Origin of the sequence: Streptomyces sp. NBC_01320 (genome assembly GCF_035974375.1) — a bacterium.
Classification (GTDB): Bacteria; Actinomycetota; Actinomycetes; order Streptomycetales; family Streptomycetaceae; genus Streptomyces; species Streptomyces yanii.
Genome location: NZ_CP108390.1, coordinates 11,561,140 through 11,674,293, shown reverse-complemented (window position 1 = coordinate 11,674,293; position 113,154 = coordinate 11,561,140). Strand labels below are relative to the sequence as shown.

General features: G+C 68.2%; 97 protein-coding genes and 30 pseudogenes (2 of these 127 cut by a window edge). 56 read left to right on the top strand and 71 right to left on the bottom strand.

What is annotated here, in order from left to right; all coding sequences use genetic code 11:
• Positions 1-628, bottom strand: partial view of an alpha/beta fold hydrolase gene (locus tag OG395_RS54025; RefSeq protein WP_327241229.1) — the 5' portion only. Its footprint begins 191 nt before the window's first position; the window shows 628 of its 819 coding nt (coding positions 1-628); its start codon is at positions 626-628; the stop codon falls past the left edge of the window.
• A gap of 351 nt (positions 629-979) precedes the next feature.
• On the opposite strand from OG395_RS54025, the gene OG395_RS54015 reads away from it, so the two are divergent.
• Positions 980-3,496, top strand: coding sequence for a transposase domain-containing protein (locus OG395_RS54015; protein ID WP_442818494.1), 2,517 nt, complete (start codon positions 980-982; stop codon positions 3,494-3,496).
• 60 nt (positions 3,497-3,556) lie between these two features.
• Here OG395_RS54015 and OG395_RS54010 read toward each other — a convergent pair.
• Positions 3,557-4,300 (bottom strand): annotated as a pseudogene (locus OG395_RS54010) (winged helix-turn-helix domain-containing protein); the annotation flags it as partial.
• 500 nt (positions 4,301-4,800) lie between these two features.
• Between OG395_RS54010 and OG395_RS54005 the strand changes: the two are divergent.
• On the top strand, positions 4,801-5,991 hold the full coding sequence (locus OG395_RS54005) for an ATP-binding protein (protein ID WP_327241230.1): 1,191 nt from the start codon (positions 4,801-4,803) through the stop codon (positions 5,989-5,991).
• 746 nt (positions 5,992-6,737) lie between these two features.
• Here the strand turns inward: OG395_RS54005 and OG395_RS54000 are convergent.
• From OG395_RS54000 to OG395_RS53985, 4 genes and pseudogenes are all read right to left on the bottom strand, one after another.
• Positions 6,738-7,280 (bottom strand): hypothetical protein, encoded by a 543-nt coding sequence (locus OG395_RS54000; protein ID WP_327241231.1) that lies wholly within the window; start codon positions 7,278-7,280, stop codon positions 6,738-6,740.
• 468 nt (positions 7,281-7,748) lie between these two features.
• Complete coding sequence (locus OG395_RS53995; RefSeq protein WP_327241232.1) at positions 7,749-7,967, bottom strand: hypothetical protein; 219 nt, start codon at positions 7,965-7,967, stop codon at positions 7,749-7,751.
• 578 nt (positions 7,968-8,545) lie between these two features.
• Positions 8,546-8,676: pseudogene (locus OG395_RS53990) on the bottom strand (transcriptional regulator); the annotation flags it as partial.
• Positions 8,677-8,827: 151 nt separating this feature from the next.
• Positions 8,828-9,019 (bottom strand): annotated as a pseudogene (locus OG395_RS53985) (hypothetical protein); the annotation flags it as partial.
• Here OG395_RS53985 and OG395_RS53980 point away from each other — a divergent pair.
• The gene (locus OG395_RS53980; protein WP_327249751.1) at positions 8,985-9,773 is read left to right on the top strand and encodes a hypothetical protein; all 789 of its coding nucleotides are present in this window, start codon (positions 8,985-8,987) and stop codon (positions 9,771-9,773) included. The pseudogene OG395_RS53985 and the gene OG395_RS53980 overlap by 35 nt on opposite strands.
• A gap of 13 nt (positions 9,774-9,786) precedes the next feature.
• On the opposite strand, the pseudogene OG395_RS53975 reads toward OG395_RS53980, so the two are convergent.
• Positions 9,787-10,049 (bottom strand): annotated as a pseudogene (locus OG395_RS53975) (kinase); the annotation flags it as partial.
• 193 nt (positions 10,050-10,242) lie between these two features.
• Between OG395_RS53975 and OG395_RS53970 the strand changes: the two are divergent.
• Together OG395_RS53970 and OG395_RS53965 are read left to right on the top strand one after the other, a co-directional pair.
• On the top strand, positions 10,243-11,193 hold the full coding sequence (locus OG395_RS53970; protein ID WP_327241233.1) for a Ppx/GppA phosphatase family protein: 951 nt from the start codon (positions 10,243-10,245) through the stop codon (positions 11,191-11,193).
• A 206-nt stretch (positions 11,194-11,399) separates the two neighbouring features.
• Positions 11,400-13,106, top strand: a complete 1,707-nt coding sequence (locus OG395_RS53965) for an IS1182 family transposase (RefSeq protein WP_327249223.1) — start codon at positions 11,400-11,402, stop codon at positions 13,104-13,106.
• A gap of 55 nt (positions 13,107-13,161) precedes the next feature.
• On the opposite strand, the pseudogene OG395_RS53960 reads toward OG395_RS53965, so the two are convergent.
• The 3 genes and pseudogenes from OG395_RS53960 to OG395_RS53950 all read right to left on the bottom strand — a co-directional run.
• Positions 13,162-14,259 (bottom strand): annotated as a pseudogene (locus tag OG395_RS53960) (integrase core domain-containing protein).
• A 153-nt stretch (positions 14,260-14,412) separates the two neighbouring features.
• The gene (locus tag OG395_RS53955) at positions 14,413-14,790 is read right to left on the bottom strand and encodes a zf-HC2 domain-containing protein (protein ID WP_327241234.1); all 378 of its coding nucleotides are present in this window, start codon (positions 14,788-14,790) and stop codon (positions 14,413-14,415) included.
• 147 nt (positions 14,791-14,937) lie between these two features.
• A pseudogene (locus tag OG395_RS53950) lies at positions 14,938-15,045 on the bottom strand (DNA-binding response regulator); the annotation flags it as partial.
• Between the two features lie 220 nt (positions 15,046-15,265).
• On the opposite strand from OG395_RS53950, the pseudogene OG395_RS53945 reads away from it, so the two are divergent.
• A pseudogene (locus OG395_RS53945) lies at positions 15,266-15,596 on the top strand (hypothetical protein); the annotation flags it as partial.
• Between the two features lie 2 nt (positions 15,597-15,598).
• Here OG395_RS53945 and OG395_RS53940 read toward each other — a convergent pair.
• Positions 15,599-16,231, bottom strand: a complete 633-nt coding sequence (locus OG395_RS53940; protein ID WP_327241235.1) for a DUF2461 family protein — start codon at positions 16,229-16,231, stop codon at positions 15,599-15,601.
• Between the two features lie 89 nt (positions 16,232-16,320).
• Positions 16,321-16,743: pseudogene (locus OG395_RS53935) on the bottom strand (IS30 family transposase); the annotation flags it as partial.
• A gap of 441 nt (positions 16,744-17,184) precedes the next feature.
• Between OG395_RS53935 and OG395_RS53930 the strand changes: the two are divergent.
• A pseudogene (locus OG395_RS53930) lies at positions 17,185-17,400 on the top strand (helicase associated domain-containing protein); the annotation flags it as partial.
• A gap of 126 nt (positions 17,401-17,526) precedes the next feature.
• Here OG395_RS53930 and OG395_RS53925 read toward each other — a convergent pair.
• Together OG395_RS53925 and rpmF are read right to left on the bottom strand one after the other, a co-directional pair.
• A complete protein-coding gene (locus OG395_RS53925) occupies positions 17,527-18,684 on the bottom strand; it encodes a GTP-binding protein (protein WP_327249224.1) in 1,158 nt (385 codons plus the stop codon).
• 20 nt (positions 18,685-18,704) lie between these two features.
• Positions 18,705-18,875, bottom strand: a complete 171-nt coding sequence (rpmF, locus tag OG395_RS53920; RefSeq protein WP_327241236.1) for a 50S ribosomal protein L32 — start codon at positions 18,873-18,875, stop codon at positions 18,705-18,707.
• 202 nt (positions 18,876-19,077) lie between these two features.
• Between rpmF and OG395_RS53915 the strand changes: the two genes are divergently transcribed.
• From OG395_RS53915 to OG395_RS53890, 6 genes are all read left to right on the top strand, one after another.
• Positions 19,078-19,728: a choice-of-anchor M domain-containing protein gene (locus OG395_RS53915; RefSeq protein ID WP_327241237.1), complete on the top strand. Its 651-nt coding sequence runs from the start codon at positions 19,078-19,080 to the stop codon at positions 19,726-19,728.
• Between the two features lie 108 nt (positions 19,729-19,836).
• Positions 19,837-20,940, top strand: a complete 1,104-nt coding sequence (locus OG395_RS53910) for a choice-of-anchor M domain-containing protein (RefSeq protein ID WP_327241238.1) — start codon at positions 19,837-19,839, stop codon at positions 20,938-20,940.
• A complete protein-coding gene (locus OG395_RS53905; protein ID WP_327241239.1) occupies positions 20,937-22,472 on the top strand; it encodes an anchored repeat ABC transporter, substrate-binding protein in 1,536 nt (511 codons plus the stop codon). The genes OG395_RS53910 and OG395_RS53905 overlap by 4 nt, the downstream gene beginning before the upstream one ends.
• Before the next feature lie 5 nt (positions 22,473-22,477).
• Positions 22,478-24,031, top strand: coding sequence for a choice-of-anchor M domain-containing protein (locus tag OG395_RS53900; protein WP_327241240.1), 1,554 nt, complete (start codon positions 22,478-22,480; stop codon positions 24,029-24,031).
• Positions 24,028-24,759, top strand: a complete 732-nt coding sequence (locus OG395_RS53895; protein WP_327241241.1) for an anchored repeat-type ABC transporter ATP-binding subunit — start codon at positions 24,028-24,030, stop codon at positions 24,757-24,759. The genes OG395_RS53900 and OG395_RS53895 overlap by 4 nt, the downstream gene beginning before the upstream one ends.
• Positions 24,756-25,682: an anchored repeat-type ABC transporter permease subunit gene (locus OG395_RS53890; protein WP_327241242.1), complete on the top strand. Its 927-nt coding sequence runs from the start codon at positions 24,756-24,758 to the stop codon at positions 25,680-25,682. Before OG395_RS53895 ends, OG395_RS53890 begins: the two co-directional genes overlap by 4 nt.
• A 535-nt stretch (positions 25,683-26,217) precedes the next feature.
• On the opposite strand, the gene rpsR is transcribed toward OG395_RS53890, so the two are convergent.
• The 4 genes and pseudogenes from rpsR to OG395_RS53870 form a co-directional block, all read right to left on the bottom strand.
• Complete coding sequence (gene rpsR, locus OG395_RS53885; protein ID WP_327249743.1) at positions 26,218-26,424, bottom strand: 30S ribosomal protein S18; 207 nt, start codon at positions 26,422-26,424, stop codon at positions 26,218-26,220.
• A gap of 114 nt (positions 26,425-26,538) precedes the next feature.
• The gene (locus OG395_RS53880) at positions 26,539-26,940 is read right to left on the bottom strand and encodes a group II intron maturase-specific domain-containing protein (RefSeq protein ID WP_327249739.1); all 402 of its coding nucleotides are present in this window, start codon (positions 26,938-26,940) and stop codon (positions 26,539-26,541) included.
• A 141-nt stretch (positions 26,941-27,081) separates the two neighbouring features.
• Positions 27,082-27,581 (bottom strand): annotated as a pseudogene (locus OG395_RS53875) (reverse transcriptase domain-containing protein); the annotation flags it as partial.
• Between the two features lie 842 nt (positions 27,582-28,423).
• Positions 28,424-29,623, bottom strand: a complete 1,200-nt coding sequence (locus OG395_RS53870) for an RNA-guided endonuclease InsQ/TnpB family protein (protein WP_327241245.1) — start codon at positions 29,621-29,623, stop codon at positions 28,424-28,426.
• A 233-nt stretch (positions 29,624-29,856) separates the two neighbouring features.
• Between OG395_RS53870 and OG395_RS53865 the strand changes: the two are divergent.
• Together OG395_RS53865 and OG395_RS53860 are read left to right on the top strand one after the other, a co-directional pair.
• Positions 29,857-29,946 (top strand): annotated as a pseudogene (locus tag OG395_RS53865) (transposase); the annotation flags it as partial.
• Positions 29,947-30,124: 178 nt separating this feature from the next.
• Positions 30,125-30,679, top strand: a complete 555-nt coding sequence (locus OG395_RS53860) for a hypothetical protein (RefSeq protein ID WP_327241246.1) — start codon at positions 30,125-30,127, stop codon at positions 30,677-30,679.
• Positions 30,680-31,458: 779 nt separating this feature from the next.
• Here the strand turns inward: OG395_RS53860 and OG395_RS58920 are convergent.
• The 3 genes and pseudogenes from OG395_RS58920 to OG395_RS53845 all read right to left on the bottom strand — a co-directional run.
• Positions 31,459-31,584: pseudogene (locus tag OG395_RS58920) on the bottom strand (IS630 family transposase); the annotation flags it as partial.
• Between the two features lie 357 nt (positions 31,585-31,941).
• Positions 31,942-32,784 (bottom strand): alpha/beta fold hydrolase, encoded by an 843-nt coding sequence (locus OG395_RS53850; RefSeq protein WP_327241248.1) that lies wholly within the window; start codon positions 32,782-32,784, stop codon positions 31,942-31,944.
• Between the two features lie 8 nt (positions 32,785-32,792).
• Positions 32,793-33,089 (bottom strand): annotated as a pseudogene (locus OG395_RS53845) (dihydrofolate reductase family protein); the annotation flags it as partial.
• 183 nt (positions 33,090-33,272) lie between these two features.
• Here OG395_RS53845 and OG395_RS53840 point away from each other — a divergent pair.
• Complete coding sequence (locus OG395_RS53840) at positions 33,273-33,506, top strand: isocitrate lyase/phosphoenolpyruvate mutase family protein (RefSeq protein ID WP_327241249.1); 234 nt, start codon at positions 33,273-33,275, stop codon at positions 33,504-33,506.
• Positions 33,507-33,760: 254 nt separating this feature from the next.
• On the opposite strand, the gene OG395_RS53835 is transcribed toward OG395_RS53840, so the two are convergent.
• The 4 genes and pseudogenes from OG395_RS53835 to OG395_RS53820 form a co-directional block, all read right to left on the bottom strand.
• Positions 33,761-33,976 carry a DUF6243 family protein gene (locus tag OG395_RS53835; RefSeq protein ID WP_327241250.1) on the bottom strand — a complete coding sequence of 72 codons (216 nt, stop codon included), beginning with the start codon at positions 33,974-33,976 and terminating at the stop codon, positions 33,761-33,763.
• A 651-nt stretch (positions 33,977-34,627) separates the two neighbouring features.
• Positions 34,628-34,945, bottom strand: a pseudogene (locus OG395_RS53830) (3'-5' exonuclease); the annotation flags it as partial.
• Between the two features lie 480 nt (positions 34,946-35,425).
• Positions 35,426-35,704, bottom strand: coding sequence for a hypothetical protein (locus tag OG395_RS53825; RefSeq protein WP_327241251.1), 279 nt, complete (start codon positions 35,702-35,704; stop codon positions 35,426-35,428).
• Between the two features lie 147 nt (positions 35,705-35,851).
• Complete coding sequence (locus tag OG395_RS53820) at positions 35,852-36,112, bottom strand: integrase core domain-containing protein (RefSeq protein WP_327241252.1); 261 nt, start codon at positions 36,110-36,112, stop codon at positions 35,852-35,854.
• Positions 36,113-36,535: 423 nt separating this feature from the next.
• On the opposite strand from OG395_RS53820, the gene OG395_RS53815 reads away from it, so the two are divergent.
• Positions 36,536-36,862, top strand: a complete 327-nt coding sequence (locus OG395_RS53815) for a hypothetical protein (protein WP_327241253.1) — start codon at positions 36,536-36,538, stop codon at positions 36,860-36,862.
• Between the two features lie 458 nt (positions 36,863-37,320).
• On the opposite strand, the gene OG395_RS53810 is transcribed toward OG395_RS53815, so the two are convergent.
• Positions 37,321-37,914 (bottom strand): hypothetical protein, encoded by a 594-nt coding sequence (locus tag OG395_RS53810; RefSeq protein ID WP_327241254.1) that lies wholly within the window; start codon positions 37,912-37,914, stop codon positions 37,321-37,323.
• An 83-nt stretch (positions 37,915-37,997) separates the two neighbouring features.
• On the opposite strand from OG395_RS53810, the gene OG395_RS53805 reads away from it, so the two are divergent.
• The 4 genes from OG395_RS53805 (at position 37,998) to OG395_RS53790 (ending at position 42,690) form a co-directional block, all read left to right on the top strand.
• The gene (locus tag OG395_RS53805) at positions 37,998-38,240 is read left to right on the top strand and encodes a hypothetical protein (RefSeq protein ID WP_327241255.1); all 243 of its coding nucleotides are present in this window, start codon (positions 37,998-38,000) and stop codon (positions 38,238-38,240) included.
• Between the two features lie 284 nt (positions 38,241-38,524).
• The gene (locus OG395_RS53800) at positions 38,525-38,818 is read left to right on the top strand and encodes a hypothetical protein (RefSeq protein ID WP_327241256.1); all 294 of its coding nucleotides are present in this window, start codon (positions 38,525-38,527) and stop codon (positions 38,816-38,818) included.
• 692 nt (positions 38,819-39,510) lie between these two features.
• Positions 39,511-39,936, top strand: a complete 426-nt coding sequence (locus OG395_RS53795) for a hypothetical protein (RefSeq protein ID WP_327241257.1) — start codon at positions 39,511-39,513, stop codon at positions 39,934-39,936.
• Positions 39,937-40,257: 321 nt separating this feature from the next.
• Positions 40,258-42,690: a lamin tail domain-containing protein gene (locus OG395_RS53790; RefSeq protein WP_327241258.1), complete on the top strand. Its 2,433-nt coding sequence runs from the start codon at positions 40,258-40,260 to the stop codon at positions 42,688-42,690.
• A 302-nt stretch (positions 42,691-42,992) separates the two neighbouring features.
• Here OG395_RS53790 and OG395_RS53785 read toward each other — a convergent pair.
• From OG395_RS53785 to OG395_RS53755, 7 genes and pseudogenes are all read right to left on the bottom strand, one after another.
• A pseudogene (locus OG395_RS53785) lies at positions 42,993-43,838 on the bottom strand (transposase); the annotation flags it as partial.
• 30 nt (positions 43,839-43,868) lie between these two features.
• The gene (locus OG395_RS53780) at positions 43,869-45,584 is read right to left on the bottom strand and encodes an IS1182 family transposase (protein ID WP_327241260.1); all 1,716 of its coding nucleotides are present in this window, start codon (positions 45,582-45,584) and stop codon (positions 43,869-43,871) included.
• A gap of 444 nt (positions 45,585-46,028) precedes the next feature.
• On the bottom strand, positions 46,029-46,259 hold the full coding sequence (locus tag OG395_RS53775) for a hypothetical protein (protein WP_327241261.1): 231 nt from the start codon (positions 46,257-46,259) through the stop codon (positions 46,029-46,031).
• Between the two features lie 2 nt (positions 46,260-46,261).
• The gene (locus OG395_RS53770) at positions 46,262-47,386 is read right to left on the bottom strand and encodes a PP2C family protein-serine/threonine phosphatase (protein ID WP_327241262.1); all 1,125 of its coding nucleotides are present in this window, start codon (positions 47,384-47,386) and stop codon (positions 46,262-46,264) included.
• Between the two features lie 274 nt (positions 47,387-47,660).
• Complete coding sequence (locus OG395_RS53765; protein WP_327241263.1) at positions 47,661-47,834, bottom strand: hypothetical protein; 174 nt, start codon at positions 47,832-47,834, stop codon at positions 47,661-47,663.
• A 59-nt stretch (positions 47,835-47,893) separates the two neighbouring features.
• Positions 47,894-48,160, bottom strand: coding sequence for a hypothetical protein (locus OG395_RS53760; RefSeq protein ID WP_327241264.1), 267 nt, complete (start codon positions 48,158-48,160; stop codon positions 47,894-47,896).
• Positions 48,161-48,262: 102 nt separating this feature from the next.
• A pseudogene (locus OG395_RS53755) lies at positions 48,263-48,616 on the bottom strand (RNA-guided endonuclease TnpB family protein); the annotation flags it as partial.
• A 50-nt stretch (positions 48,617-48,666) separates the two neighbouring features.
• Here OG395_RS53755 and tnpA (OG395_RS53750) point away from each other — a divergent pair.
• On the top strand, positions 48,667-49,095 hold the full coding sequence (gene tnpA / locus OG395_RS53750) for an IS200/IS605 family transposase (protein ID WP_327241177.1): 429 nt from the start codon (positions 48,667-48,669) through the stop codon (positions 49,093-49,095).
• Between the two features lie 868 nt (positions 49,096-49,963).
• Here tnpA (OG395_RS53750) and OG395_RS53745 read toward each other — a convergent pair.
• Entirely contained in the window at positions 49,964-50,359 is a 396-nt protein-coding gene (locus tag OG395_RS53745; protein ID WP_327241265.1) for a peptidoglycan-binding domain-containing protein, read from the bottom strand.
• A gap of 484 nt (positions 50,360-50,843) precedes the next feature.
• On the opposite strand from OG395_RS53745, the gene OG395_RS53740 reads away from it, so the two are divergent.
• Positions 50,844-52,712 (top strand): hypothetical protein, encoded by a 1,869-nt coding sequence (locus tag OG395_RS53740; RefSeq protein ID WP_327241266.1) that lies wholly within the window; start codon positions 50,844-50,846, stop codon positions 52,710-52,712.
• Complete coding sequence (locus tag OG395_RS58915) at positions 52,709-53,206, top strand: flavin reductase (RefSeq protein WP_442818495.1); 498 nt, start codon at positions 52,709-52,711, stop codon at positions 53,204-53,206. Before OG395_RS53740 ends, OG395_RS58915 begins: the two co-directional genes overlap by 4 nt.
• Positions 53,207-53,242: 36 nt before the next feature.
• Here OG395_RS58915 and OG395_RS53735 read toward each other — a convergent pair whose 3' ends face one another.
• Positions 53,243-53,584: a DUF2306 domain-containing protein gene (locus OG395_RS53735; RefSeq protein WP_327241267.1), complete on the bottom strand. Its 342-nt coding sequence runs from the start codon at positions 53,582-53,584 to the stop codon at positions 53,243-53,245.
• Positions 53,585-53,594: 10 nt separating this feature from the next.
• On the opposite strand from OG395_RS53735, the pseudogene OG395_RS53730 reads away from it, so the two are divergent.
• The 3 genes and pseudogenes from OG395_RS53730 to OG395_RS53720 form a co-directional block, all read left to right on the top strand.
• Positions 53,595-53,972, top strand: a pseudogene (locus tag OG395_RS53730) (transposase); the annotation flags it as partial.
• A gap of 82 nt (positions 53,973-54,054) precedes the next feature.
• On the top strand, positions 54,055-54,282 hold the full coding sequence (locus OG395_RS53725; protein WP_327241268.1) for a hypothetical protein: 228 nt from the start codon (positions 54,055-54,057) through the stop codon (positions 54,280-54,282).
• A 121-nt stretch (positions 54,283-54,403) separates the two neighbouring features.
• Positions 54,404-56,689 carry a SpoIIE family protein phosphatase gene (locus OG395_RS53720; protein ID WP_327241269.1) on the top strand — a complete coding sequence of 762 codons (2,286 nt, stop codon included), beginning with the start codon at positions 54,404-54,406 and terminating at the stop codon, positions 56,687-56,689.
• A 93-nt stretch (positions 56,690-56,782) separates the two neighbouring features.
• Here OG395_RS53720 and OG395_RS53715 read toward each other — a convergent pair.
• A pseudogene (locus OG395_RS53715) lies at positions 56,783-56,887 on the bottom strand (restriction endonuclease); the annotation flags it as partial.
• A 654-nt stretch (positions 56,888-57,541) separates the two neighbouring features.
• On the opposite strand from OG395_RS53715, the gene OG395_RS53710 reads away from it, so the two are divergent.
• Complete coding sequence (locus tag OG395_RS53710) at positions 57,542-57,847, top strand: hypothetical protein (protein ID WP_327249206.1); 306 nt, start codon at positions 57,542-57,544, stop codon at positions 57,845-57,847.
• Between the two features lie 2 nt (positions 57,848-57,849).
• Here OG395_RS53710 and OG395_RS53705 read toward each other — a convergent pair whose 3' ends face one another.
• The 3 genes from OG395_RS53705 to OG395_RS53695 form a co-directional block, all read right to left on the bottom strand.
• Positions 57,850-58,620, bottom strand: coding sequence for a reverse transcriptase domain-containing protein (locus tag OG395_RS53705; protein WP_327249205.1), 771 nt, complete (start codon positions 58,618-58,620; stop codon positions 57,850-57,852).
• A gap of 2 nt (positions 58,621-58,622) precedes the next feature.
• Positions 58,623-59,189: a reverse transcriptase domain-containing protein gene (locus OG395_RS53700; RefSeq protein WP_327249204.1), complete on the bottom strand. Its 567-nt coding sequence runs from the start codon at positions 59,187-59,189 to the stop codon at positions 58,623-58,625.
• A 545-nt stretch (positions 59,190-59,734) separates the two neighbouring features.
• The gene (locus OG395_RS53695) at positions 59,735-60,934 is read right to left on the bottom strand and encodes an RNA-guided endonuclease InsQ/TnpB family protein (protein ID WP_327249203.1); all 1,200 of its coding nucleotides are present in this window, start codon (positions 60,932-60,934) and stop codon (positions 59,735-59,737) included.
• A gap of 50 nt (positions 60,935-60,984) precedes the next feature.
• On the opposite strand from OG395_RS53695, the gene tnpA (OG395_RS53690) reads away from it, so the two are divergent.
• The 4 genes from tnpA (OG395_RS53690) to OG395_RS53675 all read left to right on the top strand — a co-directional run bounded on the left by tnpA (OG395_RS53690) (position 60,985) and on the right by OG395_RS53675 (position 64,871).
• A complete protein-coding gene (gene tnpA / locus OG395_RS53690; protein ID WP_327241271.1) occupies positions 60,985-61,413 on the top strand; it encodes an IS200/IS605 family transposase in 429 nt (142 codons plus the stop codon).
• A 128-nt stretch (positions 61,414-61,541) separates the two neighbouring features.
• Entirely contained in the window at positions 61,542-61,781 is a 240-nt protein-coding gene (locus OG395_RS53685; protein WP_327241272.1) for a hypothetical protein, read from the top strand.
• Between the two features lie 541 nt (positions 61,782-62,322).
• A complete protein-coding gene (locus OG395_RS53680) occupies positions 62,323-62,886 on the top strand; it encodes a hypothetical protein (protein WP_327241273.1) in 564 nt (187 codons plus the stop codon).
• A 206-nt stretch (positions 62,887-63,092) separates the two neighbouring features.
• Positions 63,093-64,871 (top strand): S8 family serine peptidase, encoded by a 1,779-nt coding sequence (locus OG395_RS53675; RefSeq protein WP_327241274.1) that lies wholly within the window; start codon positions 63,093-63,095, stop codon positions 64,869-64,871.
• A gap of 519 nt (positions 64,872-65,390) precedes the next feature.
• Here the strand turns inward: OG395_RS53675 and OG395_RS53670 are convergent.
• The 3 genes and pseudogenes from OG395_RS53670 to OG395_RS53660 form a co-directional block, all read right to left on the bottom strand.
• Positions 65,391-66,151: pseudogene (locus tag OG395_RS53670) on the bottom strand (IS6 family transposase).
• Between the two features lie 141 nt (positions 66,152-66,292).
• Positions 66,293-67,933 (bottom strand): transposase, encoded by a 1,641-nt coding sequence (locus tag OG395_RS53665; RefSeq protein ID WP_327241275.1) that lies wholly within the window; start codon positions 67,931-67,933, stop codon positions 66,293-66,295.
• Complete coding sequence (locus OG395_RS53660; protein ID WP_327241179.1) at positions 67,926-68,504, bottom strand: IS607 family transposase; 579 nt, start codon at positions 68,502-68,504, stop codon at positions 67,926-67,928. Before OG395_RS53660 ends, OG395_RS53665 begins: the two co-directional genes overlap by 8 nt.
• 147 nt (positions 68,505-68,651) lie before the next feature.
• Here OG395_RS53660 and OG395_RS53655 point away from each other — a divergent pair, with 147 nt between their 5' ends.
• Positions 68,652-68,804 (top strand): PmrA, encoded by a 153-nt coding sequence (locus tag OG395_RS53655; protein ID WP_327241276.1) that lies wholly within the window; start codon positions 68,652-68,654, stop codon positions 68,802-68,804.
• A gap of 544 nt (positions 68,805-69,348) precedes the next feature.
• Here OG395_RS53655 and OG395_RS53650 read toward each other — a convergent pair.
• Positions 69,349-69,582, bottom strand: coding sequence for a hypothetical protein (locus OG395_RS53650; RefSeq protein WP_327241277.1), 234 nt, complete (start codon positions 69,580-69,582; stop codon positions 69,349-69,351).
• Between the two features lie 58 nt (positions 69,583-69,640).
• Between OG395_RS53650 and OG395_RS53645 the strand changes: the two genes are divergently transcribed.
• Positions 69,641-69,934, top strand: coding sequence for a hypothetical protein (locus OG395_RS53645; RefSeq protein ID WP_327249752.1), 294 nt, complete (start codon positions 69,641-69,643; stop codon positions 69,932-69,934).
• A 10-nt stretch (positions 69,935-69,944) separates the two neighbouring features.
• On the opposite strand, the pseudogene OG395_RS53640 reads toward OG395_RS53645, so the two are convergent.
• A pseudogene (locus OG395_RS53640) lies at positions 69,945-70,100 on the bottom strand (zinc ribbon domain-containing protein); the annotation flags it as partial.
• A 160-nt stretch (positions 70,101-70,260) separates the two neighbouring features.
• Here OG395_RS53640 and OG395_RS53635 point away from each other — a divergent pair.
• The gene (locus OG395_RS53635) at positions 70,261-70,911 is read left to right on the top strand and encodes a TetR/AcrR family transcriptional regulator (protein WP_327241278.1); all 651 of its coding nucleotides are present in this window, start codon (positions 70,261-70,263) and stop codon (positions 70,909-70,911) included.
• Positions 70,850-71,644 (top strand): maleylpyruvate isomerase family mycothiol-dependent enzyme, encoded by a 795-nt coding sequence (locus tag OG395_RS53630; protein WP_327241279.1) that lies wholly within the window; start codon positions 70,850-70,852, stop codon positions 71,642-71,644. Before OG395_RS53635 ends, OG395_RS53630 begins: the two co-directional genes overlap by 62 nt.
• A 110-nt stretch (positions 71,645-71,754) precedes the next feature.
• Here OG395_RS53630 and OG395_RS53625 read toward each other — a convergent pair.
• The 3 genes and pseudogenes from OG395_RS53625 to OG395_RS53610 all read right to left on the bottom strand — a co-directional run.
• Positions 71,755-72,087: pseudogene (locus tag OG395_RS53625) on the bottom strand (long-chain fatty acid--CoA ligase); the annotation flags it as partial.
• A 186-nt stretch (positions 72,088-72,273) separates the two neighbouring features.
• On the bottom strand, positions 72,274-72,570 hold the full coding sequence (locus tag OG395_RS53620; protein WP_327241280.1) for a transposase: 297 nt from the start codon (positions 72,568-72,570) through the stop codon (positions 72,274-72,276).
• Between the two features lie 172 nt (positions 72,571-72,742).
• Entirely contained in the window at positions 72,743-73,291 is a 549-nt protein-coding gene (locus OG395_RS53610) for a hypothetical protein (protein WP_327241281.1), read from the bottom strand.
• A 481-nt stretch (positions 73,292-73,772) separates the two neighbouring features.
• On the opposite strand from OG395_RS53610, the gene OG395_RS53605 reads away from it, so the two are divergent.
• A complete protein-coding gene (locus tag OG395_RS53605) occupies positions 73,773-76,865 on the top strand; it encodes a glycoside hydrolase family 18 protein (RefSeq protein ID WP_327241282.1) in 3,093 nt (1,030 codons plus the stop codon).
• A 361-nt stretch (positions 76,866-77,226) separates the two neighbouring features.
• Here OG395_RS53605 and OG395_RS53600 read toward each other — a convergent pair whose 3' ends face one another.
• Positions 77,227-77,697, bottom strand: a complete 471-nt coding sequence (locus OG395_RS53600; RefSeq protein WP_327241283.1) for an NUDIX domain-containing protein — start codon at positions 77,695-77,697, stop codon at positions 77,227-77,229.
• Positions 77,698-77,699: 2 nt separating this feature from the next.
• A complete protein-coding gene (locus tag OG395_RS53595; protein WP_327241284.1) occupies positions 77,700-78,419 on the bottom strand; it encodes an XRE family transcriptional regulator in 720 nt (239 codons plus the stop codon).
• Between the two features lie 296 nt (positions 78,420-78,715).
• On the opposite strand from OG395_RS53595, the gene OG395_RS53590 reads away from it, so the two are divergent.
• A complete protein-coding gene (locus OG395_RS53590) occupies positions 78,716-78,958 on the top strand; it encodes a hypothetical protein (protein ID WP_442818496.1) in 243 nt (80 codons plus the stop codon).
• Positions 78,946-79,191, top strand: a pseudogene (locus tag OG395_RS53585) (DUF7848 domain-containing protein). The gene OG395_RS53590 and the pseudogene OG395_RS53585 overlap by 13 nt, the downstream one beginning before the upstream one ends.
• A gap of 691 nt (positions 79,192-79,882) precedes the next feature.
• On the opposite strand, the gene OG395_RS53580 reads toward OG395_RS53585, so the two are convergent.
• On the bottom strand, positions 79,883-80,104 hold the full coding sequence (locus OG395_RS53580; protein WP_327241286.1) for a hypothetical protein: 222 nt from the start codon (positions 80,102-80,104) through the stop codon (positions 79,883-79,885).
• A 556-nt stretch (positions 80,105-80,660) separates the two neighbouring features.
• On the opposite strand from OG395_RS53580, the pseudogene OG395_RS53575 reads away from it, so the two are divergent.
• Positions 80,661-80,780, top strand: a pseudogene (locus tag OG395_RS53575) (leucine zipper domain-containing protein); the annotation flags it as partial.
• Between the two features lie 129 nt (positions 80,781-80,909).
• Here the strand turns inward: OG395_RS53575 and OG395_RS53570 are convergent.
• The 6 genes from OG395_RS53570 to OG395_RS53545 form a co-directional block, all read right to left on the bottom strand.
• The gene (locus tag OG395_RS53570) at positions 80,910-82,970 is read right to left on the bottom strand and encodes a recombinase family protein (protein ID WP_327241287.1); all 2,061 of its coding nucleotides are present in this window, start codon (positions 82,968-82,970) and stop codon (positions 80,910-80,912) included.
• A 24-nt stretch (positions 82,971-82,994) separates the two neighbouring features.
• Complete coding sequence (locus tag OG395_RS53565) at positions 82,995-83,258, bottom strand: hypothetical protein (protein ID WP_327241288.1); 264 nt, start codon at positions 83,256-83,258, stop codon at positions 82,995-82,997.
• A 28-nt stretch (positions 83,259-83,286) separates the two neighbouring features.
• Positions 83,287-83,775, bottom strand: coding sequence for a helix-turn-helix domain-containing protein (locus OG395_RS53560; protein ID WP_327241289.1), 489 nt, complete (start codon positions 83,773-83,775; stop codon positions 83,287-83,289).
• Between the two features lie 174 nt (positions 83,776-83,949).
• On the bottom strand, positions 83,950-84,228 hold the full coding sequence (locus OG395_RS53555; protein ID WP_327241290.1) for a DUF5372 family protein: 279 nt from the start codon (positions 84,226-84,228) through the stop codon (positions 83,950-83,952).
• Positions 84,229-84,505: 277 nt separating this feature from the next.
• A complete protein-coding gene (locus OG395_RS53550; RefSeq protein WP_327241291.1) occupies positions 84,506-84,949 on the bottom strand; it encodes a hypothetical protein in 444 nt (147 codons plus the stop codon).
• Positions 84,950-85,081: 132 nt separating this feature from the next.
• On the bottom strand, positions 85,082-85,534 hold the full coding sequence (locus OG395_RS53545; RefSeq protein WP_327241292.1) for a MarR family winged helix-turn-helix transcriptional regulator: 453 nt from the start codon (positions 85,532-85,534) through the stop codon (positions 85,082-85,084).
• Between the two features lie 168 nt (positions 85,535-85,702).
• Here OG395_RS53545 and OG395_RS53540 point away from each other — a divergent pair, with 168 nt between their 5' ends.
• A complete protein-coding gene (locus tag OG395_RS53540) occupies positions 85,703-87,160 on the top strand; it encodes an MFS transporter (protein ID WP_327241293.1) in 1,458 nt (485 codons plus the stop codon).
• A gap of 410 nt (positions 87,161-87,570) precedes the next feature.
• Here OG395_RS53540 and OG395_RS53535 read toward each other — a convergent pair whose 3' ends face one another.
• The 8 genes and pseudogenes from OG395_RS53535 to OG395_RS53500 form a co-directional block, all read right to left on the bottom strand.
• Positions 87,571-87,912 carry a hypothetical protein gene (locus tag OG395_RS53535; RefSeq protein ID WP_442818726.1) on the bottom strand — a complete coding sequence of 114 codons (342 nt, stop codon included), beginning with the start codon at positions 87,910-87,912 and terminating at the stop codon, positions 87,571-87,573.
• A 35-nt stretch (positions 87,913-87,947) separates the two neighbouring features.
• Positions 87,948-88,205, bottom strand: coding sequence for a hypothetical protein (locus OG395_RS53530; RefSeq protein WP_327241295.1), 258 nt, complete (start codon positions 88,203-88,205; stop codon positions 87,948-87,950).
• A 475-nt stretch (positions 88,206-88,680) separates the two neighbouring features.
• Positions 88,681-88,956: pseudogene (gene tpg, locus OG395_RS53525) on the bottom strand (telomere-protecting terminal protein Tpg); the annotation flags it as partial.
• A 63-nt stretch (positions 88,957-89,019) separates the two neighbouring features.
• Entirely contained in the window at positions 89,020-90,381 is a 1,362-nt protein-coding gene (locus tag OG395_RS53520; protein WP_327241296.1) for a M1 family metallopeptidase, read from the bottom strand.
• On the bottom strand, positions 90,381-94,316 hold the full coding sequence (locus OG395_RS53515; protein WP_442818497.1) for a Pls/PosA family non-ribosomal peptide synthetase: 3,936 nt from the start codon (positions 94,314-94,316) through the stop codon (positions 90,381-90,383). The genes OG395_RS53520 and OG395_RS53515 overlap by 1 nt, the downstream gene beginning before the upstream one ends.
• A 5-nt stretch (positions 94,317-94,321) precedes the next feature.
• Positions 94,322-94,666, bottom strand: a complete 345-nt coding sequence (locus OG395_RS53510; protein ID WP_327241297.1) for a hypothetical protein — start codon at positions 94,664-94,666, stop codon at positions 94,322-94,324.
• Positions 94,667-94,803: 137 nt separating this feature from the next.
• Complete coding sequence (locus tag OG395_RS53505; RefSeq protein WP_327241298.1) at positions 94,804-95,823, bottom strand: NAD(P)-dependent oxidoreductase; 1,020 nt, start codon at positions 95,821-95,823, stop codon at positions 94,804-94,806.
• A 79-nt stretch (positions 95,824-95,902) separates the two neighbouring features.
• Positions 95,903-97,153, bottom strand: coding sequence for an IS110 family transposase (locus tag OG395_RS53500; protein WP_327241299.1), 1,251 nt, complete (start codon positions 97,151-97,153; stop codon positions 95,903-95,905).
• Positions 97,154-97,601: 448 nt separating this feature from the next.
• On the opposite strand from OG395_RS53500, the gene OG395_RS53495 reads away from it, so the two are divergent.
• The 6 genes and pseudogenes from OG395_RS53495 (at position 97,602) to OG395_RS53470 (ending at position 101,533) form a co-directional block, all read left to right on the top strand.
• Positions 97,602-97,901 carry a transposase gene (locus OG395_RS53495; protein WP_442818498.1) on the top strand — a complete coding sequence of 100 codons (300 nt, stop codon included), beginning with the start codon at positions 97,602-97,604 and terminating at the stop codon, positions 97,899-97,901.
• Positions 97,850-98,071, top strand: a pseudogene (locus OG395_RS53490) (IS6 family transposase); the annotation flags it as partial. The gene OG395_RS53495 and the pseudogene OG395_RS53490, both read left to right, overlap by 52 nt.
• Before the next feature lie 157 nt (positions 98,072-98,228).
• A pseudogene (locus OG395_RS53485) lies at positions 98,229-98,378 on the top strand (IS256 family transposase); the annotation flags it as partial.
• A 269-nt stretch (positions 98,379-98,647) separates the two neighbouring features.
• Positions 98,648-99,568, top strand: coding sequence for a CPBP family intramembrane glutamic endopeptidase (locus OG395_RS53480; protein ID WP_327241300.1), 921 nt, complete (start codon positions 98,648-98,650; stop codon positions 99,566-99,568).
• Positions 99,569-99,625: 57 nt separating this feature from the next.
• The gene (locus OG395_RS53475; RefSeq protein ID WP_442818727.1) at positions 99,626-100,837 is read left to right on the top strand and encodes a sensor histidine kinase; all 1,212 of its coding nucleotides are present in this window, start codon (positions 99,626-99,628) and stop codon (positions 100,835-100,837) included.
• A 3-nt stretch (positions 100,838-100,840) separates the two neighbouring features.
• On the top strand, positions 100,841-101,533 hold the full coding sequence (locus tag OG395_RS53470; protein WP_327241302.1) for a response regulator transcription factor: 693 nt from the start codon (positions 100,841-100,843) through the stop codon (positions 101,531-101,533).
• A 12-nt stretch (positions 101,534-101,545) separates the two neighbouring features.
• On the opposite strand, the gene OG395_RS53465 is transcribed toward OG395_RS53470, so the two are convergent.
• Positions 101,546-102,535 carry a zinc-dependent alcohol dehydrogenase family protein gene (locus tag OG395_RS53465; RefSeq protein ID WP_327241303.1) on the bottom strand — a complete coding sequence of 330 codons (990 nt, stop codon included), beginning with the start codon at positions 102,533-102,535 and terminating at the stop codon, positions 101,546-101,548.
• A gap of 86 nt (positions 102,536-102,621) precedes the next feature.
• Between OG395_RS53465 and OG395_RS53460 the strand changes: the two genes are divergently transcribed.
• The 3 genes from OG395_RS53460 to OG395_RS53450 all read left to right on the top strand — a co-directional run bounded on the left by OG395_RS53460 (position 102,622) and on the right by OG395_RS53450 (position 103,797).
• On the top strand, positions 102,622-103,005 hold the full coding sequence (locus OG395_RS53460) for a winged helix-turn-helix transcriptional regulator (RefSeq protein ID WP_327241304.1): 384 nt from the start codon (positions 102,622-102,624) through the stop codon (positions 103,003-103,005).
• A 140-nt stretch (positions 103,006-103,145) separates the two neighbouring features.
• Positions 103,146-103,370, top strand: coding sequence for a hypothetical protein (locus OG395_RS53455; protein ID WP_442818499.1), 225 nt, complete (start codon positions 103,146-103,148; stop codon positions 103,368-103,370).
• Between the two features lie 148 nt (positions 103,371-103,518).
• A complete protein-coding gene (locus OG395_RS53450) occupies positions 103,519-103,797 on the top strand; it encodes a hypothetical protein (RefSeq protein WP_327249202.1) in 279 nt (92 codons plus the stop codon).
• A 2-nt stretch (positions 103,798-103,799) separates the two neighbouring features.
• Here the strand turns inward: OG395_RS53450 and OG395_RS53445 are convergent, their stop codons facing one another.
• Positions 103,800-104,321: a group II intron maturase-specific domain-containing protein gene (locus tag OG395_RS53445; protein ID WP_327241306.1), complete on the bottom strand. Its 522-nt coding sequence runs from the start codon at positions 104,319-104,321 to the stop codon at positions 103,800-103,802.
• A 36-nt stretch (positions 104,322-104,357) separates the two neighbouring features.
• Here OG395_RS53445 and OG395_RS53440 point away from each other — a divergent pair, with 36 nt between their 5' ends.
• Positions 104,358-104,819: a hypothetical protein gene (locus tag OG395_RS53440; RefSeq protein WP_327241307.1), complete on the top strand. Its 462-nt coding sequence runs from the start codon at positions 104,358-104,360 to the stop codon at positions 104,817-104,819.
• 13 nt (positions 104,820-104,832) lie between these two features.
• Positions 104,833-105,039: a helix-turn-helix domain-containing protein gene (locus OG395_RS53435; RefSeq protein WP_327241308.1), complete on the top strand. Its 207-nt coding sequence runs from the start codon at positions 104,833-104,835 to the stop codon at positions 105,037-105,039.
• A 62-nt stretch (positions 105,040-105,101) separates the two neighbouring features.
• Here the strand turns inward: OG395_RS53435 and OG395_RS53430 are convergent, their stop codons facing one another.
• From OG395_RS53430 to OG395_RS53420, 3 genes and pseudogenes are all read right to left on the bottom strand, one after another.
• The gene (locus OG395_RS53430; RefSeq protein WP_327241309.1) at positions 105,102-109,463 is read right to left on the bottom strand and encodes a S8 family serine peptidase; all 4,362 of its coding nucleotides are present in this window, start codon (positions 109,461-109,463) and stop codon (positions 105,102-105,104) included.
• A 293-nt stretch (positions 109,464-109,756) separates the two neighbouring features.
• Positions 109,757-109,990 (bottom strand): annotated as a pseudogene (locus tag OG395_RS58910) (helix-turn-helix domain-containing protein); the annotation flags it as partial.
• The gene (locus OG395_RS53420) at positions 109,929-110,171 is read right to left on the bottom strand and encodes a hypothetical protein (protein ID WP_327241311.1); all 243 of its coding nucleotides are present in this window, start codon (positions 110,169-110,171) and stop codon (positions 109,929-109,931) included. The pseudogene OG395_RS58910 and the gene OG395_RS53420, both read right to left, overlap by 62 nt.
• Before the next feature lie 128 nt (positions 110,172-110,299).
• Here OG395_RS53420 and OG395_RS53415 point away from each other — a divergent pair.
• Together OG395_RS53415 and OG395_RS53410 are read left to right on the top strand one after the other, a co-directional pair.
• A pseudogene (locus tag OG395_RS53415) lies at positions 110,300-110,584 on the top strand (YrhB domain-containing protein); the annotation flags it as partial.
• A gap of 270 nt (positions 110,585-110,854) precedes the next feature.
• The gene (locus OG395_RS53410; protein ID WP_327249227.1) at positions 110,855-111,418 is read left to right on the top strand and encodes a hypothetical protein; all 564 of its coding nucleotides are present in this window, start codon (positions 110,855-110,857) and stop codon (positions 111,416-111,418) included.
• 105 nt (positions 111,419-111,523) lie between these two features.
• Here OG395_RS53410 and OG395_RS53405 read toward each other — a convergent pair.
• Positions 111,524-111,623 (bottom strand): annotated as a pseudogene (locus OG395_RS53405) (HNH endonuclease); the annotation flags it as partial.
• Between the two features lie 211 nt (positions 111,624-111,834).
• On the opposite strand from OG395_RS53405, the pseudogene OG395_RS53395 reads away from it, so the two are divergent.
• Positions 111,835-112,517 (top strand): annotated as a pseudogene (locus OG395_RS53395) (IS5 family transposase); the annotation flags it as partial.
• Positions 112,518-112,538: 21 nt separating this feature from the next.
• On the opposite strand, the gene OG395_RS53390 reads toward OG395_RS53395, so the two are convergent.
• Positions 112,539-112,994, bottom strand: coding sequence for a VOC family protein (locus OG395_RS53390; RefSeq protein ID WP_327241312.1), 456 nt, complete (start codon positions 112,992-112,994; stop codon positions 112,539-112,541).
• Between the two features lie 58 nt (positions 112,995-113,052).
• Between OG395_RS53390 and OG395_RS53385 the strand changes: the two genes are divergently transcribed.
• Positions 113,053-113,154, top strand: partial view of a trypsin-like serine protease gene (locus tag OG395_RS53385; RefSeq protein ID WP_376346587.1) — the 5' portion only. The gene runs 90 nt beyond the window's last position; 102 of the gene's 192 nt are visible here — the first part of the coding sequence; it begins with the start codon at positions 113,053-113,055; its stop codon lies off the right edge, out of view.

Sequence of the window (113,154 nt, the reverse complement as noted above, 5' to 3'; positions counted from 1 at the left end):
CGCCATGCAGCACGAGAGTAGGAGCCGTGATTTCATGCAGCCGGTCAGTGCAGTCGTGGTTCTGAATCGCTGTCATGCGGCGTGCGTCGGCGTCTACGGGACGCCCCCGCAGGGCGCGCTTGGTGTCGGCGACGAGCTGCGGGTCGTTCGCCTGCCCCTCGGGTGTGAGGAGCAGGTCCAGCACGAACTGCGCCCGCGCGTCCGGCCCCATGGCGACGATGCGGTCACCAAGGCTCTCGGTCATGGTCCAGCTCGGGGTGGCGCCTGACAGTATGAGAGACGCGACCCGCTGGGGGTAGTGGATCGCCAGGTGCATTCCGATCGCTCCGCCGTACGACACTCCCATAACATGAGCGCGCTCAAATCCCAGCGCGGCAAGGAAGTCGGCGCAGTCAGCAGCTTGCCGAACGATGTCGTACGGCTCGGGCCCGTTGAGTGTGTCGCCGGTGTCACGCTGGTCGAAGCTGATGGCCAGGATTCCAGCGCCTAACAGGGGGCGGAAGGCATCAAACTGTCCCCTATGGCTCTCCCCGCCATGCAACAGAACCAGCGGTTCACCCTGGCCGGACTCAACGTAGGCAATATCGATGTCGCCGACTTTGACGTGCTGAAACCCCTCAGAACTCACGCGCTCACCTCCACAGGCGTGCATCCATCGCCTCGGCGAAGACGGGATCGGCACAGGACGGCGGGCTCGCTGCCACCGAGCGGTGGGAACGCTCGATCATCTGGTCACTCACTCTCCGATCGCCTCAAAGCTGAGTACAGCATGGGAACCGGGTATCGCCCAGTCGCTGGTTCACCTCTGCCCCGACCACTACTCCACAAACGAAGGCACCCTCAAGTGATCAACGCACCACCCCCGGGTGATCATGCAATGCCACGAAGTTAGGGCCTCGCAGCGGGTGTCAACGGGTGCGGCATAGCAGTGAGGGTCGTGCTGTTGAGGAGATCTATCAAGATCTTTCTGAACCGGGGGATGCAGGTGTCTGAGTATGGCGGGGCTGGTACGTCGGACGCGGTGGATGTCTTTGCTCCGGGGCACATCGGGGAGTTGACGCAGGTTGTGCCGTTCGAGTTGGTCGATGCCGTGCTGGAGGAGACCCGTACGCGCGAGCGGCGGTTGCGGGACCTGCCGTCCCGGGTCGGGGTCTACTTCGTCCTGGCACTGGGGCTGTTCGAGCATCTGGGAGCCAGACTGGTCTGGGAGAAGCTGGTCACCGGCCTGAGCGGCCCGGTCCCCAGACCTTCGGAGAAGGCCTTACGTGACCTGCGACGACGTATAGGATTTGCCCCTCTTCAACAGCTGTTCGACCTGCTGGCTGTCCGCCCGCTCGCCGAGGGGGCGTCGTGGGGCCACGCCTGGGAGTCGGCGCGGCTCACGCCGTTCGCGCTGCGCGACGGCCGGGCGCCGACCGGGGCGGACGAGATCGTGGCCGACGCCAGCAGCGGGCTGCGCACCGGCGCGAAGGTGACCGTGCAGTCGACCGGCGCACCCTCCGTGTACGAGGTCGTCGGCATCGCCGCACCGGCCGGCCGTGACGCCCTGGCCCGCCAGTCGACGCTGTTCTTCAGCACGGAGCAGGCGCGGCGCCTGGCCGGACACCCGGGGCAGGTCTCCGCGCTCGGCCTGCTCACGGTCCCCGGCGCCACGGTGAGCGACGTACGCGCCCGGGCTCTCGAGGCGGTGTCCGGCACGCCCTCGCTGGAGGTGCGGTCGGGGGACGACCGCGGGCCCGTCGAGTTCATCGACGCCGGCAAGGCGCGGGTCAGCCTGATCAGTCTGGGCGGTGCGATGGGCGGTACGTCGCTGCTCGTCGCCCTGCTGGTGGTGGCCGGGACCTTCGCACTGTCGATCCAGCAGCGGGCCCGGGAACTGGCCCTGCTGCGGGCGGTCGGCGCGACGCCGCGCCAACTGCGGCGCATGGTGGGGCGCGAGGCACTGGTCGTGGGGCTGCTGGCCGGGCCGCCCGGGGCGGTCGCGGGGCTGTTCCTGGCCCGCTGGATGCACGGGCGGTTCGTGGCCGTGGGGGCGCTGCCGGACACCCTGGAGCTCACCGTGAGCGCGTTCCCGCCCGTCGCCGCGTTCCTCGCGACGCTGCTCGCCGCGTGGGGTGCGGCGCGGGTGTCCGCCCGCGGGCCGGCCCGGATGCGCCCTACGGAGGGGCTCGCCGCGGCGGCGCTCGGCTCGGAGCGGCCGCACGCCGGCCGGGTCGTCGCGGGTGTCCTGGCCGCCGTCGGGTACGTCGTCCTGGTCGTGGTCCTGTCCGGGCTGAAGACCGACGCGGCGGCCACCCCGGTGACGTTCCTGTCGGTGATCGTCGCGGCCGCGGCGATCGCGCTGCTCGGCCCGTCGCTCGCCCGGTCCGCGACCTGGGTGACGGGCGGGATCGCACAGCGGATCTCCCCGGCCTCCGGATTTCTCGCCGCACGGAACACCCGTGCCGGCGCCCGGCGTGTCGCGGCCGTGGTCACCCCGTTGAGCCTGGCCGTGGCGATGGCCTCGACGATCCTGTTCACGCAGACGACGTCGAGTCACTCGGCGGGCGAGCAGGCCGCGTCCGGCACACGCGCCCCCTACGTCCTCACCGCCTCGGAGCCCGGTGTCCCGACCGTGGCCGCACAGGCCGTGCGCGAGCGGGTGCCGGGGACGACGGTGACGGAGGTCGTCCGCACCACGGTGCGGATCGGGCAGGACAAGTTCCCCGCCCAGGGCGTGAGTTCACCGGGTCTGGCCCGGACCCTCGACCCGGAGGTCACCGCGGGCACGCTCGCCGCAATGGGCGACGGAACGGTGGCGCTCAGCGAACTGGCGGCCCGTACCCGGCACGCGCAGGTCGGCGACCACATCCCCCTCACACTCGGCGACGGAGTCAAGAAGGACCTCGAAGTGTCCGCCGTCTACGAACGCGGGCTGGGCTTCGGCGATCTGCTGCTCCCGCACCGGTTGGTGGCGGCGCATGTCGACCAGCCGCTGTCCTCGTCGGTCCTGGTGGCCGGGGCGCCGAGCCGGTCGGCGCTCACCACCGCGCTGCGTCCCTTCCCCACGGTCCACGTCCTGGACCGCACCGCCGTGGCAGCGGCACGCCGCACCCAGGAAGGCGCGCAGGCCCAGGTCAACTACATCGCGATGGGACTCGTGATCGCCTTCACCGCGATCGCCGTGGTCAACACCCTCGTGATGTCGACGTCCGCCCGGCGCCGCGAGCTCGCTCTCCTGCGCATGATCGGCACGACCGGCCGCCAACTGCGCGCGATGCTCCGCTGGGAGACGCTCACGGTCACCCTGCTCGCGATCGCTCTGGGAGCGGCGGTGGCCTGCGCGACCCTGACCGCGTACAGCCTGGGCATGACCGGCGCCGCGACACCGTACGCACCACTCGTGCCGTGTCTTGCCGTCATCGCGACAGCCGTGCTCCTGGCCTTCGTCTCGACGGCCCTGCCGGCCCGTGCCGCGCAACGAAGCGGGGCGGGGACGCCGACCGAGGTGGAGTGAGCGCGCGATCGGCGGCGGACCGGCCGTCCGCGCACCAGGTCCGGCTCCGGGTCCGGAGCGTTATGACGGCTCTGTGCTCCGGCCGTCCGCCGCCGGTCCCCGCCCGTGCCGCGCCCGGACGAGCACGTCGGCCGCGGCGGTCCGGTAGTAGAGCACCGACCGCCCCGCCCGGCGCCGCTGTGCCAGCCACGCGTCGAGTAGCACCTTGAGATGCCGGCCCACGGAACCAAGCCGCTGCCCGGTCAGGGCGACGAGCTGCGTCGTGCTCTTGGGTGTGTCGAGCAGCGTCAGCACCGTGGCCCACCCGGTCCCGAGCAGCCTGCCGAGCGAGTGGGGCACCGGGGTCCGCTCCCCCTCGGCCAGCGCTCCCGCGCACGGGTAGATCACCGCGTACCGATGCGGCTCCTCGGCCGTGACCCATCCCCGGTAGGGGGTGACGGGCAGGAACATCAGGCCCGTCCCCGAGACCTTCATCGGTGGATAGTCGAAGGCGTTGATCTGCAGCCGGCTCTCGCCGAGCCAGCGCATCCCGGGCCGCAGCTCTCCCAGCGCCGCGGCCCAGCCGCCCAGGCTCAGCCGGCAGGTGCGGGCCACCACATCCGACTCCAGGACCGCCCTGCGCCGCGGCCAGGTGGGCAGCACCGTCTCCCGCCACACCCACTCCAGGACGCCGGCCAGGCGGTCCGGCAGGTCGGAGCGGTCCAGCAGGGCGGGCAGCGGGCCGCGCAGCGACACCCGCAGGTCGGCGCGGGCGGCCTGCGCGGGCGTTCGCCTGACGTAGGCGACCTCCTGTTCGAAGGTGGCGGCGTCCTCGCGGCCAGCCACAGCGGCGTGTGCCGCGTACAACGCCGCCGTGGCCCTGCTACCGCTTCTCCGGCACAGCCCGGACGGGCAAGGGGGAGGAACCGGCCCGCGTCAGAATGCGGGCTTTTGCCGTGCCAACTCGTAGATGCCTACCCGGACGTCGTCGTCATCGGCGTCCTGGGCGCCCTCCGGCACAGACGAGTCGCACCCTGCCGGAAAATAGCGGGGAAAGGCCCCTCGGACCCAGCCGAGAACGCCCCCCGCGCGCCTCCGGCGGGGCCTTCGCGCTGCTCCGCTCCCAGCGGCGGCCCCCCAGAACGGCGGCTTCGGTAAAGCCGTGGACACGACCACCTGGGACCTCATCACATATGGCCTGACCTGCGCATTTACGCCCAGATACCTAAGATGGACATGCACGGGCGACGGCGTGGAAGCAGCGTCGGCTGCTTCGGTGACATCTACCCACAAACATGCTCAGGACGGCCCAGGGAGGGTGCTTCATGACCGAGTCCGGCAACCCCGATCAGCCCGCGAACGTGAACGAGTACACCAGCAGTCACATCCAGGTACTCCAGGGCCACGAGGCGATACGCAGGCGCCCCGGCATGTACATCGGCTCGACCGGCGAGCGCGGCCTGCATCAACTGGTGTACGAGGTCGTCTCGTACGCCGTCGACGAGCACCTTGCCGGCCACGCCGACACCATCGACGTCACGATCACCGCGGACGGCGGCGTTCGCGTCGCGGACAACGGGCGGGGCCTGCTCGTCGAAGTGCAGGAGCCCACCGGCAAGTCGGCCATCGAACGCGAACTCGCGGAGCTGTCCTTCGGCTCCAAGCCCCACACCGGCTACGGGGTCTCCGGCGGCCTGAGCGGCCTGGGCCTGTGTGTGGTCAACGCGCTGTCGAGCCGTCTCACGGTCGAGATCCACCGAGACGGCCACCGCTGGACCCAGGAGTACGAGAAGGGCACCCCGATCTCTCCCTTGACGAGGAACGAGGAGACGAGCGAACACGGCACCGCAATTGCGTTCTTGCCCGACGCCGACATCTTCGACACCACCCGCTACTCGTTCGCCACGCTGTCGGAGCGCCTCCAGGAACTTGCCTTCCTCAACGGGGGCCTGGCCATCTCACTCACCGACGAGCGTCCGCAGCGGCCGGTCCGCTACCACCACGCGGACGGCCTTCGGGCCTACGTCGCCCACCTCAACCCCTACCCCCCGAGTCTCGTCCACTCCCCCGCCATCGCCTTCGAGTCGGAGAATCAGGACGAGACGATCTTCGTACAGGTCGCCATGCAGTGGAACACCTGGCCCCCGGGAAAGCTCCACTCCTTCGCGAACAGCACCCGAACCCATGAGGGCGGCGCCCACGAACAGGGCTTCCGTACCGCGCTCACAGACCTCGTCAACCATTACGCGCGCCGTCAGCGGCAGATATCCGCAGACGACGAGGACATCACCGCCGAAGCCATCCACGAGGGCCTGACCGCGGTCGTCTCCGTAAAGCTCGCCCATCCCGCCTTCGAGGGCTCCACCAGGACCAGGCTCAGCAATCCCGAAGCAGACGCCTACGTCCAAGAAGTCGTCCACCAACACCTCACCGACTGGCTGGACCACAACCCGAACGAAACCGCGGCCATCATCCGCCACATACTCAATGCCGCTACCGAACACGGGAAGGAGTGACGAAGGACTTCCCGCCGGCGAGGAGAAACACCTGAAGGTCGCTGTCACGGGCAACGACCCAATCACCGGGACACTGAACGCGAACGGATGGATCGCGGGCGGCGCCGCCACCGCGCTCACCGACCTCGGTATCCAGTGGGCCACACCGTCCGCTCCGACACCCCCAACGCCCCCGCAGCCACCCGCACATGCGACGACGTCAACGCAGCAGCCGCACGAAGCTCCAGCAACCGACCCACCGCCGTAACACGCATCCCCACACGCGCGGCCTCGGGCAACCCGTCCCGTTCCACCACCATGCGCTCCCACGATCAGACCGGCCCCGAACCAGACCCAGCCTCGAACCCGGCACACCTCCACGGATAAGAAGCACCGATTCCACGACAGTGAGACACCTGGTGGTGTACCGGTCCGTGACAGCAGCGGCCCACCCCTACACCACTTCCACGTCAGTGACGTCCACACCACCAGCGCGTGTGACCAGCACGAACCTGTCAAGCTAACGAACCGTCACTGACAACACCCCACTGACACCAAACCGGCGCATCGCAGCTGGGCCTGCACCAGATCGTGAGGCGGCGGAGTCCATGACGGCATTAGATCGCGTGTTCGATTTTCTTGTCATGTCGAAACACGCCGACATGCCCGAGCAGCGGCCCCCCTGTCCTGTGCCATCCAACGCTGAGCTTCGTGCCAACGAATCTTGATCGACCGCGCGTAGCGTGCGCGCACAAGGCGTACGTCGACTACGAGAGGTCACGCACGGGGATCTCGGGCGCAAAGTGGGCGACGGCAGTGACCAGTCGGTCCTTGTCCAGCCGCCACCCGGTCACCGCCCGTGAGGCCAGCGCGACGTCCGCCGGCACCGGAACGAGGTACTTGAGGGCAGCACGGGCCTTTGGGCCATCTCCCGGCAGGGCCGGAGCGCCTTTCCGCCGGGTGACCCCGACATAGGGCAGGGAAGCGCCGCCCGCAGCCTGGCGCCAGAGCACGAAACCTGTGATGTCATCCCAGGGCACATGGCTGGTGGTGGCCCCGTACCGGGCGGGGCTCCCTCCAAGAAGCACCCCCGTCTCGTCCACCCGGAACGCGACCTTGCGGCTCAGCGCCACGTACGACATGAACAGCCCGCCCCCGCCGAAGAGCGGCAGGCCCAGTATCTGCGCGAACAGCGGCACGCCCGGGAGCAGCAGGACTGCTGTGAAGACGGCGGAAAGCGCTACGACTCCAGCGGTCCTGAAGTCCCAGCCGTAGCGCGCCTGGTAGACGGGTGAGCTGCTGTGAGCCATGGCTGGATCATGACAACGGCCAGCCCTTAAGGGAAGCCCTGGGGGCAGTGCTGCTCAAGGTTCGATGACACACGCTCAAGGTTCGCTGTCACGGGACACCCTCCCCCGTGGTGCGCGCCCCTCGGCCCGACGGTGCACGGTTCGCTCCCCTACTTCGCCCAGCTCCGACACTCCAGTACTAAAGTCGCGTCCTGGCCGCCGGCCTCCGGGGCTGGGCAAGCCTGCCGCACGGTGAGCTTGCCCAGGGTCCTCTTGGGCTTGCCCGGCACTCGTGACCGGTCATATGTCTGCGGCCGTGACCGGTGACCGGCCGTGTGACCGATCCGATCGCAGCCGTCGGCCAAACCGCAAGTCAGTGGCGTGACCGGTCGATGCAACCCGGGTGTCCGGATCGGCCCGCAGGTCGGCGGCCAGATCCCCCGGCCCAACGGAACGCCGGCGCCCCAGCGGTGGAGTTCCCGGGTGTGGCTACTCGGTGGTGCGGTCGGGGTCGGGGAGCTCCGGCGGGAAGTGCCACTCCAGGATCTCGGCCCAGCGGTGCAGGACGACGATGCCGGTGGTGTCGGCCTGTGCCTGGACCAGCTCGCTCAGGGCGTCGACGAAGGGCTGGCGGCGGTGCCCGCGGGCATCGCGGCCGAGGCCTTCCTGAGCCGCTCGTGCGCGGCGGGGAAGACGCCCCGGGCCCATGCGTCCTGTTCTCGGACCCGCTTGCTTCCCTCCTCCATGTTGATCTGTGTGATCGCCAGGGCCGGGCAGTCGGGGGTGTGCCAGGTCTCGCTGATCCCGCCGCCGGTCTTCACGTACGCGATGCGGGTGTTGTCGGGGCCCGGCAGGGCGAAGCAATCGGTGCAGTCGACGCGTTCCGTACCGGTTATCGCGGAGCTCCCTTCGAGTGGAGGCAGAGCCTGCTATCCCGATCAACGGGCGACCAGGGATTTCCTCCGCCGCAGCCCGCCGGCCCCGGGGCCCGAAGGAGTCCTCTTTCCCTCGGCTATCGCGGGGGAAAGAGGTGTCGGCGCACGGGACCGGCTTGCCCACAAGGGGTGACCTGCAGAAATGGGCGGTGCCCGATTTGGGGGGTCCACACCTGCGGCAGTACCTCCGGTCCCCCGCTGAAAGCAACCGTCCAGCCCACTGTCCACCCGCCCTTGGATGCAACCCCCCTCCGCGCCGCACGGCACCGCTCCCTCAGGGCCGGGCAAGCCCCTGGCAGTTCAGACAGCCCGGATCGCGGGCGCGGCCTCCAGGCGATCCAGCCGTTCGAAGTCGTCGTGGAGGTAGAACGCCTCCAGTGGCCACACGGTGCGCTGCGCGGTGAACGGGATGATGCCCAGCGAGACGCACGCGAGCGGCATCACGGCCAGGAGGTTCGCAGCTGGCCCTTCATTGCGCCGGGTTCGCGGGCCTGGGTACGCCGTTCGGAGCGGCTTGCCCAGGCTCCCGTTGGGCTTGCCCGGGTCAGGTCCGGCGGCGGAACAGGCCGCGGCGGGGCTTGCCCGGCTCCCGGTCTCGGTCCTCCTCCGGCTCCGGCTCGGTGCACTGCATCGTCACCACAGCCACGCGGTGGAGTGCCGCACCCGGGACAGGGCGCGCGCATCGCGGCGCACGGCCGCGCTGCCGATGCGGTTCTGCCGGGGCCGGGGCCGGCGCGACTGCCCGGCAAAGAAGCGGCGGCATCCGGCGTCCTGGAGACGCCGTCGTTGCTTGCGCAGCTCCTGCTTCGTCTGCGCCTGCGACTCCTGGGCGGACACCTTCGGCTCCAACGTCCGCGGCTACCGAGCCGACAGCGACACCCTGTTGCACCTGCTGGCCACTGGGGTCTTCCACAACGACGGCTCGCACGACCACGTATGGCGGCGCGCCGTCGAGCGCCTCGTCCACCTGCGCGACACCACACCGGGCACCTACAACAAGTACCTGGAGAAGCTGCGTCACCTTCCGGCGCTGCTGGCCACCTGGACGATCGACGTCGCCGCCGTCCTCAGCCGCCGCGAGGAACTCCTGGCTACCGCCCTTCACCACCCGGAGTGGGCCGTCCCCCACTCCGGGCACATCCGCCCGGGCCCGGCGTGGTTCCTCAACCCCAACCGGGTCCTCAGCGCCGACGGCATGCACGGCCTGCAACCTGCCGAGAACGGGGGCAGGTTCTACTACCCCCAGAGCAACTGGCTGAAGGACACGCTGCGCGAACCCTTCCGCCTCATCGAGCCCAACGACGCCGCTTACCGCGAAGCATGCGCCCGGTTCGAGTTCCTGGCCTCCATGATCGCCATGGACACAGACATCGGCTTCCGTGCCTGCCCCTGGGCCGGAGAGTTCTTCCTCGACTCCACCTGGGGCTACGACAACAACGGACTCGCCACCACCATCGAGGCGGAACTCACCGACACCTGGCCGCTGCTCGCCGCCGGTGCTTTCGGAGGCGAACTCCCCCGTGCCCAGAACGCCCTCACCGCGCTCACGGAATGGAGGGGGAAGCACGGCAGAACGTGATGATCTACCAGGCGCCGTAGTGGCCGGCGTACAGGATCCCTTCGAGAACAACGTGGTACCCGCGTCCAGCGCGTAGCGGGCCGTCAGGTCGATCCGGCTGATGTCCGCCGCACCAGCCCGGTCCCGCTCACGCAAAACGATCCGGCGGAGGTTGTCCTGACCCACGAGCGCCAGACCGCGGCCAAAACGGTCGCGGAGGCCCGCCGCGACGGACGACTTCCCCGAGGCGCTGTTCCCTCGCAGCACGACCAGCCTCGTCTTTTCGTTGGCCACCATCACCCGAGCGAGCTACCGACACCGCCCGTCCGTCGGCGCAGCTCTACCCCTGTGGGCCGGGGCGGAGGGGGCACGGATGGTGACGTTATGCTCACGCGGTGGGCTGGAATCCCCGTCGCACCGTCGTCGGGGCTGTCGGAGGATCGGGGAAGGAGCCGGTCCGGTCGAGGGCCAGGCCAGGGGAGGCGATGGGATGCGGCAGGCAGGTGTGCTCGATGTCGGGTGCCACAGTGCGTTGCTGACGGTGGTGCGACGGCGCCCGGGGACGGTGCTGGAGCCGGTGTTCTCCCGCAAGGTGCGGCTGAGACTGCACGAGACCCTCGACCGCAAGGGACGGCTGGACAAGACCGGCGTGAAGAGCGTCGAACGGGCAGTGGCCGAGGCCGTCGCCGCTGACCCCCGTCTGCGCGGGCCGGAAGTGTTCGCGTTCGCGACCTCCGTCATCCGGGACGCACCCAACCGCGACGAGATCATCGCGCGCGTGGCACGCACCACCGGCACCCGCCTTCGCGTGCTGACCGGCGAGGAGGAGGCACGGCTGGCCTACGTGGCCGCCCGCCAGTGGGCAGGCTCGATGGCCGGGCAGCTGCTGGTCCTGGATATCGGCGGCGGTACGGTAGAGATCGCCTCCGGCACCGGAGACCGGCCCCGCGTCGTCTACTCGCTGCCCCTGGGCGCCCGCAGGATCACCCGGGACTGGCTTCCCGGCGGCACCGCACCATCTCCACGCCGACTGGCCGAGGTCCGGCAGCACCTGCGCCAGTCCCTGGAAGCCGTCCCCGGCCTGCCGCAGGCCGAAACGGGCGGGCGGGTGCTGGCCTGCTCCAAGTCCTTCGAACAGCTCGCCCGGCTCGCCGCCGCTCAGGGCAAGACACCGCGGGCCGGACGGCAGCTCGCGCTACCCCAACTACGCACGTCAGTCTCCCTGCTGGCCACCGCGGGACCGTCCCGCCGTTCCAAACTGCCGGGCATCTCCCGACACCGCGCCGAACAGTCCCTGGCCGGAGCCCTGATCGCACAAGCCCTCATGGAAGCCTGCGGGGCCAAGAACGTCGAAATCTGCCCCTGGTCCACCCGAGAAGGACTACTGCTCGAACGCCTCGGCATGCCCCACACCACAACCCGGCACCCCCGAGCACACTGACTGGCTACACAGGTGGGAGCAGCACATCACCGGCAGAGCTCCGGTGCTGCACCGGATGCACGCCTGCGCGATCTTGGTGGCTAATTCGAATTCGGTTGCTGTGACGCGGAGTTGATCGCCGTAGGAGCGGTGGTTCCAGCGGATGGGATCATGCTGGTCGTTGATCTTGTCGTGGTTCCTTGGGGATCGGAGTGTGTGTCGTGTCGATGCAACCGCAGTCCTGGCCTGAGCCGGATCCGCAGGTCGCGGCGGCGATCCGGGCGATGTATCGGGGCAGGCGCGAGGCGCCTCTGGCGGTGCAGGTTCGTGACCGGCTCGGGGAGCTGTTCCCGGACGCGGCCTTTGCTGACGCGTTCGGCCAGGTGGGCAAGCCGGGCTGGTCGCCGGGGCGTCTGGCGCTGGTCACAGTGCTGCAGAAGGCTACGAACCTGACGGATCGGCAGGCTGCTGACGAGGTTCGCGAGAACCTCGCCTGGAAGTACGCACTCGGCCTGGATCTGGAGGATCCGGGCTTCGACCACAGCGTGCTGTCAGAGTTCCGCTCCCGTGTTGTCGCCCACGGCCTGGAGGAACGTGTGCTGGACCTGTTGCTGGAGCGCCTGCAGACCCTGGATCTGGTGCAGGCGGGCGGCAGCCAGCGCACCGACTCCACACACATCGTTGCCGCGGTGCGGGATCTGAACCGGCTCGAGCTGGTCGGCGAGAGCGTCCGCGCTGCCCTGAACGCGCTGGCCGCCGCATGCCCCGAATGGGTCGATCAGGTGCTGGTGGTGGAGGACTGGAGCCACCGCTACGCGGACCGGATCGACAACTGGCGACTGCCGAGTTCCAAGACCAAGCAGTACGAACTCGCGCTCGCCTACGCCGCCGACGGCTTCACGCTGCTGCAGGCCCTCTACGCGCCCGCCTCGCCGGGGTGGCTGCGCGAGCTGCCCGCGGTGCAGACCCTACGGTGCGTGCTGGTGCAGAACTACACCCGCACCACCGACCGGGCCGGCAGGCTGCGGATCCGGCAGCGCGAGCGGACCGACGACGGCGGCGACGGCCTGCCGCCCGCCCCGATACGCCTGGCCTCTCCCTACGACACCGACACGCGTTGGTCCGCCAAGCGTGACCTGTTCTGGAACGGCTACAAGCTGCACGTCTCGGAGACCTGCCACCCGCAGGCCGACGGCGACCGGCCGACCCGCCCGAACCTGATCACCAATGTCACGACCACCTGTTCCACCCTGCCGGACAGTAAAGCCCTGGACACGATCCACCAGGCCTTTCGCCGCCGCCACCTGCTGCCCGCCCGGCACTACCTCGACTCCGGCTACCCCAGCGCCGACCTGATCGTCTCGTCCGCCAAGGACTACGGCATCGCCTTGGTCACCCCGGTCCTGCTCGACACCTCCCGCCAGGCCAAGGCCCAACAAGGCTTCGCCGCACACGACTTCGCCATCGATTGGGATCGCAAGCGAGCCGTCTGTCCGGCCGGAAAGATCAGTGCCACCTGGAACGACGTCGTCCAGGAAGGCGTGGCCAAGACCGTCGTCGCCTTCGCCGCCCTGGACTGCATCCCCTGTCCGACCAAGGAGCAGTGCACCAGCTCACGAAAGGGCCGCCGGCTCAGCCTCTACCCCCGTGAGCTCACCGAGGCCATCCGCACCGCCCGCGCCCAGCAACAGAACGGAACCTGGCAACGTGACTATGCGCTCCGCGCCGGGGTCGAGGGTGCCATCCGCCAGGCCACCCACACCACCGGCCTACGCCGAGCCCGCTACCGCGGCCTTGCCAAGACCCACCTCGACCACACCACCAGCGCCACCGCCCTCAACCTCATCCGACTCAACGCCTGGTGGAACGGCCACCCCCTCGACCGCGGCAGCCACAGCCACCTCGCCAGACTCCAACTCCGCCTCGCTGCATGACAGTTGGGATTAGCCACCAAGATCCTGCGCCTGCCGAAAACCTCATCCGTCCAGTTCAGGCCGCATGCTGGTACTCGTGGAGGGTGTGGCCGAGGCAGTCGCGTCGTCGTATGTCGAGGCGGGCGATCTGGTCCGGATCGGTGATCGGCGTCGGCAAGGGACGCAGTGGGCGGGCGTTGGCGATGCCCTGGTGGGGTCGGTGGGAGTTGTAGAACTGTTCGAACTCGCGCAGGGCGTGGAGCAGATGCCGCTGGTTCCAGATCAAGGTCCGGTCCAGCAGCTCGCGTCGGCAGGTCTGCACCCATCTCTCCATGATTGAGTTCATGCCGGGCATGCGGACTCCGGTGAGCACGACTTCAATGCCCGCACCGTTGAGGATCGCGTCGAACAGGGCGGGGAATTTCCCGTCCCGGTCCCTGATCATGTAGCGCGCGTGGCGTCCCGCGTCCTCGAGGTCCATGACGAGGTTCTTCGCCGCCTGCGCTACCCAGGACGCGCTGCGATGCGCGGCGGCGCCCAGGATCCGGATCCGCCGGCTCGAGTGCTCGATCACCGCGAACACGTACAGCCGCGCCCCGGACAAGGTGACCGTCTCGAAGAAATCGCATGCCGGCAGGGCGTCTGCCTGCGAGCGTAGGAAGCCTGCCCACGTGCTTGAGGCCCGTTGGGACGCCGGGTCGATCCCGGCCTCCCGGAGGATTCCCCAGACCGTAAAGGCGGCCACCTTGATCCCGAGAACGAGCAATCCGCCGTGGATGCGGCGCTACCCCCAGCTCAGGTTCTCCCGCGCAAGCCGCAACACCAGGAGCCGGATCGAGCGCACGGTCCGCGGCCGTCCCGAGCGCTTGGGCCGAGACCGGGCCGCGTGGCGGCGGGCGACCAGATCACGATGCCAGCGCAGCAGCGCGTCCGGATCTACCACCAACCACACCCCGCGAAGCACCCGGGACGGCAGACGATGCAGCAACGCCGCCAGGAACACCCGGCCGCTCGCCGTGAACCGCACACGCTGCCCGCCCAACTGCCGTTCCAGCACCTTGATCTGATGGCATAGAGCCAGGATTCCCACGTCCTTGTCCCGGTCGTCCATCGGCAGCAGTCGCAGCATCGCCAACGCGTTTGTCACGCCCAGATACGCCAGCCTCAGCAGCACGACCGAACATGATGCCGGGTGATCATCACCCCTGCCAGAGCCCGCCGACGCACGGCCCCGCGCCCGACATCCCAAAGATCACCGCACACCGGCTCCCACCAGGGCGGATGAGGTTATCGGCAGGGGCAACGTCGTCGCTTCCACGAGATCCGCTCACCCGAAGTACGTCGTGGTCTTGCTGACCCATTGGGACAGTGTGATCTGCATGGGCAGGGCCGCCCGGTCCGGGCTGCGGCGACGGGGCGAGGCGTGGCCGCATTCGGCCCGGGTGACCGCGCACATCCGCCGATTTTGGCCTCTGCCGCAGGCCAGGGCGTCGCGGAGAAGGGACAGATGTGCCGCCACGGCTGCGAGGCAGTCATGCTCGTCCCGGCATGTGTCGCAGGTTGCCAGGTGAGACCCCACCGCGCTCGCCTCATCGGGTGCGAGAGTCTTGAGCGCGTATCCGGCCAGCAGTTCACAGAACCTGCGGCATTCCTCGACGGCTGCCTCGTCGCCGTACTCCGTGGTCAGGCAGTGGGCTCCGATCATGGCGAAACCTCCGTTCGTGGTCTCACCATCTCCCAGGAACGGCCCCCCGCGCGTCGTCCCCGCGCAGCGATTTACGGCTACCACGGCCGCAGTATCCACCGCGCCGGCCTACGGCCGGGGCGGAACACGTAACACCGTGCCGGCGATTTATGCGGGCGCCTGCGCGCGACCCGGTTCGGTCGCCGGACTGACCAGCCCGCACTCGTAGGCGATGACGACGAGCTGGGCCCGGTCACGAGCCGCCAGCTTGGTCAATGTGCCATCGGAGCTGAGATTGTGCCGCGAAATTTGAAACCCTACAGAGCTGTAGGGTCTCGCGCTTCCTTGCATACGCCGAGGCTGTGACCTGCGACTTCTCGCGGTGTCTCACGCTGCTTCATCTGCGGTTGTCTCAGCTCTCGGTGCACCCCCGCCAGGTTTACTGAGGCCGCTCCGGACGGGCAGACCGCTGACCTGCGGTGTCTCACGGCCCGCTCTCACCCGGGACGGCGGTGCGGTCGGTTGTGTCGGGGCGCCGTACGGCGGAAAACGCGGGGGTCGTTCTGCGCCGGATGTTCGACCGCAACATCGCGTTGCGCGGGGGCATCGCCCCAATCCGCGCCTACAATCCCAAACTCCTGCCGGATGTGCTCTCCGGGGTCCTCGATCCGGGGCCCGTCTTCGACCATGCCGTCCCCCTGGCCGAGGTGCCGGACGGTCATCGGGCGATGGACCACCGATCGGCGCTGAAGGTGCGCGTCACCTATCTGAGCGCGGGGCCGACGGCACGGGTTGGGTTCCTCCCGTGCCGCGCGGGGCCCTCGTGATGTCAGGCGTCGCGCTTCACGTGGCGGACCAGCCACATCAGCAGGGCGTCCAGGTCAGCGGCGGCCGAGAGGACTCGGTCGACCGCCTCGGGGGTGTGCAGCCACTCCTCGCAGCCGAGGGGACGGGCGGCGATCAGAGAACGGTGGCGCAGCAGGTTCGTACGGGAGTGGTCTGTCGGATAGCCGCGCGGGGGGCGTTTCATCACGTCCCCGGAGATGTCGTAGCCCTTCTTCCGCACGTCCTCGACGATGGCGGACAGTTCGCGGCCGCTCCCCTCGGAGGCCACGGCTTTGCGGAACATGTCCACCTGGCCGGGATCGGGGTACCACCAGGCGCCCTGGATCCGCAGGCCGTCCAGGGAGAACCGGAGACCGATCTCGATCTTGCGGCCGAGCCGGATCACCGCGCCCTGGTGCTGCCACCACCAGGAGTCGGTGCGGTAGTGCCAGACGGAGAAGTCCTCGTACCGGGGGTCGGTGTCCGCGACCTCGTTGAGCAGGGCGATCATCGGCTGCCGGACCAGGCGTTCGCGGTCCGCGCGGTGGCGCTCGCGAGTCGCGTGGGTCGGTTCGCCCTGGAGCTGCCACAACACGTCCATGGCCTGCTCCGGCCAGCCGGTGAACTGTCCGCGCATGCGCGCAGGATAGCGGCCTGGTCGTTCGGGAAGTGCCCGCGGGCCCTTACCTTGGATTCCAGTGGTCGTCGCAACACGTGGTCGGTTGGTCAGGCTGCGATCAGTTTATGCAGGCGCTGGGCCGGGGTTTCCCAGGCGAGGGTCTTCCTCGGGCGGCCGTTGAGTTCGGCGGCGACCGTGTCCAGGTGCTCGCGGGTATGGGCCGAGAGGTCGGTTCCCTTCGGGAAGTACTGCCGCAGCAGTCCGTTGGTGTTTTCGTTCGAGCCGCGCTGCCAGGGACTGGCGGGATCACAGAAGTACACCGGAATGTTGGTGGCTATGGTGAAGGAGCCATGAGCGGCCATCTCGCTGCCCTGGTCCCAGGTCAGCGAGCGCGTCAGGTGAGCGGGCAGGGCCTGGACGGTGTCCACGAGAGCGTCGCGGACCAGTTCCGCGCTGCGGCCGTCGGGCAGATGGACGAGCATCACGTAGCGGGTGGTGCGTTCGACCAGGGTGCCGATCGCCGACGCCCCGTCCTTGCTGATGATCAGTCGGGTAGCGGGGGCGCATTGCTGCGTCCCCGCCCCCTCAGAACCGTGCAAGCAGCTATTCACCGCACACGACTCAAGCAAGCCCCAAAGGCTCGCCGACGGGCAAAAAGTGCTGGACTCGTCATCACGGCGGCTCCATTCCGCCGTTGACAATGAGTGTGGAGGAGACGGATTCGTTGACCGTCCGGCGTGCTCGTCGACCTCGATGAACAGCAGCGGCACTCCAGCCTCCGGGGTGACCAGCACAACGTCGGCCTGGGCGCCGCCCTTGCCCGCGGTAGTCCAGGTGCCGGTCGACGGGAGCGGCACCTCGGTGGCGTACGAGGCGATCGTGCCGATCCCGTCCCGGCTCGCCACCGCGGCTTCGGCGGTGGCCACCGCATCTCGACAAGGGTCTCGGTGATCGTCATCGCGTGCGAGGCACCCGGGGAGGAAGCCTGGAAGACGAAGCTGGCAATGCTGCGCTTGTACCGGCGTGCGCACGGGCACCTGGCCCCGAGGCAGGACGCCGTCTGGGGCGAGCGCGACAACGACCTGCTGCCCATCGGGCAGCTGATCGCCAACCTCCGCAGGAAAGGCGGCCTGGGCAAAGATCCGGAGCGCGCGGAAGAGCGTGCCGCGCAGCTGACGGCCGTCGAGGGCGCTGCGGCGGGCGCCGCTCGAGGAGCGACGCTCAGCCGGTTCCCGTCGTCGCAGTAGCGCCAGCCGCCGGCCGCAGAGAGACTTGCGGCGTCTGGCGCCTGAACCGCAAAGGCGGAGGTGGAATCAGGCCGCTGCGTGCTCGTGCTCGCACGCGTCGTCGATGCCGTACGTCTCCCACTCGGGGAAGTCGTCCTCGGCTGGTACGGCTTCGTCCGAGCCGAGCAGACAGGCGTCGAGCGCCGCCCGGAGCGCCTCGGTGCGCAGCCCGGTGCCGATGAAGACCAGCTCCTGACCCTGCGTGGTTTCCGGGCCGCGGGCGCCCGAGGGTTCGAACCGGGCCACCGCACCCGCCTGTGACCACAGTCCGGTCACCCGGGGGCGGCTCGCGAGCCAGAAGAATCCCTTCGAGCGCAGGATCCGCCCGAAGGTGCCGCTGTCGAGCCTCTTGGTGACGAAGGTCCACAGCCGGTGCGGGTGAAACGGCCGGTCCGCGCGGAACACCATTGAGGAGATGCCGTACTCCTCCGTCTCCGGCACGTGGTCGCCGTTGAGCTCCTTCACCCAGCCCGGGGCCTGCTGGGCCCGTTCGACGTCGAACAGGCCGGTGCCCAGCACCTGTTCGAGGGCCACCCGGCCGCGTACGGCGGGCACGATCCGGGCCTCGGGGTTGAGCCGGGACAGGGCCGCCCGAAGTCGGGCGGCCTCGTCGGGCCCGACCAGGTCGAGCTTGTTCAGCACGATGACATCCGCGAACTCGACCTGGTCCATGAGGAGATCGCTGACGGTGCGCTCGTCGTCCTCGTACTGGTCGAGACCGCGCGCGACGAGCTCGTCGCCGCCGCCGAGCTCGGCCAGGAAGTTCGCGGCGTCCACCACGGTCACCATCGTGTCCAGGCAGGCCAGATCGCCGAGGGTGGCGCCGTCTTCGCGCGGGAAGGAGAAGGTGGCGGCCACGGGCATCGGCTCCGAGATGCCGCTGGACTCGATCAGGAGATAGTCGAAGCGTCCCTCGCGGGCCAGCCGCTCGACCTCTTCGAGCAGGTCGTCGCGCAGGGTGCAGCAGATGCACCCGTTGGTCATCTCGACCAGCCGCTCCTCGGTGCGGGACAAAGCCGCCTCGCCGCCGCTCACCAGCGCAGCGTCAATGTTGACCTCGCTCATGTCGTTGACAATGACCGCCACCCGCAGCCCTTCGCGGTTGCCGAGCACATGGTTGAGCAGGGTGGTCTTCCCCGCGCCGAGAAACCCGGACAGGACGGTCACGGGCAGCCGGCCTTGCATCGGCGTGTACGTCACGGGGATCAGCCCTCGGGGCGGATCAGGCCGCGCTCGTACGCCTTCACCAGCCGCTGCGGCACGAGGTACACCGAGCCGTCGACCGTGATGGGCACCAGCTGGGCGGTGGTCGCCTTCCACTGGGCGCGGCGGTTGCGGGTGTTGCTGCGGGACATCTTCCGCTTGGGAACGGCCATGGGGACCTCCGGGGGTGTTGGGGGACAGTGCCGCGCTCAACTTAGATGAAAATGGATGTCGATTCCAATTGGTCGACTTGACGTTGACGGCAGTCGCGCCTGCAGCGGCCGGTAACCGGGCGCTCGCTTGTGGCTCTAGTTGAAAACGATTATCGTCTTGCTTGTTCGTGCACACTCAACCCATGCCCAAGGGGGGCTTCTTTTGCGTGCCTTCACGCGCACTCTCACCGTTGCCGGTTCCATAGCCGCGGCCATCGCCGTCGGCGGGATGACCGCTGCCCACGCCGCCGGGACCACTCTTTCCAAGGGGCACGTCGACGTCCTCGACGTCGAGTACGACGGGGTCGGCCTCGACCTCCACGTCCACGACGAGTCGGTCACCCCGGATGTCGAGTACGCCCCGGCGGACGTCGTCCTCCAGTCCCTGCCGGCTTCCGCGTACACCGTGCCGAGCGGCACCTGCTACAGCCACCTGGGTACGGCCGGCGCCACCGTGTACCGACTGCCGCAGGTCGAGAACGCCAACCTGCTCTGGCCCGGCTTCTCCGGCGAGCATCTCTCCACCGGCGTCTTCCAGAGCGACAAGGTGCAGGTCAAGCTCACCTCCGTCAGCGGCCCGGGCAAGCTCACCGTCTACAAGAACGGCCTCTGCCCGAAGAGCAACCGCTACTTCGACAGCGGCGACGCGACGCTCACCAACAGCAAGGACGTCGCGGCCGGCGAGCACGACCACGCCAACTGGGTCTTCACGAAGGCCGGTTCGTACACCGCCACGTTCCAGGTGAGCGGCACGCTGGCGAACGGCACCAAGGTCGGCCCGACCTCCGCCACGTACACCTTCCAGGTCGGCTGACCCCGTCCCGCACAAGCCCCGCGCCGGGGACGGGCCGTGCCCGCCGTTCGGACCGCCCCCGGCGCGGCCGCGGTCCCTCGCTCCCACGCCCGAAGGAGAAGCCCCGTCATGCGGGCCCCCATCGCATCCCGTCCCGTACGAGCCGCCACTCTCGCGGTCGCCCTGTCGCTGCTCTCCGCCGTCCCGCTCGCGCACGCGGCCGATACGCCTCCGAGGGAGGCACCCGCCGGAGAGCGCACCATCCTGAACGGCGGCCACCTCGACCTGGCGGCCCGGCTGAGGAACGGACGGCTGGAGTTCCAGATCAAGGACGGGACGGTGCCCGGCTCCCTCGTCTGGCGCGAACCCTCCGACGTGCTGCTGCACTTCGATACCCGCCACGAGATCGTGATCCCGCCGCGCGAGGAGGTCCCGCAGTTCGAGGGGTTCGGGGAACCGGGCAGCAGCCTCTGGGTCGACAAGGACTTCGAGGTGAAGGAAGGGCTGCTCTGGCCCGGCTGGAACACTACGGAGATCCTGCCAGCGGACGTGTCGGGCGGGGTGAAGGTCACCTTCCCGAAGATCGAGGGACCAGGGCGATTCGTGCTCGGTCAGTGGGAGGACAACCCCGACCTGGGCGTGCGCATCGGCCTGACCGTGGATGGTGCGAAGCCCGATTCGGGGGCGGTCGATCTGCCCGCGTTCACGCACGCTCACCCGCTGTGGATCTTCAATGCCGAGGGCGTCTACCGCATCACGATGCAGATGACCGCCACCCTGCCGTCCGGCACCACGGTCTCCGACCGGGAGACCCTCGCCGTCGTGGTCGGCGACGACGTCGACCCCGACACCGTCGTACCGGGGGACGGCACGCCCCCCACCCCGACGCCAACTCCCACCCCCACGCCGACCCCGACCCCCACGCCCAGTACGGGGTCGCCCTCGGTCACGCCGACACCTTCCGCCACGCCCACCGTCATCACGAGCCCGTCCGCCACGCCCACCGAGCCGCCGAGCCCCACCGCGAGCCCATCGGCGTCGACGACCCTCTCCACCACGCCGGCCGCGAACTTCCCCTCGGGAGACGGCGGGTCCACCGGAACGAACACGGACGGGGGCCGCCTGGCGTCGACCGGTGCAGGCGTCGCCCTGCCGGCCGGAATCGCGGCCGCCGCACTCGCTGCGGGCGTCTCGGCAGTGGTCCTCGTCCGCCGGAAGAGGGCCGTCCGTTGAGCCGCGTACGCACCGGGGGCACGGTCACCGCGGTGCTCGTCGCGACCGCCCTGCTGGCCTCCGGCTGCCAGGCCGACTCCGGCGGGTCGTCCAAGGACGCCGCGCTCACCGTCTCCACGACCACCGCGATCATCGCCGATCTGGTGCGCAACGTCGGCGGCGACCGGGTCGACGTCGCCTCCGTCGTCCCGCACCACGGCGACCCCCACTCGTACGAGCCGAGCCCCGGGGACGCCGCCCGGATCGCCAAGTCGGACCTCGTCTTCAGCAACGGGCTGCTCCTCGAAGAACCCGGCATCATGAAGATGATCCATACCAACGCGCCCAAGAGGACGCCGAAGGTGCCCATCAGCGAGAAGTTGGAGCAGTACGGCGGCTCCGTCATCAAGCTCAAGGAGGACCTCGGCCTCAACGTCCTGTGGCTGGGATGGGCCGTGGAGGGCGAGGTCGCCGGTGACGGCTCCCAGGTCCGTACGACGGCGACGAAGCTCGAAGGGCCGGGCGACCTGCATGTCTACCTGACCGACACTCTCGGCACGCCACAGAGCTACATCGACTCCACGGACGGCTTCGACAAGAAGGACTCCTTCGCGCTGCCGCCGGAGGCCCACACACACGTCAACTGGGTCTTCAGCCGGCCCGGTACGTACCGCCTCACCGTCCAGGGGCAGACCGAGACTCTCGACGGGAAGACCACGCCCGCCGGCAGCGGGACCATGACCTTCGTCGTCGGCGACAGGACGGTCCCGCAGGGCAAGACCGTCCTGAACGGCGGTCACGCCGACGTTGCCGTCAATGCGCAGACCCGCACCGTCCAGGTCCGCTCCGACGACCCGACGACCGGGCGGCGTACCCACCATCCGGCCGACTCGGTCGTGCTCTCCGTCCCCGACCGGGCGAAGGCGTCCGTGCCCAAGGAGGAGACGTACCGCTTCCTCGGTCGTTCCGGAGCGGACATCTGGGTACTGCCCCAGGCCGTCATCGGCAAGCACGTGCACGGCGAGATGGACCCGCATGCCTGGGAGGACGTGGCAAACGCAGAGGCGTACGTCCGCCGCATCGAGGCCGAACTGATCAAGGCCGACCCGGAGGGCAAACCCGCGTACGAGCGGAACGCCGCACGCTACCTCAAGCAACTGGCCGCGCTGGACGACGAGGTGGCCCGGAAGCTCGCCCGCGTGCCGGAGCCGAACCGCAAGCTGATCACCACGCACGACGCCTTCGGCTACCTCGCCCACGCCTACGGCATGGAGGTCGCCGGCTTCGTCGTCCCGGTGCCGAGCCGTGAGCCGAGCGCCGCGGAGATCGCCGCGCTGCGCACCACGATCAGGGACAAGAAGGTCCCGGCCGTGTTCCTGGAGCCGAACCTCGCCGCGCGGGCGGACGTGCTGCGCCGGGTCGCGGAGGACGAGGGTGTCGGCATCTGCACCGTCTACGGCGACTCCTTCGACGACAAGATCCACGACTACGTCGCGATGATGCGCCACAACGCCAACGAACTGGCCCGCTGCCTGGGCCGGGAGGGGAGTTGAGCCCGATGAGGCTCGTACGGAACAGTAGGGTCGCCCTCGCGGCGGCGGGAGCGCTCGCGCTCGGTGGCACGGCCATGACCGTCCCGCCCGCGCCGCCGCTCGTCGTCGCCCCCGTCACCCTCACCGACGGCGTGCTCAGTCTGGGCGAGGGCGGGGTGATCGACGTCGACGACACCCACAAGGTGACCGGGCCGGACGGTACGGACCGCTGGGAGCTGAGCCCGGAATGGGACACGGCCCAGCTGACCTCGGGCTCCGTGCACTGGTCGCTGACCGGCGTCGCGGGGCCGGGCATCCTTCGGGTCACCGAACCGGACGACTCCGAGGTTGGAGGCGACCGCGAAGACGCGACCGACGGCGAGCCCCTCGTACGGTTCGACAGCTCGGACGGGCTGCCCGACGGGTACGACCTGCCGACCGCAGCGCGCGGCGCGACCCGCTGGTCGTTTGACGCGCCTGGAACGTACACGCTGATCTTCGCGGCCCAGATGCAAGGAGAGGTGGAGGATCGGCCCCTGGTGGCCGAGGCCTCATACACGGTACGGGTCGGGGATGCGGCCGTCGCCCAGCCTCAGCCCGAGCCGGAGCCTGTCGTGCAGCCCAGCACGGAGCCGGTGGAGACCGCCTCGGCGCCGCCCGTCGGCCGGCGGGTCGCCGCCCAGGCCCCGAACCTGCTCCCGGCCGCCGAACCGGTCGAGACCGCGAAGAAGGTCCTCGGCGAAGGGCACATCGACATCGCCGCGCGCGTCGTCGACGGCCGACTGCAGATCCACGTGAAGGACGGTACGGTCCCCGGGAAGACCGTGTGGCGGGAGCCCTCGTCGGTGGTCCTGCACGTCAAGCCGGGGGCGAAGAAGACGATCCCGGCGAACAAGGACTTCGCCTTCCTCGGCAAGGCGGGCGACCCGATCTGGCTCCTCGACCAGGTGCAGCAGCCGGGGCTGCTGTGGCCCGGCTGGTCCACCGACAACATGGCGGCCGGCGCGACGAAGGGCGAGGTCGAGTTCAAGCTGGTGAAGACCGACGGGCCGGGGAACTTCGCCCTGTACAACTACGACGGTCTTTCGGGCGCGACCGTCCGCTTCAACAGCGGCGACGGCGTGCCGGACGCCTTCGGCGTACCGCAGAACACCCACGCGCACGGCGGCTGGGCCTTCGGCAAGGAGGGCGTGTACCGGCTGACCTTCACGATGTCCGCCACACTCGCCGACGGGACGAAGACGAGCGACACGGAGACGCTGGCCTTCAGCGTGGGCGCGGGCGACCCGAACCAGGTGCCGCCCGGCGGAACCGGCGGAGGCTCGATGGGCGGGTCCACGGGTGGCTCCACCGGTGGTACGACAGGTGGCTCCACCGGGGGCACGACCGGCGGGGACACCAGCGGTTCGACCGGCGGCGGGTCGGCTACCGGCGGCGTCACGGGCGGATCCCGATCCGCTACAGGCGGCTCCATGGCGAACACCGGATCGAAAGGCACCCTGCTTCTCGCCGGTACGGCCGCCGCACTCGCCGTGGCCGGCGCGGGTACCGTCGTCCTCACCCGCAGGCGCACGTCATGAGCGCCCCCGAGCAGTTGCTCGGCGTCGACGCGGTCTCCGTCGTCCTCGGCGGCCGTACGGCGGTACGGGACGCTTCGCTGACCGTGTCGTCCGGTGAACTCGTCGGCCTCCTCGGCCCGAACGGCGCCGGCAAAACCACCCTGCTGCGCGCGATCCTCGGCCTCGCCTCACCCGCGGCCGGCAGCGTCGATGCGGTTGACCTGGTCGGCTACGTGCCCCAACGCCACGAGTTCGCCTGGGACTTCCCCATCGACGTGGCCGGCGCGGTGCTGAGCGGCCGCACCCGTACGATCGGCTGGCTGCGACGCCCCAGGGCGCACGACCGCGCCGCCGCCGACGAAGCGCTGGAACTGGCCGGCCTGACCGACCTGCGACGCCGCCCCATCGGCGAACTGTCGGGCGGACAGCGCCAACGCGTCCTCGTGGCGCGAGCGCTCGCCGCCGAACCCCGGCTGCTGCTCCTGGACGAACCCTTCACCGGAGTCGACGTCCCCACCCAGGAGCTGCTCAACGAGCTTTTCGGCCGTCTCGCGGTCGAGGGCAGAGGACTGCTGATGACCACACACGATCTGGCCGCCGCCGCCCGCACCTGCACCCGAGTGGTCCTCCTCAACCTTACGGTCGTCGCCGAAGGCGGACCGGAAATCCTCTCCGACGCGGACCAGATGCTGCGGGCCTTCGGACTCGACCGAGCCGTGTCCGCGGGCGGCGCGGAGGTGGCGGCATGACCGACCTGCTCTCCTTCTTCACCGATCCGTGGCAACTACCCTTCATGCGCAGGGCGTTCACCGTCGCTGCCATCGTCGGCCTGGTCTGCGGGGTCGTCGGCGTCTACGTCGTCCTGCGCGGCATGGCCTTCATCGGCGACGCGGTGGCCCACTCGGCCTTTCCCGGCGTGGCCCTCGCGTACGCCTTCGAGGGCAACCTGCTCGTCGGCGGCGCGGCGGCCGGCGTCACAACCGCCGTGCTCATCGCCTTCGTCTCGCAGAACAGACGGCTGAAGGAGGACACCGTCATCGGCGTCTTCTTCGCCTTCGCGTTCGGCCTCGGCATCGTGCTCGTCTCGACCCGCGACAGCTGGACGACCGACCTGTCGTCCTTCCTCTTCGGCCAGGTCCTCGCCGTCGATGCGGCGGACATCTGGCGGGTCGCGGCCATGGGCGCCGTGCTCGTGGCGGTCGTCCTCGCGCTCCGCAAGGAGCTGGTGGCGGTCAGTCTCGACCGCGAGACGGCACGTGCGGCCGGACTCCCGGTGCTTCCGCTGGACCTGACGCTGTACGTGGTCGTGACGGCGACGATCGTCATGTCCCTGGAGGCCGTGGGCAACATCCTGGTCCTGGCTCTGCTCATCACCCCGGCGGCCACGGCCCGGCTGCTGACCGACCGGCTATGGGCGATGACGCTCCTCGCCTCTCTGTTCGGCTGCGTCGGCAGCCTCGCCGGGCTGTACGTGAGCTACGCCAACGACCTCGCGGCGGGTGGCTCGGTCGTCGTCGTCCTGACGGCCCTCTTCGTCGTGGTCTGGCTGCTCGCTCCCCGTCACGGACTCGCGGCGAAGCTCCGTACACGGGGTAGGACTGTCGAGGAGGAGCAGCCGGCGGGCAGTCCCGCGCCGACGAGGACGCCCGCCGAGGTGTCGGCGGGGCGCTGACTCAGGACCCCGGGGCGGGCGGTGGTCGCAGCCACGGCACCTCCCGCCCTGGCTTGAGGGATACCTTCAAGGGATTGACCTGGCGGTGCGTCAGGGAAATCAGCAAGTGGTCGGTGTGAGTCCTGAAACACCTGGGGAAGTTGACCGGAACATGCCAATAATTCTGCCGTGGAGACCGCCCTTGACCTGAATTGACCAGGCAGGGAGCAGATAAATCGGGAGCTTCTCCGTGTTTCGTACCATGTTCAAGTCCAACATCTAGCATCTGGACATTTGTGCAGGTCGGATCCGTGCTGTCGGGACCTGGGTCAGCAAGTGGTCAGCATGGGGTCAAACCGTGCCCCTTCCGATGCCGACCCCCAGGCGTGAAGGTCGAGGCTGAAGCGCTTGCGCCGCCCGGTCGCGCCGGCTGGCCGAGGTGCGGTGGTGGGCACTTCGGATGAACCGCGCCCCGCGCCTGCCGAGCGAGGCCGGCCCGACCATGCATGCGGCCCCGCTCGAGGAGCGCAGGGTGCGCTGGGACCGACCTCCGCGTCTACCGTGCGGTGTAGGGCAGGAGCGCCGTCTCGCGGGCGTTCTTGATGGCTGCTGCGAGCTGTCGCTGCTGCTGGGCCGTCACCCTGGTGACGCGTCGGCTGCGGATCTTGCCGCGGTCGGAGATGAACTTTCGGAGCAGGTCGGTGTCCTTGTAGTCGATGTAGGTGATCCCGGCCGCGTCGAGGGGGTTGGGGCGGGACTTCAGCGGCTTGCTGGGATTCTGGCGGCGTGTCGATCGGGTAGGCGGGCCGGTTTGCCCGGCCCGCCCCCCACACCACCGGACATGCGGGCCCGCATCCGGCGGTTCGTCCAGCTGATCTCAGGCGAGCTTCAGGCGGGACCACGAGCCCTTGAACGACTTGTAGCCCTGCGCATCCCAATAGGCTTTATTCATAGCGATTTCCAGTGGTTTCAGGTGGGAGGCCCGCCAGTATCGCTTGCGTTGCACTGCAACGCCTTGCTCCTGGTCTCCAAATTCGTAACCGAGCTTCTGGAGCATGGAGTTCTTGCGCTGACTGGTCTTCCACTGCACCCACTGGGCCTGCCGTAGCCTGCGGCGGGTCCAGTGATCAATCTCCTCGAAAACCCGAAGGCTGTCGGAGAGACTGAAGTAGGCCACCCAGCCGACCGAGAAACGGTTGAGTTTGTCCATCCTGTGGGCCATCGATACGCCCCACGTCCGGGAGGTGACTCGCCGAACGGTGGACTTTAGCCGTCTCACGGCCTTCCGGTCCACCCGGATCTTCACCTGCCCTTTGGCGAGGTAGTACCCGAATCCCAGGAGTGACGTCCACCAGATGGGGCACGCCTTCGACTTCTCACGATTCACCCTCAGTTTCAAGGTCTTCTCAATGAAGGCCGTGACCGAGGCGAGGGTCCGCTGCGCCGCTCGCTCGGACCGGACGAAAATCATCACATCGTCCGCGTACCTCACGAACCGGTGTCCGCGTTTGAAGAGTTCGCGGTCAAGGTCGTCCAGCATGATGTTCGACAGCAACGGGGACAAAGGGAACCCTGCGGGGTCCCTTCCTCGTTCCTCACCATCACGCCGTCGCTCATAATCCCGGCTTCCAGGTACCGCCGAATCAACTTCAGGACCTTTCTGTCCCTCACCCGGCGAGCCACCCGCGCCATAAGCGCATCGTGATTCACTCGGTCGAAGAACTTGTCGAGGTCCAGGTCCACGGCCCAACGGTTTCTGTCCTGGACGGCCCGGCGACCAACCCTTACGGCTTGGTGGGCCGAACGCCCTGGTCGGAACCCGAACGACGCCCCAGAGAAGTGGGGATCGAAGACGGGCACGAGGGCCTGCGCAATTGCCTGCTGGATCAAGCGATCCAGCACCCGTGGGACACCTAGCATCCGCTCCCCACCATTCGGCTTAGGGATGGTCACCCGACGGACAGGAGCGGGCTTATATGTCCCCGCATCGAGCTCAGCCCATACCTTGGGCCAGTTCTGGGCGATCCATGGCCGGAGTTCATCCGTCGTCATCCCATCAACGCCGGGGGCACCCCGGTTTGCTTCGACGCGCCTGAGCGCCGCGAGAAGGTTCTCCTTCGAGAACACCGTCTCCCAGAGGGAGACCTCGCGGTGATTGTTGTCCGCGTGTAGCGCCGGCTGGTCACTGCGCCCCTTGGGCTGGGCGGTCGTATGCACCGACCCCGTCACCCCAGGGTCTGCCGGGGCAGATTTACGGCGGTCATCGTGACCTGCGCGAGCAGACACCCTTCTTCCAATCCGCTAAACGTTCGGCCCTTCCCGAGTCCTTGTCGGCCTACTGCCTTTCCGTCTCGGTACTATGACCTCTGCTGACTTCTGTCCGGCAAACCAGTGCCATTGCTGGCATCGGTCGTCACAATCGCGGCCGACACACCGTTACAGGTGACACCCGGGCAGACCTCCCCGAATAAGAACAGCAACTTTCCCCGGATCGCCGCCGCATATACTCTGCGTCTTTCTTGGTGAGAACGGGCTTCGATGCAGTCAGCCACCTTGCCCAAGACGCCTAGCCTCAAATGCGGTTCTTGTACATCGGTACCCGGTTTTGCCTCCGGCTTCCTTCGGACCCCACCTCGCGATGACGCCCTTGCCGTTCGGCTAGCGAGTTAGTCTCACCTCTTCTCGTCGGGACTTTCACCCTTTAGCTGCTGCCCATGTCGGGCGTACTGACTCCTCCACCCCGTGAACGGGGTGGCTTCTCGCTATGCCGGTTGGGCTTCGCGACGGACCAGCCCGGCCCGTAGGACGTTGAGAGCCCCGACTGTGTCCGCGTGCGCGCTGTGGCCACACAAGACGCAGTGGAACGTCTCCTGTGTGGGCCGGTTCTCCTTGGCGGTGTGCCCACATTCGGGGCATCGCCGGGAGGTGTTGCGGGGGTCCACGGCGATCACTTCCCGCCCGGCACTCTCAGCCTTTGCATTCAGGATCGCGAGGAACACCCCCCATCCGGCATCCGATATCGAGCGGTTCAGCCCGGCCTTGGCCGCTGCCCCGTTGGGCAGGAAGCTGCCCGGCTGGTCGGGGTCGGGCTTCGGTTCGGGGGCCCTGCTCATGTTGCGGATCTTAAGGTCTTCGTGCGCGATGAAGTCGTGTTCCCGCACGAGGCCGAGGGCGGTCTTGTGGGCGTGGTCGAGGCGCTGGCACCGCACCTTGCGGTGCAGACGTGCCACAGCCTCTACCGCCTTGCGGCGGCGCTTGCTTCCGCGCTTGCACCTGCTCAGTGCCTGCTGAGCTGCTTCGAGCTTCGCTGCGGCCTTTCGCCCGTGACGCGGGTTGGGCACGAACTCGCCGTTCGAGCCGGCGAGGAAGTTGGCAATGCCCAGGTCGATGCCGACCACGCTGCCGGTCGCGGGCAGCGGCTCGGGCCGGGGCCGCTCGGCCGTCAGGACCACATACCAGCGCTTGCCCTCACGCTTGACCGAGACCGTCTTGACATGGCCGACCACCGTCCGATGCCGGTGCACCTTGACGTGCCCGATGCCCTGAAAGCGGACGCGGGTGACCGGGTCATGCGCGGTGGAGTCCCACCGGCAGCCGTCACCGTCCTTGGGGAAGTCCACCGTGTCGAAGCGGCCGATCCCCCTAAAGCGCGGACAGCCCGGCTTGTCCCCGGCCTTGATGCGCCGGAAGAACGCGGCGAACGCCTTGTCCAGCCGGCGCAGGGTCGCCTGCTGCGAGGAGAACGACCAGCGGCCCTGACGCTCCGGGTCGCATGCCCGGATCTCCTTGAGCTGCACGGACTGCTGCCCGTACCGGACCGTCGTCTTCGAGACATGCCGGTAGGCGTCACGACGCTCTTGCAACGCGCCGTTGTAGAGCGAGCAGTGATCGCGCAGCATCTCACCGAGCGCTTGTTCCTGCCGGGCGGTGGGCCGCAGGAGGAACGTGTACGCACGGATCATTCAGCCCACCCCTCCGACTCGGATCGACCTTAACCGTAACATTGGTTCATGTCACCACGTTGGGAACCAAACCCCGACGTACGGCGCGGCCGTCACGTCATCCACCACCTCCACACGCAATTGATGTTCGTCACCAGGTACCGGCGGACCGTCTTCAACGACGAGATGCTGACACGCTGCGAAGAGAGGAGTTCACCGGCCACGTCAACCAGGCCATCATGCACGGCCGCTTCTGGTCCGGCTCCTACTTCGCGGGGTCATGCGGCGGCGCACCCCTCCACGTGGTCAAGGACTACATCGAGAACCAGAAGCGGCCCGACTGAGCGCGGCTCCGCGGGCGAGGCATTCCGGAGCGAAACCGCGGCGCTCCGCGCCGCAGGGTTCAGGATCGGATTCCCTCCCCGCCTGAAGGCGGGGATTCCCTCCGAAGAAGAGGGATGGAATACCAGATCCTGGGCAAGGTGGGGGGAAGCAGTGGCGGAGCGTCAGACATCTCTTGTATTGGCAAGCGCGCTCCTGCTGGCGGCAACTGCGGTCACCGGCGGCGCCATCGGCCCCGTCGCCGACGCGAAGGCCGAGGCCTCGAAGACCCCCGAGATTCACACTGACACCGAGCCGCTGGCCAAGCGCCTACCGAAGCTCGGTCGGATCGTCTCGGCGCACTGGCAGCAGGGCGCTCCCGGCTCGGACAGCCGAGTGCCCGGCCCTACGGACTACTACGTCAGCGCCCTCATGAAGCTCGAACCCGGGTCGGTGGCTGTCCTGACCGCGTCCACACAGATGCAGCCGGCGGTCATCGCGACCGAGCCCGAAAGCATCTCCATTCCCGCCGAACTCGCCGAGTTCGCACCGGCGGGGGCGCAGTGGGTCCACAGCAGAGTGCTCGACGAGAGCTTGGTGCGCGCCGACTCTGCAAAGCTCTACTTTGACTCGGCCTCGGACACCGTCTACCTCTCCGCCACCAACGTGCACCTGCCGAATGCCGTCACGGTCCACGTCGGCCCGGACGGCAACCAGGTGACCATCACGCCCACGCCGTCGGCAACCACGCCATGAGCGGCCTCCAGAGCCAGGCCATGCCTCTCTGATCATCTGACGCGTTAGCTTGGTATGGGTGCTTGCGGGGGTCTGACCGACGAGGAATGGGCTCGGCTGGAGCCGCTTCTGCCGGTGAACAACGGACGTTGTGGCAGGTGGAGGGACACCGATCTCGGAGCGCTTCACTCGCCCGCACAGGAGCGGGGGGTGGCGTCGGTCGCAGCTTGTGACACCTGGTGCGGTTCACTGGCTTCGCCCGCCGGGTGCCTGGCCCGGGGCGGGAGGCAGCAGTTGCTGTGGTGCCGCCTGCGGGGTGTGCTCTTGCTGCCGTACAGGCGGGCACTGTTGCGCTTCGGCGCGAGCAAGGGCTGTGCGGCTTCGGCGCGGGCGCGGTGGTGGATCCGGTGGGCGGCGGGTGTGGTCGAACTGCGGGGCGATTTGGGGGCCCAGGCCGGGGTGAAGGTGCGGTACGCGAGCGGTATCGACTTGTCCGGGTTCGACGGGTCGCCAGGAATGCAGTGGTCGCGAATGGCGGCCGCGGTGACGGCGGTGTCGGTGAGGGGCGGGGCGGGGTGTCCGTGGAGGGTGCGGGTGAGGTAGCGGCGGGCTTCGGCGAGCAGGTGACGGTGGCGAAAGCGGCCGCCGTGGTGGACCGAGACGATCGCGGTGATCTCCAGGGCTGCGGCCGCGACGTCCACCGCGGTGCGGACCGCGGTGCGGACCGTGGTGCGGATCGCTGCGGCGGCGAGGCGGGCCAGGCGCAGGAGATTGTCGACGACCTCCTCGCCGACCAGGGCCCGCAACTCCCGGGCATTGCACGGGACTTTCGCATCTTCCTCGAAGAGATCAACGGCCCGCATCCGTACCTCTTCCCGACGCTTGCGCTGCTCGGCGGTCAACCCGCCCCCGTCCGGATACCGCATGCATCCGGCGTACCAGCTCGGACACGTCCCCTCACCAGCCCCGGCACAAATCCAGACCCCAAGACGCAGAAGTCAGTAATGCACCGGCCCGAAGATCGTGATCTTGCTTGTGGGATGGTGTGGTCTGGAGTGCTCCGGTTGGTTGTGGCCGCGCTTCCGTGATGACTACGACGTTCGACGTGGAGCGCTGACGGCAGAAGCTGTGGGTTGAAGCTGTGGGTTTACGGGACATGGATCGAGAGAAGCATCCTGGACAACCTCGGGCTGGAATCGTGCCGATCGCGGGCGCGCGGGCGGATCGAGCCTCCGACGTCCACTGCTGCGTGGAGGCTGGACCCGCGCGGTACCCGCCGTTCCCTATCCGAGCGTGAGCATCGCCTCGGTGACCTCGCCGACCGCCGCATCGGGGATCGCAGTGGCGGCCTCCTTGAGGACGAGCAGTCGTGCCCCGGGGATCTCGCGCGCGATCGCCTCGCCGTTGCCGACGGGGAAGAACCGGTCGCGGCGGCCGTGGACGATGAGCGTGGGGACCTCGATCTCGGGCAGGCGCTCGCGCCAGCGGGGTTTGCAGTCGAGCCTGGAAAACACCATGCCGATCTGGTTGGCCATCTGGACCGGGGGTGCAGTGCTGGGCGTGCGGTCCCAGATGCGCGCGGCGATCGCGCGCGTGGCGACGGGGTCATCGCCGAGGATCTCCGCGCCGACGGCGGCGAACTCCGCAACCGCCTCGCGGTCGGTCCAATCGGGCATCAGGCGCGCGAACAGTCGGCTCATCGTCGCCTGGTCATGGTCGGGGAGGTCATCGTCGGGCGGGCCAGGCGCAACCGCGCGGGTGCCGGCCAGGGTGAGCGCCGAGAACGCGTCCGGATGGTCGAGCACGGCCACCTGGGCGACCATCCCGCCGACGCCGATCCCCGCGAGGTGCGCGGGCCCCCCGCCGAGCACGCCGGCAAGGGCCGCCGCGTCGGCGGCGAGGTCGCGCAGGGTGTAGGCGGGCGCCTCCGGATCCGTCATCGTCGACTCCCCGCTGTCGCGCAGGTCGTAGCGCACCACACGGCGCCCGCCAGCGGCGAGGCGCTCGCACAGCGCGTCGGGCCAGGAGAGCATCGTCGTCCCGCCCGCGAGCAGGACGAGTGGCGCGTCGTCGTCACCGAACGACTCGATACCCAAGGCGATCTCATTGGCATGGACAGTGGTCATCGGATCACCGGAAGCGAGCTCGGCACGACGGCGAACGCGGGCTTGCCGACCTCGCCAGCACCGTAGCCGGACGTGTCGTCCCAGCCTTTCGTCCCGTCGACCACGTCGAAGAGGCGGCGGCCGAGGACGACGGCGCCCGAGCGGGCGGACCCCTTGCGCAGGACCAGGCGGTCGTCGGGGTCGTCGGAAAACGCCCACGTGCGCAGGGCCTCGCCGCCGGTGCCCGGCCCGTTGTCCGGGCTGGGGTCGGGTCCGGTGACGAAGCCGTCGATGGAAACCGAGATGTCAGCGATGATTCGAGTCATGCCAGGGCAGACCCGATCCGCCGCCCGAACTCATCGCTCGCGCAGCCGACCAGCTGCCGCACGTGCCCCGCCCCGGTGCAGGTCGGGGCGGGGCACGGCGCGGTCAGACAGCCGGCAGGGCGGTCGCAGCGGTGTTGAACGATCCCCGCACCATGACCAGCCACGAGGACTACGCGGCCTGGGATGACCGCCCACGGCCACGGCGACGGGGATCATCTGAGCCGCGACCAGGCACTGGGCGCGATCTCCCGGATCACGGCCGCTGTTGACGTGCCGGTCACCGCCGACATCGAACGCGGCTATGCGACCGATCCCGCCGGTGTGGGCGAGACCGTGCGCAGCGTCCTGGCGGCCGGAGCCGTGGGCAAGCCCTCGCTCCCTCAGCCGCCCGCCTCAACGTTGCGGGGCAGGCCTTAGCTGCGGTGTCGCCCGGGCTGGGCACGGGGAACGCGCTGAGCTGCTGGTGCAGCTCGGGGTGGTGGCGGTGACGGGGCTGCCGAATCTGCGGCTGCCCCGGGTGGTCAGCTGAGACGCGGGTGGTCGGCCGCGAGCTGAGCGGGACCGGCCGCGCCCGGTACGGCAGCAGAGCCCCGATACGGCAGCAAGGGCCCGGACCGCGCGTCGCGGTCCGGGCCCTGCCCCGTGCGGTGCCGCCCTGCGGCGGCGGTGCGTCAGCTCTGTGCGGTGTCGTCGCCCGCCTGCCCGGCGACCTCAGCTGCGCCTGCCTTCTCGCGCATCTTGCGCACCAGCTCCGCCTTCTGGACGGCTGCACTCTGGCGGTCGAGGTTGCGGTGCGGACCGTTGTTCTGCCGTTCGGCGCGCGACAGCTTCTTGCGCTGGCCGCCGCCCATGCCCACGGGATTGTTGATGTTCTTGCTCACGGTCACGGGTTCTCCCGGTAATGATGTGAAGTGATCTACGGATTCATCGGTGGGGGACGGGCGGCGACGTCGAAGGACGTCAGCAGGTGCCCATCACGCTCTCACTCGTAAATCGGCGTCTGGAAGAACCATGACAAAGACGTTACCCGGTTCCGTCGGCCCCGCACACCAACCTTTTCGGTTCCCCGGCATCGGCCGGGCCTTCGGCGAGCGCCCGGGGCCAGCCGTTTCCTTCCGGGAATCTCAGCACCGCCAGCACCCGCCGGTGGTCGCCGCCCGCCCGGGGCAGGTCCAGATGGGCGTTACTGGGCCGCCGCGGGCGTAGTCAGTGGTCGCGAGCACACTGACGGCATGAGAGATCATCTCACTTGCGCCCCGCCGTTACGGGACAACCTTTAGGCCGCGCGAATCCTCGTCCCGATCGGCGTCATTTCGTTCTTCGTCGGCGTAGGGAATGGCAGTGCGGATGACCCCGCGAAGCCCCAGAAGACTGCCGGCGCAAAACCCATACCGTCCGCCACCGTGACAGCAATTAGCGACTGTGACCGCTACACCAGCACCTACCGAGACGGGACCACAAGCCCGGCACCAGTGCCGGCCGTCACCAAGACGAACCGTCAAGACGTGCCGCGGCAGTGAGCCCCCCTCATGCAGGCGGCCGGCGGGGTGGTGGTTGATCCATGCCAGGCCGCCGATGTCGAGGCGGCGGCGGGCGCGTGTGACCGCTACATAGGCGAGCCGGGCTTCACCATCGTCGATGGGCCCGGGAAGGGGCCGACCCTTGTCATCGTGCTCGTCGCTGTCCGGAGGTGGGGTGAAGTCGTCAGCGATTCGCACGCGCGACCATTCGCGCCCTTTGGCTCTGTGCGCCGTGGAGACGGTCACCTCGGCTGCACGTTCGTCGTCGAGCTGATCGACGGCCCTGAGGATGGCGCTGGTGCCATGGGTATCGACGAGGTCCACGAGTGGCTGGAGACCGGCGACCACCAGCTCTTCGACCGGCTGCTACACGAATTCCCCGACTGGCTGACCGCCGCCCACACCGCCCACATCGTGCAGTGAAGCCTCAGGACGGCGCCAGCGCCCGTACCGGCTGGCCCCTGTTCACAGGCACACCAAAGAACCCGTTAACGCGATCGCCGTCCAGCAGGAGGCAGCCAGCCCCGGCGACGGTGCGCCCCCGAGAGCGGCTTACGTGTTTTCGAGGGTGTGTTTTGGCGGTGCCGGAGAGGAACGGTTTGAAATGGCCCCACCCTCGATCAGGTGACGTTTCGTGGGTGTCCTGGGACGGAGGCAGTCAAGGGCAGATGGCGGTCCGCGGCGGCCGGTAGCGTGTGGTCCACGGAGCCCGCCCGGCTGCTTCCCCTGACAGGAATGCGGACGGGCGGGCGCCTTGTTGGCGCCCGCCCGTGGGCAAGGGCTCGCAGGATTGCCGGCGGAAGGTGCTGCTGCCGGTCACGTCGTCTCTGCGTCCTGGGTTTGGGGTCCATCGTCGGTCTCTTCGGCGGGATCGACCGAGCGGTAGCGACCCATGCTCCAGGAGATCAGAACGGCTCCAAGGGGGGTCATGCCATAGAGCACGGGGAAATCTTTGCCGAACCTGGTGATGAGGAAGGCCAGCCCCGCGAGGGCGAGGATCAGGAGCGGGCGCCTGACGACGTGGCTGCATACGATCGCCAGTCGGCGCCGCACTCCCTGCGCTTTGGTGAGCCCTATCCAGCCCGAGGGTGACATGACGTCAGCGTAGTGCGTGCTGCAGTTCGGGCAGTGTGTCTTCAAGTTCCTGCAATGGCCGAGGCCCGGAGACTGGGACGTTTGAGCCATTGCCTGTCCCGATCGAAAATACGATTCGGTGCAGTGAGCTGCGGAGATGTCGCGCGGTCAGGCGGCGCGGTGATACTGGTTGATCAATCCTCCGAGGATTGATTCTCGTCGGATCCGGTGGTTCTGGAGATCGGTGACGGTGGCCGGGGCGGGTGGTTCGGCGCTATCGGGGGATAGTTGCCGTCGGGACTGGTGCGGCCGGTGCTGGTTGTAGTGCTGGATGTACTCGGTCAGCACCTTTACGGAATGGGCCTCGTTATAGATCAGCACGCGGTCGAGGACCTCGCGGCGCAGGGTGCCCACGGCTCTCTCGCACATCGCGTTCGCTTTGGGTGCCCGCGGTGGACTGAGTAGGACCTCCACGCCGTCGGCCTCGAAGACGGCGTCGAAGGCGCTGGTATACCTACCTGTCCCGGTCGCGGAGAAGGAAGCGCAGGGAATCCATGCGGCGGTCCAGTGCCATGGCGAGGTCCCTCGCCTGTTGAACGGTCCACTGCGCGGTCGGGTGCACGGTGACACCGGCGAGGTGGATTCGTCTGGTGTCGTGCTCAATGAAGACCAGGGCGTTCGCGGTTGGCCGCGTCGAGTCGGTGACCCTGATGGCCGGCGGGAACAGGGCTGGGCGGCGAACGTGATCCGCTGGGTCGCCGGGCCGCTCGTGGTCGGCTCGATCCTGGCGGCCTTCGTGTCCCGTCGGCGGGAGCGCCGTCGCGCTCGGGCCATGAATGAGGGGCGGCAGGCGTGAACTGGGCCGTCCCCTGGAGTGAGGCGGCGCTCGTGGCCGTTGCCTGCTGGGCGGTCAGCGGTCTGGGATACGGCGTGCTCGCCGCCCTCGTGGTTCTGGGAGCGCCACGGCTTTTGGCCGGCCGCGGTCGCGGCGGGCCTCGCGGGGGGTTGTCGTGCTGTTCGCTCTTGTCGACGTCCTGCGTCCGGGTCTGGGCCGGTACGGCGGACGCGCTGGCCACGGGGGCCGCGGCGACGGTCGCCCTGGCCGTCTTCATCCTGGTCGACCGCGGAGCGGGACGCGGTCGTGATCACGACCAGGACCTTTCACGAGGAGCACCCTGATGCCGCCTTGGCAAGTACCCCAGCGCTGCCAAAACTCGTGAACATCACCCGACCGTGGATCTGGGTGCCTCCCAAACCCGTGAACAGCTGACGGCACTACTCGTGAATAAAGCCAACTGTCCGAAATTCGTCAGCACCAGCGCATGTCCAGTGCTTGAAGAGTGTTGATCTGTTCCGCGGTGAGACGTGTGACGTTGCGGCGCCGTTCGGACATCCAACAGCACAGAACGAGCGGATCGTTGGCGTCGTTGCCGCGGTAGGTGGCGGGGACGGCGATGTGCTGGTGGGCGTTCGGTTCATGCCCGTGCCTGTGCCGCCCCTAACCGCTCGCCGGGGCTCCGCTCAGGCAGCGGTCGGTGTTATCCACCACCAAGCCGCACACGCTCGCCCGCCATGGACCCGACGGGACAGCGGCCGTTTTCTCGGAGGCGAGCATGAGGCGCGGTTCCCTGGCCACGTCAGCAGCCATTGCCCGCTCCTCGTACGCGTTCCTGCCCGGTGCCCTGACAATCCGGGCAATCCATTCCGAGTCCGCACTCCGGGCACCGCCGGCTGTTCACGAAGCCCAGACCCTCACAGATGCGGCATGTGCCCCAGCCTTCGCACATGACGCACAGTCGGTAGCCGGGCCTCAACGTTTCCGGGGTGGCCACGCGTGGGGGACGTATCCAACGGGCGTGGATCCACACGACGGGCACCTCTCCCCAGAGCCGCAGAGCGCGGCCCGCGTGGCTGCCACCGGCCCTGCATCCGTCGCGTGTTACCACGGGCAGACGGCGACCGCCGAATCCCTGCTCGGTCTCGGCGCGCCAGCCCGCCTCGGCGAACGCGTCGGCCGCGGCTGCGGTCGCGTAGGGAGTGTCAGGCAGTATCAGGGCCATCGAGAACCGCTTGCCCATCGCCCCGCTTACGGTGCGCCGATCGTCGGTCCGCTCCTCGGCGCGCGGCTCGACACCAGGGGCGACCGCAGCCGCGACGGCCCACAGTTCCTGGCGCAGCCATTGCACCGCACGCTCGAACTTCTCGGCCGCCCCCTCGATTTCCTCACCCAAGGCCGTATCCCCCGCTGCTCAAGTCACCGGCGAGCGGACTGTACGCGCCCGGCTCCTTCAAGTCCAAGCCCATCCCATGGGCCGTGGCCCCCAGCCCCGTGAGGACCAGGCGCCAGGTCATCCCGCCCGGCCGCTTGGACAGCAAGAACTACGTGGCGAGCTACCGCAAGACCGTCGCCGCCTACCAGGACCAGCTCGCCGCGCAAGAAGCGGGCCGCCCTTGCCGCCGCGAAGAAAGCGGCCGCGGGCACGCGCCGCGGCTCGCTGCACGCCGTCGGCTGACCCGGCACCCGCACAGTTCCGCTCCCCGGCTTCGCGCCGCCTGATACGGTGCGTGACCGAGCAGTGGCGAGGCCGGCGGCCGTGTCGGGCGGTAGGCGACGGCGGCCTGCGGGAGACGCCCCGAGCTGCGGACGGAACGTGAAGGCGAGACCGCCCGCGCCGACTTCGGCGAGCGGTCGAGGCTGAACGGCAGCCGGCCAAATCTGACGCGCGATCGGTCAGACACCGTCGCCCTCGTCGGCGACGCCAGCTGGCTCCGTCGTTGGTCTCGTCGACGAGGAAGTCCCGATTCGGCGACAGCCCGCCGCGGCGCTCGTAGGATGCCTGGATGCCTCAGCAGATACGGATGAGCCGCCGCTCGTGGGTTGCCGCGTGGGCGGTGCTGTGCGCGGCTGGCCTCGCCGCCACCGCCAAACTGAACGCCTCCTCGGCACCGGACCCGCAGCCCGAGAAGTCCGTCAGTGCCGAGTGCGCCGAGCGCATCGCGGACATCGAGACGCAGCTGGCCAAGGGCAAGCAGGAAGGCAAGGGAGACGGAGTGCTGGTCTTCTCGCGAGTCCAGGTCGGCACCGAGGACGACTGCCGTGACGATCTCCGTAACCACTTCCGTGGCGATCAGTGAGCCGCGGTACCTGGCTCGCCGCGATGACAGGGCTAGCCTTCGTCGGTGCCGGGGCAATCATTGCCGTGGGCGCCACGTCGGAACCGAAGCCGCGGCCCGCGCCGCCGCGGGTGTACTCCTCCTGCCTGGCGGCAGACACCAAGCCGGTGTCTGCGGACGACGACCCGTGCGACGGCCGCTGAAGAACGTCCGCCGCATGGCAGAGCACCCAAACCCAAGACGGCCTCTCGGCCGACGACGCCACCACAAGAACCGTGGACATCGGGGCTCACCCAGATGAGGGGGACCCTGTTCGTCACTGACAGTGAGTCTAAGGCTTGTCCCGTAACGATCTTTTGGTCGGAGGGTTATGAGGCTTTGCCTCACCGGCTTGGGGCTTGATGCCCTCGCGCGCTGGGTATCGCAGGCGCATGCAGGCATGGGGAAAGGCCCTGTGGACGGGACCCCGGTTGGAGACTTTCCTGCGGGGCGTGGTGTGGCGGGTGCTGGCGAGAGAAGCGCCGCAGCCGCGGTGGATCCCGCGTGGTGTCGGCCGACGTCGACGCCACTGCCGGCGTCGGGGCGGTCTGGATCGTGTGGCGTCCGAAGTCACCACGCATGCGTGAGCACATTGCGCTCCTGGAGTGGTACGAAGAGCAGTGCGGTACGTGGGGGGCGGCAGCGACCCTGGAGAAGATCCTTTCAACGTCGATGTGCTCGACGTTCGCAACGGCGGGGGCGTCCTCAGCCTCACCCGCAGCATTGATCCTCCACGCTCCATCACCGCAGCTCCGTGGATCAGTTGCGTCAAAGTGAGCCTCGGGCGGGACGTCGATCACGTTCTCATCGGAGCCCGCCGGATCGGCAATCCCGAGCACTGCAAGCTCATCGTTGTTTGGACGTCCCCCTACATTAGCCGCGGAGCCCGTCCCGTCAGCGAGGCGTTCAACAGCGTCCTCAAGGTCGAGTACGTCCACCGGCACACATTCCGCACCCGCGCCGGGGCCAGGATCAGAATCGCCACCCGGATCACCGGCTTCTACAACACCCGCCGACTACACAGCGTGTGCGACTTCAAGAGTCCGATCGACTACGAACGCGAGTACTGGGCCGGCCTCACCGTGGGGTTGGCTGCGTAGAAAGGACTCCACGATCCAAGGGGATTGACACAACGGCTTCTCTCCATATGGGCATGAGGGCGACCCGCTCAACTTTATCGGCCGCCCGTCAGCGGTAATACGCTTGCGCACCCGCCGCACCCGCCGTAAGTCACGATCCGACAACGAGGTAAATTCCGGCGAACAGTCGGGAAACGCTTGGCTTTTCACGTGTGAGACCGCTTGTTGTGTGCGTGTCTACGCGCGTATCTTGAGCCGACTTTCGGCGCTTCTCCCTCAGAACCCGTACATCGCGAATCCATACCTGACGTCCGCAAGCACGTCCGCAAGAAAGAACTCACCATGTCGCCTTCCATACCCCCGGCCCTGCGCGGCCGACGTGCCAAGGCCATTGCCATTGCTCTGCCCATCGGTCTCGCCGGGTCGCTCATCGCGCTGCCGTTCACTGCGCAGGCGACCGCGTCCTCGGACGCCGTCATCTCCGAGATCTTCGGCGGTGGCGGGAACGCCGGGGCCAGTCTCACCAATGACTTCATCGAACTAGGCAACGCCGGCGACGCTCCCTTCGACCTCACCGGCTGGTCGCTCCAGTACTTGAGCGGCTCGCCCACCGCCACCTCCAAGTGGCAGGTCACCGAGATCAAGGGCGCCATCCCGGCCGGTGGCAACTACCTCGTGGAGGAGGCCAAGGGCGCGGGCGGCGACACCGCGCTGCCCACCCCCGACGCGGCCGGCACCATCGGCATGTCGGCGAGCAGCGGCACCGTCGCGCTCGTCCACTCCACCACTCCGCTGGCCTGCCTTACTGCCGCCGACTGCGCCGCGGACAGCAGCATCAAGGACCTGGTCGGCTTCGGAACCGCCGTCGTACGGGAGACCTCACCCGCCACCGGCGCTGACAACACGCACTCGGTGAGCCGCGATGCCGCCTTCACCGACACGGACAACAACTCCGTCGACTTCTCCGGCTCGACGCCGAGCCCGCGCAACAGCGCCGGTACGGGAGGCGACGGTGGCGGGGACCCGTCCCCCACCCCCTCGCCTACCGACACCACCCCTGGCGACGTACGCATCCACGACATCCAGGGCGCCACGCGGCTCTCCCCGTACGCGGGCAAGAGCGTCACCAACGTCCCCGGCGTGGTCACCGCGGTCCGGGCCGCCGGTACTTCGCGCGGCTTCTGGATCCAGGACACGAACCCGGACGGCGACCCGGACACCAGCGAGGGCGTCTTCGCTTTCACCGGCTCTTCCACCCCGCAGGTCAAGGTGGGCGACTCGGTCCTGGTCTCCGCCAAGGTCACCGAGTACTACCCGGGCGGCAAGGCATCCGGCTCGCAGTCCATCACCGAGCTGAGCGGCCCGACGACCACCGTCCTGTCCTCCGGCAACCAGTTGCCCGCGCCCGAGGCGATCGACGCCAAGACGCTGCCCGAGGCCTACGCGCCGAACGCGGAGGGCGCCAGCATCGAGCCCCTCAACCTGGAGCCGTCCAAGTACGCCCTGGACTGGTTCGAGTCCCGCGAGGGCATGCTGGTGCAGATCCAGGACACCCGCGTGGTGGGTGCCAGCAACGCGTACAACGAGACGTGGATCACTACCAAGCCCAAGCAGAACCCGACCTCCAGCGGCGGCACCGTTCTCACCAGCTACAACGACCTGAACTCCGGGCGCCTGCTGGTCGGCTCGCTGACCGCCGACCAGCTCAAGGCCAACGTCGGTGACACTCTCACCGGTACGACGATCGGCCCGCTGGACTACGCCAACTTCGGTGGCTACAACATCCAGGCCACCACCCTCGGCAAGGTCAAGTCCGGCGGCCTCAAGCCGGACGTGGCGAAGCCCGGCAAGGCCAACGAGCTCTCCGTCGCCACGTACAACGTGGAGAACCTTGCCCCGCAGAACCCGCAGAGCAAGTTCGACCAGCTGGCCCAGGGCGTCGTCAAGAACCTCGCCACCCCGGACGTCGTGAGCCTGGAGGAGATCCAGGACAACAACGGCGCCACGGACGACGGCACGGTCGCCGCCGACCAGACGCTCGCCAAGTTCACCGACGCCATCAAGAAGGCCGGCGGCCCGGCGTACGAGTGGCGCTCCATCGACCCGGAGAACAAGACCGACGGCGGCGAGCCCGGCGGAAACATCCGTAACGTGTTCCTCTTCAACCCGAAGCGCGTCAGCTTCGTGGACCGTCCGGGCGGCGACGCCACCACCCCCGTCAAGGTCGTCGACAGCGGCAACAAGGGGATCACCCTGTCGGCCTCCCCCGGCCGTATCAACCCGACGTCCGATGCCTGGAAGAGCAGCCGCAAGCCGCTGGTCGGCGAGTTCACGTTCCAGGGCCAGCAGGTCTTCATCATCGGCAACCACTTCAACTCCAAGGGCGGCGACCAGCCGACCCACGGCGTCTTCCAGCCGCCGACGCTGGGCTCCCAGACGCAGCGTCTGTCCCAGGCCAAGGAAGTCAACACCTTCGTCTCCAGCCTGCTCGCCAAGGACAAGAACGCCAAGGTCGTCGTTCTCGGTGACATGAACGACTACCAGTACTCCACGCCGCTCACCACGCTCACCCAGGGCGGAGTTCTCACCGACCTGATCAACAAGCTGCCGGTGGGCGAGCGGTACAGCTACGTCTACGACGGCAACTCGCAGACGCTGGACCACATCCTCGTCACCCCGGGTATCCACAACCCCGGGTACGAGCTGGTCCACGTCAATGCGGAGTTCTCCGACCAGACGAGCGACCACGACCCGCAGGTCGTTCGCATCAAGTAACGCGAAGATCCCAGTGATCTGTGGCGTGCACGCGTTCGACGCGTGCACGCCACACGTGCGTTCAGGCCGCTCAGCGCGCCGTAAGCACTGAACCCAGGATGGGTGCGGATCCTTACGAACGGAAAGGCGCGTGCCGGGACAATCCTGTGCCATCGAACGAGCACCCCGGGACCTGGCGGACGGCCCGTCCTCCTCGGCTACCGGGCCGTCTGCTTGGACCAGCGCATGACGGATTGGTCGACACTGGAAGACGCCTGCGGCTCTGCCGAACACATGCCGGGGCGTTGACGCCCCTATGGATGTCAAGTAGCGGTTGCGACACGTGCGCGGCTGGCTGCGGGGCTCGGAGTGGCGATGAGCCGGTAGACCTCCCGTGCGATGTAGCGCTTGAGGCAGCGGATGACTTCTCGGCGCGTCTTGCCCTCGGCAAGGCGTCGCTGCAGGTAGTTCCGAGTGCGGTCGTCCCAGCGCAGGCGGCTGAGGACGATCCGGTAGAGAGCGGCGTTGGCCTGGCGGTCGCCGCCGCGGTTGAGTCTGCGGCGCTGGGTCTTGCCGGAGGACGCTTCGACCGGGCTGGTGCCGCACAAGGCGGCGAAAGACGCCTCGCTGGTGAGGCGTTCGGGGTTGTCACCTGCGGCGATGAGCAGGGCTGCGGCGCTGTCCGGGCCGACGCCGCGTACGTCGAGCAGACCGGGCGTATTCGCCTTGCCGGCCTCGGCCATCCGCTGGTTCAGGTCGTCGATCTCTTCGGTCAGGTGCTGGATTCGGCGGGCCAGCAGACGCAGGGTGTGCCGGGCACCTGTAGCAGGCCCGGTCGCGTCCAGAGCTTCCAGTGCGGCGCACCGCTTGATCAGGTGCGGGTTGGTCAGGCTGGCCAGGGGCTCGCGCAGGGCGGAGTCGGCGCAGACCAGGACGCTCTTGAGCTGGTTGATGGCCTGGGTACGGGACTTGATCGCGGATCCCTTGGCGAGTTTGAACAGCCGCAGCATCTCCACCGGGCCGTCGCTCGTCTTGGCCGTGGCGGTGGCGTGTCCGGACAGCACGGCGCGGGCGGCGGCCTCGGCGTCGGCGGCGTCGGTCTTGCCGTGGCGCCGGCGGGCGGCCTTGTCCGGCTGGTTGACCTCGACTCCCTCGGCGTGCAGGTGGCGTTGCGCGATCTTGGTGGTTAATTCCAACTGTCATGCAGCGAGGGAGAGTTGGAGTCGGGCGAGGTGGCTGTGGTTGGCGCGGTCGAGGGGGTGGCCGTTCCACCAGGCGACGACGCGGATGAGGTTGAGGGCTGTGGCGCTGGTTGTGTGGTCGAGGTGGGTCTTCGCCAGGCCGCGGTAGCGGGCGCGGCGTAGGCCGGTGGTGTGGGTGGCTTGGCGGATGGTGCCCTCGACGCCTGCGCGCAGGGCGTAGTCGCGGTTGAAGTCGTCGGTCTGTTGGTGGGCGCGGGCAGCTTGGATGGCCTCGGTGAGTTCGCGGGGTTGGAGGCTGAGCCGGCGGCGGTTGCTGCGGGCGCTGGTGCACTGGTCCTTGGAGGGGCAGGGGATGCAGTCCAGGGCGGCGAAGGATACGACGGTCTTGGCCACGCCTTCTTGGATGACATCGTTCCAGGTGGTGCTGGTCTTCCCGGCCGGGCAGACGGCCTGCTGGTTGTCCCAGTCGATGATGAAGTCGGTAGCTGCGAAGCCTTGTTGGGCTTTGGCTTGGCGGGAGGTGTCGAGCAGGACCGGGGTGATCAAGGCGACGCCGTAGGCCTTGGCGGAGCCCACGATCAGTTCGGCACTGGGGTAGCCGGAGTCGAGGTAGTGCCGTGCGGGCAGCAGCCGACGGCGCTCCAGGGCCTGGTGGATCGGCTCCAGGGCCTTGGTGTCCGGGAGGGTGGAGGCGGTGGTGGCCACGTTCGTGATGATGTTCGGCCGGGCGGGACGGTCGCCGTCGGCCTGTGGGTGGCAGGTCTCCGACACGTGCAGCTTGAATCCGTTCCAGAACATGTCCCGCTTGGCTGACCAGCGGGCGTCGGTGTCATACGGGGAGGCCAGGCGTATCGGGCCGGGCGGCAGCCCGTCACCCCCGTCCTCGTCGCGCTCGCGGCGCCGGATCCGCAGCCTACCGCCCCTACCCGGGGTGCGGGTGTAGTTCTGCACCAGCGCAATCCGCAGGGTCTGCACCGCGGGCAGTTCGCGCAGCCATGCCGGGGACACCGGGGCGTAGAGGGCCTCCAGCAGGGTGTAGCCGTCCTTGGCGTAGTGCAGGGCGAGTTCGTCCTGCTTGGTCTTGGAGGAGGGCAGACGCCAGGTGTCGATCCGGTCCGCGTAGCGGCGGCTCCAGTCCTCCACGACCAGCGCCTGGTCAACCCAGTCGGGGCAAGCCGCAGCCAGGGCGTTCAGGGCCGCGCGCACGCTCTCGCCGACCAGCTCGAGCCGGTTCAGGTCCCGCACCGCGGCCACGATGTGCGTGGAGTCGGTGCGCTGGTTGCCGCCCGCCGCCACCAGTCCCAGCTCGCGCAGCCGCTCCAGCAGAAGGTCCAGCACCCGCTCCTCCAACCCGTGGGCGACCACCCGGGAGCGGAACTCCGACAGCACACTGTGGTCGAAGCCCGGATCCTCCAGAGCCAGACCCAGCGCGTACTTCCAGGACAGGTTCTCGCGGACCTCGTCCGCGGCCTGCCGGTCGGTCAGGTTCGCGGCCTTCTGCAGCACCGTGACCAGCGCGAGCCGGCCTGGCGACCAGCCCGGCTTGCCCGCCCGCCCGAACCCGTCGGCGAAGGCAGCATCCGGGAACAGCTCGCCCAGCCGGTCGCGGACCTGCACCGCCAGCGGGGCCTCCCGCCTGCCCGAGTACATCGCCCGGACCGCCGCCGCGATCTGCGGATCCGGTTCAGGCCAAGGCTGGGGCTGCACCGACACGACACGCTCCGATCCGAGAAGACCCACGAGTGATCACCAGCGCTCATGATCCACTGCCTCCTCGTCGCGCTGCCACCCCTGGCGCACAGGCACGCCCACGACCGACTCCGCCAGCCATCTCGATCCCTGCCAACTCGACTTCAGTGCCGAGCAGTTGGAATTAACCACCAAGATCCTTGCGCCTGCCGAAAACCTCATCCGTCCAGTTCAGGCCGCATGCTGGTACTCGTGGAGGGTGTGGCCGAGGCGGTCGCGCCGTCGTATGTCGAGGCGGGCGATCTGATCCGGATCCGTGATCGGCGGCGTGGGCGTTGTCAACTTGACCAGTCGGTGTCTGGCTGAGGGTGTGTGTGGCCGTGGAGGGGCCGGGCGGCGGTCCTTGTGTCAGGCCGCGGTAGGCAGGGCGGTCGACATTCAGCGAACTCGCGAGAGCCTGTCCGGCCTTCAGGACCACCTGGGCTGCTCCGGAGAGCCGGACGAACGCTCCGGAGCGGTCCAGGCGCGGGCGGCGGTCGCTGACGCGGAGGCGAGGACGAGGAAGCTGCTGAACGCATAGAACATAGCCGGACCGGCGCTGAAGATCCGGAGTTGGCTCTTCAGCGCCTCGTAGTACTCGGGCTCGGTGAGGTCCACCCTGGCGCTGTGCTGAGGGTGCGCGGCCGGGTCCTGGGCCACGACTACGACGACCCAGATCCGGGCCCCGGGGTGCGCTGGATGCAGACCATGGCGGCGTCGTCGTCCAGGTGCCCGCCCACATGAGTCAGAAGGTCGGCGCGCAGGTGGTGGATTAGGGCCTGGGGGCTGTCGTGTGCCTGGGAGGCGGCACGTTCGGTCAGTGGGTAGAAGACTTTGCCGGGGTCCCGGGCTTCTATCACGCCGTCGGTGTAGAGCAGCAGCAGGTCTGCGGGCTCCAGGGTGAAGGTGTCCACCTGGTACTGGGGTGTGGTCAGCTCGCCCAGGCCAAGTGGCGGCGCGGGGCGGGTGGGGTTGAGTGCGGTGGCCTGTCCGTCGCGTAGTAGCAAGGGGGGCGGGTGCCCGCAGCTGATCATCTCCGCCTTCTCGCCTGCATCGGGGATGTCGATGATTGCGGCGGTGATGAAGCACTCCCCTTCCTGCTCCGACTCGGTGGGTTCGACCATGCTCCAGCACACGCTGTTCTCCAGGTAGGCCATGAGGTCGGGCAGGGACGATTGCCGGTGTGCGGCCGCCCGGAATGCACCCAGCAGCAGCGCGGCATCTCCGATCGCGGTCAGGCCCTTGCCCCGCGCATCCCCGATGATCAGCCTGGTGCCGGCCGAGGTGCGGGTGGCCGCGTAGAGATCGCCGCCGATCTGCGCCTGCTCCTCCGCCGCGAGGTACACCGAGGCCACCCGCAGTGGCCCGATCTGCCGCGGCAGCGGTCTGAGCACCGCTCGCTGCGTGGCCTCCGAGACCGTGCGCACCTGCGCCAGCTCACGACCGTACCGATCCCGCAGCCACCGGAACACCGTCACAATCACCGAGACCACCACCACGGCGACGATCTGCGTACCGACGCTCTCCGTGGTCAGGATGCGGAGCCCTACGCCGACGCCGAACAGGGCCGCCACGGCGATGGCTCCGACCACGGCGGTTACGAGGGGGCCGGCGAAAGAGGCGGTGAGCGCGGGAGCCACGATCAGTAGGGGGCCCAGCGCCACGTCGGGCCCGGTCGTTGCGTCGACAAGCACGATGGCTGCGATCAGAGCGAGCGGGATCGCCAGCAGGGCGTCACTGGCCCGCCAGGAATGTTGGCGGAACGAAACCCGCCACGATATGCCCATATGCCTGAATTTGTACCTATCAGAGTGGCCCCGCAAGTCGGTCCCTGGTCCTGCCCGGAGCGGTTTTGGCCGTGACCGTCGCAGCTACCGCAGTTCGTCGGGGGTGTCCCACAGCCAGTCCGCGCTGCCGAAGGTGCCGGCCAGGACCGCTCACGTTCCACCGCTTCCATGTAATCCGCGATCAGCACACGAGTGCTCGAGTCACAGAAGCGCGGGGTGATCGGCTGACGGGCCGCGACTTCGGCCCGCTGAACAACCTGGACCATGTGGCGCGTTACGACTCCCTCGTCGCCTCCTCGTCGGCGAAGCGACAACTGGCGGCGGACATCGCCGCCCCGCCCGGCGAGGAGCACAGCCACTGGCGTGTGGTCCTTCTCCTGCAGATCTCCCGTACGACGACCCGACGGTCACCGAGGAAGTGTTCTGCCCGCTCCTCACGGTCCAGCACGCGGACGGCGTGGAGGCGGCTCCGACCCTGGCGAACAGTGTCCCGCAGGCCTGGGTCATTCAGTGATCGGTGGTGGAGTGGGGGCTGGCGGCGGTGCCTTCGGTGCCGAGCAGCACGAGTATCGAGGCGGGGCCGAGGCCCAGGGTCGTGCGGCGCTCGTCGGCGCGGTCGTCGGTGAGCGCGGCGCGGATCCCGGCCAGGGATGCGGCGCCGCAGGGACCGGAGGACACGCCGAGGGCAGCGAGGTCACCAGCCGCACCAGAGCTGTCCTCGTCCGTGACGGCGATCGCGGTATCCAGGCCGTCGCGCATCGCGCTTGTACTCATCGGAGTACCGCTTCGAGTAGTTGCTTCCCACCTGGCTCTACTTCCTCTGGAACCTCAGGTCCCAGTCTCCAGGTGTCCGTGATCAAGGGGAAGCTTCAAGCGGCCGATCCCCCTAAAGCGCGGACAGCCCGGCTTGTCCCCGGCCTTGATGCGCCGGAAGAACGCGGCGAACGCCTTGTCCAGCCGGCGCAGGGTGGCCTGCTGCGAGGAGAACGACCAGCGGCCCTGACGCTCCGGGTCGCATGCCCGGATCTCCTTGAGCTGCACGGACTGCTGCCCGTACCGGACCGTCGTCTTCGAGACATGCCGGTAGGCGTCACGGCGTTCCTGCAATGCCCCGTTATGGCGTTCCTGCAATGCCCCGTTATAGAGGGAACCGTGATCGCGGAGCATCTCACCGAGCGCTTGTTCCTGCCGGGCGGTGGGCCGCATGAGGAACTTGTACGCACGGATCATCCAGCCCACCTCCTCCGCGTCGATTCCATCGACCGCACTAGACTTGGCGCATGTCACCACGCTGGGAACCCAACCCCGATGTGCGGCGCGGCCGTCACGTAGTCTACAACCTTCACGCACACTTGGTGTTCGTCACCAAATATCGGTGCAACGTCTTCAATGACGAGATGCTGACGCGCTGCGAGGAGATCATGCGGAACGTCTGTACCGACTTCGGGACCGACCTGATCGAGTTCAACGGCGAAGAAGGCCACGTGCACCTGCTCGTGCACTACCCCCCGAAAGTCGCCCTCTCCAGCCTGGTCAACAGCCTCAAGGGCGTCAGCTCACGCTACCTGCGCGCCGAGTTCCCCGACCGCATCAACCGCGCAACCATGCACGGCCGCTTCTGGTCCGGCTCCTACTTCGCCGGATCATGCGGCGGCGCACCACTCCAGATGGTGAAGGACTACATCGAGAACCAGAAGCGGCCCGACTGAGCGCGGCTCCGCGGGCGAGGCACTGCGGAGCGAAACTGCGGCGCTCCGCGCCGCAGGGTTCAGGATCGGATTCCCTCCCCGCCTGAAGACGGGGATTCCCTCCGAAGAAGACGGATGGAGGCCAGCCCAGGAGGCAGCGTCGTCGCCCCGGCCGACACTCCCCCGCTACTCCAGCCGCCCCGAGGGCAGCAGACAGTCCATCCGCAACCACAGCGTCCGAACTCAGCGCTGCCGACCACGCCCTCCTGACCAGCACAAACGGGCCATGAGATAACGCCTCATGACAGCAAAACCGACCCCCAACCTCTCACCTCACGTCAGTCAAGAACCCACCATCAACCACCCACTGACCAGCAACAAAACCCCACAACCACGACCTTGACCACTGACTCTCACCACCACTGACGCCAAACCGAGAGATCGCATCGAAGAGCTCCCGGACGGCAACTCCGTACGCCTGGGCGTCTTTCTGAGTAACCAAAAAAGTCGGCGTGCCCGGCTCAGTGAAGAGCAGCTCGCGGTCCTCGCCGCCCTCGGATACGACTGGGCGGCATAGCCGCAACAGGGTGGTGAAGCGCCGCCATACCGACCGGCAGCCAACTGATCTGCAAAGGCCAGAGGGCGGGCGGGAACGTTCGCGGACACCTGGACCGGACAAACGACGCACAGGACCGACTGAACCCGGCGCAGCGCTTCAGTCGGCGAAAACTCTCACCGCGCGGTGTCTGTCAGCAGCCGCACGCAGTACGCACCAAGGCCCCGGGATGTCACGGCAGATTCCCGGGGCCTTGGTGGCAGCCGGCGGCACGGGGCCTCTACGGAGCCCCGTCAGTGCAGGGTCTGCCCTGAGAACTGGCTGCTGATGGCATTACGGAACGCGGGTGCAGCCTCCGCCGACCTTCTCGTGGAGCATGGCCTTGCGAGTGTTGGGTCCATACTCGCCGTCGGCCGGGGTGCCGGCCTTCTGCTGCGTCCTGATCAGCGCCGCGCGCGTCGACGGTCCGAAGTCGCTGTCCTCAGCCAGCTTCTCGCCGTAACAGAGGTTCATGGAGTGCTGAAGCTGCCGCACGGCCGCGCTGTGGGTTCCCTGCACCAAATTGCAGGTGACCGTGTTGGTCGCCTTGTACATGGGAACCCAGGCTCCGGCGTAGGACGCCACCCAGTCGCAGGTCGGCGTCGCCGCGACGGCCGGCCCCGACGGGACAACGCCCAGCAGACTACCGGCCGCCACAGCTGCACTGACCGTCAGCGTTCTCAGCTTCATGCGCAAACTGGCCTCCAGTGGTTCCAGGCGGTAGCAAGAACGCTCCCGCGCATGAGTAGCCGACCACACCGGTCGGCTCCGGTGAGCCTGGCGTCCCCCTGACCTCACGGTCAAGAGATCCGACATCTCCAATTCCCCTTTACACAAACGGAATTGACGACTTGCACCTTGCACGACAGAGCAGCCCCGGCCTTCAACAAACCGCCACTGAGGATGGGCGCGACTCAGCACCGAGAAGGCAGCGGCCAGCCCGATCCGCGCGCTCGCCCTCGACGGCCTCAGCCAGGGCCATCTCCAGCGCCTCGCACCGGACACGGACGTGGCCGGCACCTGTTCGGTGCTCACTCCGGTCGCGGGAGAGGAAGTCCACACGGAGTGAACCCGGCCGACGCGTCCGGGACCGTTCCGGTCGCCGTCGGGGGGCCCGGTCCTGCTGGTGAGGGCCGGTGGGCACAGGTGCGATGGCCTACCGCATAATCCTCGGGTGTCCGAGAGCCCGGTTCCGATACCGTCGGGGTCCGTCCCCGCAGACATTCCCAACTGGCAGTCCGTCGACGCCGCGGCGTGGCGGAAGGCCGGCCTGGCGCCGTGGACGAGGCCGTTGTGGTCCGTCCTGGCACTGCTCGTCCCACTGGTCGTGGCGATCGGCGCGGATCCGGAACCGGTGTGCAGTGATGCGGTTCCGTGCGGTCCGGACTGGGCCGGCATGGTGCAGGCGGGCCTGGCCGTGGGCCTGCTGTACTGGCTCGCCCGGCTTCCCGAACTCACCCTCGTCACCGCGCCGGTCCTGGCGGTCCTCGTGGCGTGGGAGCAGTTCCCCGCCCCCGGAGAGGTGTCCCGAGCCGCGAACATGGCGGTGATCGCGGTCCTCGCGCTCGGCTGGGCCGCGGCCTGGGCGCGGTCGGCCGCCCGGCGTGAGCAGCGGCGACTCGTGGAGCGGGCCGCCGCCGGGATACGGCACCGGTTGCCCGAGCCCGTCGGCCCGCTGTGGCGGGGGACGATCCCCTTCACAGCCGGTGCCATGCTGTGCGTCGTGGCCGCCGGCGCGATCTGCCTGGGCCTGAGCGGTGTGCGCGAGGACGAGCGCCATGCCGCTGGGGCGGAGCGCATCGCGGCCGAGGTGATCAGCCGGAACGACGTGTCGGTCCGTGTCCGCACCGACGACGCGCGGCGCATCACCGTCGACGCGGCGTTCCCCGAGGACTACGCCGTCGGGACCACGGTGACGGTGCTGGAGGACGGACGGTGGCGGCGCCTGGCCGCCGAGCCGTACGACGCTTTCGGCTGGCAACTGCTGGCGCTGGCCGCAGGGCTGCCGGGCATCTCGCTGCTCACGACGGGTGTCCTGGCACGCCGCCGCAGTGCGGCGCTGCGGCGGGGACCGGTGCCGGCTCTGCGGGTGCTGGGGCGCGTCGATCTCAACGGACGGACCTGGGTCTACGCCGCCGACGACGCCTCTGGCAGCACCCCCCTCTTCAGCTGTCTCCTCGTGCAGGTGCTGCCCGACGAGGACCAGCCCGATGAGGGGGAGTACGACGAGGAGGGCTGGGAGGGCGAGGACGCCCCGGTCTTCGACACGCGGCTACACGAGGCGGTCATGTTCGGCGCCCCGTGCGGAGGTGGCGAGCTGGTCTTCCTCACGGCCGACGGTGATGGGAACCCGGTGGTGACGCGCACCAGGGGGCCGGTCCGGTTGCCCAGGAGGGGCCCTGGCCCCCTGGCGCACGCCCCGAACCTCGACGCGATCGAGGAACCCGCCGGCGCCAAGCCGCTGCCGGACGACCGTGTGGCAGAGGTGGCCGCGACCCTGACACCCACCGGCCGGCCGATGCGCTGGGGACCTGGCAAGGCGGCCAGGGCCGGCGGGCTGGCCTTCACGGCGTGCGCAGTGGTGGGGGCCGAGTTCGTCACCGACACGCTGCTGGCGGACGGGTTCGGCTGGCACGTCCTCGGCTTCTTCGCACTGTTCATGCTGCTCAACCTGGCGGCCACCCTGCTCAACTGGCGGGTCACCGCGGACAGCGCGGGGCTGTGGCTGACCGGAGCCTGGAAGGTGCGGCATGTGCCGTGGGAACGGCTGCGGGGGGCCGCCTACACCCGTGAGGGCACGGTCGAGATCCGAGTGCGCGACCAGGACACCTGGGAGCTGCCCGGCATCGGCTGGCCCGGGGCGGAACGCCGACTGGGACTGCGCCCGCCGTACAACCGGATGGCCGACGAGATCAACGCGCTGCACACCCGTCCGGAGCTGCGCCCCATCGAGCAGAGTCCACCGCGCAACCACGGCCTGCCACTGGGTCCCGTCCTCGCTGTGCTGTTGGCTCTGACCGTACTGCTGTCGTTCCTCGGGTGAGTGCCGCCCGGGCGCAGCGGCACGGTACGCCCGGGCAGGGGGAGGCCGACCGCTGCCCGAGCCGCGCCGGCCGACGGCACGGTCGTGATCGACTCCGCCGATGCTGCCACGGGCCTGGTCGCGCTGCGCAGCCTGCCGAGCGAGGGCGCCACGAGCTGGTCCCGGATCGCCCCCACACACAGGCCTTCGGCGTCAGCATCCTCGCCACGGACCAGCAGGAGGTGTGCGCAGCGGTCGGCAGTCGCAACGAGGACAAGTTCCGCGACATGGGCTGGCACGCCACCACTCACGGCACCCTCCGCATCGAAGGCACCCTGGCCGCCCTGGTCTGCTGCGCAGCGTCCCGAGCGAGGACGAAGTGCACATCGCGTGCACACATCCGCCGTCCACTCAATACATCGGGCCAGAGAGAAGCATCCGTCTCAATCATGCTTTCCTCTTACGTACCTGACGACGCACGCCCCGCCGGGGCGCACACTCCCCCAGAGCGATGATTTCGCCACTAGACATCCTCACCCACGACGAAGTGATCAGGAGTCGTACGTGGGTGTGCGCGGCTTGCTCGACCGCTTGCGCACCAGCGGCGCGAGTGTCCTGTGGATGATGACGTACTCGGCGACGACCGCGCACACGAGGATCGATGCCCACACGCTCGTGGTGTAGATGTCGTCGAAGGTCAGCGAGGGGAACGGGCCCTGCAGAGCCACGCCGAGACCGATGAAGGCGCGGAGCGCGACCGCGGCGAAGCTCAGCGAGTAGTTGCGGATCAGCCAGATCCGGTGGAGCTGGATCTGACCTTGCCGGATGGCGCGGAAACCCTGGAAGAGGGTGTACAGCCAGGCGGCGGACAACAGATAGAACGCAACCTGCACGGAAATGCCCCTGACGTCCATGCCGGGGATCGGCGTCAGGACCGGAGCCAGGATCCTCATCGACGTCGGCGACGGCAGTTCGTTCCCGTCCGCCGCCCACCTCGCCGCTTACGCCGGCCTCGCCCCGACGACTCGTAGTTCGGGGTCGTCGATCCGCGGCGAACAACCTTCCCGAAGAGGAAACAAGCAGCTCAAACGAGCCTTCTTCCTCTCCGCGTTCGCCACCCTCGCCGACCCACGATCGAGGGCCTACTACGACAAGAAGATCAGCCAGGGCAAGCACCACACCCAAGCACTCCTCTGCCTCGCCCGCCGACGAGCGGACGTCCTCTTCGCGATGCTCCGCGACGGCACCTTCTACGAACCCCAACCTGCCCCATCACCTTGACCAAACCCATAGGGGCACCCCCCGGGGGTGTGGTGCGCCGTGGTGCTCCTCGACGGCGCCCGGGTCCGCAGACGCGCTGGGGATGAGAACCGGCCGACCTGTTCTGGCGAACATAAGCCTCACGCTCGCCGACGGGCACGGGAACCTGATCCGGATCTCGGCCGCCAGACCCGGGCGCTCCATCGAGATCGCCACGGCCCGCCGCAACAAGATCACCGCCCACCTCCGCGAAGCCGGCCTCGGCGCCCGCGCGGACCTCGCCTTCGTCGGCCTGGACGACGACCCCGACGGCCCGGTCACGCTTCCTTGATCGCGCCCACACCCATGCCGAGTAGCCTGTGGAGTAGCGATCTCTGCTCGCTGCGAGGCCCTCCATGACGACGCCCAGTGCACGAGAGCTGCTCCTTGGCACTCCATTCAGCCTGGCGACCATGGCCACCGCCGTGCTGGATCAGCGGGGCATCGTCATCGGCTGGAACACCGCGGCCGAGAAGCTCTACGGGCACACCGCCGACGACGCCCTTGGAAAGCCGGCCCGCAAGTTCTTCGTCCCCATCGACGGACGCCCGCTCTTCGACCCGGACTCCCCAGCCGAGTCCTGGGGCGAGACACGGACGATGCGGGGACGCGGCGGCAGCCTCGTACGCACGGTGCTGTACGTATTGCAGCTGGGACCCAAGGGGGCCAACGCCGCCTGGGCCATCATCTCCATCGCCGCCGACCAGATGGAGCGATGGGCCACCGACCAGGCCATACTGGCCGGGCTGTTCACCCAGGCACCGATCGCACTGACCGTGTACGGCCCGGACAGCCGCGTGAACTGGGTCAACAACGCCTTGGAGGGCCAGACCGGGCTCGCTCTCCACGAATGGGTTGGCCGGTACATCCAGGACATCTTGCCGGAAGGCGAGATCATCTCCCCGGAGCTGTGGGGCCGCCGGCTCGAATCGGTGATCGAGCAGGTCTTCCGCACTGGCGAGCCCGTCGTTGACCTGCACTACCGAAGCCCCACACCGGCCGGCCCCACCCATCAAAGAGTCTGGTCCTGCTCTTACTTCCGCCTGCAGGACGCCGAAGGCCACTGCCTGGGCGTCTGCGAATCGGCGTTCACCATCACCGAGCGCTACGAGACCCAGCGGCGCCTGACTCTGCTGAGTCGCTCCAGCAGCATCGGAGGAACGCTGGACGTGACCCGGACATCCGAAGAACTCGTCGCCGTCGTCGTCCCCGACTTCGCGGACGCAGCATGGGTCGACCTGGCGGAGCCCGTGCTCACTGGCGAGGAGCCCGCCCCCTGGCACGCCTCACAGCAACTGCGCCGGGTCACCCAAGGGAACACCCCAGGCCAGGCAGCGGCAACACCCCCGCTCGTGAACCTCCCCGCCGGCGACCAGCAACTCGTCCTGCCCCTCAAGGCCGGAGGTGCAACGCTCGGCCTGGTCACCCTGCTGCGCAGTCCCCCCAGGGCCCCCTTCAACGACGCCGACCGCGCCCTGGCCGAGGAACTGGTCGCCCACACCGCTGTGTGCCTCGACAATGCACGGCGCTACGCCCACGAGCACGCAGCCGCCCTGCTGCTGCAACACAGTCTGCTCCCGCAGGAGCTGCCAGAGCCGACCGCCGTGGAAACCGCCCACTACTACGCCCCCACCGCAGGTCCCACAGGCGTCGGCGGCGACTGGTACGACGTGATCCCTCTGTCCGGCGCCCGCGTCGGGCTCGCCGTGGGAGACGTGGTGGGTCACGGACTGCACGCCGCGGTGACGATGGGGCGGCTGCGGACCACCGTACGAGCCCTGGCCGCTCTCGACCTCGCACCCGACGAGCTCCTCACCCGCCTCGACGACCTGGTCGGGCAGGCAGGCATGGGAATCCACCCAGCCGGAGAGAGCAGTGCGGACCAGGCAGTGTGCGCCAGATGCCTGTACGCCGTGTACGACCCCGTCTCAAGACGATGCAGTGTGGCCAGCGCCGGCCATTTGCCCCCCGTCCTCGCCGCACCCGACGAGCCCGCCATACCACTCGACATCCCGGTCGGCCCCCCGCTGGGCATCGGCGGCCTGCCGTTCGAATGCGCAGAGTTCGACATCGCCGAGAACAGCATGCTTGCCCTGTTCACCGACGGACTGGTGGCGGACACACAACACGATTTCGACGCCGGAGTGGCCGGCCTGTGCCGGATCCTGTCCCGGTACCCGGAGCTCTCCCCGGCCGATGTGCGAGACCGGATCGTCGAGTCCAAGATCCCGGCTGACGCGCAGGACGACGTCGCGCTCCTTCTGGTCCGGGTCCATTCCCTGGCCGACGACAACATGGCAAGCTGGCGAATCGACCCGGACCCGGCCCAAGTGGCCAGAGCGCGCGCGTCCGCAATGGTCCAGCTGGCCCGCTGGGACCTCAGCGCCGTGAGCTTCGTCGTCGAACTGATCGTCAGCGAGCTTGTCACCAACGCGATCCGGTACGGTAGTCCGCCGCTGCATCTGCGACTCCTGCGCGACCAGGACCGCGCGCTGATCTGCGAGGTATCGGACGGCAGCCACACCTCCCCGCACCTTCAACGTGCACGCCTGGACGAGGAGGGCGGCCGCGGGCTGTTCCTGGTCGCCCAGCTCACCGACCAGTGGGGAACCCGCTATACGCGCGAGGGAAAGACGATCTGGACCGAGGTTCCGATCCGCCTGGGCGTCGTCGCCGGCGGCGACGCACTCAGCGCCTGAATGACAGCGGCCGAGCGGTCATCGGCATGCGCCCGGCAACGCTCTTGGCCACCGCCCATGCATGCACGCCCTTCGCACGGTTGGCCGCCGGTCGGCCGCCCGGAGACCTTCTCGCCGGGCTTCCGGCCAGCGTCGGCCGTAGGGGTCGGTGGCCTTGACGTCGGCGCCGTTGTCTCCGGCGCCGCCGACCTGGACGGCTGCGCGATCCTGGTGGTTAATTGGCGCAGCGTCACAGCAGCGGGTCGTGGGGTCCCGAATCCTGTCTGGTTTGTCGGCAATGCGGGTGCGCTCGCTTCGACGCCTTCGGTGCCTGGATACGCTGAGTAATTAACCACCAGGGTCCTGCGCCTGCCGAAAACCTCACCTGTCCAGTTCAGGCCGCATGCTGGTACTCGTGGAGGGTGTGGCCGAGGCGGTCGCGTCGTCGTATGTCGAGGCGGGCGATCTGATCCGGATCGGTGATCGGCGGCGTGGGCGTTGTCAACTTGACCAGTCGGTGTCTGGCTGAGGGTGTGTGTGGCCGTGGAGGGGCCGGGCGGCGGTCCTTGTGTCAGGCCGCGGTAGGCAGGGCGGTCGACATTCAGCGAACTCGCGAGAGCCTGTCCGGCCTTCAGGACCACCTGGGCTGCTCCGGAGAGCCGGACGAACATTCGGGGTGGCGTTTGGCATCCTGTGGGACTCTGACGCGTAAATAACTGTAGGTGGGTGCTGTCTCGGGCAGGGGTGTCGGCCCGGTCGGAGTCGTCTCCGCCGGGCTTTGGTCGCGCTCGGTCATCCAGCGGCCTCCATCGGGTCAAGGGTGACGCGGTAGCCGAGTTCGTTCAGCCGGGACACGGCTCGGCGTGCGGCCGGGTGCTGGCCACGTTCCCCCTATGCATCCGGCTGCGCAACGACGCCGACCAGCGCACCGGGATACGGCACCTGCACGTCACCGACCGCTTCGCAAGCGAGACGATGCCGGACGAGGACCGTGCCACCCGCCGCGTCTTCGCCGCGCGGCTGCTGGTGAAACCGCGCGATCCCGACAGCACACCCCATGCCGGCGAAGAGGCACAGCAGGAGACCTACAGCGAGGATCGGGTAGGCGGGCCGGTTTGCCCGGCCCGCCCCCCACACCACCGGACATGCGGGCCCGCATCCGGCGGTTCGTCCAGCTGATCTCAGGCGAGCTTCAGGCGGGACCACGAGCCCTTGAACGACTTGTAGCCCTGCGCATCCCAATAGGCTTTATTCATAGCGATTTCCAGTGGTTTCAGGTGGGAGGCCCGCCAGTATCGCTTGCGTTGCACTGCAACGCCTTGCTCCTGGTCTCCAAATTCGTAACCGAGCTTCTGGAGCATGGAGTTCTTGCGCTGACTGGTCTTCCACTGCACCCACTGGGCCTGCCGTAGCCTGCGGCGGGTCCAGTGATCAATCTCCTCGAAAACCCGAAGGCTGTCGGAGAGACTGAAGTAGGCCACCCAGCCGACCGAGAAACGGTTGAGTTTGTCCATCCTGTGGGCCATCGATACGCCCCACGTCCGGGAGGTGACTCGCCGAACGGTGGACTTTAGCCGTCTCACGGCCTTCCGGTCCACCCGGATCTTCACCTGCCCTTTGGCGAGGTAGTACCCGAATCCCAGGAGTGACGTCCACCAGATGGGGCACGCCTTCGACTTCTCACGATTCACCCTCAGTTTCAAGGTCTTCTCAATGAAGGCCGTGACCGAGGCGAGGGTCCGCTGCGCCGCTCGCTCGGACCGGACGAAAATCATCACATCGTCCGCGTACCTCACGAACCGGTGTCCGCGTTTGAAGAGTTCGCGGTCAAGGTCGTCCAGCATGATGTTCGACAGCAACGGGGACAAAGGGGAACCCTGCGGGGTCCCTTCCTCGTTCCTCACCATCACGCCGTCGCTCATAATCCCGGCTTCCAGGTACCGCCGAATCAACTTCAGGACCTTCTGTTCCTCACCCGGCGAGCCACCCGCGCCATAAGCGCATCGTGATTCATTCGGTCGAAGAACTTGTCGAGGTCCAGGTCCACGGCCCAACGGTTTCTGTCCTGGACGGCCCGGCGACCAACCCTTACGGCTTGGTGGGCCGAACGCCCTGGTCGGAACCCGAACGACGCCCCAGAGAAGTGGGGATCGAAGACGGGCACGAGGGCCTGCGCAATTGCCTGCTGGATCAAGCGATCCAGCACCCGTGGGACACCTAGCATCCGCTCCCCACCATTCGGCTTAGGGATGGTCACCCGACGGACAGGAGCGGGCTTATATGTCCCCGCATCGAGCTCAGCCCATACCTTGGGCCAGTTCTGGGCGATCCATGGCCGGAGTTCATCCGTCGTCATCCCATCAACGCCGGGGGCACCCCGGTTTGCTTCGACGCGCCTGAGCGCCGCGAGAAGGTTCTCCTTCGAGAACACCGTCTCCCAGAGGGAGACCTCGCGGTGATTGTTGTCCGCGTGTAGCGCCGGCTGGTCACTGCGCCCCTTGGGCTGGGCGGTCGTATGCACCGACCCCGTCACCCCAGGGTCTGCCGGGGCAGATTTACGGCGGTCATCGTGACCTGCGCGAGCAGACACCCTTCTTCCAATCCGCTAAACGTTCGGCCCTTCCCGAGTCCTTGTCGGCCTACTGCCTTCCCGTCTCGGTACTATGACCTCTGCTGACTTCTGTCCGGCAAACCAGTGCCATTGCTGGCATCGGTCGTCACAATCCCGGCCGACACACCGTTACAGGTGACACCCGGGCAGACCTCCCCGAATAAGAACAGCAACTTTCCCCGGATCGCCGCCGCATATACTCTGCGTCTTTCTTGGTGAGAACGGGCTTCGATGCAGTCAGCCACCTTGCCCAAGACGCCTAGCCTCAAATGCGGTTCTTGTACATCGGTACCCGGTTTTGCCTCCGGCTTCCTTCGGACCCCACCTCGCGATGACGCCCTTGCCGTTCGGCTAGCGAGTTAGTCTCACCTCTTCTCATCGGGACTTTCACCCTTTAGCTGCTGCCCATGTCGGGCGTACTGACTCCTCCACCCCGTGAACGGGGTGGCTTCTCGCTATGCCGGTTGGGCTTCGCGACGGACCAGCCCGGCCCGTAGAACGTTGAGAGCACCGACTGTGTCCGCGTGCGCGCTGTGGCCGCACGAGACGCAGTGGAACTTCTCCTGTGTGGGCCGGTTCTCCTTGGCGGTGTGCCCACATTCGGGGCATCGCCGGGAGGTGTTGCGGGGGTCCACGGCGATCACTTCCCGCCCGGCACTCTCAGCCTTTGCATTCAGGATCGCGAGGAACACCCCCCATCCGGCATCCGATATCGAGCGGTTCAGTCCGGCCTTGGCCGCGGCCCCGTTGGGCAGGAAGCGGCCCGGCTGGTCGGGGTCGGGCTTCGGTTCGGGGGCCTTGCTCATGTTGCGGATCTTAAGGTCTTCGTGCGCGATGAAGTCGTGTTCCCGCACGAGGCCGAGGGCGGTCTTGTGGGCGTGGTCGAGGCGCTGGCACCGCACCTTGCGGTGCAGACGTGCCACAGCCTCTACCGCCTTGCGGCGGCGCTTGCTTCCGCGCTTGCACCTGCTCAGTGCCTGCTGAGCTGCTTCGAGCTTCGCTGCGGCCTTTCGCCCGTGACGCGGGTTGGGCACGAACTCGCCGTTCGAGCCGGCGAGGAAGTTGGCAATGCCCAGGTCGATGCCGACCACGCTGCCGGTCGCGGGCAGCGGCTCGGGCCGGGCCCGCTCAGCGGTCAGGACCACATACCAGCGCTTGCCCTCACGCTTGACCGAGACCGTCTTGACATGGCCGACCACCGGCCGATGCCGGTGCACCTTGACGTGCCCGACCCCCTGAAAGCGGACGCGGGTGACCGGGTCATGCGCGGTGGCATCCCAACGGCAGCCGTCACCGTCCCTGGGGAACTCCACCGTGTCGAAGCGGCCGATCCCCCTAAAGCGCGGACAGCCCGGCTTGTCCCCGGCCTTGATGCGCCGGAAGAACGCGGCAAACGCCTTGTCCAGCCGGCGCAGGGTGGCCTGCTGCGAGGAGAACGACCAGCGGCCCTGACGCTCCGGGTCGCATGCCCGGATCTCCTTGAGCTGCACGGACTGCTGCCCGTACCGGACCGTCGTCTTCGAGACATGCCGGTAGGCGTCACGACGTTCCTGCAATGCCCCGTTATAGAGGGAACAGTGATCGCGGAGCATCTCACCGAGCGCTTGTTCCTGCCGGGCGGTGGGCCGCATGAGGAACTTGTACGCACGGATCATCCAGCCCACCTCCTCCGCGTCGATTCCATCGACCGCACTAGACTTGGCGCATGTCACCACGCTGGGAACCCAACCCCGATGTGCGGCGCGGCCGTCACGTAGTCTACAACCTTCACGCACACTTGGTGTTCGTCACCAAATATCGGTGCAACGTCTTCAATGACGAGATGCTGACGCGCTGCGAGGAGATCATGCGGAACGTCTGTACCGACTTCGGGACCGACCTGATCGAGTTCAACGGCGAAGAAGGCCACGTGCACCTGCTCGTGCACTACCCCCCGAAAGTCGCCCTCTCCAGCCTGGTCAACAGCCTCAAGGGCGTCAGCTCACGGTACCTGCGCGCCGAGTTCCCCGACCGCATCAACCGCGCAACCATGCACGGCCGCTTCTGGTCCGGCTCCTACTTCGCCGGATCATGCGGCGGCGCACCACTCCAGGTGGTGAAGGACTACATCGAGAACCAGAAGCGGCCCGACTGAGCGCGGCTCCGCGGGCGAGGCACTGCGGAGCGAAACTGCGGCGCTCCGCGCCGCAGGGTTCAGGATCGGATTCCCTCCCCGCCTGAAGACGGGGATTCCCTCCGAAGAAGACGGATGGACGACGACTGATGAGCGACAACCGAGGTGCCGAGGAAGCCGAGTGGCAACTGTTGTCGGAATCGGCGGCCTGCCTGGCGGCAACCCTGAGCTCGATGACGCAACGCCGTGTCGAACAGGCCACGATCTTTGCAGCTTTCGACCATGCATGCCCCGGGACGGCCGGCACTACGCAAGGCCGCCCCGTCCTCTCCGCGCTACTCGATGCCAGTTCGGTCCCGAGCCGGCTGCCGGTGCTGCGATGGTCGTAGACCGACGTGCCCAGGAGCGTTGCGGCCTGGGCCGCGGGCGCGACCAGGCCGGTGGCACCGCGCCGGGCGGCGCGTAGCCAGTCCCGAACCGTGCGTGCCGGGACGTCGAGGTCGCGGGCGATCGCGGCCTGGTCGGCGCCCTGTGTAGGAGCGAGTCCCGTCGCTCAGGGGTGCAGGACACCCCGGCAGTCTGGGCGGCGCAGCAGTCGGGCCTGCAGCATCTGCCGGGCCGCAGCGGCATCGACCACCCAGGGCACGATCACTTACCTGTCGCATCCAGTCAGCGTCACCGCGGCGCCGCCCGACCGGGAAGTGGGGAACTGGTGTTGCAGCCTGCCTGGACGATCACGTGGAGCAGGGCGGGTGCTGCGGCCGTGGGCATCGTCAACGCGTCCGTTACGCGGCTCCATCGCTTGGCGGTATGTCCCGGAATGTGTTCTTGGTCGGTTGGTGCTTTGCTGCTCGGTGGCGGCAGGCTGGCTTTCTTGGCGTGCCGCTCGTCTGTGCTTTCGAAACCGCAAGGCTCAAGGAGGAGTCCCGCATGTCCGTCTACACCCCCCAGCAGATCAGCCAGCCGCAGACCCAGCAGCCGCACAACCAGCAGCAGCTGTTCGGCCAGCCCCCGATCACGCAGCCGCAGTACGGCCAACAGCAGCCCTGGGGCCAGATCGGCCAGCAGCAGATCGCGCAGGTGGTCCAGCAGTCGATCCAACAGGCGTGCCAGCAGGCGAGCCAGCAGGTGGCGCAGCGCCTGCAGCAGTCGCTGCAGCAGATCCAGCAGGTCCAGCAGCAGCTGCAGCAGCAGGGCTTGGCCCACCAGGCGCACCCGTACCTGGCTGTCGCGCTGCACCACACCCTGCACCAGGGCGTGCGCAGCGCTGTGGAACAGGCCGTGCAGCAGGCGCTGCCTATCGCGATCCTGACGCTGGTGCAGCAGAGCCAGCAGAGCCAGCAGGGCCAGCAGCCGTCGGGCGGTGGTTACGGCCAGCAGCAGTTCGGCCAGTTCCCAGGCATGCAGCCGCAGGGCCAGCTCGGACAGTTCCCGGGCCAGGGGATGTTCGGGCAGCAGCCGCAGTACGGGCAGCTGTCGCCTATGGGCATGTGAGCACCCCGGTCGGGCAGCACCCGTTCCCTTTTCTCCCTGTGGGGGAGCGGGCCTGCCCGGCCGGATACCCCGCCGGGACGTGGCACGCGAGGGCCTCAGGCACGGCGGGACGCTGGCCGGGGAGCTCATGAACGCCCGCTTCCCGGCCGGCCACTGAAGATCCGGGGCGTACGACGACGCTTTACGTTGAGATGGCGGTTAGCTGAATGAGTGAGCAGGGCGGCAACGGTGTGAAGCCGGGCAACGGCAAGGGCGGGAAGAGCTCGCGTGCGCAGGGCGCGGTGGGCGAGGCCGAACAGCAGCCGCCGGCCGCAGGCGGGCCGGGCGGCACGGGCGGGGAACGCCGCGAGCGGCCGGAGGCCGGTGTGCCTGGTCGGGGTGTGCGGGCGGGGTGGGGCCGCTACCTGGTCGCGCCCCGACCCCTGGGGCTGCTGGGCGGTGGGGTGCCGCCGATCGAGGCCTCGGCGCTGTTCAAGCTGCTGGAGGAAGACCCCGATGTGGAACCGGTGGCGCAGGTGCGCCCGTCGCGGTCGCGCGGGTTGGGGGCGATCGCGGAGCCGCATCCGGCCTGCCCCCCGGTCGCGGTGGTGAAGATGCCCCAAGAGCGGGCCCGCGCCCTGGCCGGGAACCCGCAGGTGGTCGTGGAGATCGACCAGCCGCTGTCCTACACCCCCATCCCCTCCGTGGGTGTGGGCCCGGTGCCGGTGATCGACCCCATGCTGGCGGTCACGCTGGAGGAGCCCGAACAGTTCACGCTGCGAGTGGTGGGCGGTGACGGGGATGCGGTGGCCGGGGCGCATGTGTGGGCGATCGGCACCGGCGGCCCCGTGCACGGCATCACCGGCCCGGACGGGCGGCTGACGCTGACCCTGGCCGCGGACACCCCAGACACCCTGCAGGCCCTCTACATCCGCCCGGTGGCCGGCTACTGGCCAGGCCGCACCGGCACCCCCCAACCCGCGGGCAACGGGGAGGCGGTAGTTACGGTGCAGGCCCTGGCGGACACCTTCGAGGGCTTCCCCGGCAAGGCGCTCACCGGCTGGGGCAGCCAGGCGATGCGGCTCAACCAGATCCCGCCGACCTACCGCGGCGACGGAATTAAGATCGCTCTGCTCGATTCGGGGGTGAACACCGCCCACCCGGACCTCAAGAGCACCATTCAGCACGGTCACGACTTCACCGGCGCCGGAAACGGCACCTGGGGCCTCGATGTGACCGGGCACGGCACCTGGTGTGCTGGCATCGTCGCCGCGGCGGACAACAACGCCGGCATCGCCGGGATCGCGGCGGAGGCCGAGGTGCATGCCCTGAAACTGTTCCCCGGCGGGCACCTCAGCGACCTGCTCGAGGCGGTCGACTACTGCATCACCCACGACATCGACATCGCCCAGATCAGCCTCGCCTACCCCCTACCATCCCAGCTGGCCGCCTGGAAACTCGCCGACGCGCGCGCCGCCGGCATCAGCGTCATCGCCCCGGCCGGGGACACCGCCGGGCCTCTCACCCACCCGGCCGCGCTGCCGGGGGTCCTGGCGGTGGGGGCAATCGCGCACACCGGCACCTATCCCGTGAGCAGCCCGCTCACCGCGGCGCAGCCGCCGTGGCCCGGCCCCTACCCGGCACCGTTCACCCCCACCGGCCCCGGCGTGGACCTGGTCGCGCCCGGCGCGGCAGTCATTACCACCGCGCTCGGCGACGGCTATGCCGCCGTCGACGGCACGGCGATCGCCGCCGCGCACGTCACCGGCCTGGCGGCGCTGCTGCTGGCCCACCACGACCACCTGCGCACCCAGGCGGCGCCCCGCACCGCGGCCCGCGCCGACCTGCTGTACCTGCTGCTGCGCACCGCCTGCCAGCCCCTGCCCGGCGCCGACCCCCGCCTGGGGGCCGGGATCGCCGACGCCCCCACCGCCCTCGGTATCCCCGCCAGTTGGCAACAGGACTACCGGGCCGAGGGATACGCGGCGGCGCACCAGCGAGGCTGACGGCACGACGCCGTCACAGACTCCGCCCCCCCTTGCCGCCATACCGCCACACCCAGGGGGGTGGAACGCGGCCGCCGAGCCCACTGTCAACCGAACAGGTCGCGCACCCGGATCGTGCGCACCTTCAGCCATCGGGCCCGGCGCGCCGGCAACCGCCCGCTCGCCGCGGCGAACGAGACGTCCTTCGGCGGCAGCGCCTCGGCGCGGGTGGCCTTCCAGAAGTCCAGCCAGGCATCCGCCTCGGTCGGGCCGTGGCCGACAGCATCGGTTGTCTGTAAGAAGCTGTTGTCTTTCCGGACTTGAGGTCTGCGTTTCCGCTGGTCGGGCGTAGGGTCGGAGGTTCCGTGGGAGTAGTGGCCTGTCGTGCTGTCGCTCCCCGGGAGGTCGTGGATGCCATCGGTAGTTGGGCTGTTGGAACAGCGTGAGCTGGGTGCTCGCCGTCGGTGTTATCAAGTTGTCTATGAGCAGGATGGCTGATGGTGCATCAGGTCAAGGTGGGGTGAGGTGGCGGGCTCTGGGTCAGGCCGTGGCGGGCATGGCGGCGGTCCCGGTGATCTGGTTCCAGGTGGTGAAGCGATGCTGCATCTCGGCGCGGTAGTCGGGTGCGGCCATCAGGTGGCGACGGGGCCGGAAGCGCGGTGAGATCTGGCTGAACGCGGACAGGAACCTTTGGGTTCCGCCGGCCGAGCGGAAGCCCTTCATGGCGCGTTCACGCTGCCTCGTCGGCTGGTGGCTGTTCTCGGCCCGCGGTTGTTCAAGCCCTTGTGGGAGCGGTGCTCGACCGACGACATCAGCTCGCGGTGCGCGACGCCGTAGCTCTTCAGCTTGTCGGTGACCAGCACCCAGGGCACCCGGCACTGCTTCTTCATGAGCTTGGCCATGAAGCGCTTCGCAGCCTTTGCGTCCCGCCGGGACTGGAGCAGGATGTCGAGCACGGTACCGTCCTGGTCCACGGCCCGCCACAGGTAGTGCCGCACCCCGCTGATCTTCACGAACACCTCGTCGAGATGCCACTTGTCGCCGGCCTGGGGACGGCGGCGGCGCAGGGCCGCGGCGTACCGGGGGCCGAACCGGTCGCACCACCGGCGGAACGTCTCGTGAAAGACGACGATCCCGCGCGCGAGCAACAGCTCCTCGACTTCGCGGAAGGACAGGCGGAGGCGGTGGTACAGCCACACCGCATGGAAGATGATCTCCGGCGGGAACCGGAAACCCCTGTAGGACACCGTCGCTTCGGTCTCCACGGCCGCCCCCTGGTGATCAACAAACCCGACGATCATCCCAGCCCCAAGGCCACCAGCTCAACCTGACACTGCCACCGCGACACTGGACGTGTGCCCGGAGACCGAACGCGTCCGGCTGTCCTACCGGCGGGCGGAGGAGATCTTCGAGGAGAGCACCCGGCTACTGGCCAACCGTTCCTAAACAGTGTCCAGGAGTGAGCCTTGTACCCACGTCCCGGAACTGCGCGCATCCCGAACGGTTTTGGATGCGCTGGTCCCCCGCGTTCTCGTTGTCCCTGTCCGGTGACGCGCATCGTGTGCACGCTCCGCGACGGGGCGGCGGGTTTCCTCACGCCCTCGGTCACCATGATCGGCCTGGAGGGTCCGATGCCCAGCACCATCACTCTGGTGATGCTGGGGCGGTGCCGTCCGTCGCCGGATCGGGTGCCCGAGGGCGCGTCTGCCAATGGCCACCGAGGCGGCGTCATGGCGAGTCATGCTGCGAGTCTTGCTGATCAGGGGCTTGCGCCAGTGCTGGTCGCCCCACATCGAGGTGTATGCCGGGTCGACGGCGACGATCGCGATGCCGTGTTCGGCGGCCATGGAGACGATGCGGGCCTTGAGCTTGCCGGTAGGCATACCGCAGATGAGTTGCCGGAACCGCTTCTTGCGGCCGTGCTTCTCGCGGGTCTTCTCGGCGGCGAAGTCCAGGTTTTCGATGCCGATCGCCTGCGCGCCGGTCTGCTTGGTCCAGTGCAGGAGGCGGGTGAGGGCGTGCCGGATCTGGGCGTCGCGGTGGTCGGCGGTGCCGGACAGGTCGTAGTGGAAGCGGCGCGGGTCGCCGACCGGGTTGCCGTGCCGGTCGAGCCGGTAGGCGGCGAAGTGGTCGGCGTTCGTGTCGACGCCGACCATGCCCTTGGCGCGGGCGGTGGCCGGCGGCATCGTCTGCACGGCGGGCCTGGTCCACGAAGCGGTGAGATACCAGCGGCCCCGCTCAACGTGGTAGTGGATGCGGTAGGCGACGGCACGGTTGGCCTCGGTGCGGTCGCGCCACTCGTCCCCACGGTGCGCGAACGCGACCTTGGAGGCAAGAACGTACCGGCCATGCTTACTGTTGGCCAGGTGGGCGAGCGGGGCGGGCATCTTGATCGACACTTCGCCGTCAGGAGTGACGCGGATCGTCTCGTTCCCGAAGCGTTTTCCGGACTCGCCGTCCGCGGCGAGGAACCAGCGCTCAGCCTCCCAACGCTGACGCCACTCGCGCTCGGTGAGCTGCGCGGCCTGAAGGTTGTGCCGGTTCTTGAGCAGCCGCCGGCCGCCGCGAACGACACGGACATGTCCGGTCTTCCAGTCGTCGCGGGCCACGTCGAGGCGGTGTTCCAGGGTGGCCAGGCGGCGGGACTTGTGGAACCACTCGCCCTTGGACCGGTACCCGCCCGGCCCCCGCTTGCTGCCTTTCTCCCCGATCGGGAGGGACAGGCGGTGTCGCAGCGTGCGGATACCGGCCTCAAGGTTCTGGACATGGGCGAGCAGGCAGCGTCGGGCCAGGCCGTACTGGTCATGCGTAGCCTTCGTGATCGCACCCGCGATACGCGACGACGACTGCTCGGTCAGGTCACGCTTGCGGGACGCCCACGCGTCGTTGTCGTGCTTGTGCCCGGCTTCGCAACGGGCCTTGAGATCGAGACAGGCCAGGCGGCCCTGGTGCTCGCCGACCAGACGCAACACCTTCTCGTCCTTTGGTGTGAGGTGCTTGAGGCGGTCGCGTAACGCCACACCGGACGGGCCGACAGCAACGAACGGCAAGTCGATGGTACGGAGCTGCTTCTTGTCAGCCATCGGCAGCCGCCGCTTCCAGTGCCTTCCTGGCACGGTTCTTCGCACTGCGGCGGCCGTACAGGCGGGCACAGAACGAGGTCAGAACCTCCACCATGTCGCGCACCAGGTCGTCTTCGACCTCGCCGTCATCCAGCACAACGAGTCGACGGCCGGTTGCAGCCAGAGCGGCCTCAACGAGTTCGACGTTCATACGGCCCAACCGGTCTTTGCGCTCCACCACTACCGTGGTCACCGCAGGGTCGGCCAGCAGGCGACGGGCCTTGGCGCGGGCGCCGTTCATGCCCGAAGCGATCTCGGATTCGACGCGCACGACCTTATGCCCGGCCTTCGCGGCCCATGCCGACAAGCGTGCGGTCTGCCGCTCCAGATCGGCCTTCTGGTCATGGAAGGAGACACGGGCGTACAGGCCCACGCCACCGGTCACGGACGGTGAGGTGTTCGCATCGATGTTCACCAGGATCGTGCGCGGCCCCACTCGCTCCGCAGGGACCGGCAGCGTGCCCTCACGGAACCAGCGGTACGCAGTACGCGGGGCGACCCCCTGTGCGCGTGCCCATTCCGTCAGGTTCATACACCAGATCATACGACACTCCTGACACCTGAAGGACACTCATGGACACTTAGTCGAGAGCAGTTCCTGACCCCCTCGCCTCACCCGAGGACATCGACGAGCTGGAGGGCTGGACGCTGCACCGGCTCCGGCACTCCGCGCTCACCCATGACGCCGAGCGCGGGCCCCTCCACCCCGATGCTGCTGGCCCGCTCCCGCCATGCCTCCGTCCGCTCCCTGGAGCGATACGCCCGCCCCGGCGTCGACGCGGTCGCCGCGCACGTCGCCGCGTCTGACCCCGCCGCCCGCTGCCGGGGTTGATCACAGCGGCCTACAGAACGTTCCCGGAGTATTCCTGCGGCCTCGCAATGCCTCAAATCATGCGGTTCGGTGACATCATGAGTAATGAATTCCGCGTCATGACGGTCGTCCGACCAGGCGACACCTGAGCCTCTTCCTGCCTGTCAGCACGGGAAGGCGGTGAGCACGTGAGCGACACCGAGCAGGAGCCCACTGCGTCCGAAGGAACAGAGGCGGAGACCACCCCCGAGGAGTCACCGGCCACGACTGAGGCCGGTCCTGCAGAGGGCGAAGAGCCGACCCCCGCGGCTGAGGAGACCGGGGCTGAAGAACCCGCAACCCCCGCGGCTGAGGAGACCGGGGCTGAGGAACCGGCTCCTACCGCGGCTGAGGAGACCGGGGCTGAAGAACCCGCGACCCCCGCTGCCGAGGAGACCGGGGCTGAAGAACCCGCCACAGAGGAGTAGGAGAAATGCTGTGCGCGACGGTCGTCGCGCACAGCCACGACGGCAGTCTCGAAAGCAGGCTCGGAACGCCCTGCATCCCGCCGTGCGAGGGGCAGAAGTCAGGATGCTTGCAGCGCCGCCGGTGCCACTGCGGACGGGTCCCCGCTGGCCACCCACCGGAAGCGGGCCATCATCATCATGTCGTCGACGTTCTCCCGCACGGACCCGTCCACGATGCCAAGACCGTCCGGGCGTTCCCGCAGCACCACATCGCCCGGCTCCGCATCATCCATGATCTGCTGGTAGTCCGCCGAGTCGGGGTAACCCGAGAACTCGTACACCCAGTGGCCCATGCCTGCCATCCTGCCGGGAACACCGAGCACCCCACTGATCAGGCACGAAGGCGGTGGGGTGGATCCGCCCGAAGGGATCAGAGGCATTGCTGATCACACAAGTCCGCGGCCCGGGGGCCTGGAGCCGTCCGCGCAGCTGCGGCAACTGGTCGTCGTCCCCGCGGGCAAGCGCCTCTCCGAGCTAGACCGGCTGCGCCGCTCGCCGCGCGACATCTCCGCGCGCCGAGTGGGCAAGGCGCTGGAACGCTACGAGTCGCTGCGCGCCTTCGGCGATCACGCCTGGAACCTGGACGCGATACCCCCGGGACGGCTACAGGCCCGCAGGCTGAGGGCGCCAGTCCGGCGTCCTTGATGTTCTTTGCGGCGTTCACGTCGGCGTGGTCGGTGTGGGTGCAGGCTGCGCACGCGAAGGCCGCTCGGCTCCTACGGTTGTTCGCGTCCGTGTGACCGCAACGGTTGCACCGCTGCGACGTGAAAGCCGGGTTGATCAGGGAGGCGGCGGTACCGGGCCGTCTCACCGGCTGTGACCGCTGCCGGGCTGGGTGCACGGTTTCGCTGAAGGACGGCAGACCCAGCCTCCAACGTTCGCTACCCGAAGGGGTGTTGACTTCCCTACTGGATTTAGGTTTTCTTAATGGTATGAGGGAGGATCGCAGGCTCCGCCGTCACAATGAGACTGTGCAGGAGATCCTCGACGTTGCGGTCGAGGTCATGGCCGAGGAAGGCGTGGCGGCGCTCAGCCTCGCGGAGGTCGCGCGGCGGGTGGGCATGCGTCCGCCGTCCCTGTACCAGTACTTCCCGTCGAAGATGGCCGTCTACGACGCGCTGTTCGAACGCGGGATGCGGCAGGCGGTCGAAGTGCTGGATCCGTACCTCGCCAGACTCTCCGAGGATCCGCGGAGCGCCATCACCGCGGGCCAGGAGGCCACCATCACCTGGGTGATGACCAACCCGGTGCTCGCACAGCTCCTCTACTGGCGGCCGGTGCCAGGTTTTGAACCCTCTCCCCGGGCGTTCGAGCCCGCCGTGCGACAGTTGGAGGCCCTGCGCACGGCACTACAAGCGGCCGTGGACGCCGGGCAGCTGGCGTCTGCGGCCGCAAGCGAGGAAGGCGTGGCTCTCTACACGGTGCTGACGTCCGGTGTGATCAGTCAGCAGCTTTCCAACGAACCGTCTCCATCGGCCGGGGAGGGCCGGTTCACCCGGCTCGCACAGACGGCACTGGACATGTTCTTCCGCTACTTTGCCCCCGAGGAGGGCGAGTCCGATGACCACATCCTTCGTGGCAGCCGCACACCTGCCGCCGACCGGCCGCGACCGGTCGGCTGAGATCGCCGAGGCCGAGGGCCGGGCAGCCCTCGCCCTGCTCAAAGGCCTGCGCAACGGCGACTGGTCGCTCCCCACCGACTGCGGCGAGTGGGACGTGCGCACCCTCGTCTCCCACCTCGTCGGCCAGTGCGAGGACAACATCCGTCTCCGTACGATGCTGCGCCGCCAGCTCGTGGGGCCGCGCCGCTACCCCGACAAGATCACGCTCGACGCCCACATGGCCGTGCAGATCGACGACCATGCCTCCGAGGCCGGACCGGCGCTGGTGGAGCAGTTCGCACTGCTGTGGCCCCGCGCCGTGCGCGCCCGCAGGCGGAGGCCCGGTCCGATGCGGCGCGTCACGGTAGACAGCGGGATCCCCGAGGTGCCCCGGATGTCCATCGCCTACCTGCTCGATGTGATCTACGTACGCGACCTGTGGATGCACCGCATCGACCTGGCGCGGGCCACAGAACAGCCGGTCGCACTCGAGGAGCACGACCGGCACATCGTCGAGCAGGTGGTCCGCGACCTGGCGCTGGCCTGGTCCGACGCGCCGGTCCATCTGGAGCTCAGTGGCCCCGCGGGCGGTAATTGGCTGCTGGGCTCCGGCGAACCGGCGGGGGTTGTCAGCGCGGACGCCGTGGCGTACATGCGTGTACTGTCCGGCCGCGACGGCGAGGCCGCGCTGGAGCTCGCCTCCGGTGCCCAGGAGGCCCTTGCGGCCGTCCGCCGGGCCAGGGTCGTGTTCTGACGGACAGCCGCCTCATGGCCCGGGCCCGGTCAGGCCCGGACCATGGCCCCGATTCCATGTGCCGTCCTGCCGGTGCGAGTTCATCTCCGGCGGGGCGGCACGGCTCTCTCTCAGCGGTACAGCGCGTCCACCTCGACCGCATACGCCGTCTCGATCGCCTTCCGCTTCAGCTTCAGCGACGGGGTCAGCAGACCGTGCTCCTCGGTGAACTGATGCGCAAGGATCCGGAAGGTACGGATCGACTCGGCCTGCGACACCGCCGTGTTGGCGGCCACCACCGCCCGCCTGACCTCCATCTCCAGATCCGGGTCCCGCACCAGGTCCGCCGCGTTCATCGGCGGCCGCCCCTGCATGGTGAGCCAGTGGTCCACGGACTCCTGATCCACGGTCACCAGCGCCGCGATGTACGGCCGGTCGTTGCCGACCACGATGCACTGCGCCATACGTGATCCTCTCCTCCAGTTGCCTCCTCCTGGCCTCGCGCTTCGTGGGCTCGGACGGCCGGCGGCGCCACTTGTAGAACCACGCCTCGGATACCCCGAGAGCGCGGCAGGCGACGGTGTGCGGGATGTCGTACTCGGTCCTCTGGTCGCTGATCACCCCAACGAGCAACGCCGGGTTCCCCTCAGCTACTTCGCCCAAAGGGCCATGCAGCGTTTGAGGACGTCACGCTCCATCTCGAGCTCCCTGATCCGCTTGTTCTTCTCCGCGTCCTGCCTGCGCAGCCGGGCCAGTTCCTCGCGCTCGGGCACGCTCAGCGTCCCGTCCCCGCCGGCCTTCTTCGCCCTCGACACCCAGGTGCTCAGGGTGGTCTCGTTGATCCCCAGGTCCTTCGCGACCTGCGCGATCGGCCGACCGGTCTCGGAGACGATCCGCACAGCCCCCTCACGGAACTCCGCGTCGAACTTCCGTCGCTTCTCTGCCATGACCCCCAACTTCCCCTGCAATCACGGCCTCTACGCTACGAGGGGATGGTCACTCGCCCTGTCCCTTCAGATCGTGAGCGCACCCTGAGCTGGTTGATGCACTCGCGCCGTTTGTGCCGGGACTACGAAACACTGACCGCGACCAGCGAGGCGATGATCCAGTGGTCGATGATCACGCGGATGGGTCGCCGCCTGGCGAGGCTACGAGCCTGCGGCCGGCACTGAACGCGCCAGACGCCTCCTGGAGCAACCAGCCCCGCTCGGCCAGGCGTTTCGCCTTCGAGCGCACCCCCTCGACCTTCGCCGCCACCGCCGTGTCGATGCCCATCGCGGCCGCAATGTCCTTGGCCCGCAAGGGTTCCAGGCCCGGCCGGTCCTGCAGCACATTCAAGATCCGCTGATTGTCCGGCGAGAGCACCGACACCTCCAGTCCCTCCCGCCAGGGCGGCACGACCGCTCCCGGCACCGACGCGGCCGCAGGCGTGGGAACGGAGGTGGGTGCCGTTTCTCCCTCGCCCGCGGCTTCCGTCACGGAAGTGGTCTCGGCGGCGGATGCGGCCAGAGCGTCGACGAGCTCTTCGCGTGCGATCACCCGCCGGTCCAGCTCGATCTCGCCGGCCTCCAAGGCCGCAGCCGCACGGGCCGCCTCCTCCCGCAGGGCCTCCACCCGCTCGCGGGCAGACGCTTCCCGCGCCTCCAAGAACCCCAGCATCGACGCCATCGCGCACCCCTCGACGAACAAGCGGAAGCAGAACGCTGGATGCCTCCCTCACCCCGACCGAGACCATGCCTGACCAGCAGGAATCAAGCGATCATATTCGGTTGAGATACGACTTCTGACCCCTCCCACACACCAAGCTGATAAGCCCAGGTCACCTCACCAACCACTGATCAGCAAACCCGCTCCTGGACAGAAACGCCCCGCGAGGGCTCGGCATCGGGTGGGCAACTGGGCTGCCGATCAGGTCCACTTCGCCGGGTCGTGGATCCAGGACGATACCGGCCGCCAGAACAACGACCCCGAGTCCTGGAAGCGACCCGTAGATTTCCGACTGGTCCACTCAGAGCATTCAACTCGGCGCGCCAGCCGAGACGTTTTTCACAGTCGACGGCGGGGCTGAATCTGGTCTGGGATGGCGAGGAGGTCTCCGGTTGAGTGGACATGACCGCATGAACACCCACACCAGGGGGCATGAGTTTCAGTGAGCCTTTCTTCGGATTATCCCGACGTACCCGAGTGGAAGCCGAAGCCCGAGGGTTACCAGGCGGGGGCCGTAGCCAAATACAAGGGCAATATTTTCCGTGCGGCATTCTGGGCCTCGGAACCGGGGGTGGGGGACCCCAACAAGAACGGCTGGCGTCACTTCGACGAGTTGTACGACCAGACCCCGCACAAGGAGACCGAGCGGGCGAAAGTCATTGCCTACATCCCCACCTGGCGGAAGGAGGAAGGCTTCGACTACGGCAAGGGTGCGATGTACAAGTACATCACGCACGGCCTCATCGCGTTCTTGACGTTCAGCGAGGAGAACGTCGGGGAGTTCGACTCCGCCTCGGTCCGGGAGATCAGCGCCGTTCTCTCGGACATACACATGGCCGCGAACCGTTACGGGACCAAGATCATGGTCGCCCTCGGCGGTGCGAACGACTTCGCCTTCCTGGACCTGATGACGGCGATCGGGAACGACCCGGCGTCGCCGAAGCTCGACCAGACCGTGCGCAACGTCGTGGACTACGTCACCCACAACGGCCTGGACGGCGTCGACCTCGACCTGGAGTGCTGGTGGGGCCGGCCCGGCCAGGGCGACCAGGGCGGCCGGATGAAGAGTGACGGGCCGCATCCCGCGGGGCGGGGGCTGACGTTGTTCGCCAAGAGGCTGAAGGAGGCCATGCCCGACAAGGTCGTGTCGGCGGCCGTCTTCGGCACCTCGTGGTACGGGAACAATTACGACTCGGACATGGCCGAACACCTCGACTGGATCAGTGTGATGACCTACGACCTCACCGGGTCGTGGGACAAGTCCCCGGTCGGCCCGCATTCCGCGCTGCACAAGATTCGCGGGAAGAAGACGGCGGAGATCCGTGAGTCGGACGTCTATCTGGAGTCGTACCTCGACGAACAGCAGGGCGGCTGGCCGGGAGCCGGGGCGGGCACCGGTCCGAACGCCCCGGACGACGACGCCCTGGAGAACAATCCGATCCTGTCGGTCGAGGACTGCCTCTGGTACTGGACGAATCCGCTCTTCCTGAACTGGCAGGGAGCGGGGCAGGGCGTGGACCGCGGCAAGATCGCGGCCGGAGTGCCCGTCTACGGCTACGACTTCGCCGCGGCCAAGGAGCCGGACGACCTCACCGGTGAAGTGCCCCCGGGCTACAAGGTGCTGCGGTACAAGGAAATCCTGGACGAGTTCCCGGACGCCCTTGAGGCTAAGGACGCGAACATCAAGGTGGACGGGAAAACGCCCCGCCCCAAGCTCACTGAACCCCTGCCTCCGGGCGAGTACCCGTACGCCCACAACATCTATTTCGAGACCCCGGACACCGCTGTCACCAAACTGAAGTTCCTCAAGGACGTGGGCGCGCAGGGCGTCATCATCTGGGAACTCTCCAATGACGTCTGGGAAGACGGCAACGGCATCATCGAGGCCCTTTACCGTGCCTCCGGCAACCCCGTCACCGAGCCCTCGCCGATCACCGATCCGCCGGTCCCGGTGGCGAATTCCTACCTGTGGGACTCCCTGGGCTTCCTGGGACACGCGGCCGGCCCTCTGCAGTTCCAGGACGACGGCACCAAGGACAACGGCATGCGGCAGTTCTCGGCCCGGCTGTGGAACATTCCCGACGACGCGGACTGGAAGAGCGTCGCCCAGAACTGCCCGGCCGTGGTCAAGAGGCAGTACTTCAACCGGCCGACCCGCATCGTCGACAAGGGCGCCCTCGGACTCTGGGGCGAGTTCGACGTCCTCGACAATGCCGACGTCCCGGACTGGTTCTGGGGTCACATGGAGGAGAAGGACGGGGCGCCCGACGGGTACACGCGGTACGCCTCGCGCCTTTGGGGGCTCTCCCTCAGCGACGACTGGCAAGAGGCCGCGAAGCAGACCCCGGCGCTCATCGCAGGCCAGTACTTCGACGAGCCGACGGAAATCGAGGACAAGGGAGTCGGCGGACTCTGGGGCATCTTCGACGTCAGTGACAAGCCGAGCCCCATCCCCGCGTTCACGGCGCAGGCCAAGGGCGACAACGACTGCATGTACTGCCAGGTCGACACCCTTCCGTCCCTGGACGGCCTGGTCAACGTGGAACGGTTCAACCTGACGAACACGATGACCATCGGCGAGGACGCGCCCTTCCTCTACTCGGTGATCACGAAGGACGACGACTCGGTTGACTTCCCCGAGGGCGTCGTCATGACCGTCACGGATCCCGACGGGAACACCTACGACAAGGACATCGACCAGGATGGCAAACTCGTCAAGATGTCCGGCGACTCGATCCGGTGCCTGATCGTCGAGAACCCGCAGGCCGGCGACTGGACCATGTCGATGAGCGTGACCAGGGACGCCGAGTTCCGCTGCGAATGCAACACCGTGCCGGGCACCGACGTCTTCGACACCATGGTCGCGACCCGCCGGAAACTCCACGAAGGGCAGGGCCTCGAACCCCGGGACATCAGCTGGTTCAGCGTCGCGGCGTTCGTGGGTACCGCGGCTGTCTGGGTGCTCGCCCCCGAACTCGCCCTCTCCTACCGGCTGGCCGTCGCCGTTGCCGGAGCAGGCCTCTCCGTACTCGCGCAACTGGGCACCAGCAAGGCCGGTGTCGCGGAAAACTTCTCCGACGCCGCGGGCATCCTCGACAAGGTCGCGAAGGATCTCGTGAGGGAAGGTCCCTCCGCGCTGAAAAAGTACTGGTATCTGATCGACAAGAACATTTCCGGGGCGGAGGCCCGGGTGGCCCTCAGGTACCCGGCCAACATCGTCCGATGGCTCGGAGTGCACAAAGACGTGTACAAGGAAACCGGACAGATGACGGACGCGGAGATGCAGAACTCCATCCGCCATGTGTACTGGCAGTGCCTGCTCAAGAAAAGGCTCGGGGAAGAATTCGCCAAGCAGATGGCCGAAGCGCACGAGGAGGCCCTCCCCGGATCCGATGCGGACAACAAGGCGGACGAGGCCAACAACATCATCGGCCTCCGCCTCGCGGACGAAGTGAAAACCGACAAGGAATGCAAGGAGCGAGTCCACCAGATGTGGGAAGCGGGACAACTCGCCACCCGGCACGACTACGAGTAAGCGTCCAACCCCGCCCGCTGTCCCCCGGTGCTCACACCGGGGAACAGCGGGCAAACCGCTCCCTCGGTCGCGACCTTCGCTGCGGGATGCGAACACAGATGTCGGCGTACCGTTGGCGAGCCGCTCCTGATACTCCTTCGTTCCCGCAACGTGCTGATCTTGCTTCTGCCGAAAAATCGAGGCGAAGCAATTGCTGTTGTGAACGAGGACAGGGGGTTCACCCGCCAGCACATAGTACGTGTGCTACGCGACTGCCTCTACCTGCTTTTATGCAGGTCAAGCGCGGTTTGCTGGTCCGTTGAGGTGCGTGGGTGTTCGTGGTTGTGCGGGGTTGTTGCCGTCGCTACTGCCGTCAGACGGTTCAGCCCAGGTACGGCTTCTCCCGGTGTTCCAGGAAGTGCCGAAGCCTGAGCTGTTGGGTGTGGTGCATCGGCAACTGCTCGATCGCTTCCGGCGGAACGAACCGGAGTTCGGTGGACTCGTCGGAGATCTCTAGCTGGCCGCCGGTGATGCGGGCGGTGAAGCAAACGTTGAACTGTCGCCGGACTTCGCCGTCGGTGTAGGCGATGATGTGTTTCGGGTCGGTGTAGGTGCCGACCAGGCCGGTGATCTCTACGTCGAGGCCGGTCTCTTCCCTGACTTCGCGGACGGCCGTGCCTGGCAGGGAGTCGGCGAGGTCCATGCCCCCGCCGGGCAGGGCCCATAGGTCGTTGTCGCGGCGGCGCTGGAGGAGGATGCGCCCGTGATCGTCGGTGACGACGGCGGACGCGGCGACGACCATGCTGTTCGGCTTGGGCGCGCTGGGGTCGTCGTAGTACTCGGTGCGGGCCACGGTCAGCCTTCCTCTCGTACGGGGGTTGCCGTCGCCCACACAGCGTCGAAGCTCTCGGCGTAGGTGTCGAACATGCCGCCTGTCTCGTGACGGCGAAGGTGCCACACGGGGGCGGCGTAGGCATTGACGCCCCACATGTGTGCGTTGACGAGTTGCTGGTCGTCGGCGCGGTAGAGGGAGTTGTAGAGCGTGGTTTCGTGGGTGCGGACTTCGATGCCGGGGGTGCCGGCGAGCGGCCTGTAGTGCATGAGCGCGAGGCGGCAGCGGGATTCGATGCCGTGGCCGAACCGCTCCTCCTTGCCTCGGGCTTGGACGGTATCGCTGTCGGCGTCCCCGATCGCGATGCGGACGGTGCACCCTTCGGCGGCGCGTTCGGTGAGGAGTTGGTTCAGCCGCGGGTACGCCTCGTGGAGGAAGACGGCCGCATAGACGAGGATGTCGATCCGTTCCCGGGCTTGGGCCATCAGGTCGGTGAACGCCGAGACGGGGATGTCGGCCCGCTGCTCGTAGAGCGCCACCAACTCAGGGCTGGTGGCGCGGGCGGGGCGGGCCTGGCGGAGCGCCGGCCAGAGTGCGTGCACGTCTTCCCCCAGGGCCTTGGCCGCCTGGAGGACGGTAGCACGACGTGGGATACGCCCAAGGTTCACCCAGCGCTCGACCGACTTGGGGTCGACCTCGACCTGCTGAACGAGTGCGGCGTACGTCCAACCTTCCGCTGCCATGACGGCTCGTAGTCTCTCGTTCGGCACGAGTCTCCCCCTTCGTCTCAGGACGGCACTAGCAGGACGGCACTAGGGACGTTCTACACGGTGCAGGACGTCCCGAAGTGGGGTTTGGTGGAGGTTCCTTCGTCCCGGTGACCGGCGTGAGGATCGGTGCCGACCCTGCGGCACCGACAGGCCCAGGGGCACGCATCAACGCCGCCGAGGAGCGTCACCGTGCGAATGAGCGCCACCCCCTGTGTTCCCGCCCTGCGACTGGACGCCCGGTCGCGCGCCGCCTCGCCGGGGTGGTCACGATGACGGCCCCCACCCCTGATGCCGACGGGCACACCGTCTCGCCCGATGCCGGCGCCCTGGTGGTCGACCGGCGGAGCGGCAAGGTGGGCGTGGTGATGGGGCATGTGGGGCCGTACGTGCAGCTTCGGCCACCGCGCGGCGGCCGGGAGTGGGACGTGCCGCCTGAGGACGTACGTACGCCGACTCCGACGGAGGGGTTGAGCGCGAAGGTGGCCGTGGCCAACCGGAGGTGGGGACGGTGACCCCTCGCTCGGTCCTGCGCTACGAGACCTAGACGCTCCAGCCCGACCGCGAGCCGGACGCGGAGCCGGTCCTGTACGCGATGCAGTGCGCCGTGGACGGAGAGACCTCACCGACGAGCGAGGACTTCGCCGCACCGCAGGACTGGGTACTGCGGAACTGCGGCCAGAACCCGTCCCACCACACCTACCGGGAGATCATCACCCGCCCCTGGCTGACCTGGCGCCAGACGTGACCCGCCTCGCTCGCCCAGGCGCCGCACCGCGCTGACCCACCCGGCTCCCGTCCCTGCCGGGCGCAGCCGATCGAGGCTCCCCCGCACTCGTCAGCCCCGGCAGGGACGGGATCCGGCATACGCCGTGCGCCTGGCCCTCGCCGAGTCCTGCCCGCAGACGCCGCCGGAGACGCTCCTGGACGTCTGGCAGCGTTGGACGCGCCCGTCGGCACCCAACCGCCCGGGCCCCCGCGAGCACCCCCGCTTTCCGCGCGCGGGCATGCTGCGCTACACCGCCGACCCGCATCCGCGGATGCGGCAACTCGCCCTCGACGCCCCGGACTCCACCGCCGAGCTCCTCGAGCGCCTGAGCCGCGGCCCCTCCCCCGAGGTTCGTCGGGCGGCGCTCCAGGACCCGCGGCTCGCGCCCGCCTCCGTCCTCCGGCTGACTGCCGATCCTGACGGTCAGGTCCGGGAGGCGGTCACGTCCGCTGGAGTGGTGTATCGACGGCCACTGGGTGATCTCGTCTTTCGTCCGTACTCATCGGCCCGTCAAGAGGTTCGGCTGGAAGAACAGCGGTCACCTGCCGGCCCAGCGCCCGCGCCCGTCGACGGGGCGACGCGGCGCAGTCAACTGTCTGGAAGTCGGAGACCAGAACTCAGACAGCGCCACTCCCGTGAGGCGGCAACCCAACGGCTGCCCACCACGCCCCTACAGCGCCTCCAGCGCCACCGCCGTCGCGGCCGACGCCAGCCAGACCAAGCCGACGGCGAGCCACAACTGGACGTAGTCCCAGTCCTTGACACGCGGCACTTTCAAGCCTTCACGCTTGCGCAGGGTGGCCCACTTGCTCAGGCTGGGATGGCCGGTGAGATACAACGTCGCGGCCGTACCGAGAAAGAGGCCGCCGAGAGCTGCGAGCACATCGGGCACAGGGACGTACAGCGCCGCGACAACGGCGACAGCCGCGCCCCCACAGCCAGTGCCCCACCACCCACAGATACAGCTTCACTGCGTCCTTGCCATCCATGATCACTCGCCCATCCCCCTGAACTCATCAGGTGCCGTCAGGCCTTTCCCACCCGTTGCCGCACCGGACAGCCGACTTCCAGCAATCTCCCCTGCCGCCACGCGGGGGACGCTCACGACTGGGCCAGGATCAGGTGGGAGCCTGTACACCACTTCTCACTTCTCAGGACGCAACCCGGGAGGCCGCCCTGCGCGACGACTGCCGCAGGATGACCTGTTGCGGCTGCTGGCCTCCCGCGCCCCGGACATCGCACGCGCCGCGGCCGTCAACCCCGCCCTTCCGGTAACCGTGATGCATGACTTGCTCGAAGCGGCTGTCTAGACCCGGACTTCGCGGGTCTAGGTGTTCTGTCCACGGAGGTTGGCGACAGGGTTCACGGCTGATTGATCTTGAAATGGGTGAGGGCCTTCTGGCCTGGTGTGGATTGCGACATCTGCACCGGCGACCAGAAAGGCCCTCATGCCTCACCGTAATGCACCCCTGACCGAGACCGGACGGCTGCGTCTGGCCCGCTGCGTGGTCGAGGACGGCTGGCCTCTGCGCAGGGCCGCCGAACGCTTCCAGGTCTCCCCGACCACGGAGCGCAATACGGATCCCGGGCCTTCGCCAGCCTCTGCGACCAACTCGGGGTCACACGGTCGATGGGCGCGGTCGGCACCAGCGCCGACAAACGCTTGTCATCACACTGCACCTCTTTTCCTATCGGGTTCACTTTGCGGGTGTTGTCGCTGGTCGGCGGCGGTCGAGGCGGATGCCTTGCTGGACGCGGGGCGGGTTGGGGCCCGGGGGCGGGTAGAGGCAGGCGTTCTTGTCGTTGTACTTCTCGCCCTCGATCAGTCCGGCCCGGTGCCACTTCCAGACGGTCGGCACGCTGACGTCGAGGAGTACGGCGAGTTCGGGGGCGGTCAGCAGACCGCGGTCGCGCAGGCGGTCATGGCGGTTGCGGAGCTGGTAGTTCTCGCGGATGTCTCGGACCAGGAGGCGGTGGAAGGAGCATCCTTTGCCGCTGGTCAGGCCGCGCTGGTTGAGGATGTCGGCGATCTCGGCGTCGGTGTGGTGCTCGAGGAGTTCGTCGATCGCGTCCACGACCGGACGCGGGGTCTGCCACAGCTTGCCGCCGCCCAGCGGCAACGGGAGGTGGAGGGTGTGGGTCTGGCCGGCGCTGAGCCGGACGTGGACGGTGATGTCGTCGTCCTTGATCAGGGTGACGTCCGCGATCAGCAGGCGGGTGATGCGCTTACGCTCGCGCATCGGGGTGGCCGGATCGTTCCACAGGGACCTGACGTCACCGGCGAGGCGGGCGAGTTGTTCGCGGGTGGCCTGCTGGCGCGGGGCGGCCAGGGTGCGGGCGCGTTCGACGTCGGTCCGGGCGGCGGACACCTCGCGCAGGGCCGCGTTCCAGTCGGCCTCGAGTGAGTCGGCGACCAGGCGGTTGTCCGGGTCGACCGCGAGATAGCGTCGTTTGGCCAGATCGGCCCGGTACTGGGCGCGCTGGAGATGCGTCGTGCGCATCCGGTCGGCCTCGGCAGTGCGGGCGGTGATCTCATCGCTCACCGTCAGGGCCGTCTCCACGGCGAGCGGGGTGAGCATCTGCAGCAGGAGTTCGGCCACGGCCGCCTCGATGCTGGGGCCGGGAATGCGCTGGCAGACCTGTCCGCCGTCCTGGATCGCGTGGGTCATGCACCGGTAGTCGCTGACCTCGTGGTCTTGGCGGAGGTGGTAGGCGATGGTCATCCGCCGCCCGCAGCGGCCGCAGATTGCCAGGCCCTGCAGGAGCGCGGTGCCCTCGCGCGGCGGGCCCGCCCGCCGGTCGTCCCCACGGGCCGCGGCCTGCGTCTGGAGCTGGGCGAGGTTGTTCTCCCACTGTTCGAAGGTGAGGTAGCCCGCGTGGTGATCGGGGATCAGGGTGTCCCACTGCTCTCGCGGCAGCAGCTGGATGCGGACCTTGCCGTGGACGTCGTGGCGGACCTTGCGGCGTCCGTAGCAGAACGCCCCGGCATAGAGCGGGTTGTGCAGGACATTCAGGACCTGCCAGTGCTTGAGCGGCCCCCAGACCAGCTCGCCCTTGCACGGGCCGGTGCGGATCCGGGAGGGGAAGGTGAGCTGGTCGGCGGCGAAAGCTCTGACGACCTGACGGGCCGAGCCGGTGGCCGCGAACAGGCTCAGCACCCGCTCGATGACCTCGCGCACGGCGGCGTCGGGGTCCTTGACGATACGGTCGGCATAGTCGTGGACATAGCCGATCGGCAGGCCCTGCTTGAGTTCGCCGCGGCGGGCCTTGGCCAGCTGCCCGCCCCGCAACCGGGCCTTGAGCAGGTGCAGTTCGGCCTCGGACATGGTGCCCTTCATGCCCAGCACGAGACGGTCGTTGAAGGTGAGGGGATCGTACAGACCGTCCTCGTCCAAGATCAGCGTCCCGGTCAGTGCACAGATCTCCAGCAGCCGGTGCCAGTCGGTGTTGTTCCGGGCGAGGCGGGACACCTCCAGGCCCAGCACGATCCCGGCACGTCCCATGGAGACCTCGGCGACCAGGTGCTGGAAGCCGTCCCGCCCGTTGATGGAGGCCCCCGACCGGCCCTGATCACTGTCGATCACCGTGATCTGGTCCTCCTCCCAGCCCAGGGCGACGGCCCGGCCGCGCAGGGCGTACTGCCGCTGCGTGGACTCGGTGTTGTTCACGACCTGCTTCAGCGAACTCTGCCGGACATACAGATAAGCGCCTCGCCGAAGATGATCAGCACTGACCTTGCCCGTCGATTCCGTCGCCATCACCCGCTCCTCCCATCCTGTGTCTCAGCCGTCACCACAGCCACCGCCTGCGGCGGCCAGCACCATCTGCGCGAGTACCTGCACCAGCTCCTCGGCCTCCGGGCCCCGGTCCACCGCCGGCGGGCTGGCCCGGCGAGCAGGCAGCGCCGCCGCCGGGACCAGGGCCACCGCGAGAAGCCAGGCAGCCATCCCGGAGCGGGCCAGCACCGCCCAGCCGTGCCGCGAGCCGGCGTCCGGCCCGCCGAGGACCGCGGCCCGCAGATCCTCATAACGCCGTGCCAGTTCCACGGCTCCCACCGGCTGACCCGCCGCCGGTTCAGGGACGATGAAGTTCCTCCTTCGGCCGTGACTCGCGGCGCCTGACCAGTGCCTTCTCCACCGAGCGTGGATGCACCGTGATCCTGAAGCGCTCGAGTACAGCTTCCGCCAACTGCCGTGAGCGGAGCGAGGAGTCGGCTTCGAGTAGCTTCTCGAGGAACTCCATCACCTCGTCGGTGAGCTTGCGCGGCCCCTTCGGCCCCGGCTTGCCCGGCACCAGCGCCGCCGGCCCTCCCGCGTCCAGCGCGGCAGCAATCACATAGAAACTCTGGCGACAGAACCCGAACTGAGCCGCCGCCTGTGTCACCGGCACGTTGTCGACCCGCACCCGGCGCACCATCTCGTACTTGACCTGCACCAAGTCGTTCGGGTCGAGGAATACCGAGCGGGCGAACACCTCGTCCACGACCGCCTGCGGACGCGGGTTCAACGTCCGAGAAGCCACCAACGCGGTCTTCTTGCCGTGCTCCAGGCCCTTCGCCGCCATGTCGCCTCCCGTTCGGATCCGATGTCTCAAGAATCCGGCCGTGAGTCATCGCCCCCAAGGGCGCATCCCGGCCTAGAAGAAGCACAAGGAGCAGGTCACAGCAGCGGATGCACCTCCGCACGCCCCCACCGACGAGCACACGCACCCGCCGCAGCGGCCCGATTCCCACGACGGTCACGGCGCCATCTCCCCGACACGACCAAGCCCTTGATCACGGAGATGCTCCACCAGATCCACGAGCACGCACAGGTCCTCGGTCCGGAACGGACACCGGCCCGCGGCCGTCACCACGAACACATCGACTGGCGCGACATCCGTCCACTCCACCGGGAACGAGCAGCGACGACCCGCCGCATCCAGCACCAGGACGACGTCCCCGCGCCAGGAGTTCATCCGCTCGAGGAACTCGAAGATCTCCCCGCTCCTCGGATGGAACGGATGGATCAACCGCACAGATCCATCGTCACCACGGTGAACGAGCGCATTCGACGGCTCACGCCAACGCGGCCTGCGAAAGCTTCCACGCCTCCCTGAAACGCGAGACCCTCCAGGCACCCACGACTACGGCGACTCCGATGCCTGCCGCAGGACCGTCTTCGCCTGGCTGACCCGCTACAACACCCGCCGCCGGCACTCCGCCAACGGCCACCTCAGCCCCAACGAATACGAACACCGACGCCACACCGCTAAACTCACGCTCGCCGCGTGATCAACAACCGCGTGCCCACCTTCACGGGGGAAGGCCCAAGATCAACCACGAAACAGCAAGCTCGCTGCGCTGATATCCCCCACCGCACGGATGCCACCCAACCCACTGACACCAACCCACCCGCTCACACTCGGTGAGGGTCATCACTGCTTCGATGAGGTCGCGCGGGTCGTCATCGAGTTCGGACGCCGGCAGCGGCTCCCATCCGCGGTCGACAGCGGCACGGAGCAGAGCGTCTTCGTCCGTGATGTGGAACTCATGCAGGTGCGCGATCCGCACGACCTTCACCGGCCAGTCCTTCCATCGCGGACGGCCAACCGACCCGGGCAGCACGTCAGCCGCCGGTTCATCTTCAGACAGTTCCGGGTCGGGCACAACGAACAAGACTCCAGGGTCCGCCCGCCAGGTACCGCTGGCGGCCTGAACGACGGCCTGGCGCACCGAGCTGGCAGGAGCGTCGGGCATCTCGGCGATAATTGAGCCCCTGGTTGAAGGAGTAACCAACTGGGCCTAAAGAGGACAGGGCCGAGGATTTTCAAGGCCGGAGTTCCGTGAATCCCGAGGTCAGCGAGGTGTGTGCGGCCCGCGCTCGCGGGTTCACGGCCGGGGCCAGGGGCGTCCGGCGAGACGTTCGATGTCGGTGTTGAACCGTTTGAGGTAGGCGGCGAAGCCCGCGATGTCCTCGTCCGACCAGTCGGCCATGACCCGGTCCAGGTTGTCGACGGTGCGTTCGCGTTCCTCGTCGAGCAGGCTCGCGCCCTTGTCCGTGATGCGGAACTTGCGGGCCATCCCGCCGTCGGGGTCGGGTATGCGGTCCACGAGGCCGGAGCGCATCGCTGCGCCGGTCTGCCGGTTGAGAGTGGACGCGTCGAGCCCGAAGGCCGTGCTCAGTTCGCCGATGGACATGGGTCCTTGGACGCGAATGCGGCTCAGCAGGATGTAAGCGCTGCGCTCCAGCCCGCCTTCGCGCCGCACGTTCTTGTGGTGAACGAGTCCATGGCGGCTGAGCAACATCTGCTCGTACTCGACGTCGCTCGTGGGCCTGACCATACGCCTGCCGCCTTCCCTTCCTCGCCAGTCCGACGCGCTGCCCTGTCCTTCGCGACGGCCTTCTCCTGCATCCTCTCACGCGCATATGCGTCATGCACAAAATGTGATCGATACATGAGGAGTGTACGATGCATATCGTTCTCTCGTCATGCAACCAAGGAGTCCTCTATGGATGCCTCCCAGGCATCAAGCCGCTCAGGCGGTGTGGTCGCCACGCTGGCCTTCGCGGGCATCACGGCAGCGATCATGCAGACCCTGGTCACGCCGCTCATCGCGGAGCTGCCTCAGATCCTCCACACCACCTCGTCGAACGCCGCCTGGGTCATCACCGTCACCCTGCTCGTGGCGGCCGTCTTCGTGCCGGTCTCCGGACGCCTGGGCGACCTGCTGGGCAAGCGCCGGATGCTTATCGCGTGCTCGGTGCCGCTGATCGTGGGGTCGGTGGTGTGCGCGCTGTCCTCCTCGGTCATCCCCATGATCATCGGGCGTGGTCTGCAGGGCATGGGCATGGGCATGCTGCCGCTCGGCATCGCCCTTCTGCGTGACGTGGTCCCCGCGGAGAAGCTCAGCTCCTCGATCGCTCTGGTCAGCGCTTCCATGGGCATCGGCGGTGGCCTCGGCCTGCCGATCGCCTCAGCGGTCGCCCAGTACACGAACTGGCGCGTGCTGTTCTGGGGCTCCGCGGTCCTGGCCGTAGCGGTTGCGGCTCTCATCTGGTTCCTGATCCCGGACGTACCGGCCGGCGCCAAGGGTCAGCGCTTCGACCTGCCGGGAGCGCTCGGTCTCGGCGCCGGCCTGGTCTCCCTGCTGCTCGCGGTCTCCAAGGGCGCCGACTGGGGCTGGGGCTCGGCGACCACGCTCGGCCTGTTCGCCGCGGCCGTCGTGATCCTGGTCGGGTGGGGGATGTGGGAGCTGCGGACCCGCGACCCGCTGGTCGACCTTCGCACCACCGCCCGCCCCCGCGTGCTGCTCACCAACCTCGCCTCGATCTTCGTCGGCACCGCCATGTACGCCAGCATGCTGGTCGTGCCGCAGCTGCTGCAGTTCCCCGAGGCCACTGGTTACGGTCTGGGCCAGTCGATGCTCGCCGCCGGCCTGTGGATGGCTCCGGGCGGGCTCATGATGATGATCGTCTCCCCGCTCGGCGGGAAGCTCACCGATGCCCGAGGCCCGAAGTTCACGCTGATCTCCGGGGTCCTGGTCATCGCGGCCGGTTACGGTCTGTCGCTGGCACTGATGGGCTCGGCCTGGGGTCTCATGTTGGTCACCATCGTGACCAGCAGCGGCGTGGGTCTCGCCTACGGTGCGATGCCCGCCCTGATCATGGGTTCGGTCCCGCTCTCCGAGACCGCTGCCGCCAACGGCTTCAACACGCTGATGCGCTCGCTCGGCACCTCGGTCGGCGCGGCCGTGATCGGAGTGGTCCTCGCCCAGATGACCACCACGACGGGCGGCTACACCTTCGCCTCCGAGGACGGCTTCCGCACTGCTCTGATGATCGGCGGCGGCGTCGCCCTCCTCGGCGCGGTGATCGCGGCCGCCATTCCGGCAGCCCGCGTGGTGGCAGGCTCCGGCGACGAGACCGCCCCTATCGCCGAATCCGATCAGACCGCGGTCAAGGCCTGACGGCTCAGTAGCGCCGGACGAGCCCGGCCGCTGCTCGACCGGCCGGCCCGGTCCTGTATCCGGCATCTCGCCGCGGATCCGACATCGCATCCGCGGCGAGAGGTCTCTGTGGTCGCCCGGCGCTGGGGACGCAGACGAACAGCACGGACCTGGAGCTGGAGCACCGACGGCACCGGCCTGGTTGAGGGCCGACATCCTGGTCAGGATGCGGGATCTTCCTGCCTCCACGCTCCGCCGGGGAGAGGACGGCAGGCATGGCGCTGCAGCAAACGGGCCCAGCACTCGCCACAGCCACGGCCCCCTACCTCAAGTGCCCGGAGCGCCGCAGCCTGCGGTGCCGAGACGACAGCTGGCGGCCCCCAGAACTCACGCAGAGCGCCTTGAGGCGCCGTTCAGACGGCGGGGCTGGATCAGGCGTTGAGGTCCAGTACGCGGACCGGCTCGCCCTGCCACCGCTTCGGGGCGGTGGTGGCGATGATCGCTCCGTCGGGGCGGTCGGGTGTGGGCTGCGCTGCGTACTGGCTGTGGGCCGCAGCCCATGTTTCCTGCCGGGCGAGGGCCAGGGCCGCGGCCAGATCCAGGTCCAGGACGGTGATACCCGGCAGTGCGGCAAGGTGCTCGGCCGTGCCGGGCCGTGCATGGTCGGCTTCGACGAGCGCACACGCCGGGGCGTACAGGAACCAGCCGGATTCGGCGTGGGCCCGGTGGATGAGACGGGACGCGAGGACGTTGCCCTGACCGGCCGCGGCCATCGCCGTTTCGTCCAGGACGATATGCGTGGATTCGGTCACCGGCTCGTCGCCTGGGCCAGGCGCCGGTCCAGCTCACTGTCCAGGTCGTCCTGCTCGGCCGGGGTGGGGGCGTAGCCGTTCCACTCCTTCAGTGCGGCGCGGGCCTTCTCGGCACGCTCGGCACGCTCGGCCGGGGTGAGCAGGGTCTCGGCCAGACGAGCCAGATACGCGCGCAGCGACAGGCCCTCAGCGGCTGCGATCGCGGCGAGCCGGTCCTTCGCCTCTTCGGGGATACGGACATTGGCATCGGACATGGTCGCACTCCTTCCCCTCCCTCCAGGGTACGGGTACGTACCCGTACCCGTACCCGTCACGCCGGTGTGCGTGACCACTACCTGCCGAACGGTGAAGGTGCGGCAGGCACCGCCCAGCCTGTGCCGACGATGAAGCAACGGCTGACGAAACGCTGCTCGTCGGTACTCGCCATCCGCTTACTCGCCCAGGACCCGCCGCCGCGGTGTGGCTCTGCCGAACCCGGCGTCTCCACCTCCAGGCTTGTCGGCCGCAGGCTCCCCGCCCTCGACGCCGAGATCAACCGGCTGACCCGACTGCGTGAGAGCCCCGCGCAGCGCGCCTCGGGAGAGACGGACGCTTCGACCTCTCGCCACCCGAGTAGAGCTGCGGGCAAAGGCACCACCGCTGCTTGGTGACAACGAGGCTGCCTGTGTGACCACTGTCGTGCTTCGGCTCGACCGGCCGCGGTCGGCGGCGGCGGCGGTGCCTGGCTGGTCAGAATTCGAGTTCGACATAGTCGATGTCGGTGAACTCCACCAGGAGTCCATCAGCGCGGCGGCCGCGGTCCTTGAAGTACTGCTCCTGGAGTCCTTCGGCGATCACTGCCTGGAGCTGTTGTTCGGAGGCGCCGGCGGTCTGTGCGCCGAAGAGGCGGGCCGCGTACTGGGGCGGGAGGTGCTGGGTGATCAGCCGGATGCGTCCGTCGTCCGTGATGCCCGGTGCGGCGGTGAATCCGAACCGCGCCCGTGTTTCGACGACGATGCCGGTGCTGCCCAAAGTCACGGAAAAACGCTGTCGGCAGAAGTGAACGGAGCCACCGGGTGGTGGGGCGCCTCAGCCGCGCCAGTTCGTGGGCTGGGGCAGTTCCGGCAGTTGGGTGTCGTGGAGCCACGTCGTGAAGAGCTCGTCCAGTGGCTTGGGGGTGTGGCGTTGCGCTGTGGCTATGAACGCTTCCGTCGTCACTGTGCGGTGCCGGTAGGTCGCGGTCCATTCCTGGAGCACGGCGAAAAATGCGGTGCTGCCGAGTGTTGTGCGCAGTGCGTGCAGTGCGAGTGCCCCGCGCAGGTAGATCCGGTCATCGAACATCTGCCGTACGCCGGGGTCGGCGACCCGCAGATCCCGGGGGTGTGCCGCGAGGCTAGCGTGGGCCTGGGTCGCCAGGTCGGCGGCCAGCCTGCCGCCGGAGGACTCCGACCACAGCCATTCGGAGTAGCAGGCGAAGCCCTCGTTGAGCCAGATGTGGCGCCAGGCAGCGAGGGTCAGGCTGTTGCCGAACCATTGGTGTGCCAGTTCGTGAGCCACGAGTCGCTCGAAGCCGCGGTGTCCGTCGATATGGTTGGCTCCGAAGATGGACAGCCCCTGGGCCTCAACGGGGACTTCCAGCTCCTCGTCGACGACGACCACGGCGTACCGGTCGAAGGGGTACGGGCCGAAGAAGTGCTCGAAAGTGGTCATCATTTCGGAGTGGCGGGCGAAGTCCCATCGGAACCGGGTGAGCAACCTGGCAGGTACGGCCGCTGTCTGCGGTATCGGGGCAGGGGCGAGTTCGACTGTCTCGAAGTGGCTGATCAGCACGGTGGCCAGATAGCTCGCCATGGGCGTCGGCTGCTCGTACACCCAGGTCGTGGTGCTGGAGTGTGTGGTACGGGTGAACAGGTTGCCGTTGGCGAGCACCGTGTAGGGCGATGGTGCGGTCACCGAGATCCGGTAGGTTGCTTTGTCCGCGGGGTGGTCGTTGCAGGGGAACCAGGACGGCGCGCCGATCGGCTGTCCGGCGACCAGTGCGCCGTCGTCCAATTGCTCCCAGCCGAGATCGCCCCAGTGGCTGCGGATCGGCCGGGGGTTTCCGACGTAGTGCACCTCTACGGTGAACGGGCTCCCGGCGCGCAGCGCTCGGGCGGGCCAGATCCGCAGCTTGCCGGCCCGGTGGGTGTACCGGGCGGCCTGGATGCCATCCACCTTCACCCGGTCGAGCCGGAAGGCTCCCAGATCGAGGGTGAAGTCGGTGAGTGCCTGCTCGGTGACCGCAGTGAGCACCGCCCGTCCGGACAGTCGTCCGGAGTCGGGCCGGTAGCGCAGTTCCAGGTCGTAGTGCGTGGTCCGGTAACCGCCGTTGCCGTGCTCGGGCAGATAAGAGTCAGCAGATGTGGCCGCTCCGGACGAGGGGCGAAGCGTGCTGCGATTTCGCTCGGCCATTACTCTTCGAAGCTACTTTCCCTGGGCCAGGTGGCGATCGGATTCCCGAGCCAGTGGGTACCAGAAGGCACGGTTTCACCGCGCATCACCAGTGATGCCGGTCCCACCGTGGTGTGGGACCCGACATCGGCGCCGGGCAGCACGATGGTGTGCGGGCCCAGGGTAGCCCCCTCCTGAAGAATCACCTCCCCCATGCGCATGATCCGGTCGTGGAACAGGTGTGTCTGGAGCACACAGCCGCGGTTGACGCTCGCAGCGTCCCCGATCCGCACCAGGTCGGCCTCGGGCAGCCAGCGGGTCTCGCACCACACGCCGCGCCCGATGCGGGCTCCGAGGCAGCGCAGCCACAGGTTCATCAGCGGAGTGCCGCCGATCGCTCCGACGAGCCACGGAACGGCGAGTACCTCCACGAAGGCGTCGGCCAGCTCGTTGCGCCACACGAACGCGCTCCACAGCGGCCGCTCGATGGCCTGGAACCGGCCGACCAGCAGCCATTTCGCCGCCGCCGCGACCGCGCAGGCCAGCACGCCTGCGGTGAACAGCAGAAGTCCGCCGCCCAGCGCTGCCACGGTGAACCCCATCCGCACCGCAAGTACTTCGAAGGCGGCAAGCACGAGCACCGTGAGCGCGACGGTGCACATGACCGGCACGAGCCTGCACAGCTCCACGCTGGCTCTGGCCAACACCAGGCGGCGTGGCGGTTCGAAGGTACGGCTCGGGTCGCTCTTCTCGGCAGTGTGCCGAAGCTTCATCGGTGGCATGCCGAGATAGCAGCTGCCCGCCTTGGCGCGCTTGGGGGCGGCGGACAGCACGCCCACCAGGCCTCGGTTGGGCACTGAGCGTCCGGGTGCGGCCATGGCCGAGTTGCCGAGGAAGGCGTGCTTGCCGATGCGTGCGGCCGCGATGCGCAGCCAGCCGCCCCCCAGTTCGTAGGAGCCGACCATGGTGTCGTCGGCGAGAAACGCGCCGTCGCCGATCCGCGTCATGGTCGGCAGTGCCAGCACCGTCGATGCCTCCACTCGGCGTCCGACCCGCATACCCAGTGCGCGCAGCCATGCCGGGGTGAGCAGGCTCGCGTACAGAGGGAACAGGCCGACCCTGGCGGCGTCCATCAGCCGTTCGGTGCCCCAGGCCTGCCAGCCGATCCGACTGTGAACGGGATGGCTTCCTTCGCGCAGGCCGAAGCTGAGCAGGCGCACTCCCGTCAACAGCAGGAGTGCGTAGCACATCAGTGAGCTGATTGCGGCGAGCGGCACCGAGAGCAGGGCACGGCCCAGCGCGGCTGTTGGGTCGGCCTGTCCGCGCAGGAACAGGCCGGTCACCATCAGCCCGGGCAGCGCGGCCAGCGGGGGCAGCATCGTCAGTGCCGTTGAAGTGAGCGCGTAGAAAACGGCCCATCGCCTGCTCTGTGGGGGGCGGGCCGGCGGCCTGCGGTGCGGCCTCTTGCCGGTGGGGCGGGCCGGTACACCCGCCCAGCGTTGGCCTGCGGGCACCAAGCCGGCCACCGCGCTACCCGGCGCCACGCTTGCCCGCTTGCCGATCCTGGCCCCAGGAAGGAGCACGCTGCGAGATCCGATGGTTGCCCCCGAACCGATACGGATACGGCCGATGTGCAGCAGGTCTCCGTCCAGCCAGTGGCCGGACAGGTCCACCTCCGGCTCGATCGCGCAGCCCCCGCCCAGCTCGAGGAAGCCGGTCACTGATGGCAGTGCATGCAGGTCGGCATCCGCGCCGACCTGGGCCCCCAGCGCTTTGGCGTACCAGGTCAGCCAGCTGCCGGTCAGGTGGGTTGCACCGCTGAGCGCCGCCAGACGCTCAGCGGTCCACAGCCGCAGGTGCACGCCGCCGCCGCGAGGATAGGTGCCCGGGCGAACCCCGTGCAGCAGCAGCCGCGCACCTGCCGCCGCGATCGCCAGTCGGCCTGCGGGGCTTGCGAACAGCACCCAGCCTGTGGCCACCCACCACCAGGAGACGACGGGTGCCCAGGGAAAGGACCCGAGCCAGTGGAGTGCGTTTCCGACCGCCGCCAGTGCCACGACCCAAGGCAGCGAGGCCACGGTGAGCAGCGGCACCATCAGCAACGTCTGAGCGAGCGCAGCACGGCGCGGCGTGGGCTGTACCTGCCGCGCGGGACTGTGACCGCTTGCCAGCTCGTCCAGGTGCGCGGCCAGGGCGCGCAGCGTCGGGTACTGGTAGACGTCAGCGACCGAGCAGTTCGGGAAGCGGCTGCGGATCCGGGACACCAGGTGGGCGACAGCAAGGCTGCTGCCTCCGGAGGAGAAGAAATCCGCGTCCGCGTTCTGCACCGGGCTGCCGAGGATCTCGCGCCACTGCGTGGCGAGCCATCCTTCGGTACCCGCAAGATCCGGAGTCGGCGCGTGCAAGTCCGTCCCGGGCAGGGGCCAGGGCAGTGCGGCACGGTCGATCTTGCCTGAGGTGCGGGTCGGTAAGGTGTCCACCACGGCCGGCAGCGGGACCAGGGCCGGTGGCAGCATCTGCCGGAGTCGCACCAGTGCCTGCGCCGTGTCGAACGTCTCGTCCGGCGCGGCCGGATCCAATGCGGTGACCAGGTATCCGATCAGCAGCGGGGCGCCGCTCGCCGAGGTGCGCACGGCCGCTGCAGCGCCGGCCACGTTCGGCAGTGCCCGCAGGGCCGCGTCCACTTCGCCGAGCTCGATCCGTCGCCCGCCCAGCTTGATTTGCTCATCCGCCCGGTCGATGAACAGCAGCCCTGCTGGCTCGGCCCTGACCAGGTCCCCACTGCGGTAGGCCCGTGCCCAGCCCAGTGATGCCAACGGCGCATACTTTTTCGCGTCCTGGGCCGGATCAAGGTAGCGGGCCAGCCCGACCCCGCCGATCACCAGCTCACCGACCTCGCCCATCCCCAGAACCTCGCCGCAGGAGTCCACCACCGCGAGGTCCCACCCCGGCAGCGGCAGCCCGATGCGCACCGGTCCGTCCGCGGTGAGCCGGGCAGCACAGGCGACAACGGTGGCCTCGGTGGGACCATAGGTGTTCCACACCTCACGCCCCGCGACAACGAGCCGGGCCGCGAGTTCGGGCGGGCACGCCTCGCCCCCAAGAATGAGCAACCGCACTCCGCGCAATGCTTCGGTCGGCCACAGCGCAGCCAGCGTCGGCACTGTAGACACCACGGTGATTCGCTGCTGCACCAGCCAAGCACCCAGGTCAGGCCCGGTACGCACGAGTGACCGCGGTGCGGGAACCAGACAGGCTCCGTGCCGCCACGCCAGCCACATCTCCTCGCACGAGGCATCAAACGCCACCGACAGTCCCGCCAGCACCCGGTCGCCGGGGCCCAACGGCTTCTCGACGGCGAACAACTGTGCCTCGGCGTCGACGAACGCCGCCGCAGACCGGTGGGTGACCGCCACTGCCTTCGGCTTCCCAGTGGACCCGGACGTGAAGATGATCCAGGCATCGTCGTCGGGCCCCGGGTATCCCGCCGCACCGCTCGACCCCGCGCGTAGCGTCAGCTCGCTTCCGGCACCGATGACCGCTGCGACCCGGGCCTCGGCGAAGACCAATTCCGCCCGCTCATCCGGATCCTCCGCATCCACCGGCACATAGGCCGCCCCGGCAGTCAGCGCCGCCAGGATCGACACATATAACTCCACGTTCCCCGAGGGCATCCGCACCCCGACCCGGCCACCCACACCGATGCCCGCACGCCGAAGCCGCCCCGACATCGCGTCCACCTCGGTCAGCAAATCCCGATAGCTCAGCGCCGCGGTCCCGTCATCGACCGCCAGTGCATCGGGGTACCGGCGAGTGGTTGCCTCCAGCACATCCAACAACGTCCGGGAAGGAGCCGCTCCCATGCTGGCCGTGAACACCGCTGGCGGCGCGACCGCCACCGCACCCTCGTCCAACAGCACGTCGGCCAGCGCCCCAGATCTCTCTGTCCGTTCCATCGAGCTCAGATACCAAAATCCACAGGCGAATCGGCGACGGGAATCAGTGTGATCGCGCCGTGCAGAGTTCTCTCACTGTCGGGCCACAACGAATAGGTGAGTAGGCCTGCGTTGGCCAGCCGGCGCAAACAGGTGTGCAGTTCGGCCGCGGGAATCCCGAGCGCGGCGGCAGCGCTCCGCAGCGGCAGGTCAACCCTGTGGGCGGGGTGCGGCCGCACAGGATAATACGTGGTCAGCTCCGCGAGAAGCCCGACCAGCCCATTCCTCTGCGGCACTTCACGCGCCTTGTTGACCCAGTCGAGCACCCAGTCATCAGACACCACAGATTCCACCGGATCACCCTCACTCACGATCGACCCTTGGGGCATTTCTTCTCATAGTGCATATTCCGGAACGCTTCAGCTCGATGGCTGCTCTGACTGGCGCAGCTGTCCGTTGTCACCAAAGCCAGTCGCCGTCTCATCCAACCCAGTCGAGCTGTAGCCGGTCAGGCATGGGGTGACAGGCCGTCGTCCATGGGGATGTTCTGGGCTTCCAGCGTGATGCCGGAGTTCCTGGCCTGTTCGAGGATCAGAGCGGCGAAGTCCTCCTCGACGTGCCCCGCGCCGATGGCACCCGCGACGAGCTGGGCGGTGGCGGCGGCGAGCGGCATCGGGACCTCGAGCTCGCGGGCGGCGGACAGTCCAAGGTCGAAGTCCTTGCGCAGCAGCGGCATGGTGAACGTCGGTGTGAAGTCCAGGTTGACCAGCGCGGGCGACTTGTAGCGGGAGTAGGCCGAGCCCATCACGGAGTCGTTGAGGAATTCCAGGAAGGCGGCACGGCTGACACCGCCCTTCTCCGCGAGGATGGTGATCTCGGCGAGCGACTGGGTGACGACGCCGAGGAAGACGTTGTGTGCGATCTTGACGAGACGGGCGACTTCGTCCTCGCCGACGTAGGTCACCCCGCGCCCCAGCAGTGCGAGCAACGGTCCAACCTGGTCGAACGCCTCGCGTGAGCCGGAGACCGCGACGGTCAACTTGCCTGCGGCGATCACCTTCGGGTTCCCACTCACCGGGGCGGCCAGGAAGGCGGTCCCACGTTTGGCGGCTGCTTTCCGAATCAGCGCAGACGTCTGCGTGGACACCGTGGAGCTGTCGACCAGCACCCCTGGCACGGCATCTGGCGAGGTCAGCACGCCGCCCGGGCCGGTGGTGACCGCCTCCAGGTCGGGCGAGGCGGAGACCATGGTGAAGACGACGTCCCGGTCGGCAAGACCGGCCGGCTGGTCGACGACCGCGGCTCCCCGTTCGGCCAGCGGTTCGGCCTTGGCGCGGGTCCTGTTGTAGACGGCTACGTCGTGCCCCGCGTCCAGCAGCCGGGCGGCGAGTTGGAAGCCCATGCGGCCGGTACCGATCCAGCCGATGCGCGGGTGTTGCTGGGCGACATACGGCATTTCTGTACCTCGATCCTGGAAGACGGCTTGCCCTATGCGGCTCTGCAGCTCAGCCGGCCGGACACGTGCCATTGAGGTTCCCCCGAGATGCGGAAAGAAGTGACAGCGGGTCAGATGGGACTCATGAGAGACATCTCACGTGCCTAAGAAGTCAAGCTGCGACGGTCAACACCGCTGCCGAGGAGGTGAAGGCATGCTGTTCGTCGAAGAGTTGTCCGGTCTGCAAGCAGTGGTAGAGCTGGCCGATCATGCGGTTGAACAGGTGCCGCTGGGCCTGGGCATGCCAGTCCCCGTGCTCGCGTCGTCGGCGGTAGTGCGTGTCAGCCCCAGAAGAGGCTCTCAGCGAGGAGAAGGCCCAGAGAAATCCAGCGGTGATCAGTCGGTCGTTCTTGATGAAGCGCCGTCCGACGTAGCGTTTCTTGCCCGAAGCGCGAGTGATGGGAGCCGATCCCGCGTAGGCCTTCAAAGCGCGGGCGTCAGCGAAGCGGCTGCGGTCGTCTCCGATCTCGGCGAGCACCCGGGCGGCGAGCTGTACTCCCAGGCCGGGAAAGCTGAGGAGGATCTCAGCGTCCGGGTGCCGGCGAAAATGTTCCTCCACCGCCGTCGCGAGTTCCTCGGCGGCCAGGCAGGCTGCGTGCAACTGGCGTATCAATGCCAGAAGTTGATAGCCCATGGCATCCTCGACGGCCTGCGGCTGGTGGGCGTAGTCAGCGCGGAAAATGGTTCGCAGGCGATCGGCCTCGGCGTCGATGCCCCGGGTGCGGCCCGCGCGTTTCAGTGCCGCCCGCAGTTGGGCCGGGGTGAGTCTGGCGGCCCTGGCCGGGGTCGGTGCCGAGGTCAGCACCGCGCGGGCCTCGGGGCGGGCCAGGCCGTACTGCTTGCCCAGGAAAGCGTCCAGGGCGGCAGGGAAGAACTCCCGCAGCAGCGAGCGGACCTGGTTGACCAGCTGCTGACGCGCCCAGACCGCGTCTTGCTGGGCACGGGCGAGGACAGTGATCGCCCGTGCGAGATCGGTGTCGGCGGGCAGCTGGCGGTGCGCGTGTCCATCGGTTCGCAGGATGTTCGCCAGGACCAGGGCATCGCCGGCGTCGGACTTCTTGCGCGAGACACTGTGGCGGTCGCGATAGCGGGCCGCGGCGAGGGGGTTGATCGCGTAGATCGGCCGTGTTCCGGTGTTCAGGGCGGCAACGAGCAGACCCCGCCCGGTCTCGATGGCCACGGGAATCGGTTCCTCGGCGGTGTCGCCGTACTCGGCGAGCAGGTCCAGCAGCAGCCGGTAGCCCGCCGTGTCATCCGTGATGCGGCGCTTGGCCAGCAGCTGTCCGGTGTCATCGACCAGAGCCACGTCATGGTGACTCTCGGCCCAGTCGATCCCGCAGAACACGGTCACACGGTTCTCCATTCACTTGTTGTGTGCGCAGGTGGTGAGCCTGTGCGGGCCACGCGGCGACCTAATTCCAGGACTCTTCGGTCCGCCATCTCACTAGCCGTTCGCGGCACCAGCGCACCGCAGGGGCCTCCGTCTTACGAAGAGCTCGGCGGCTCGGGAGGAAGCGAAGAGGTCGCCCTGCGACGGGCTCACACCACAACGATCTACGTACGGGAGGCCGGGTTGGGTTCCGCAGCGGCCCGAAGACACCGGGCGCCACCGTTCTCTCATAAGGCCTCGACGGGCCGGGAACCGACAGGAGTCTGCCCGGTGCCCACGCGGCCGCTACGAACCCAACCCGCTTCAACAGTCCAGCAGCTCACCCACGAGCTGATCTGGAACCGCCTACACACGAATTAGGAACATCGACCATGGCTGCCCCAGGAAATACTCGCTCGAGTTGCGTGACCGTGCAGTGCGGATGTATCGCACCGCGGACCCCAAGCCGCAGATCAAGAAGCTCGCCATCGACCTCGGTGTCCACCCCGAGGCCCTGCGCGGCTGGATCCGGCAGGCCGAGGCGGACGCCGGCGAGCGTGACGATCGGCTGACCACCGACGAGCGAGCGGAACTCGCGGCGCTGCGCAAGGAAAACGCCCAGCTCAAGCGGGCGAACGAGGTTCTGCGGACGGCGCGCCACGGCAGGTCGTGGAGGGCCCCGCCACCAGGGACAGGGCCGAGAGCAGTCATCAGCCCACGAGGCAGCGCGAGCGCGCTATGAAGGGCTTCCGCTCCAGCGGAGCGGCCCAGAGGTTCCTTGCCGCCTTCAGCCGGATCTCCAGCCACTTCCGGCCCCGACGCCATCTGATCACAGCGAGTGACTATCGCGCCGAGATGGCCGAACGGTTCCGCATCTGGAAGACCGTCACGGGAGCCCTCACGACCGCCTGACCAGGATGCCTCCGGCCCGGCCGAATCACCTTCAGCACACCTCAACTCGCCTGCCGGAACAGCAACTTGACAACACCGTCTGAGACGTTGCTGTTCCTCCGCCATCACTGCGTCCAAGCTCGCGCCGTCATCGACGGATGGACCGGAGAGCATCCGCCAGGCCGCGGCGCTCAAGTGCGTCTACATGGCGCTGATGAACCTGGACCTGACCGGCAAGGGCCGCAAGCGGTGGACCATGCGCTGGAAGGCGCCCTTGAGCGCTTTCCAGGTCGCCTTCGAGGGCCGCCTGACCCCCACCGACCACTGACCAACTCAACAACCAAGATCAGCCGTTAAATTGACACACCCGGCTCAGGCGCCGCTGGCCGTCGTAGGTGAAGCACTGGTAGTCGGGCTTGCTGGTGCCGCCGAGGGTGGAGGGGTCCTGGATGGAGGTGACGTTCCCGGCCTGGTCGTAGGCGCATCCCCCGTGAGAGCTACCGGCGCCGTCCGCTCGCGGGTGAATCGCGGATGTCGCGGTGTTCCTAGCGTGGTCGTCGGGTCGCCGCCTGGGCGGCCGACTACCAAGGGGAGGCCATGATGCACACGTCATCCACCACGCGCCACGAGGCGGGCCACGACCGGCTTGCGGACGTCTCCGGCCCGAGCGATGCCTCCGGTCCGAGCGGCGTCTCCGGTCCGAGCGGCGGCCGCCTCGGCCTGATCTGCCGCTCTTCGCTCGGCTGGATGCTGATCGGAATCGCCGGCGTCGGCGCGGTCTCGGCTGCGACCGCGACCGGCCCCGGACCGGTGCCGGTGCTGGGAGCGGCCGTTGCGGTGGCTGTCTACTGGGCGGTCATGCGCTTCGTCGCGCGACGGCCGATGCCGGAGATCGCCCGGCGCGGGGCCGTGCGGGAGGCCTTGCTCGGCGGCGGGATCGGCCTGGGCTTCATCCTCGTATCCGCCCTGGTGATCACGGCGTTCGGAGGCTACTCGTTCTCCTGGGCCGGAAACGGTTTCTTCTCCGTCGTGGCGTCCGCGGCCGCCGTGTCGGCGGGCGCGGTGGTCACGGAGGAGCTGATGTTCCGCGGCCTCGCCCTGCAAGCCCTGGAGCGGCTGTTCGGCAGCCGTGCCGCTGTCGCGATCACCGCGCTGCTCTTCGGCGCCGCGCACCTGGCCAACCCCGGTGCCACCGCGTGGAGCGCACTGGCGATCGCCCTCGAGGCGGGCGTGCTGCTCGGAGCGGCGTTCCTGTGGCGGCGCAGCATCTGGTTCGTCGCGGGTCTGCACTTCGCCTGGAACGCCACCGAGCAGCTGCTCGGCATCCCGGTCTCGGGCAACACCGCCAAGGGGCTGCTGTCCGTGCACGTCAGCGGTTCGGGCCTGCTGACCGGCGGCAGTTTCGGTCTGGAGGCGTCGATCGTTACCGTCCTCATCGGTGTGGCGCTGACGGTCCCGATGTTCGTCCTCGCTCACCGGCGGGGCGGTCTGCTGCCCTGTCAGCACGTCGCCCGCTGAGCTCTGCGCGCGGCACCGCCCCCGGCTGACCGGAACGGAACGGAGACGGAAGTGATGATGCTCAGGTGGTCTCGGAGACCACTGTTGCTGCGGAGGCCGCTCGGTTGGTTGACGGGGCGTCAGCAATCCGTCAAGGACGGCGTTCTCGCGCTGGTTCTCACCGTGCTGGCCTTCGTACCGACCCTGTCGCAGATCGGGGCGCAGATCGGCGGCCTGCCTGATCACCCGTCAAGCCCTTCGAGTATCGGGCTGACCCTGGCGCAGACCCTGCCGCTGGCGGTACGCACCCGACGGCCCGCGGCCTGCCTCGCCGTCGTCGGCTGCGCCTTCGCGGTGCATCAGGCCATGGGCTGTCCGGCGACGTTCGGGACTGTCGGGCTCTATGCGGCCCTGTACTCCGCCGGAGCCCACCAGGTCTCCTTCCGCCGCGCTCTCGCCGCCGCGGCGAGCGCGGGCTACGCCGTGCTGGCGGTCGTCCTGCACCGCCTCGGCTCACCGGAGCGGATCCCGGACTACCTTGCGTTCTCTCTGGTTCTGGCCGGGGTCTGGCTGGTGGGCAGCGGCGTACGCAGGCGTCGGGCGGAGGAGGCCGAGCGGCGGCGGCTGGCCGCCGAGGTGGCCGCGGCCGCCGAGCGCGCACGCATCGCGCGTGAACTGCACGACGTGGTGACCCACCATGTGACGGCCATGGTGGTCCAGGCCGACGCGGCGCAGTTCCTGCTCACGTCCGCGCCGGAACGCGCCGGTGACAGTCTGACAGCTGTCAGCGACACCGGTCGCCGGGCGCTCACCGAACTGCGGTACCTGCTCGGCGTGCTGGAGGCGACCGGTCAGTCCGCCTCCGCGGACCGGGCACCCACCCTGGGAAAGGTGGGGGACCTGGTCGCGCAGGCACGCATGTCGGGCCAGCCCGTCGAGTTCACCGAGCGGGGCGAGTGGCCAGCGCAGAGCGTGGACGTGGAACTGGCCGCGTATCGCGTGGTGCAGGAGGCGCTTACCAACGCGATGAAGCACGCGGTCGGGCAGCGAACACGGGTCCTGGTCCAGCACGGTGACGAGCACATCGAGATCGAGGTGGCCACCGAAGGATCCGCCCCCTCCCCGGCGTCCGCACCCGCTGCCCGAAAGGTGGGCCGTGGTGGCGGACGAGGCCTGACGGGGCTGCGTGAACGGGTGCGGATGCTCGATGGTGAACTGGTGGCCGGACCCCGGCCCGACGGCGGGTTCCGTGTCCGTGCCGTGATCCCCACCCAGCCCGCGCAGGAGTGACCCATGAGCGATGCGCCGCCGCCGATCCGCGTACTCGTCTGCGACGACCAGGCATTGGTGCGCACCGGCTATGTCACCATCTTCTCCGCCCAGCCCGACCTGGAGGTCGTCGGGGAGGCCGAGAACGGGCACGCCGCAGTCCAGGCCACGCAGCAACTACGCCCCGACGTGGTCGTGATGGACATCCGAATGCCCCTGCTGGACGGCATCGAGGCGACCCGTCGGCTGGCCGGCCCCGACGCCGTGGCACCACCGAAGGTACTGGTCGTCACCACCTTCAACGTCGACGCCTACGTCTACGACGCGTTCCGAGCCGGGGCGAGCGGCTTCCTCCTCAAGGACTCGCCCCCTGCGGAGTTGGTGGGCGGCATCCGGACGGTCGCCCGGGGCGAGGCACTGCTCGCACCGGCCGTCACCCGCCACCTCATCGGCCATTTCGCCGAACGGCTGCGCCCGGCGGACACCTCCCGGCCGGCCAGGGAGGAAGTCATGAGCGCGCTGACCGTCCGCGAACTGGAAGCGCTCCAACTGATCGCCGAGGGACTGTCGAACGCGGAGATCGCCGCGGCGATGTTCATCACGCCCGAGACGGTCAAGACCTATGTGTCGCGGATCCTGACCAAACTCGACCTGCGCGACCGCGTCCAAGCCGTCGTCCTCGCCTACCGGATCGGCCTGGTATCCGCCACGTCCTGAGCCGGCACGGCCTCAGAAGGCCGTCACGACGATCTTCTTCCCGGCGTGCAGCCCCTTTTCGAGGTGGCGGTGTGCCTCGACGACGTCGTCAAGGGAGAACACCTTGTCGTCGACGGCGGGCCGCAGTGCACCGAGGCGCACGCCCGCGTTCAGGAAGGCCGCCATACGCTTCACCACGACGGGGTCGAGGGTGTGCTCGAAGCTCCGATAGCTGAAGATCGTGAGCGGTGGGCCTCCCGGGAAGGGCGTGGGCCGCGGGTCCAGGAAGCCTGCGGCGACCAGTGTTCCGCCGGGGCGGGCCGCCTTCAGGAGATCCTGCTGGCCGGGGCCCATGACAAGGTCGAGGACGATGTCCGCGCCGGTCCCGCCGGTGTGGTGGTCGACGGCTTCGGCGATGTCCGTGTGGTCGGTGGCGACGACCGCGGCGGCGCCGGCGGCGAGCAGCTCGTCCTTCCTCGCGGTGTGCCGAGTGACGGCGATGGGCGCGGCACCGATCTGATTGGCGATCTGCATCGCCGCCCGGCCGACGGCGCCGGACGCAGCGGTGATGAGGACGTGGTCGCCGGGTCGGATCCTCGCCTTCTCGACGAGCGCGCCGTAGGCGGTGGAGTAGGCGACCCAGATCGCCGCTGCCTCCGTGATTCCGAGCCCGGCCGGCCGGGCGACGACCCGGCTTGCGGGGATCGTGGTGTATTCGGCGTAGCTGCCTCGGGCGCTCGCGTCCGGAACGGCCGTGAGGATGACCGGATCGCCGATCTTCAGCCCGGCGGTCTCGGGGCCCAGCGCGTCGAGGACGCCGGTTCCTTCGACACCGAGGCGAGCGTGCGGCAGGGGGACGGGTGCGGGCGAGGTGCCGGAACGCATCATCTGGTCGAGCGGGTTGACGGCGAACGCCTCCATCCTGACCCGGACCTCGTCGGCTGCGGGCTCGACGACGGGCTCCTCGACGACCTGCATGACCTCCGGCCCGCCGAACTCGTCGAACACAACGACTCGTGGCATGGTGACTCCTCCGCATCCGGTGCTGGTTGGTTGCTCGAGGAAGACGCTACGGAGCCGTGGGTTACCTCCTGGTACCTTCGACCTTCATGCAGAACGTGGACGGAGCAACCTCCCTCGCCGACTGCCCCACGCGTCTGGCGGTCGAAATCATCTCTGACAAATGGGCCGTGCTCGCGCTCTTCGGGCTCAGCCAGAAGCCTCGCAGGCACGGTGAGCTCGTCGACCTCATCGGCGGCGTCTCACGCAAGGTCCTTACTCAGACGCTGCGCCGACTCCAGCAGTACGGCCTGGTCGACCGCCATGCCGAAGCGCCGCGGCGGGTCGAATACAGCCTCACCGACCTCGGCCGGACCCTCATCGAGCCCATCGAGGTCCTGACGAACTGGGCGAGGGAGTACGGCGGGGACATCGCCGATTTCCAGGAGGCGGCGGAAGCCGCTCCTTCTGCTCGGGTTCGCCCGGCGGGTTGATCTCGGCGATGGGCGTCGCCCCGCCGGTGGGGCGACGTCGACGCCGTGTACGTCGACGGAGGCCTGAACCAGATCTGAGTACTGCGGCTGCACACATCCGGCGAGGCAGCAGTCCCAGCAGAAAGTGAGGCAAAGGAACCATGACCGTCATCGGCATCATCGGTGCGGGCGAGGTCGGCAGTCAGATCGCGCGTGCGACGATCGCGAAGGGCCCAGAGGTTCCTGTCCGCGTTCAGCCAGATCTCACCGCACTTCCGGCCCCGCCGCCACCGGACGACCGCCACGGCTACCGCACCGAGATGCGCCACCGCTTCGGAACCTGGAACGAGATCACCGGCACTACCGCCATGCCCACCGAGGCCTGAACCAGAGGCGGAAACCAAGCCCAGCACACCCCCGCACACCCTCAAGCAACCGCACACCAACAAGTTGACAATGCCTGTGCTGGGGCTACGTATCTGAGGGAGCCCATCTATCACCCAGCAGTTCGGTAACGGACGTATAGTTCGCGCCATGCCCGACCCCAGTCGCCCCTCCCCGCTGAGCTCACTCATCGGGGTCGATGTCGACGCGACGGCCGAGCGGGTCTATCGGGCGTTGGTCTCCGGCGGACCGGCGCTCGGGCCGGATCTCGCCGGCCTGCTGGGGATCTCGGTCGAGGGCATCGAAGCGGCGATCGGTGGGTTGCGGCAGGTGGGCCTGGTTGACGATCGGGTAGGCGGGCCGGTTTGCCCGGCCCGCCCCCCACACCACCGGACATGCGGGCCCGCATCCGGCGGTTCGTCCAGCTGATCTCAGGCGAGCTTCAGGCGGGACCACGAGCCCTTGAACGACTTGTAGCCCTGCGCATCCCAATAGGCTTTATTCATAGCGATTTCCAGTGGTTTCAGGTGGGAGGCCCGCCAGTATCGCTTGCGTTGCACTGCAACGCCTTGCTCCTGGTCTCCAAATTCGTAACCGAGCTTCTGGAGCATGGAGTTCTTGCGCTGACTGGTCTTCCACTGCACCCACTGGGCCTGCCGTAGCCTGCGGCGGGTCCAGTGATCAATCTCCTCGAAAACCCGAAGGCTGTCGGAGAGACTGAAGTAGGCCACCCAGCCGACCGAGAAACGGTTGAGTTTGTCCATCCTGTGGGCCATCGATACGCCCCACGTCCGGGAGGTGACTCGCCGAACGGTGGACTTTAGCCGTCTCACGGCCTTCCGGTCCACCCGGATCTTCACCTGCCCTTTGGCGAGGTAGTACCCGAATCCCAGGAGTGACGTCCACCAGATGGGGCACGCCTTCGACTTCTCACGATTCACCCTCAGTTTCAAGGTCTTCTCAATGAAGGCCGCCGGAGGGCGCGCGAGGTGCAGCTGTCGAACGGCATCGAGATCGTTCGGGGTCGCAGCGAGATCGGCAGCTGGCTCAATGGCCTGTTGCTGTCCGCCAAGGAGCAGTTCCGGATGTTCGCGAAACCACCGTTCGCGGTTTTCGGGATCTCCGAAACTGACACCGAACGCGAGGTCGCCGGCCGTGGTCTGCGTGAGCGGATCATCATCGAACGGACCGTGCTGGATGAGCCCACCGCGGAGAAGGACCTGGTCGCCTCCCTGGATCGGGGACAGGAGATCCGCATGGTGCAGTCGTTACCGGCGAAGCTGCTGATCGTCGACGATTCGATTGCGATCGTGCAGCTCGACGAGGGTGGGCACGCGCACTCGGAGATCGCGGTGGTGCGCGCCGGGGGGGGGGCTGCTGGACTGTCTGGTGTTCAGCTTCGAGAACCTGTGGCGGTCGGCCATGCAACTGCGGGAGGTCCCCGGCCGTAGGGTCGATCCGAACTTGGCATCGCCGAAGGATCTCGCCGACCCGGCGGACCGGGAGGTCCTGATGCTGTTGCTGGCTGGGTACACCGATGCCGCGGTCGCTGCCCGACTGGGGATCAGCCTGCGGACCATGCAGCGCAGGGTCCGCAGGCTGATGGATCTGGCCGGCACCGATTCCCGGGTGTTGCTTGGCTGGCACGCGCGGGACCGGGGCTGGCTTTGAACGCCTTCGTCCCGTCGAGCCACCGACTGCGGTGGCTCGACGGGACGAGGTGGCGCCGGGGCCTAGTTGCCCAGACCTGCCGGGATCCTCAGCATCACCGAGCTGGACCAGGCGGCGTTCGGGCCGCCCTCGCCGTAGACCATTAGCTGGTGGTGATCGTTGATGTCGAAGCTGTAGGTCGGCGTGAATCGATCACCGGCAGAGAGCGGCACCATGCCGGACAGGTCCCAGAGTCGTCCCTGCGGGTCCCACATCGCCGACACCGCGACGTCCGGGAAAAGTTCGACAGTTCCGAGGATCCACCCGTCGTCGGTGACTTTCTCGCCGGTCGCGTTGTATCCGTAGTCGGCAAGGCGGTGCATTCCGCCGGCCTTGGTCCACACGAACGCGTCGTCACCGCTGGTCCCCACGATGGTCCCGGAGGCGTTCACGTCGTTTGCCTGGGCCGAATGCTGTCCCGGAAGCGTGCCGAGATCCTGAGTAACACCTGACGTCGCATCCCAGGTGACCGCGTGCGGCACATGGCCATCGGTGTGCGAGGCACCGACGATCATTCCGGCATCGTTGATGGCGCGCGGCTGGGTTCCCGTCAGATCCGAGGACAGGTGGGCCAGCTTGCTGAACGTCCCATCCGGCGTCCGCACGAACCCGTCACTGTAGCTGTGGTTCTTGCCGTCAGACTCCTTGACGATTGCTTCGGAGAATCCGGTGACCACCCCCTTGTTATTCACGGCGGTCGCGTAGCCGCTGGAATAGGGCCGCCAATCCGGGACGCCGAGCACGGTGAGCGATCCATCCTTGGCCCATTGGGCGGGGAGAGTATGCAATGCACTGTCCGTCGCGATACCGACGGCGATCTGGCCGTCATTCAGGTCCAAAGCCGACCCGTACCTGCCCCCGGCAAGATCCAGGTTGGTGAACCCGTCGGCGGCCGTCCAGATGGTCGGCGTCATCCTGGAGTTGTACTGGCGATCCCCCGCGACTACGCCGCTCTCATTGAGAGCCGCGCCGACGAATGGCGGGGCCCACGCGACCAGATCGAGTTTGGGGACATCGACAGTGGCGATCGTGACGTCCGCCGCCCCGATGATCGTGCCGTACTCGTTGGCCACTCGGACCCGGCCGACCATGGGATCCTTGGTCAACTGCCGAGCGCTGACGATCATTGCCCCGTCGACCGGCATCGACTGGCCCGTGGCAACCGTGTACTTCGCGTCGGATTTCGGCGTAATCGTGCCGAGGCCCTTCGAGTACATCTCTTGGTGGTAGTCGAACGTGACGTTGTCTCCGGACACGGCGACTCCCGCGACCACGATGAAGTACGTACCCGGTTGTGGGTCATCGATGACGATGTGCTCGGGCGAGTCCCCGGTCGTGGTGCTCTGGTCTATCGGCCTGCCGTTGAAGTACACATAGAAGTCCAGATCGGCAGCGTCTCTGGGCGTCAGCGTCACGTCGAGCCGGGTCGTCTGACGTGGAACATAGAGCATGTTGGACGTGATTTCGCCTTGCGAGACCGTCGAGAACAAATTGCGGACATCGCCGATCTCGCCAGTTGCGACGTGGGCGGTCGCGGGGCCAAAGGTGTTCGTCCCCGTCGAGCCGACATTCGTCGGCGAGTTCATCGTCACCTTGTCGACTGTGACGGTCCCCGGATCGAACGACATGCCCTGCAGCGAAACCGTCGCTGTGTACGGGTTCTGTTCGACCGGAGACGTCCTGCGAGACTCGATCACGAACTCCCAGATGCCGGGTTTGGGTCGGTACACCGGTCGTGCGGTGGCGTTGCAGTTCGCCGGGTCGGTGTAGTTGGTGTAGCAGTGGTAACTGGCGTTGGAGTCTGCGGGCATGCCGTCGGGGTCGATGGGCAATGCGCGGACCTGGCTGCCGTCGGCGAGCCCGCCCAGGGTCATCTGCAGTGCTTCGACGCCCTTGGGAACGGGCACCAGCAGCGAGGTGGTTCCGGTTCGGTTGAGCGTGCCGGAACTGGTGACCGCGTAGTCGGGTTTGGCCAGCGGTTTGGTCGCCAGCACGGTGACGGCGACGAACTGGTCGATGCCGCCCGTCGCCGGGTCATCAATGGTCAGGATCGCGCTGTGCATGCCGGAGGTCGTCGCGGTCGCGGTGACCGTGATATCGGCTGCCTTTCCGAGCTGCAGGGGCATTGCCGCGCGGGCGCTGAACGTGCCGTCGTTGCCGATCCAACCGATCCGGTGCACGCCGTTCCCGGCGGCACCGCTGGTCCGGGTGACGCTGACCTTGTAGGTCTTCTGCGCACCGGTCACCTGGCCGCCTTCCGTTGGCAGACAACGGTTGTAGATGCCGACGCCGGTCTTCGGAGTCGCGAGCAGGCCGGACAGCGAACTACAAACGGGAGCCGACACAGTGAGCTCATTGGTGTTGATGCCAGCGCTGAGCTGCTTCCAGGCCGCGACGGTGTCGATGATGCCGGCGCCCTGCGCGACGGTCGGGACGCCGGGGATCGGGTCGGCGGTGCCGGTCAGGGCGGTCTTCAGCGCCGCCGGGCTGACCGTCAGCGAATGGGCCTTGGCGGCCGATAGCAGCAGCGCCGTTGCTCCGGCGACCTGCGGGGCCGCCATGGAGGTGCCGTTGGCCATGCCGTACCCGGCCGGCAGCGAATACCCGGCCTCGGGGACGGCTTCACCGGACAGCCACATCGGGATCGAGGAGATGGCTGCGCCGGGCGCGGACACCTGCGGTGCCAGCGCCCCGTTCTCAGCGGGGCCGCGGGAGGAGAAGCCGAAGATGCCCTGCTTGGTGGCGACCTTCGACCCGTAGCCGGCCCACCAGGTGTCGGAACTGACGGACGCGGCGACCGAGATGGCCTTGCCCGCCACGGACGGCGAGCTGACGGTGTTGGTGCCGAGGCCGTCGTTGCCGGCGGCGATGATGATCTGCACGCCGTAGTTGTCGATCAGCTTGTCGTAGAGCGCGGCGATCACGTCGGAGCCGTCGTTCAATGCGGGAAGCCCACCGATGGACAGGTTGACGACGTCGACATGGCGATTGGTGACCAGGTCGATCATGCCCTCGGTCAGTGCCGCTTGGGTGCAGCCACCGCCCCAAGTGCAGGCGCGGGCGGACACGATCTGCGCGCCCGGTGCGGCGCCGTGCATCTGACCGCCGAACATCGACGTGCCGGCGGTGATCCCCGCGACATGGGTGCCGTGCGAGGCGACCGACAACCCGATAGACACGTAGTTCGCGGTCTTGCCGACGTTGCTGCCGCCGAGCGGGGAGAGATCGACGTTTTCGCGGTACTCGACGACGAACGGGATGCGCTCGTTCTGCGGTGTTGCGGGGTCGTCGCTCCCAAGGTGGCCGACCTGGCGGTCGACCGCGAACGGGGCCATCGGTGTCTCGTCGGTGAGGTCCTGGTTGTTGTTGCCGTCGACCCAGATCCTGTGGGTGGTCGGGTCGTACAGAACCCCGTAGAAGTCCAGGGTGTCGCCGTCCCGGTTGAGGTCGCCCTCGAAGTCGCTCCCGGCCGTCGCACTCTCGTAGAACACGCCGAACTGGAACGTGCCCTGCGGGATCGTCCAGGTCTTGCCCAGGTAGCTGAACGTCGGACCCGTCTTGGTGGTGGACATCCGCACCCAGCTGCCGTCGCGGTCGGTGACCGGATCGGTCTCGGTTACCCAATCGACAATCTTGGGCTTGCCGTTGCTGGTCGTCTGTAGCGCGGGATGCTCGACGTCGACGCCGGTGTCCAGCACGCCGACGACCGTGCCGCGCCCGTCCCAGGCCGGGTTGTCCTTGACGAAGGCCTCGGCGCCGGTCTCGTTGATCGGTAGGTACGGGTTGTCGGCGGGCGTGTTCGCGCCGGGCGCGGTCGGCCCCGCGGCCTTCGTTGCCGCCGTCCTCGCACCCGCGGCGCCCAGTTCCGGGCCCGGGATCTTGTACGTCCGGTTCAGGTCGATCGCCGCGACCGACCGAAGGCCGGCCAAGGTGGTCACGCTGTCGGTCGGGACGGTCGCCCGGACGTAGCCGACCTTTCCGGTCACCGACCCGACGGTCCCGCCGGCCTTCTCCACCGCGGCGACGACGTCCGCGGTCGCGCCCTTCCGGGCCAGCATCAACACCGTGACAGACTTCTTCTTCGACGCCTGCGCCTGCTGCAGCAGCCTGGTGTCGGCGTTGCCCAGCTTCTCGGCCGCAGTATCCGACAGCGACTCGTCGGTCAGCGGCTGGAACCCGTCGGTCTTCCCCGCCCTGTAGATCGAATCCGGGTTGTCGCGCCCGGCCCGGTCGTCGAGCCCAGCAACGGGCGACCGACCCGGCCCCTGTGGCCCGTCGGGATCAGCAGGTTCGACCTTGCTCGCGCCAGCACTCTCGGAGCCAGTCGGGCTGGTCGGGTCGGCGGCTGCGGCCGCAGGCGCAATCAGCGCCGCGGCGATCAACACGGCCGACACCGTGGCAATCACACCTGTTCGTCTTCCTCGCGCCATCGTGCTCCTAACCAAGGAGTGAAACATCAACGTGCGGCCAAGCCCGCAGACACGAGAACACCTGAGCCGCCTGGCCAATCTCGCAGTTGGGTCCGGGCAGGATCAACGGACCGAGTGGGGCGGATGTCGGCCATGGCGGAATGCCGCCACACTCGGCGCAGACCCTGCGCGATCTTGGTGGCTAATTCCAATTCACCTGTTGTGAGCCGGAGTTGATTGCTGAGGAACGACGACTCCAGGGGATGGAATGATGCTGGTCGTTGAATGACGGGCCACTGCTCGTCCTTCGAGGCGCCGATCCTGTCCTCGTCGCGCTCGGTGGCTTTGCGGGCCGGGACCTGCACGCTCCAGCCGATCCGGTGCAGCAGCAGGTCCAGCCCGGCAAGGGTGTACTCGACCCCGAACCGGCGACGCACGACCTCAGCGATGCGGGCCAGCGTCCCGGGCGATGTCCTGGCACAGCTCCAGCACCCGGCGGCTGGCGTCGTCGAGCAGCGCCCACGCGGCCTGGGCGGTGGAGGGTGCCCGATACACCAGATCCATCGCGAGCCACGGCGACTCGATGTGCGGCCCCTTGATGTGCTCGATGGGCCGCCCCAGCACCGTCGCCCGCCGCGCGGCAGGGAGTAGCTGTTCGGGTCGGCCGGTGTGCCGTCGTGGCACTCCAGGCAGCTCCCAGGCGACTTGAGCGGTACTGTCGGAGTGCACTTGTTGTGTAGGTGTCGTATTCGGGAACGCAGCGCCCCGGTCGCTCCGGCGGGTGAGAAACCTGCTGGTCTCCGCGCGGGTCCGTGAGCGATGCTGCGCGGGTGATCGAGCGAGAAGCCGCAGTCCGGATCGTTGAAGAACAGCTGGAGCGCGACTATCAGAGGGAAGTGTCGGCGGACTTGGACCCGATGCGCATGGCTGTTGCGCATGTAGAGCAGCACGAGTTGGTGTGGATTATCTCGTGGACGTCCGAGAAGTACCTACGGACCCGGAATCCGGACTTCATGCTCGCCGGGAACGGGCCATACTTGATCGACCGGGTCGACGGAGGTCTGCACCAGGTCGGCGTCGTCTCTGCGGTCACGGGGGCGTGGGAAGCCGACTATCGTGTCCGCATTCGGAGCCAGGTCGTACGTACCGCAGTGGACGATCTGCACGAAGAGGTCCGGGAAGTCGCAGCCGAGCGTGGGCGCATCTTTGCCATGCACATCCTGCGCCAGCGGGTACCGGCGCTATCCCACGCTGAGGTCATCGACTACGTGGGCGCCCTGCAGAACGGCGCTGTGCCCGCTCACCTCGTAGCCATCTCCACCAAAGTTCTCGTGGAACCTCTCAACCCAGTTCTCCGTGTGACGACCATCCGCAGAGGGAGAGGACAATCAAAACCGCTGCTGTTCCTCGACGTGGACGGGCCGCTCAACCCCTATGCGGCGCAGCCGGAAAGACGTCCCGAGGGCTACACAACGCTCAGGGTGCCCTACGAGAGCGCGAGCACTGGCGGACTGTTGAGCAGGAGACGGCCCTTGCGGGTCTGGCTCAACCCGGAACATGGGGAAGCGCTGCTTCATCTCGACTATGAGCTGTGCTGGGCCACGACATGGATGGACGATGCCAACCGGTGGATCGGCCCGGTGCTAGGTCTTCCTGATCTCCCCTTCGTCGACTTCGGTGACGCACTGCTCCAAGAGCGCCCTGACGGCGTGCACTGGAAGACCGGCCCTCTGGTGGACTACGCGGGCGGTCGTCCCTTCGCTTGGGTGGACGACGAGCAAAGCGATCTCGATCATGCGTACGTGACCGCCCACCACCGCGGGCCTGGACTTCTGCAGCACGTCAATCCGCGGATCGGGCTACGCGAGGCCGACTTTCACGCCCTCGCCGACTTCGCCGGATCCCTTGAGACCCCACGTTCGTCTGGCTGATGTCCGACGAGAGATGACTGCCCTTCCACGACCCTCCGGCAGGCGGTGGTGCACCTGACGTCGAGCAGTACAGGAACGGCGAGATCGCGGACCGGCTCAAGTCGGGCGGTTGGTGCGCGCGGTGACCGCAACCAAGGAAGTTGGCCGCCCCCTGATCGTTGGCATACGCCTCGCGCCGGGCAGCAGTCCACTGCGAGGCTCCAGCTGGCGGGGAGCGTCATTCGAAACGTGCCACATTCCTCGAGGTTCGTCGCCGACCACCAACGCGTCCAGGGCGTTGTCACAGCGAGGTGGTGTCCATGCCGCATGAACATTGATCAAGCTGACCCTGCCGAGCTGGCGGCGCTCCGTGCGGCGTTCGACGTCGATGACGGAGAGGAGTCGGCTCTTGGCTGGGAGGCAGTACATGCCTTCGAGGCAGATGGGGCCGGATCTACGATCTGTTCCGCCGATGGCAACGAGACGGCACCTGGCACCGGGTCCTCACCCGACTTCAGTCCCAGGCCGACGCGAAGGGCGGGATCACGTGGGACCTGAGCGTCGATTCCACAGTGTGTCGTGCCCATCAGCATGCGGCAGGGGCCAGGAAGCAGGGGGACCTACAGAAGGAACCACCGGGCGGAGTGCTGGCCGAGCCCCGCGATCACGGGCTGGGACGCTCACGTGGCGGGTTCACCACCAAGCTGCACGTGGCTGTCGAGCAGGGCCAAAAGCCCATGTCCATCGTGGTGACGGCCGGGCAGCGCGGCAACTCGCCGCAATTCGAGCCCGTGCTGGAGAATGTCCGCGTACCCCGCATCGGATCGGGCCGGCCACGCGTCCGCCCCGATCGAGTACGCGCCGATCGGGCGTACTCCTCTCGCAAGAACCGCGCCTACCTGCGCCGCCGTGGAATCCGCTGCACCATCCCATACAGGGCTGACCAGGCCCGCAACCGCAGGAAGCTCGGCTCCCGTGGCGGCCGACCGCCGCGTTTCGATGCGGTGGATCACCGCGAGCGCCATGCGGTCGAATGCGGGATCAACCGACTTAAAAGGCACAGGGCAGTGGCCGCTACGAGGCGACGGTGCTGGTCGCAGCCGTGAACAAGTGGCTGTGACCAGCACCGTCACAACGGCCCTCAGACGACGTCGAATTCGTTACCCTCGGGGTCCTGCATGGCGGCGGCGTAGAGCCCCATGTCCGGCTCATCCTTGATCCGCAGCACGGTGGCACCAGCTTTGACCAGCCGTTCCACCGTAGCCTTGACCCGCTGTGTGCGGACGTCCAGTGGGACGTCACGGCCCCCACCGACCTTCAGGTCGAAGTGCCACCGGTTCTTGGCGACCTTCGGCTCCGGAACCTGCTGGAACCATACCCTCGGTCCACGTCCCGCGGGATCGATGATGGACTCCGGAATATCCCCGGCACCGGCTGGCAACTCCGCCTCGGGCACCCCCACCGCCGCCCAGTAAGCACGCCACGTGGCGTGCCCGCCAGGCGGAGGCTCAGGCACGTAGCCCAGGGCCTCGGCCCAGAAAGCCACCATTTTCTGCGGATCGGAGCAGTCGATCGTCAGCTGCACTGTCATCTCCATGCTCGGAGCATCCCAGGCAGGTCTGACAGACGATCCACTTTCGCAACAGGCCTACAGCATGATCGAGTCGAACGTCAGCGCTCTAGGTGGCGACAGCGGTGGACCCCTGCTCCACGGGGCAACGGCCCTGGGCCTTCTCTCCGGCGGCAGCAACGAAACA

What these genes read in the sequence shown, in the direction of transcription:
- OG395_RS54015 (WP_442818494.1), top strand. Translation starts at nt 980, where the DNA reads ATGCAGGTGTCTGAGTATGGCGGGGCTGGTACGTCGGACGCGGTGGAT.
- OG395_RS54005 (WP_327241230.1), top strand. Translation starts at nt 4,801, where the DNA reads ATGACCGAGTCCGGCAACCCCGATCAGCCCGCGAACGTGAACGAGTAC.
- OG395_RS54000 (WP_327241231.1), bottom strand. Translation starts at nt 7,280, where the DNA reads ATGGCTCACAGCAGCTCACCCGTCTACCAGGCGCGCTACGGCTGGGAC.
- OG395_RS53995 (WP_327241232.1), bottom strand. Translation starts at nt 7,967, where the DNA reads ATGGGCCCGGGGCGTCTTCCCCGCCGCGCACGAGCGGCTCAGGAAGGC.
- OG395_RS53970 (WP_327241233.1), top strand. Translation starts at nt 10,243, where the DNA reads ATGCGGCAGGCAGGTGTGCTCGATGTCGGGTGCCACAGTGCGTTGCTG.
- OG395_RS53965 (WP_327249223.1), top strand. Translation starts at nt 11,400, where the DNA reads ATGCAACCGCAGTCCTGGCCTGAGCCGGATCCGCAGGTCGCGGCGGCG.
- OG395_RS53955 (WP_327241234.1), bottom strand. Translation starts at nt 14,790, where the DNA reads ATGATCGGAGCCCACTGCCTGACCACGGAGTACGGCGACGAGGCAGCC.
- OG395_RS53940 (WP_327241235.1), bottom strand. Translation starts at nt 16,231, where the DNA reads ATGCGCGGACAGTTCACCGGCTGGCCGGAGCAGGCCATGGACGTGTTG.
- OG395_RS53925 (WP_327249224.1), bottom strand. Translation starts at nt 18,684, where the DNA reads ATGCAAGGCCGGCTGCCCGTGACCGTCCTGTCCGGGTTTCTCGGCGCG.
- rpmF (WP_327241236.1), bottom strand. Translation starts at nt 18,875, where the DNA reads ATGGCCGTTCCCAAGCGGAAGATGTCCCGCAGCAACACCCGCAACCGC.
- OG395_RS53910 (WP_327241238.1), top strand. Translation starts at nt 19,837, where the DNA reads ATGCGGGCCCCCATCGCATCCCGTCCCGTACGAGCCGCCACTCTCGCG.
- OG395_RS53900 (WP_327241240.1), top strand. Translation starts at nt 22,478, where the DNA reads ATGAGGCTCGTACGGAACAGTAGGGTCGCCCTCGCGGCGGCGGGAGCG.
- OG395_RS53895 (WP_327241241.1), top strand. Translation starts at nt 24,028, where the DNA reads ATGAGCGCCCCCGAGCAGTTGCTCGGCGTCGACGCGGTCTCCGTCGTC.
- OG395_RS53890 (WP_327241242.1), top strand. Translation starts at nt 24,756, where the DNA reads ATGACCGACCTGCTCTCCTTCTTCACCGATCCGTGGCAACTACCCTTC.
- OG395_RS53870 (WP_327241245.1), bottom strand. Translation starts at nt 29,623, where the DNA reads ATGATCCGTGCGTACACGTTCCTCCTGCGGCCCACCGCCCGGCAGGAA.
- OG395_RS53850 (WP_327241248.1), bottom strand. Translation starts at nt 32,784, where the DNA reads ATGACCACTGTCCATGCCAATGAGATCGCCTTGGGTATCGAGTCGTTC.
- OG395_RS53840 (WP_327241249.1), top strand. Translation starts at nt 33,273, where the DNA reads ATGACCGCCCACGGCCACGGCGACGGGGATCATCTGAGCCGCGACCAG.
- OG395_RS53825 (WP_327241251.1), bottom strand. Translation starts at nt 35,704, where the DNA reads ATGTCACCCTCGGGCTGGATAGGGCTCACCAAAGCGCAGGGAGTGCGG.
- OG395_RS53820 (WP_327241252.1), bottom strand. Translation starts at nt 36,112, where the DNA reads ATGTGCGAGAGAGCCGTGGGCACCCTGCGCCGCGAGGTCCTCGACCGC.
- OG395_RS53800 (WP_327241256.1), top strand. Translation starts at nt 38,525, where the DNA reads ATGCCTCAGCAGATACGGATGAGCCGCCGCTCGTGGGTTGCCGCGTGG.
- OG395_RS53790 (WP_327241258.1), top strand. Translation starts at nt 40,258, where the DNA reads ATGTCGCCTTCCATACCCCCGGCCCTGCGCGGCCGACGTGCCAAGGCC.
- OG395_RS53770 (WP_327241262.1), bottom strand. Translation starts at nt 47,386, where the DNA reads ATGGGCATATCGTGGCGGGTTTCGTTCCGCCAACATTCCTGGCGGGCC.
- OG395_RS53760 (WP_327241264.1), bottom strand. Translation starts at nt 48,160, where the DNA reads ATGAGTACAAGCGCGATGCGCGACGGCCTGGATACCGCGATCGCCGTC.
- tnpA (WP_327241177.1), top strand. Translation starts at nt 48,667, where the DNA reads ATGTCACCACGCTGGGAACCCAACCCCGATGTGCGGCGCGGCCGTCAC.
- OG395_RS53745 (WP_327241265.1), bottom strand. Translation starts at nt 50,359, where the DNA reads ATGAAGCTGAGAACGCTGACGGTCAGTGCAGCTGTGGCGGCCGGTAGT.
- OG395_RS53725 (WP_327241268.1), top strand. Translation starts at nt 54,055, where the DNA reads ATGAGAACCGGCCGACCTGTTCTGGCGAACATAAGCCTCACGCTCGCC.
- OG395_RS53720 (WP_327241269.1), top strand. Translation starts at nt 54,404, where the DNA reads ATGGCCACCGCCGTGCTGGATCAGCGGGGCATCGTCATCGGCTGGAAC.
- OG395_RS53695 (WP_327249203.1), bottom strand. Translation starts at nt 60,934, where the DNA reads ATGATCCGTGCGTACAAGTTCCTCATGCGGCCCACCGCCCGGCAGGAA.
- tnpA (WP_327241271.1), top strand. Translation starts at nt 60,985, where the DNA reads ATGTCACCACGCTGGGAACCCAACCCCGATGTGCGGCGCGGCCGTCAC.
- OG395_RS53685 (WP_327241272.1), top strand. Translation starts at nt 61,542, where the DNA reads ATGAGCGACAACCGAGGTGCCGAGGAAGCCGAGTGGCAACTGTTGTCG.
- OG395_RS53680 (WP_327241273.1), top strand. Translation starts at nt 62,323, where the DNA reads ATGTCCGTCTACACCCCCCAGCAGATCAGCCAGCCGCAGACCCAGCAG.
- OG395_RS53675 (WP_327241274.1), top strand. Translation starts at nt 63,093, where the DNA reads ATGAGTGAGCAGGGCGGCAACGGTGTGAAGCCGGGCAACGGCAAGGGC.
- OG395_RS53665 (WP_327241275.1), bottom strand. Translation starts at nt 67,933, where the DNA reads ATGGCTGACAAGAAGCAGCTCCGTACCATCGACTTGCCGTTCGTTGCT.
- OG395_RS53660 (WP_327241179.1), bottom strand. Translation starts at nt 68,504, where the DNA reads ATGAACCTGACGGAATGGGCACGCGCACAGGGGGTCGCCCCGCGTACT.
- OG395_RS53655 (WP_327241276.1), top strand. Translation starts at nt 68,652, where the DNA reads ATGACGCCGAGCGCGGGCCCCTCCACCCCGATGCTGCTGGCCCGCTCC.
- OG395_RS53650 (WP_327241277.1), bottom strand. Translation starts at nt 69,582, where the DNA reads ATGGGCCACTGGGTGTACGAGTTCTCGGGTTACCCCGACTCGGCGGAC.
- OG395_RS53630 (WP_327241279.1), top strand. Translation starts at nt 70,850, where the DNA reads ATGACCACATCCTTCGTGGCAGCCGCACACCTGCCGCCGACCGGCCGC.
- OG395_RS53620 (WP_327241280.1), bottom strand. Translation starts at nt 72,570, where the DNA reads ATGGCAGAGAAGCGACGGAAGTTCGACGCGGAGTTCCGTGAGGGGGCT.
- OG395_RS53610 (WP_327241281.1), bottom strand. Translation starts at nt 73,291, where the DNA reads ATGGCGTCGATGCTGGGGTTCTTGGAGGCGCGGGAAGCGTCTGCCCGC.
- OG395_RS53595 (WP_327241284.1), bottom strand. Translation starts at nt 78,419, where the DNA reads ATGGCAGCGGAAGGTTGGACGTACGCCGCACTCGTTCAGCAGGTCGAG.
- OG395_RS53590 (WP_442818496.1), top strand. Translation starts at nt 78,716, where the DNA reads ATGACGGCCCCCACCCCTGATGCCGACGGGCACACCGTCTCGCCCGAT.
- OG395_RS53570 (WP_327241287.1), bottom strand. Translation starts at nt 82,970, where the DNA reads ATGGCGACGGAATCGACGGGCAAGGTCAGTGCTGATCATCTTCGGCGA.
- OG395_RS53560 (WP_327241289.1), bottom strand. Translation starts at nt 83,775, where the DNA reads ATGGCGGCGAAGGGCCTGGAGCACGGCAAGAAGACCGCGTTGGTGGCT.
- OG395_RS53550 (WP_327241291.1), bottom strand. Translation starts at nt 84,949, where the DNA reads ATGCCCGACGCTCCTGCCAGCTCGGTGCGCCAGGCCGTCGTTCAGGCC.
- OG395_RS53545 (WP_327241292.1), bottom strand. Translation starts at nt 85,534, where the DNA reads ATGGTCAGGCCCACGAGCGACGTCGAGTACGAGCAGATGTTGCTCAGC.
- OG395_RS53540 (WP_327241293.1), top strand. Translation starts at nt 85,703, where the DNA reads ATGGATGCCTCCCAGGCATCAAGCCGCTCAGGCGGTGTGGTCGCCACG.
- OG395_RS53535 (WP_442818726.1), bottom strand. Translation starts at nt 87,912, where the DNA reads ATGGCCGCGGCCGGTCAGGGCAACGTCCTCGCGTCCCGTCTCATCCAC.
- OG395_RS53530 (WP_327241295.1), bottom strand. Translation starts at nt 88,205, where the DNA reads ATGTCCGATGCCAATGTCCGTATCCCCGAAGAGGCGAAGGACCGGCTC.
- OG395_RS53520 (WP_327241296.1), bottom strand. Translation starts at nt 90,381, where the DNA reads ATGGCCGAGCGAAATCGCAGCACGCTTCGCCCCTCGTCCGGAGCGGCC.
- OG395_RS53515 (WP_442818497.1), bottom strand. Translation starts at nt 94,316, where the DNA reads ATGGAACGGACAGAGAGATCTGGGGCGCTGGCCGACGTGCTGTTGGAC.
- OG395_RS53505 (WP_327241298.1), bottom strand. Translation starts at nt 95,823, where the DNA reads ATGGCACGTGTCCGGCCGGCTGAGCTGCAGAGCCGCATAGGGCAAGCC.
- OG395_RS53500 (WP_327241299.1), bottom strand. Translation starts at nt 97,153, where the DNA reads ATGGAGAACCGTGTGACCGTGTTCTGCGGGATCGACTGGGCCGAGAGT.
- OG395_RS53495 (WP_442818498.1), top strand. Translation starts at nt 97,602, where the DNA reads ATGTATCGCACCGCGGACCCCAAGCCGCAGATCAAGAAGCTCGCCATC.
- OG395_RS53480 (WP_327241300.1), top strand. Translation starts at nt 98,648, where the DNA reads ATGATGCACACGTCATCCACCACGCGCCACGAGGCGGGCCACGACCGG.
- OG395_RS53475 (WP_442818727.1), top strand. Translation starts at nt 99,626, where the DNA reads ATGCTCAGGTGGTCTCGGAGACCACTGTTGCTGCGGAGGCCGCTCGGT.
- OG395_RS53470 (WP_327241302.1), top strand. Translation starts at nt 100,841, where the DNA reads ATGAGCGATGCGCCGCCGCCGATCCGCGTACTCGTCTGCGACGACCAG.
- OG395_RS53465 (WP_327241303.1), bottom strand. Translation starts at nt 102,535, where the DNA reads ATGCCACGAGTCGTTGTGTTCGACGAGTTCGGCGGGCCGGAGGTCATG.
- OG395_RS53460 (WP_327241304.1), top strand. Translation starts at nt 102,622, where the DNA reads ATGCAGAACGTGGACGGAGCAACCTCCCTCGCCGACTGCCCCACGCGT.
- OG395_RS53455 (WP_442818499.1), top strand. Translation starts at nt 103,146, where the DNA reads ATGACCGTCATCGGCATCATCGGTGCGGGCGAGGTCGGCAGTCAGATC.
- OG395_RS53450 (WP_327249202.1), top strand. Translation starts at nt 103,519, where the DNA reads ATGCCCGACCCCAGTCGCCCCTCCCCGCTGAGCTCACTCATCGGGGTC.
- OG395_RS53390 (WP_327241312.1), bottom strand. Translation starts at nt 112,994, where the DNA reads ATGGAGATGACAGTGCAGCTGACGATCGACTGCTCCGATCCGCAGAAA.